Below are 108,893 nucleotides of genomic sequence, written 5' to 3' on the forward strand. Positions count from 1 at the left end.
CCCACAGCTCTACCAGAATCGGGAGTCGATAGCCGTCGACTTCCACGACGTGATTCACGTCTGGCGCGAGGAGGGCTGGGACGAGGAATATGGTACCGTGCTCCCTGAGACCGTCACCGAGTACGCGCTGCGTGCGGCGGAAAAGTATCCGGACAAGCGCCTCGTAGTCCACTACATGCAGCCCCACTACCCGTTCATCGACTCGGAGACCGACTTCGACAAGGGCCACCTCACCGGTGCGCGACAGGAGAACGTCTGGAACCAGTTGCTGCTGGGAACGCTCGCCGCCGAGCGCGAGGATGTCTGGCGCATCTACGAGGCGAACCTGGAGCGCGCGCTGCCACACGTCGAAACACTGCTAAGGAATCTCGAGGGGAAGACGGTCGTCACGGCCGACCACGGCAACATGGTGGGTGAGCGCGCGTTCCCATTGCCGATCCGCGAGTGGGGCCATCCCCGTGGTATCTACACTCCGGAACTGGTGTCGGTGCCGTGGCTGGTCCACGAATCCGGCCCGCGCCGAGAGATACGGGCCGACGACGCCGAAGTCCAGTCCGAGCAGGTAACCGATGAGGTAGTCGCCGACCGCCTGCGCCAGCTCGGCTACGCCGAATAATGCGATAGGTTCACGACGCCACTCGGGCCCATCCAGCGAAATCGAGAGAAAGGGCTATCGCTCCGGAGCCGACTGTTCGGCTCGCTCACTCCACTTCTCCCGTGCAGCGCGGAGGTGAGCCGGCGTGTTTATCTCGTGGCGCTCGTCGTCATCGACACGAATCGGTTTCGAGGGCACGTTCTCGAAGATTATCGGGAACCAGTCGTTCTCCTCGCCGTCGAGGATTTCGATGGCTCGCTCGCGGTGGGCGGCGTTGAGCACGAACAGACCGACCTCCTGATGGCCTTCGATGGCCCCGTACTCGGTGATGACATCCTCGTCGTTCCAGCGCACGGCGGTCATCTCGTCTTGGATGCCCTCCACCACGCCGACGCCGCTGAAGCCGTCGTCACGGAGGTCGTTCTCGTAGGTCTGCACAATATCATCGATAATCGACTCTGTGAACACCACGTCGCCACACACCAGCAGTACGTCCTCGTCGTCGATGCGTTCGAGCGCCGTGCGCGCCGTGTAGCTGTTCTCGGTCGTCGCCCACTCGTCGATGACTACGAACTCCACGTCGGTGTCCGCAGCGATATCACCCGTGTCGAAGGCCGATTCCGGCGCAGTGTCGTCGTCGAAGCCGTGTCCGAGTACGACCGTGATTCGATCGCAATGCGGGGCGAGACGAGTGAGTTGGTGTTCGTAGAGCGGGCGTCCGCTGACTTCCAGGAAGAGTTTCGGCAGTTCAGCGGTTCGTTCACCCATCCTCGACCCCTCACCGGCAGCCAGCACTATCGCTTCCATGCGTCCACAAACGAGGCCTGCCGGATAGGGATTTCTATAGGGGGTTACCAGAACAATCCATAGTTTTTCGCGAATCCCTCCAGTAGTTGGGAGATACAGAGGCTGTATTCAGCAAAGTGTTCATATAGACTCAGGGCTGGGTAATCGGATATTTTGCAATAACGAAATATATTACCCGGTTCCTCGAAAGTCAGCACTATGGATGCGTCCCCGACGATCTACGAAGATCGCCTCGCCACGCAGATGGATCGTGACGATTTCGTTCTCGCGGTTGTGACAGCGACGAAGCCAGACTTCTACAAACAGGCGCCGGTCGTCGCCGCCGCCGACGCCAACAACCTCCCCTGCTTCGTGATCCACACCGGTCAGCACTACGACGACGTACTCGGCCACGGTCTCGAAGAATATGGTCTCGAACCCTACATCGCGGCCGACTTCGGCATCCGGGGTGATCTGAGCCAGAAGACCGCCGAGATGATGCTTGCGGTCAAGAAACTGGCAGTGAAGCTCAACGAATGGTCCAATACGACCGTTCTCCCGATGGTCCACGGAGACACCCACGCCGCGGCCATTTTCCCACAGGCATGGATGTTCGCCACAAATCAGCAGGTCGCGCACAACGAGGCCGGTCTCCGTGGAATGGCGCCAGCCTACGAGACGACTGCCGACCCCGAAGCGGTCATCAGGGAACAGTGGGACGGCGAATGGCATGTCGAGCGGACCGAGCCATTCCCCGAACAGTACGATACCTTCATCGGCTCCGCGGCCTCGATCTACCAATTCGCGCCCATCGAATTGAACCGCGAGCATCTCGAACGCGAGGGCTACCCCAACGAGGTGGACGGTCAAGAGCGCATTCCGGTGGTTGGCAATTCGGTGGTTGATGCCATTGAGATGAAAAGCACCCAGGATGGGGAAAGCGTCTTCGACGTTTACCCCGCACTGGAGGCGCGCGACGACTGGATTCGCGTTGACATCCACCGTCGGGCGAACCTTCTACCCGAGCGATTCACTGCTATCGTCGAGGGCGTAATCGGCCTCGTCGAGCGCGGCTACAACGTCAACTTCGTCGAGTTGACCGCCACCGAGCAAGCCCTGCGCAACTACGGATACCGCGATCGCCTTCAGCGATTGGCTGATGAGCGCGAAAACTTCCTTTTCACTGGGCTTTGGAAGAAGCACGCCCATGTCTACGAATTTCTCACCTCTGGGCAATGTCTCGCCGAGTTCACTGACTCCGGGAGCATGCAGGAAGAACTCAACCATATCGAGGAGGCACTTTGCCTCACTGCCCGCTTCAACACCGACCGCCCGGAAACAGTTTTCAACGCAAACACGAACCTCCTTGTTCCGCCAACCGATGGTGAGTTCGTTACCGACATGATCACCCACATCGCCGAGACGGACGCAGTACGTGAACGCATGCACTCGGGCGAGAAGCTCTACGGTAGCAACGTGGGCGAACGCATCGTCGAGTTCCTCAAAACCCACAACAATGACCGGGTCTTTGACTGGACTCACGAGCGGCTCGGCTTTGAAGCCGGTGGCGATTCCGAGTTTGAGTATCTGTGAATTCTCGTTCTATACATCATCCAACGTGTAGATTGGTCTGAATCAGCAAAGATACCTGTGCAAGATGTTCCCTGTATCTCGCACACCGATTTTCAACAAGTCGGGTATATGTAACGTAGAAATTCCGGTGACCACTGCTAATTCTTGTATCAAAGCCGTTTACAGCGAGGACAGCGGTCAAAAACGGCGTTACGGGCGCACTCTATCTTGTCACCAATACTCACGGTATCCGATCATGCTCGGCGACGGATGTATCGCTTGGTTCGGACGAAGCGAATTGTCGGCAGACGGTTGCCGATCGATTTACGTCCGGCAACTGCATGAATCGGTTTCGCACCGCTTCGCGCTCGGCGGCATACTCGTCGTCAGTGAGGACGGCTTCGAGGGACGAACACAGTTCCTCGAAATCGCTGGCGATTGGGCCGGGCGTGACCGTCTCGTAGTCGAGATAGAACCCGCGCTCCGAGCGATAATCGTCCAGATCGAACGGGTAGAACACGATGGGTTTGTCGAGAAGCAGGTAATCGAAATATACCGAGGAGTAGTCGGTGATCAGTGCGTCGGTCTCGGGCAGAATCGAGTAGGCGTCCGCCGTCCCCGGTAGCGGCACGAGCCTGTCGAACGCCGTGAAATCGGTGTCTAAACGTTCACTCGGGTGGAGCTTCACCAGCAAGTAAGCGTCGATTCTTCGGAGGAATTCGTCGAGCATCGAGAGGTCGAGGTGGTCAAGGACGTACTCCTCTGTGGCGGCATGGTACGTAGGCAGATAGAGGAGTACGTCGCTTTCTGAAGGGAGCGAAGCGAGCATCTCACGCACGCGCTCGTCGGCCGCGAGACCAGGCACCGCTTCACCGTCCACGAGCGCGTCGTTCCGTGGGTAGCCGGTAACGACGACTCGTTCGGGGTCGAACCGGAAAGCCGAGACGAACGGCTCGATCATCGCCTCGCTCGTTACCGTGAAGTAGCTATACCGGTCCGTGATGGCGCGCTTGCAGCGCTGAAGTAGTCGCCATGGGAGCGAACCGGTTCCGTAACCGTGGTCCCAACCGAGCTGTTTCAGCGCGACGCCGTGCCAGAGTCCCACGACAGTGGCCCCACCACAGCACCACCTGTTCACGTCCGCGACGCCGTGGCTGACGAACACGAGTTCGGCCCGGAGATTGAGGTAAGTTCCGCGGGCCGAGTGGGCGTGATAGGCCTCGTAGCCGTGTGAGTCGAGTTCCGCGACCAGTTCGTTGTCCTTTGCGAGCCAGACCGGCCGCACGTTCGGACACGATTCGAGGACGTGGAGATAGAGGTGTTTCGAGTTGTCGAGGAACGCTTCGCCACCGCGCGCGCCGAACACCCACAGCCGTTCGTCCCGCGGCCAGACCAGCGAGCAGACGAACAGCACCCCGAAGAAGAGGAACGTTCCGGCGGTTCGAACGTACGAGTGTCCCGCCCGCAACCACAGGAGTAGTCTCGATAGCCAGCCATTGTCCGCCGACCCGTCAGGACCTCTCGTGAGAGCCATCTTCTGATGAGTATCGGAAGTAACAGTATAGGAGCATCGAAAGAGTATTCAACGACAGAACTGAGTCGCGTTGTATGGAAACCCCACCGAGGCGCTGGCTCCGCGAGTCGGCTGAAGAGACGTGGCGAGAGTACCAAAAGAACGGTCTTGCCGGTGCTAGCCACGGATTGACGAACGCGTGGCAGGATTTCTTCGTCCAGATGAACCGCCAGTACGTCCAGCGGCGCGGAAATCCCGGTGATTCGATCTACAGCCGCGACTGGGACGTAATGCTCGTCCTCGACGACACGCGCGTCGACATCATGCACGAGGTCGCCGACGAGTACGACTTCATCACAGGAATCGATACGTTCCGCTCGCTCGGAAGCAAATCTCCCGACTGGATGGAGCGAAACTTCGACGACGACCACCCGAAGGAGACGGCCCGAACAGCCTACGTGACCGGCAATCCTCATTCGCGGATGTTCGATGGCTCGGAATTCGCGTTCTTCGATGAGGTCTGGCGGTATGCATGGGACGAGGACCTCGACACCATTCCGGCCCGCGCACTCACCGACCGTGCGGTTGAGACGTGGCGAGGGCGCAGCGAGGAAATGGACCGGATGGTCGTCCACTACATGCAGCCACACGACCCGTTCGTGCCGGACGCGGAACTCGGCACGTACGGCGGCGTCGATTCGTTCGGCCGGGAGGGATTCGGGAACCTTTGGTCACTGACGGGCTATACGGTCCCACGCGAGCGGGTCTGGCAGGCCTACCGCGACAACCTGCGATACGTCCTCGACGATGTCGCATTGCTGTTGGAGAACCTCGACGCCGAGCGGGTAGTCATCACGGCCGACCACGGCCACGCCGCCGGCGAACTCGGTCTGTGGGGCCATCCATCCGATTTACTCCTGCCGTGTGTGCGGGAGGTCCCGTGGGTCGAAGCCAGCGCGGTCGATAGGGGGACACATGAACCGAGCCTCGAGCGACCCGACGACATCGCGGCGACCGACGCCGACGAGGCGGTGGTCCGCGACCGACTCCGCGACCTCGGCTACGCCGAATAGCCACCAGCAATAGCCTCTACCTGTGGCCCCGACGTTCATCCTCGTCGTCCGCTTGTCGGCTCAGTCGGCCGAGGGGCTGACACAGTACTGTTCGTAGAGGCCGCCCGCGGCGCGCGCGAGTTTGCTGGCGTAATCGAACGCGTAGAACGCGGCCGTCTCGTGGGGCGTCGGGTCGGTGGCGTCGGTGAGTCGCGCATAGAAGCCCTGTGGTCGCAATGGGAGGAATTGTCTCGGATGGAGCGGGTGTGCGCTCTCGGCGTGTTCGGGGTGATAGCGCCGGAGTTCGACGGCACCCCGGCCGATGCGGAACTGCTTTTTCAGCCACGGCCGCAGCGTCTCGCGCGCCGGATGGTACATCGTGATTTCCGGCTCGAAGTGTTGATCGAATCCGGCCTCGTGGACGCGCTTGCCGAACTCCCCATCGGCCTGTGAGCTGATTCGGGCATCGAAGAGGCCGACGGCATCGAAGACCTCCTGTGTGGTCGTCAGACAGCCAGTCTGCACGAAGTTCCGCTCGCGGAGGTAGCGCTCGACGGGGAACCCACGCAGGAGGCTGTCGTACCGGGCGGTCCACGTCACACACTCCGTATAGGTCGCCATCTCACAGCCGGCGTAGTCCCAGCCGTGCTCGCGGTGTGAGGCCGCGAGCGATTCGAGCCAATCGGCGCGCACGGTCATGTCGGCGTCGATGAACGCGATGAGCGACCCGCGTGCGTTGCGAATCCCCTCGTTGCGGGCGGCGTAGGAACCTTGCACCTCGTTCTCGACGAGCAGCGTGACGAGATCTGGATAGCGCTCGCAGTAGGTCTCGATGACGTCGCGGGTGCTGTCGGTAGAGCCGTTGTCCACGGCGAGGACCTCGTACTCGTCGGTCGGATAGGTCTGTCCGGTGACGGATTCGAGTGTCAGCCGAATGCCCTCGGGGTCGTTGTACACCGGAATAATGACCGAAAGGGTCGGCTCGCGCGCTGTTGCGTGGTCTGTGTGGCTCACTTTCATAGAGGAGCGCCACCCGCTCGCCTAAAACCGTCGATTGGCAGCCGAGTCCCCCTCGCCGAACGACGCGGCGACAGTTCGTGCGATTCGCTTGAGATCCGCCAGTCGCACTATACCAGTTCCGCGTATAGCGCCTCCAGACGGTCATTGAGGTCCTCGATGTCGAAGTTATCACGGACGTACGACCGTCCGGCAGCACCGAGTGTGGCGCGTGCGGAGGGATCGTTTGCCAGTTGTTCCAGTCGGTCGATTATCGTCTGCGTGTCCCGTGGCGGCACGAGCAGGGCGGAGTCGTCGGGAGAGACTGCTTCCGGGATGCCACCGACGTTCGAGGCCACAATCGGGAGTTCGCTCGCTTGGGCTTCGAGGAGGACCCGCCCGAATCCCTCCTCCAGACTCGGGAGCAAAAACACGTCGGCGGAGTGCAGTTCGTCGATGACGCCCGTCTGGTCCATCGGCCCGCAAAGCGTAACGACGTCGCCGACATCGTTCTCCCGAATCAGTTCTCGTAACTCGTCTTCCAGCGAGCCGCCACCGACGATTCGATACCGAACGTCGACGTTCTTGAGACGCTTCGAGAGTTCGTTGGCCGCTAAAACACCGTATTCGAGTCCCTTCGCCTCGTGGAGCCGGGCAACCGTGAGAATCGTGAGTACATCCGAATCGTGCGTCCGGTCGTCCGGTTGAAACCGATCAGGGTCGATACCCACGTGGTGAACGCGAACGATATCAGGGTCGGCACCGAACTCAATGAGTCGCTCCCGCGTGTACTGGGTGTTCGCCAAAATGCAATCGGCACGGTCGAAGAGATGGGTATATATCTGTTCTCCGTGCTCGTCGGCCTGCCTGATGCCCCAGCCGTGAAAACTCACAACGAACGCATCACACGCTCCGACCTGAGCGAACCGTGCGGCTCGTCGTCCCACTGGTCCGAAGTGGGCGTGCAACACGTCCAAGTCGGCCTGTGAGATACGGTGCGCCCGATAGGCGAATCGCCCTGCCTCCAGCACACCACGTTCTCGGGCGATTTGGACGATGATACCGAGATTCTCCGGTGAATTCACAGCAAGCGCAGCCGTGTTCGCGGCCGTTTTGAACAGAGCAATCGGAAGCGAATCGGGGGTGTCCACGTACGTAGTCCGGTCGAGAATGCCGTACTCCTGAATTGCGGGATGTTGCACCGAGCCGCTGGCCGGCAGCAGCGAGAAAACGGACACGTCGTGGTCCCTGTCGACCATGCCCGTGATATGATCTAGAACGAATGTCTCTGATATTTTTGGAAAGGAGTTCGTCATTATTCCGATTCTCATTGGCAAGGCAGTTCCGTCCGATACACTTCAGTCTGCTGTATTGTTGTATCGGGCTTGCTGTGGCTGGAGAACACGAACTCAAGCCTATCCGTTCATACCATCCGACCGTCACTATGCTCAATCGCTCAGACAGGCGTCATCGAGGAGTCGGAAGTTCCTCTCGGCGGTCCGCCGGAGTTCATCGCGGTTCGCTATCGAGCCGAATTCGACGGGGATGGACGTGTGTGGTCGATATGAGGGAACGCCAACGCGATCGGCGAGCGACGACACCTTGGGTTCGTAGGCGATTGCCAACGCCGGCGTCTCACAGATGACTGCGAACACCAGTGAGTGATACCGCGTTGCGACCATCCGGTCGACGGCGCTCACCCGTTCGAGTGTCTTTTTCACGGAGAACTCGTACGGCAGGACCTCGATGTCGAGATGCTCGTGTGCGAAGGTCTCGTCCTTCTCGTGAAACGGGATGAACACCGGGTCATCGAGTTCCTCACAGAGTCGGGTGATGGTTTCCAGATATCGCTCCCGTGCATTGTCGAAATCCGTCACATCGTCGTAATCAAAGTAATACGACATGACGTCCGGATCCAGATGGAACCACCGCCTGAAGTTGACGCCCGTTCGTCCGGTCGAGGGCACGTCCGGGTCGTGACGGATCAGCGTCGGGCAGGCGGTGACGTGAATATCGCCGTCGTAGTGGGGTGCGAGACGGTCGCGCGACCACTCGTCGCGGACAGTGACTAACTCGACGTTCGCGAGACCGGAGCGGATCAACTCGCGGCCCTCGTCGGTCTTGAAGCCCGGGACGCCGACACCGATCACCGCATCACCCTCCGAAACGAAGTTCAGCCGACGGCGCAGATGATCGGTGCCGTACCAGTCGTGGAGCACACCACCGCCGCCGAGAACGTGGACTGGCGCGCGACTGTACTCGATGTTCTTTCCGAACGTTCGGGGGCGGTAGCCCATCGCAGTGAGCTGGCCGGAAAACGTGCGTCCGAGCGCTCGGTCGCCGATGTTCCCTGTCCGGTAGCTTCCCTGAATACCGACATCATGCGGGAGAACCGTCTGCATTTGTTGGTACTGCTGTCGAATCTCGCGCTTGGCCATCGCTGGCCGCCGCAGTCCTTTTCCGATCTGTTCGAGCGAATACATTGACTGAACGGTGCTCGGGGAGATACTCTTATAAAACCAGAGGTTCACCGGTGGTTCTATATCGTGATGTGAATCAAAATAGCGAACTAGCCGTGTGAATTGGCATTTGTGAACGCAGTATTCACGTGAGTCGTGAACCGACATCCGCAAAAAATTCACGGTCTTCAGGTTCGATTCCAAGTGCAACGAGAATGAGAACGTACGTTGCTGTTCCAATAAGGCCTCCAACGACCATCAGTGCAATCCCTGTGAGCGGTGAGAGTACCTCCAGCCCCGTCAGAACCACTCCGCAAGCAGCTCCTGCGGTGATGGGCTTGAGGAATTTCCACGAATACGGAACCAGTCCCTCGGTATACCAGATCTCTACGAGGCGGACGATACTTATTGTGGTCAATATGAGGCCAGTAGCGAACGCCGCACCGATGAGACCGTATCTATTGATAAATATAAAATTGAGAACCGCATTGGATATACCAACTGTCCACCTGTCGATCATCAGGAGATACTGGTGGTCAGTCATCATCAGTGTGTAATTAGTGGGACCATTTGCGGCATCTGCGAAGTACCCGACAGCGAAGAGTACGAGAACCATCTCTCCCCTACCGAATCCTTCGCCGAAAACCGCGAGCAGCTGTTCCGAGTATGCGATCAACCCGATAGCCGGGAGGAGCGACAGGGTAAACGACCACCGCGTCACTTGCGTGAACAGCGATTCGAGATCATCTATTTCGTCATTGCTGTACATCCGAGCAGCGATCGGAGGATATATCGTGTTGAGCGCAATGCTCGGAACCGTAAGGGCCTGTGTCAGTACTGTCGACAGATTGTAGATGCCGACTGCAGCTCCGGGGAGGAAAACCCCAACCATCAGTATGTCGACTTTGTTCTGCACCATCCGACCAATATCACCCATCGTGAGCGGCACCGAATAATTGTAGAACCTTCGAACACTAGGCTGAGAGCCGCTGAGACTCGGCCAAAAGTTCGTTCGCCGAGTCAACAATCCGACTCCAAAGAGGAACGCGAGAACCCACGCCACGACCGCTGCTGCGACGATACCGACGAGTGTAGCACCGACCGCTACAACGATTCCGACGGTGACGAGACGGAACACCTGCCGTCCGACGCTCCCCGTCATGATCTGGTAGCCTGGAAGTTCCAAACCACGGAAAACGCTCGCAATACAGCCAGTCAGTGTCATGAACGGCAGGGCAATCGCAAACAAGCGTAGAGCGTTCGTGAGCAGTGGTTGGTCCAGCGTTAGTTCCGTCAGCACTGGTGCAGAGAAGTATAGCGTCAGCCCAACGACGACGCTTCCGACAAACGACGTGAGAGTTGCTAATCCGAGGACGCGGTTTCGCGTTTCTTGATCCTCATATTCCGGAATGAATCGGTATATCGACTGATCTGTCCCGAGGTTGGTGATAGTCCCGGCTATCGAAATCAACGTTTTCGAAAATGAGAAGATACCATAGAGACTCGCGCCCAGACTGGTGGTCAGCAAGAACGTCGTGACGAATCCGAGGACCCGGCTGGTGCCCAAACCAAGGGCCTGCGCCCCTGCACCGCGTGCAACGGATCGAAGCGCCGCAGGGACTCCCGAGTCGGTTTCGTCTGTCATTCGAACCACGCTCGTCCCGAATCGGCCATGAGCCTTTCCATCCCAGCGGCGTCTTGTGATTGTTACTCACACACCCCATCGAAACACACGAAACAGAACGACTATACTCACGACGGTGAACGTCAGGGGCATGGTGTCATGGCGACAGATCGGGACGGGCCTCAGGAAGCCCCGTCGAGCGATGCAGTACGTGACTCGGCGAGCCGGTATCCAGGCCTCCTCCCGTGGCTACCTCGGGACGCACGTCCTCACACGGGAGTGGGACGTTCTCGTCCTCCTCGATACCTGTCGTGTCGATGCGCTTCGGGCGGTCGCGGACGAATATTCGTTCTTGGGGGACGGAGACCGCATCTGCTCGGTCGGAGCGAGTTCGGCGGAGTGGATCGGGGCGACCTTCGACCGGGAGTGGGCGGATGAACTGCGAAACACCGCGTATCTCGCGTGCAATGGCTACGCCGACTTCATCCTCGAAGCGGGAGGGTCGCCCGAGCAGTTCATCGGTCCGGCACCGCCCGACTACTTCCAGCAGGGGAACTGGAACTTCGCTCGTGCGAGCGACCTCGGACGGCTCGAACACATCTGGCAGTACGAGCGGGAGGAAGAAGAAAGCCGGCTGGGTCACGACGAGGGACACACACCGCCTCGATACGTGACCGACCGGACGATAGCGGTTGGCCGAGAGTCCGACTTCGACCGACTCATCGTTCACTACTCGCAGCCCCACAGTCCGTACGTCTCGAACGCGCTCGAAGAGGAGCGGGAGTTGCACGAGTACGAACGCACCCCGTTCGAGTACCTCGAATCCGGCGGCGAACGCAAACGTGTCCTGAAAGCGTATCTGGACGACCTTCGTTACGTACTCGATGACGTCGAGATACTGCTTTCGAACATCGATGCAGAGGACGTCGTGATATCCGCCGACCACGGCGAAGCGTTCGGCGAGCACGGGGTCTACGGTCACCCTATCGGAAGTCTCCATCCAGCAATTCGATACGTTCCGTGGACGAAAACGACCGGAACCGATTCAGGAACCTACACGCCGCAGTTCGAGCCGACTGAGGCAGCCGAGCGGGACGTGGACGAGACTCTGCGAGCGCTTGGATATCGGGAATAACAATTGGCTGGGGGGCTCGCACAGTCACAATGATGAGAGACCAGCACCGCAGCACAGAGCGTGCTCCGGATTCGAAAATCAGTCGTACTATCGAGACGATTCAACAGCCGGGTCAGAGTTTTATTTCGTCCCCGTTGAGATAGGTGGTTGCAGGACCGCTCAGGCTACTGTCCGTGAGTTCACCCGAGAACTTGTAGCTGTCGCGGCCGCCGTAACCGACTTGCCCAGTGGCGGTCGATCCTCGCATCTCGTCGGTGGAGTCGATGGTCGCACCGTTCGCTCCCGTCCGTTTGAGCGTCCCGCTCGTCGAAAGCGAGTACTCGGCCATGGAGCCAGTTCCCACGATGGTTAGCACGTTGTCCAAATACTCGTCGGGGTCGATGCGCTCACCATTGAGATATACAGTAGCGTCGCCACTCACGCCCAAAACGACGAGGACGCCCGAGAACTTGTAACTGTCGCGGCCACCGTCGCCGACCCGCCCCGTCGCCGTCGACTCCCACTGTTCGTCGCTGGAGTTGATCGATGCATCGTTGGCACCTGTCGATTTGAGCGTCCCGCTGCTTGCAAGCGTGTACTCCGCTCCGGAACCACCCCCCTCGATAGTCACGACGTTGTCGAGGTAGTCGTCGGGGTCGATCCGCTCGCCGTTGAGATAGGCCGTGGCACCCCTTTCGAGATCCAAAACAACGAGCGCGCCCGAGAACTTGTAGCTGTCACGACCGCCACGTCCGACCTGTCCGGTGGCGGTCGACCCCCACTGCTCGTCGTTGGAGTCGATGCTCGCGCCGTTCGCTCCCGTGGAGTTGAGCATCCCGCTGCTTGCGAGCGTGTACTCCGCTACGGAACCGCCCCCCTCGATGGTCAGTACGTTGTCGAAATATTCGTCGGGATCGATGCGTTCGCCGTTGAGATAGGCTGTAGTGTCACCACTCACATCGAGTGCGACGAGTGCACCCGAGAACTTGTAGCTGTCGCGGCCGCCACCCCCGACTTGTCCGGTGACGGTCGATCCCCACTGCTCGTCGTTTGGGTCGATGCTCGCGCCGTTCGCTCCCGTTGACTTGAGCGTCCCACTGCTTGCGAGCGTGTACTCGTCGACGGAACCACTTCCTTCGATCGTCAACACGTTGTCGAGGTAGTCGTCGGGATCGATCCGCTCGCCGTTGAGATAGGCCGTGGCATCGCCGTCGATGTCGAAGACGACGAGTGCGCCCGAGAACTTGTAGCTGTCCGTATCCCCACTGCTGACCCGACCAGTGGCAGTCGATTCCCAGCGGTCGCTATCGGCGTCGATTGTGGCGTCGTTGGCACGTGTGTATGCGAGCGTGTCGCTCGTTGCGAGCGTGTAGTCGGCTCGGGAACCGTCCCCTTCGATGGTCAGCACGTTGTTCGGATACTCGTCGGGATCGATCCGCTCGCCGTCGAGATACACGGCGGCATCACCACTCACGTCGAGCGTGAGAAGCGCCCCCGAGAACCCGTAACTGTCGACGCCACCGCTGCCGCCCTGGCCGCTCGCCGAACTCCCCGAAACGGAATCGTTGGAGTCGATAGTCGCGCCACGCGCGGTGCTCTTTCCGAGGTCGCCGCCCACCGTGAATCGATAGTCGAACCGTCCGCTGCCTCCCTCAAACGTCAGCTTGCGGGGCAGGCTGTCGCCCGCCCCGAAGTTGGCCACCGGACAGGACCCGCTCGTCGAGATGCCGCTCGTCGAGACGCGGCTGTTGTCCTCGACTACCGTCCGGCCCACGACATCGATGGTGCTGTCCGTCACGACGCCACCGTTCGAGTCGCTCACGACGACCCCGTCGCGATCCGCACCGGGCTGGTCGACACAACAGCCCGAGACCACCGAGTCGTCCCGTTGGTCGATGCGAATCGCGCTCGTATTGTTCGCCCCGCCGGTGACGCTGACGTCGCGGAGCTCCGCATCGTGTGGCTTCGGCGGCGGGTCGCGGCTCCCGTAACCGGTTGGTGCCTTCGCGTAGAAGCCACGAATCGAGTCTTCCTCGACGGTGATTCGTGTGTTCAGCACCGAGTGGTCGGCCCCGTCGCTGCCGACCACGACGCCGCCACTCGAATTGGGCGTCGAGATGATGCCGATGTCGCAGTTCTCGACGTGTGCGCCGCCATAGCCGTACCGGCCGGCCTCGAAGCGCACTCCACGAGAGTTGAGCGTGTCTCCGGGATTCGGGCTGTCGCTGTTGTCGAAGTCCGCACTGATGACCGCGTCCTTCACGTGGCTATCCGTATTGCTGAGGCGAACCTGCGTAATATCGTTGTTCCGGAAGACACCACCCTCGACCTGTACGGCACCGCCCGTCCGACTGCAGTAGAGTCCGTTGTTGGGAAAGCCCTCGAACCGACAGCTTTCGAGTGTGACCGTTCCCTTGTGGCTGAGACCGATCCAGACGCCGACGCGACCGTTGCCGCCGTTGTACGCACCCATCAGCCCGGCGTTTTTCGCCACGACGTTCGAGACCGTTCCCGTCCCGTCGGACGAGCGAATTATCGGATAAAATGCGTAGGTGACTGCGGGATTGCCGTTGCCCTGTCCCCGCGGGTCGCTGTCGGGATGGATACCCTGCCCGATGTACTCGACGTCGTGGACTTCGAGGTCGTCGTCGGCCCCGAAGAGGAGGCCCGGCGTCGCACCCGCCGCCCGCAGGTCGACGTCGATGTTCTCGAAGAGCACGCCCGTCCCACGGTCGACGATCAACATCTTTTCGTTGTAGTTCTTCGGGACCGTGAACCGAACGTCACCCTCGCCGAGAAATCCCACGTTGGTCTCGTCGAGAATCACGTTTTTCTCGGTGATCAGGTATTCGCCGGGCGGAAATCGCAACAGCGTAAAGCTGTCCGCCGCATCCCGTATCTGTTGGTCACACGGTTCGTTCCCGCTGGGGTCACAACCCGCATCCCGAACCATATCGACCGAGCGCTCGAATCTGATCCCCCGTCGCGTGAACGCCGCGCTCGCGGCCCCCGACAGCATCGGCACCGAACCGGCCGCGACGCCCGCGAGTTTCAGATACGACCGTCGGTCGACCGAAAACGACCCACTCCCTTCGGTGGCATCACCGCCACCGTTCCCATCGCTGCGTTGCATCACTGCATTAGGCGTCGTCTTTCTAAAAAAAAGCACCGATTAGTGTTCAATAGACAATGTTTCGGTAGCGAATAAGTTTGCCAGCCGACCTCAGCGAGTGTGATCACGTGATTTTCGACAGTGGAACCGAACCGCTCATGGCCGTCCGAAGAGGAGCGCCGCCGATGCCGACCGTCCGAAGTGGACTCCTCGACCGGCCGAGCGCGGGGCGGCCACGATGAACACGTGGCAGCGCCGCACCGTGCGCTCGCTGGTCGTGCTCGCGGCCATGATAGTCGTCTACGCGCTCGTCTACGACTACGGCATGAGCGCCTTCGAGGGCGAACCCGAGACGTTCCTCCACTCGCTGCAGGTCGTCGTCGAGGCGTTCACCACGACGGGCTTCGGTTCCGACGCGCCGTGGACGAGTCCGGCGATGAACCTGCTGGTCATCGCGATGGACCTCACGGGCGTCGCACTCATCTTCCTCGCGCTCCCGGTGGTCGTCTTCCCGCTGCTCGAAGAGACGCTCTCGACGAGCGCACCCTCCAGCGTGGACCTCACGGACCACGTCGTCATCTGTGCGTACACCCCGCGCGGCGAGACGCTCATCGAGGAACTCGACAGTCGGGAAATCCCCTACGTCGTGCTCGAAGCCGACCGCGAGCGCGCCGACGACCTCCACGAGGACGGTCTCCGAGTGGTGCACGGCGACCCCGAGGTACCCGACGCGCTCGCGCGAGTGAACCTCGCCGACGCGCGGGCGCTCGTCGCCGACGCGAGCGACGAGGTGAACGCCTCGATCGCGCTCGCGGCCGCCGACTGGGCCGACACCAGGGTGATCACGTTCGTCGAGGACACCGCTGTCGCCGACTACCACCGCTATGCGGGTGCCGACGACGTGTTCTCGCCGCGCCGGCTCGTCGGCGAGAGCCTCGCGGACAAGGTCACGACGGCGGTCTCGGCCGAACTCGGCGACGTCATCGAGATCGGTGCGGACTTCGAGGTCGCCGAACTGCCGGTCCAGCCCGGCAGCGACCTCGCGGGGGCCACCATCGCCGACAGCGCCATCGGCGAGCAGACGGGCGCGAACGTCATCGGCGCGTGGCTGCGCGGCGAGTTCGTCAGCCCGCCCGGTCCCGAGGCTCGCCTCGACGAACACTCCTTACTGCTGGTAGCCGGCCGCGAATCCCAGCTCGAACGGCTGAAGGAGATGACGCTGCTCGAAACCCGCCCACACCGGCGCGGTCGCGTCATCGTCGCCGGTCTCGGCGAAGTCGGTTCCACGGTAAAGGAGGCGGTCGAAGACGACGGCCTCGAAACGGTCGGCGTCGACATCGAGGACGTGCCGGGTACCGATGTCCGTGGCGACGCCACCGAAGAGAGTACCCTGAGAGAGGCGGGCATCGACGGGGCGAGCGCCGTGATCCTCGCGCTGCCGAACGACACACAGACCGTCTTTGCGACGCTGGTCATCCGCGAACTCGCGCCCGACGTGGAGGTGCTCGCGCGCGTCAAGGAGACCGCGAGCGTCCGCAAACTCTACCGCGCCGGCGCGGACTACGTTCTCGCGCTGCCGGTCGTCAGCGGCCGGATGCTCGCCTCCACCATCTTGGACGAGGAGGTGATGAGCTTCGACAAGCAGATCGAGGTGATCAAGACCCGCTGTCCGCGCCTCGACGGGCGCACCCTCCGCGAGGCCGACGTCCGCGCACGCACCGGTTGTACCGTCATCGCGGTCGAGCGCGACGGGACGACCGTCACGGACGTCGGTCCCGACTTCGAAATCCGGGCGAGCGACGAACTCGTCGTCGTCGGCATCGACGCGGACGTCAACCGCTTCGCCGCGCTGCTCGAGTGACTCACGCGCCGTAGAGTTCCGTGTCGGGATGGAAGTCACGCCACGCGAACAGGAACATCGGCGAGGCGTCGTTGGCCCGCTCCAGCCGTGTGCCTCCGTGGGGTCCATCGACTGCCCGACCCGTCGTGCGCTCCCAGCGCGACCCGCCGGCACGCAGATGGCCGTCGCCGGCCGGCCCGAATTCCATGAGTTCGCCGTCGACTCGCCGCTCGTAGGCGACGAGACTCGCGCCCGGCGCGACCGTAATCACTACGGGCAGGTCGCCGACGCGGTCGTTGACGACGCCCGCCCCTCGCACGGCGTCGAACGGATAGGCCCGCACCGCCGTCCCTGTGCTGATGCCGATGACCTCCGTCTTCGGGTGGCGTTCCCCGGCGTAGCTCTCGCCGCCGATACCGATGCGCCGGGACTCGTCGTAGCCCACGTAGGGGTTCGACTCGTAATCGCGCGACGTCGGACCACCGATGGTTCCCGAGACCGGCGGCGGGAGCAACACTTCTGTATCAGGGTGGCTATCGGTCCACGCACCCCACGTCGTCAGCGTCGACGGCACGAGCGAGAGCGTTTGTCCCGTTTTCGGCCCGCGAATGGCGGTCGCCATGATCTGACTCCACAGACTGTCGGTCGCGCGGTCGTACATCACTAAATCGGAGTTCCAGAGGTAGCCCGACACCCCGAAGACGATCTCCTCGCCGTCGACCGTTCGCTCGGCGGTCAGGCCGCTCCCACAGAGCGGACAGTAGGTGACCAACAGCGGACCACCGAAGTCGTCGTTGACGATCTCGTGCCAGTTGAGGACGGCGAGCGGGTAGGCGCGCGCTCGGCCACCGCGCTCGACGCCGACGACCCGTTCCTCCGGGTCGAGCGTCGGGTCCGATCGGTACTCGACGCCCTCCCGATTGCTGGCCGTCGTCGAGAAGTCGCTCCAGTCGGTGCCGAATCGCGGGTCGACTATCGCCGGGATGCCGTCCTTCGCCGCACCGCGCTGGAGGTCGCTCTTCGGGACCGGCAGCGAGACTTCTCCTTGGTTCGCACTGGTTCCCGTGGTGTTCCCCTCGCCCCGAGCGGCCGCTGCCGTCGGCGACGCGCGGCCCGCGTCCGGCCGACCGACGAGACCCGCACAGCCCGCAAAGGCGGGCACTCCCGTCGCGAGCGCCGCGAGACAGCGTCGTCGGTCCATACTCCCGAATGCCGGCCACCGGGGTTAACGAACGCGGGCTTGTGCGTGAACAGCTCACACACGCTACAGCGTTTTCGTCCGGCGGCCGTAGTGGGAGCTATGGGATGGACACGTCGGCGACTGCTCGGGGCGAGCGGGGTCGCTGGCGCAGGTGTGCTCACCGGCTGTTCGGGCGTACTCGGCCGCACGGGAGAGGCGGCTGCGGGCAGCCTCCACACGCTTGACGTCGCCGGGTCCTCCGGAAAAACCGTCCCGATTCGGCCGCCCGGTCGCGTCGCACTGCTCGATTTCTTTGCGACGTGGTGTGCGCCCTGCAAACCTGAGATGACGAACCTCCGCGCGGTCGGCGAGCGCTTTCCCGACCTTCACCTGCTCTCGATCACGTGGGAGGACGATGCCGCGGCCGTGCGGGCGTTCTGGAAGGAATATCGAGGAGCGTGGCCGGTCGCGCTCGACCCCGACGTGCGGACGGGCGAGCGCTACGGCGTGAGGCGCATCCCGACGCTGATCGTGTTCGCACCGGATGGCACGGAGACGTGGCGACACACCGGTCTCGCCGGGACCGATGCCATTACCGAAGCGGTCACGGCGGCGATGGACGGGAGTGCGGACGGAGCTGGCAGCTAATGGCGTTCGAGGGCTTTCGGCTCGGGTTCGCCTTCAGCGCCGGCGTGGCGACGTTCTTCGCGCCGTGTGCGTATCCGCTGCTGCCGGGCTACGTCGCCTACTACCTCGGGAGCGACGTCGAAGTCCCGGTCAAAGGGACGGGAGAAACGAAACGGGTGGGAGGGACGGAACCGGCGACCGGACGGGCGGTGCGTCGCGCGGCGCTGGTCGGCGTACTCGTGAGCCTCGGTTTCGTTCTGGTCTATGGTGTGCTCGCCGGTGTCGTGCTCGCGGTCGGTACCCGAGCGCTCGCGGACGTCGCGCTGCTCGAACTCGTCGTCGGGGCGCTGCTCGTCGTTCTCGGAGTGCTGATGGCGCTCGGACGTACCCCCACCGTCCACGTCACGCTGCCCGAGCGGCGGCGTTCGCCGGTGGCGTTCGTGGGTTTCGGCGTCGTCTACGCCGCCGCGGCCGCCGGCTGTACCGCGCCGCTGTTCGTCGCCGTCGCGCTCTCGGCGCTCGCGGGCGGCCCCACGACGGCGCTCGCCACCCTCGGCGCGTACGCGGCCGGGATGAGCGCTCTGATGGTCGTGCTCACAGTTTTATCGGCGCTCGGGCGTGGGGCACTGCTCCGCCGGTTGCCCGATCCCGGCCGGATCTCGCGGGTCGCCGGCGTACTGCTCGTCCTCGCAGGTCTCGCACAGCTCTACCTCTTCCTCTTCACGTTCGATGGAATCGCGCTGCTCGGCCTTTCGTAGCGCGATGATGGGCCAGAAAACATATGCCGTCCGCCGCGAGCGTCTCCGCCATGTCCTCCCACACCCGTGCCGTGACCGCGCTCGCACTCGTCGTCCTCGTCGTGCTCGCCGGCTGTTCCGGGGGTGGCGGTGCGGGTGGCGGAGAGGTCGCCTCCAACGGTGGCGGTGCCGGAGCATCCGGCGGGGATGGCGGAGCGGCCGACGAGGGTGCTGGGGCTAGCGACGGACGGGCAGACAGCGGACAGATCGGTAGCGGGGAGGCGCTTCAGTCCAGACCGGTGCGCATCAAGACCGGTCGCGCGCAGTTGGAGGTCGGAAACGTCAGCACGGCCAGCGAAAACTTGACGCGGGCCACGCGGCGGCTAGGTGGCTACGTCAGCGCGTCGAGCGCGACCACTCAGGAGATCGACGGGGAGAACCGCACGACCGGACGACTGGTGCTCAGAGTCCCACGTCGGAACTTCTCGGCGCTCTTCGGGCGCGTCAAAGCCGCCGGAGCCGTCCAGAACTCGGATAGCAACACGACCGACGTCAGCAGGCAGTTGGTCGACCTCAGGGCGCGCCTGAACAACTCGCGGGCACAGCGCAACCGACTGCGGAGCCTCTATGCGAACGCCAGCGACACCCAAGCGACTCTCGAAGTGCAAAAGCGTCTCTCGACCGTGCAGTCGAGAATCGAACGCCTCGAGGGGCAATTACAATCGCTTCGAGGGCAGGTGGCCTACTCGACTATTACTGTCGACCTCGCCGAATCCGTACCCGAACAGCCGAACGAGCAGTGGTACGACGTCGGCGTGATCGGGGCCTTTCTCTCGTCGGTCGGGGGCGTCGTCACGGCACTGCGGGCGCTCGTGGTCGGTCTCGCCTATCTCGCGCCGTACCTGCTCGTCTTCGGTCTGCCCCTCTCGGTGGTCGGTTACGTCGCCTATCGATGGCGAGCCGAGAGGTCGGGACTGGAGTGAGGTTTTAACCGCTGGCGGCGCGACGACCGATATGGACTACGAGGTGATTCGGGGCGACATCGCCGCCCAGCGGGCCGACGCACTCGTAAACGCCGCCGGTACCAGTCTGAAGATGGGATCGGGCGTCGCCGGGGCGCTCAGACGCGGCGCGGGCGAGGGGATCGACGAGGCAGCCGTCGCGCAGGGACCCATCGATCTCGGAGCGGTGGCGGTCACCGACGCCTACGACCTCGACGCTGAGTGGGTGATCCACGCCGCCGCCATGCCCCACTATGGAGATGGGCAGGCGACCGCCGAGAGCATCCGTGATGCGACGCGAAACAGCCTCGCACGCGCCGACGACCTCGGCTGTGAGTCGCTCGTACTCCCCGCACTGGGCTGTGGCGTCGCCGGGTTCGATCTCCGGGAGGGCGCACGGCTCATCTGCGAGGAACTCACGGCGTACGAGCCGGAATCGTTAGCCGACGTACGCCTCGTCGGCTACGGCGAGGAGGCTGCAACTATCCGCCAGGCGGCTGCCGCCGTCCAGGACTGCCAGTAGAGAACGAGCCACACGCCCACGACAACGACATCAGCCGGAGGTCCGAATTATCGCTTCGCCACGAGGTTGGTGAAAAAATCGCGCCACGGCGTGACTGTATCGAACGCTCGCCTCCGGTAGATTAATGCTGCCGGAGCAAACTCGGTATGGCATGGCAAAAACTGACGCTAGCCGTGAAGCGAAGACGACCTCCACGGACAGCTCCCGGCGGGCGTTCCTGCGGACGGCCGGCGCGATCGGTATCGTCGGCGCGACCGGTCTCGCGGGCTGTTCCGGGGGCGGTGGCGACAACGGCTCCGGTGGCGGCGGCACGAGCGGTGGCGGGACGAGCGGTGGCGGGGGCGGCAACGGCTCCGGCTCCGGTGGCGGTGGCGGCGGGGGCGGCTCCGGCAACCTCGTCTGGGACGCCGGCGGCACCGGCGGGACGTACTTCCCGCTCTCGAACGAGATCAAACAGGTCGTCCAGTCGAACACCGACTACAGCCTCCAGGTACGCTCGACGGGTGCATCGGTCGAGAACGTCGGCAGCCTCGCGGACGGGTCGGCCGACTTCGCGCTGATACAGAACGACATCGCCTCCTTTGCGAAAAACGGCACGGGCATCGACGCGTTCGAGGGCAACGCGGTCAAGAGCCTGCGCGGCGTCGGCACGCTCTATCCCGAGACGATCACCATCGTCACGCCCGGCAACACCGACATCCAGAAAGTGGCGGACCTGAGCGGCAAGACCGTCAACACCGGTGACCTCGGCAGCGGCACACAGGTCGACGCGAAGATGATCCTCGATGCGGTCGGGGTTTCGGACTATACCGAGCAGAACACCGACTTCTCGCAGGCCGCCGAGCAGATCCAGAACGGCGACATCGACGCCGCGTTCGTCGTCGGCGGCTGGCCGGTCGGTGCGATCGCCGAACTCGCCGAGACGAGTTCGATCGGCATCGTCGCCATCGAGGGCCAGGAGCGCCAGCAGGTCAAACAGGCCGCGGACTTCTTCGCCGACGACGAGATCCCCGGTGGAACCTATCAGGGCATCGGCGAGGCCAAGCCCACGGTCGCCGTGCAGGCGATGATCGCCACGACGACCCAGGTTTCCGAGGAGGTTGTCCAAACCGTGACGGCCGCGCTCTTCGACAACGTCTCCGATCTGACCATCAAAAAGGAGTTCATCACCGCCGGCTCCGCACAGGAGGGGATGTCCATCGAACTCCATCCCGGTGCGGCGGCGTACTTCGACTCGGCGGGCGGCGGCACGACCGGGGCAGGCGGAGAGACCACGATGGGCGAAGGGACGGCGATGGGCGGAGAGACCACGATGGGTGAGGAGACGACGATGGGCGGCGGCACGACCTCGTCCTAACCCGTCGACTCCGACCCCGCGCATCGGACGCCGAACGCTGCGGCCGACCGCACACGATTGTCGATGACCGACCGACGTCTCACACGACTCGCTCGCCTTCTCCTCGTAGTCGTGGCCATCGCGGTCGTGCTCACCGCCGTCGCCGCGGCCACGCCGGCCGGCAGCGCGCTCGTCGTCGAGGACGCCGACAGCGGCGAACGGCTGCTTTCCACCCCTGTCTCTGAGGGAACGCCGGTCGTTCTCAGCTACAATCACAGCGTCGAGAAGACGCCCATCCACGACGTCTACGTGGTTCGGAACGGCTCGCTCGTGATGACGCGCATGGAGTTTCAGTCCTACGGCTGGGGGTTGCCGGCGCGCGCGAACGTCACCCGCGAGAACGGGTCGTTCACCTTCGATCCACAGGGGAGCTACGAGGAGCTGTACGTGAAGCCGGGTCGGACCGCCGGCCACCGGCTTCGGGTGGGTAATCGCAGCTACGACCTCGTGGCGCTCTCGAACGCCGAGGGCGTTCGCCTCGCCATCACCGAACGCTCCGTTCTGCAGAACACACTCGATACCTTCAATGAGCACTGACACACCGACCGACGAGACGGCAGGCGTCACAGAGGAGACGACCACCGAGGACACCGACGAACTCATCGACGAACTCGAGCGCCGGCGCTCGCTCGGCGGGGTGGCCGCGCTCGCGGTCATCGTCGTCGCGGTCGCGTTCTCGGCCTTCCAGCTGTGGCTCGCCGCCCGCGGGTTCATCTTCCAGTTCTCGCTGCCGCTCTACGGCGAGGTCAACCTCGGCGCGCTCCAGTCCCTCCAGGTCAACAGCATCCACGTCACGTTCGGACTGTTGCTCACCTTCCTGCTCTTTCCGGCCACGCAGGGCGACGGCTTCCTCTCGCGGCGGCTCGCGCGGGTCGTGCCGGCGCTCGAAACACGGCTGGGCGAATCGAACCCCGTGACGCGCGCCGGGCGCGGCGTTCGCGGGGCGATCCGCTGGCTGTTGCTCGACCCCGACCGCGAGCGCGTCACGCCCGTCGACATCGTGTTGATGATCCTGGCGGCTTTGAGCACGCTCTACATCCTGCTCGATTTCGACGAGGTCCAACAGCTCCGCTCGCTCGGTCTCAGTTCGGGTCGGACGACCGCCGAAGTGCTGCCGATACTTGCTGCTCCCGTCCAGGCACTCTCGGCGCTCGGGATCCCGCTCGACGAGTCCTCGTACGCGTTCGTCCTCGGCGCGCTCGGCGTCCTGCTCGTGCTCGAAGCCACCCGGCGGACGCTCGGCTTCTATCTCATGACCATCGTCGCGCTGTTCATCGTCTACGCGCGCTTTGGCTACCTGATCCCGCCCGACGCCGCGTTCGTCGGCGTGCTCGACATCCCCCAGAGCGAGTGGAGTTCGATCATCCAGAACCTCTGGTACAACACCGCCAACGGCGTCTTCGGCGTCCCAGTCCGGGTGAGCGTCCAGTTCATCTACATCTTCATCCTCTTCGGGGCCTTCCTGGAGATGAGCGGCGCGGGCAAGTGGTTCATCGACCTCGCCTACTCCGCCACCGGGAGACGGAAGGGCGGCCCGGCGAAGGCGTCCATTCTCGCGTCGGGCTTCATGGGCACCATCTCCGGGTCGTCGATCGCCAACACCGTCACCACCGGGGCCTTTACCATTCCGCTGATGAAGAAGACGGGCTATCGCTCGGAGTTCGCCGGCGCGGTCGAGGCGTCGGCCTCCTCGGGCGGGCAGATCCTCCCGCCAGTGATGGGTGCGGCGGCCTTCCTCATCGTCGAGTACACCCAGACGCCCTTTGCGAACGTCATCGTCGCGGCAGCGGTCCCCGCGGTCGTCTTCTTCTTCGGCGTCTGGGTGATGGTCCACCTCGAAGCCACGAAGGCGGGTATCGGCGGCGTCGACCCCGCCGAACTCGTCGCGTTTCGCTCACATCTGCAGCGTGGCTGGTTCTATCTCGTGCCCATCCTCCTCCTGCTCTACTACCTCATCGTCGCGCGGCTGACCGTCGCACGCTCGGCGTGGTACACAGTATTAGCTATCGCCGCACTCATCGCGTTCGTCGCGGCCTACAACGACCGCACGCGCTGGCCGCTGGTCGGCGTCATCGCGGCGATCGGGGTGGCGGAGTTCGTCGCCCACCTGGTCGCCGGCGTGGGCGTCATCGCGGCGCTTACCGGCGCGGGCGGGGCGGGGATGGCCCCCGGCGCGGCCGCGGCGGCGGTCGCGGGAAAGATGGGATGGCTCGTCATCGCGGTCTGTGTCATTACATTGCTGCTCCGGCCACGCGACGACTCGCCGCTCTTGGACTACGACGAACAGGTCGACGACGCCGTCGGCACCGTGACCGGCGCGCTCGACCGCCCGCAACTGGCCGACAACCGGGCGGTCGGCTTCCTCGCGTTCATCGAGAAGGCGATGGAATCGGGCGCGCGCACCGCCACTCCCGTCGTCATCGCGGTCGCCGCCGCCGGCATCATCCCCGGCGTTATCAGTACCACTGGATTGGGCCCGAACCTCACGACGCTGATCCTCAACGTCGCTGGCGGTTCGCTCGTCCTGCTCCTCGTGATCACCGCCATCTCCTCGATCATCCTCGGGATGGGGATGCCGACGACGGTGACCTACATCATCCTCGTCTCGCTGCTCGGCACGGCCATCGCCCAGTTCGACGTGCCGCTGCTGGCCGCCCACCTGTTCATCCTCTACTTCGGCGTGATCGCCGACATCACGCCGCCGGTAGCGGTCGCGGCGTACGCGGCCTCGGGCGTGGCGAAATCCGACCCCTTCCAGACCGGTGTGGAGGCGTTCTCGCTCTCGCTCAACAAGGCCATCGTCCCGTTCGCGTTCGTCCTCGTACCGGGTGTCGTCTTGCTGCGCCGGATTCCGGGCGTGCCGGCCGACGCCGACCAGACCTATCGCGTCATTAACGTCGCCGACGTGCTCGATGTCGGCTACTTCGTGCCCGAGGTACTGATCCCGATCGCGGGCGTGTTCCTCGGCGTGGTCGCGCTCGGCGCGACGGTCATCGGCTTCCTCTACAGCAAGGTGTCGTGGGCCGAACGGGCGGCGTTCGCGCTCGCCGCCATCCTGCTGATGGCTCCCGGATTGCTGTTCAACAGCGTCGAGAGCATCCTCACGGCGCTCGGCATGGCCGTCTCGTTCAACGCGCTCACCTTCGACCTCGCGCTGCGCGCCATCGGCGGTGCGCTGTTCACGGCGCTCGCGCTCGCCAACCGTCGACGGATGGGTCCCGAGACTGAGCGCGCGGAGCAGACCGACGAGACGTCGGCCGACGCCTAATCGACCGCGAACGGACTCGCTTCTCGTTTCCATTCCCACCCGGGCAGTCGCGTCTGAAAGCCCGCCGCGAGCGCCGCGAGCGCGTCGTCCGCGCCGGCCGGGCCGTCGATATGGGTGCTCACGTCTGCGTAGTGGAAGGTTGCCTCGCCGAGCAGCCTGAGCGGTTGGGGGCCCGCGATCATCCCGGCGAGTTCGCGGCCGAGCAGTTCGTCAACGACGAAGCCCGGGTAGTCGTCCTCGACGTCGAGATCCGAAAGGAGGTCGAGCAGCGCAGCGACGTTCACCGCGCGGTCGCCGTCGGCGAAGACGGTATCGACCTCGTCGCGGTACTCCTCGACGGTGACGGTCGCTACCTCGGTGTCGAAAGCCTCGCCGAGGTCGGCGCGGACCTCGTTGATGAGCGCCACGACCATCGGCGCGCGTTCGCTGGTTCGCTCGTGGGCCGCGGCCACGGTCTCGGGCGTCACGCGCATGACCGGTCGAGGGGAGCGAGCGGGTTACGTCTTTGCGAAAGGTTTTATAATCGCCATCCTATATCTCCGAATACACACGGGTTTTCCGGACTCTCAGCGCCGAACGCGGGGTCCGAACCCGAACCCCCGATGGGTCGAAACCCTCCAGAGCGTACCGCATAGGATATCCGTCGCATCGAGACGATGAGCGATGAGACGTTTCCGACCGGCGGTCGCTGGGTCCCGTCGGATACCCATCTCACATGGACCGAATCTCAGTATGAGCACGGTAGACAAGCAACTCGACGAGATAGCGGCGACGATAACGGACGAACTGCCGGACGACATCTCGGTGTCGGACGTGACCTACGAGGGGCCGGAACTGGTCATCTACACGCGCGATCCGAAGAAGTTCGCGCGCAACGGAAACCTCATCCGCGACCTCGCCGGCCAGCTCAGAAAGCGCATCACCGTGCGCCCGGAACCCGACGCGCTCACGCCGCCCGAGAGCGCCCGCGAGACGGTGCGCGAAGTGATTCCCGAGGCGGCGGACGTCTCTGACGTCGACTTCCACGAGGATACCGGCGAGGTCGTCATCGAGGCCGCGAAGCCGGGGATGGTCATCGGCCGCCACGGCTCGACCCTTCGAGAGATTACACAGGAGGTCGGCTGGACGCCGGAAGTCGTCCGCACGCCACCCATCGAGTCCTCGACGGTCTCCAATGTCAGAAACTTCCTCAAACAGGAGCGCGAGGAGCGCCGCGACATCCTCGAACGAGTGGGCCGTCAGATCCACCGCGAGGAGATGTCCGACGACCAGTGGGTGCGCATCACCACGCTCGGCTGCTGTCGTGAAGTGGGGCGGGCGAGCTTCATCCTCTCGACGCCCGAGACCAGAGTGCTCATCGACTGTGGCGACAAACCAGGGTCGGACGACGCGCCCTACCTCCAAGTGCCAGAGGCCAACCCGCTCAACTCGCTCGATGCGGTCGTCCTGACCCACGCCCACCTCGACCACTCGGCACTCATCCCGCTACTGTTCAAATACGGCTACGACGGTCCCATCTACACCACCGAACCCACCCGCGACTTGATGGGGCTCCTCCAACTGGATTACTTGGATGTGGCGGCCAAGGAGGGCCGGAGCCCGCCCTACGAGAGCGCGATGGTGCGCGAGGCGGTCAAACACACCATCCCTGTGGAATACGGCGACGTGACCGACATCGCGCCCGACGTGAAGCTCACGATGCACAACGCCGGCCACATTCTGGGGAGCGCGGTCTCACACTTCCACATCGGTGACGGCTACTACAACGTCGCCTTCTCGGGCGACATCCACTACGACGACACCCGCCTGTTCAACGGCGCGGTCAACGACTTCCCGCGTGTCGAGACGCTCGTGATGGAATCCACATATGGTGGACGCAACGACTACAAGACCGACCAGGCGGACTCCGAAAAGCGCCTCGTCGAGGTCGTCAACGAGACCGCCGACCGCGGCGGCAAGGTCCTGATCCCCTCCTTCGCCGTGGGCCGGTCACAGGAGATCATGCTCGTGCTCGAAGAGGCGATGCGCAACGGGAAAATCCCGGAGATGCCCGTCCACCTCGACGGGATGATCTGGGAGGCGACGGCCATCCACTCGACCTATCCCGAGTACCTCCGCGACGACCTCCGAGACAGGATCTTCCACGACGACGAGAACCCCTTCCTCGCGCCGCAGTTCAACCACATCGACGAGGGCGACGACGAACGCGAGGAAATCGCCGCTGGCGACCCCTCGATAATCCTCTCGACGTCGGGGATGGTCACGGGCGGCCCGATCATGTCGTGGCTCGAACATCTGGGCGGCGACCCCGACAGCACGATGACGTTCGTGGGCTATCAGGCCCAGGGGACCCTCGGACGACGGATTCAGAACGGCTGGGACGAGATCCCGATGAACGGCGGGCGCGGGCGCTCCGGCACGCTGAATCTCGAACTCGACGTCGAGACCGTCGACGGGTTCTCGGGTCACGCCGACCGACAGGGACTGGAGAACTTCGTGAAGACGATGAATCCCCGCCCCGAGAAGGTACTCTGCGTCCACGGTGACGAACGGAGCGTGCAGGACTTCTCGTCGGCGCTCTATCACAATTATAATATGCGGACGTTCGCACCGAAGAACTTGGAGACGTTTCGGTTCAAGTAACACTCGCGCAAAGAGCGACTGGCGAACTCGGTGTTTCTCGTAGCGGTCATCCCTGTGTTATCGAGAGTAGGCTATTCGCGGCTCAGGTTGTTCTGGGCGTCCCCCTGCGACGGCCGGCACGACGTTCATCCCCGGGAAGCGGCTCTAGTCCCCGGCGGCGGTCGTCGGACCCGTCGCTGGATTTCGACGACGATGCACGAAGGCTACCACCGCGTGCTCGCCGATATCGGCGAGCTGTTCACGTACTACGCCGGCCTGCCGTTGCTCTCGATAGTCGTTGCGCTGGTCTGGCGTGAATGGTTCATGATACCCGTACTGCTGCTCACGGCGGCACTCGTCTTCGCGTTCGGGTGGAGCCTCCAGTCGCGCTACGGCGAGGCTGGCGAGGCCGAGACGGTTCAAGGGATTTTGGTGGTGTTGCTCGCGTGGGGACTGGCGGGCGTGGTCAACGCCCTGCCGCTACTGTTCGCCGCGTGGGCCACACAGTTCGGATTCCCCAACGTGCCCGCCGCCTCGCCCGCGCTGGCGACGTTCCTCAACCCCATGAACGCGCTGTTCGAGGGCATGAGCGGCGTGACTGGAAGTGGGTTCTCGATGGCCAGCCGACCGGACCTGCTGCCCGCGACGATTCAGTGGTGGCGCTCACTGAGCCAGTGGCTGGGCGGCATCGGCGTCATCGTGCTCGCGGCCGCCGTCGTGAGCACCTCCGAGAACGAATCGTTCACCGAGATACACGGCAATAAAGCGCCAACGGAAACCATTCGCTCGACAACCATCGGGACGGCCGCCGCCATCTGGTGGATGCTCGCGTACTTCACCGTTATCGCCATCCTGCTGCTCTGGCTCGCCGGCATGCCGCCCTGGGAAGCGATCAATCACGCGATGACGGGTCTCACGACGGGTGGCTTTTCCATCGTGCCGGACAGCATGGGCTACTACGGTCCGCGGGTGCAGGCCGCGCTGATACCGGTGATGATGCTCGGAGCGACATCGTTCAGCGTCCTCTTTTTCGCGCTGCAGGGCGACGGCGAGCACCTCATCCGCGACGCGCAGACGAAGTGGTTGGTCGGGGCGTTCGGCGTCGGCGTCGTCGCCGTCGTCGGCGTCGTGGTCGGCACGAACATCTATCGAACCATCCCGAGAGCCATCAGGTATGGGGGCTTTCAGCTGGTCTCCGCACTATCGACGACGGGCTTTCAGACCGCCTCGAACCTCGGCAGCCGCTGGCCGGCGGTCGGCAAACTCCTTCTGATTATTGCGATGATCGGCGGCGGCGCGGCAGGCTCGACCGCCGGTGGTCTCAAGGTCGTGCGCGTGCGCTCGCTGCTCAAGGAAGCGCCCATCAACGCGGTCGACGTGGCCGAACACGAACGCGACGTCGGTAGCGAGATGCGAGGAGAGGCCTCCGCAGAATTCGGCGGTGCGGCAGCGATCGCCCACCTGTGGTTTCTCATGCTGGCGGTCGCCACCGTCGTCTGTCTCCTCGCGCTCCCGATCAGCGCGAGCGGCTTCTCGCCCGTCGACGTGCTCTTCGAGGTGGCGAGCGCGGCGAGCAACGTCGGCCTCTCGACCGACGTCATCGGCGCGTCCTCGCCGCCGCTCGTCAAAGGCGTGTTCGTGCTCGTGATGTGGGTCGGACGTATCGAGATCATCCCCATCGTCGTGGCTGGGCAGGTGCTTCTCAACCGGGGTGTCGACCTGTGATTCCCGAACCAGCGGCGAAGGTCCCGCTCGAAACCGACGCTCTCGTTACCGCGATGTTCACCGTCGGCGTCGTCCTCGTCCCCGCGCTCGCCGTGTTCGGCCGCTCCAGCGTGACCGTCACGGTCGTGACGCTGTACGTGCTCTTCCAGCCGACCTATCTCGTTGCGAAATCCATCTGGACCGAAAAGGAGGGCGAGGAGAGTGAGGGTAGCGAGGCCGCCGACGAAGCCGAGGACGAGGCCGAGGAGGGCTGAACACGCGATAACGGTTCGATACTCGTCGTATTCGCACCCAGAATCATTCGGATATCGGGCGATGCTACGACCGGATATCGTGCAGGATTTCCTCCGTACACTCCTCGCAGAGCTCTTTTTTCGGTCCCTCGGCGAAACTTCCCTCCGTGTCGTGCTGGAAATAGCTCTCGGGACTCCCCTCGCTCGTTTTCCCACAGCCGTCGCACTCGAACTCCTTGACCATAGGTAGCGCATGGAGCGCAACGGGGGTCAACCCGTCGGTTCCGAAAGAACTCTGCGGCTGCAGCGCGTACGGCCCCGATCGAATGCGGCGTGACCGTCCCGTCGCTCGCACTCCACAGGACTCTGACGATCGTCCGTGACGACCGATAGCGACGCAATCGCCGACCCTCACCTCAGTCCTCTCTACACATCGGAGACGGGTTCGCAAGGAGCATCGAGCATGGATCGACCACAATACCTATCCGAAAACCGATGGGAATTCCCGCATGGATACTGTCGTCGTGGGGCTTGCTCTGCTCACTGCCACGAGTTGGGGCATCTCGGACCCGCTCTCGAAAGCGGGCATGGAGCGCGGCGGCACCCCACTCCTGGCGTCGATCGTCGTCGTCACCGTGAGCGTGCTCGGCTATTGGGTGTCGTTGTTTCTCAGGGGGTTCGATCTGTTCGCGCTGCCGTTCTGGGTCGTGGGTGCGTTTTTCGGGATCGGACTCGTCTCGACCGGTCTCGCCCGTCTGCTGAACTACGTCGGCGTCGAGCGCGCGGGAGCCAGCGTCAACAGCGCGACGGTCAACACGCGCCCGCTATGGGCGACGATCCTCGCGATCGCGTTTCTCGGTGAATCGATCACGGCCCAGGGAGTGCTGGGAATCGTCTGTGTCGTGAGCGGACTGGGACTCGTCGCGTTCTCGGGTGGGGGCGACATCACCGGCTGGAACAAACGCGATCTGCTCTTTCCGCTCGGGGCGGCGCTCACGTTCGCATTTGGGAACGTCGCCCGACGATTCCTGTTCACCACCACGGGCGCGACACCGCTCGATGCGGTCGCGCTCAACGAACTCGCCGGTCTCGTCGGGTTGGCTTCGTTCATCCTCTACTCGAAACGCGGGCAGTTGCGCTCGTTTTTCCGGATTCCGCGGGAAGCGTACGCGTATTTCGTCGGCTGCGGGGTCTTCAGCGCGCTCGCGCTGTTCGGACTGTTCGCCGCCCTGGAACGGGGGCAGGTGACCGTCGTCGACCCGCTTTCGAGTCCGACCTCCCTGTTTGCGATCCTCGTGACGGCCCTGTTCTTCCGCACGGTCGAATCGATCACTCCTCGACTGGTCGTGGGCGCTCTCTTGGTGATCTCGGGTGTGGTTCTCATCACCGGCCCACAGGTCCTGACGCTGTGACCGATCGGAGACGAAAAGCGGCCATCGAGCCGACAGCAAACGACGGGTCGATGCGACGCTTGATGGTTGTCTGAGAACTCGCGGCGAACGAACCCGACCTGCTCGTCGCCCTCAGTCCGCTTCGGCCGGATCGGTCACCTCTCCAGTCGCGGGATAGACACCCACCTGCTCACATAAATCGGCCATCGGACATGCCTCGGGATCGTCGAGACACGCCGGCTTGCGCGCGGTGCAGTATTCGCGCCCGAACTGGATGCTCGCCGTGTGGCCGAAGCCACACTTCTCGGCCGGAACCTGCGCTTCGAGCACCTCTCGAACCCCCTCGTGGTCCGCATCAGGTGCGGCGATACCGAGCCGGCGGTAGATGCGGTGGACGTGGGTATCGACCGGAAAGACGCCCGCGCGCCCGCCGGAAAAGAGCAGTACGCAGTCGGCCGTCTTGGGACCCACCCCCGAGAAATCGAGCAGCGTCTCGCGCACCGTCGCGGGGTCCTCTTCGGTGACGAACGCGTCGAACTCCTCGGCCGGGCGAGACTCCGTCTCGCTGTCCGACGCGTCCTCACCGGACGCGTCGACGCTCCCGTACTCGTCGACGACGCGCTCGGCGATGGCGATCATCGTCTTCGATTTCTGGTTATAGAGACCCGCCGATTCGATGGTTTCGGCGAGTGCGGACTGTTCGGCGTCGGCGAGCGCGACCGCGAGGTCCGTGCCGTCGCCGTAGCGGTCCATCAGCGCGTCGTGAGCCGGTTGGCTCGCTTTGTCGGAGGTGTTCTGGCTCAAGATCGTCCGCACGAGACACTCGAAGGCGTCCTGACCCCCATACGCCTTCTGCCAGTAGCGTTCCCCGAGACGGTCCACGACGGCCTCGGCGCGGGTTTCGGCCTCGTGCTCGTCGAATTCGGCTGCGAGACCGCCGCCCGCTGAACCGCCGCTGATGTTCTCGGCCGGTTCGTCATCGCTCATGAGCAATGCTAGAGCGCCGGCCACAAAACGCTATTCGACCCGAAGGATTCCCGTGAGTTCAGCCTCCTCTGCGAGCGCATCGACGAACGCCCTGTCGAGATCGGCGGCGGCCTTGTCGGTCCCGACCATCACGGTCCGATCGTCGACGTACTCGCTCGTCCGGCAGACGAGACTGCGCGCGTTCTCGAAGGCGAGGTCCGGGTGGCCGCGACCGGTGACGAGTTCGGTCTGGTCGCCGGCGTCGAGTGTCAGGGTAATGGTCGCGTCGGCGTCGCGACAGGCAGCGACGAATCCCGGATCGAAGTCGGCGGGCGTACGATCGGCCTCGACGGCCAGAATGCAGTCGCCCGCGGGCGTCAGGTAGTCGTCGCTCGTGAGTTCGAGCGTGCTCGCGTGGCGCGCGCTGACGTTCTCGTGACCGCGCGCACGGACGACCTCTTCCATGACCGCCCTCGGCCGGGGCGGCATTTAGGCGTGTGTCTTTGCGACCGTCACCGTGATCGCGCCGCAGGCACACTCGTAGGCACGACGTTCACCGTACCTGTCCCGAAAGACGAGCGCCGGAGCGGCGAGTTCGTGGTCGCAGTCGGTCGCTTCACACGTAGGCGTGAGTTCGTCGAACACGGCCGAACGACGCCCGCAACAGGGATGAACCGGAGCCATCCCCGGAGCGAAAGTGAAGCCGGCCGGAACACGCGATGGGGACAGAAGGGCTATGACCGCGGCGCACACCCTACAGGCATGGAGCTGTGCGAGTGGACGGCCGCGGCGGTCACCCCCGGCGACGGCCCGCCCGAAGCCGACGGCTGGCAGTCCATCGAAGATCCCGTCAGCCCAGAGGGATTTGCGGGCGAACGCGCCGTCGCCTACCGCACGCGATTCGCTGACCCGCGCGACGGCGGCGACGGGCGCGTGCTGCTCACCCTCCGCGGACTCTACGCCCACGCACGTATCTGGCTGAACGGCGCGTTCGTCGGGAGTCACGACACCTATTTCACGCCCTTTCGAACGGTGTTCGACCCCCAAGACGAAAACGAACTCCTCGTCGAGTGTCGCGCGCCCGAGGACCGTTTCGGCGGTGTCTTCGAAACCGGGTTGATCCCCGAATCCCGGAGCGTACCCGGCATCCGATGGAGCGCTCGCGTCGAGGGCGTCCCCGAGACCGTCATCACCGACCTCACGATCGGCACCGACGAAAGTGGCGACGAGGCGGGCGTCAACGCCATCGTGACCATCGATGCCGGCACCGATATCGACGGTCGCGTACGGCTCTCGCTCGGTCCGGCGGGGTCGGCGGGTGCGAGCGCGCTGAGTCAGGTGGGCGTGAGTGCGGCGGCGGGCGAGCGCGTCACGGTACAGGGCCGACTCTCCGTGCGCGACCCCGAGCGGTGGTGGCCGCGCGGGTTCGGTCCCCAGAACCGGTACGTCGTCCGGGCGGCCCTCGGCGAGCACGAACGAACGGCGACGACCGGCTTTCGCACGGTCGAGTACAATGCCGAGGGGCTGTCGGTCAACGGGACTCGCGTCCCGGTTCGTGGTCTCGTCGTGCTGCCCGATGAGCGCGAAACCGACCCCGACCCCATCGAGCGGGCGGTCGAGGCGAACGCCACTCTCGTTCGCCCGTACGGCCACGTGCCCCCGAAATCGTGCTACGAAGCCGCCGGCGCGGCGGGCGTGCTCCTCATGCAGGACGTCCCGATGAGTCCGGGCGCGCTCGACGCCGAACGCGCCCGACTGGTCGCGCGCACGCTCGCCGGCGCGGTCGGTCGTCGACCGAGCCTCGCCGCCTTCGGGGTTCACGACGACTCGCATGGGTTCGACGTCACGACCGACGAAGACGAGTGGCGCGTGCTCCGCTCGACGGGTAATGGGGGTGGGGCCACGGCGACGGCGGCCGCGGCGGCGCTTCCGGGGGACGTCCCCACGATTTCGACGCCGGGTCTCGATGGCGACACGGTGGAGGTCGGGACGGCGTGGGTGCTCGACGGCTGCTCGGCGAACGGCGCGCGGACGCGCTACGTGGTTCCGGGGACCGATGACGCGGCGACCGCTCGCGCCGAACGGGCGATCGAGGCACTGCGGCTGTCGAACGAATCGATCGTTACGGCCTTCGGCCCGCCGGGAGCGGTCGGCGACGCCGTCGAGACGGCGTTCGCGCCAGTAGGAATATTTCTCGACGACCCCACGGCCGCGGAGCCACGGGTCGTCGTCGTCAACGACACGCCCGAACCGGTCGCCGGCGACCTCGATTGGACGACCAGTACGGAGAGCGCAACGCTGTCGGTCGCCGTCGACCCGCTCTCACGGACGGTGGTCGACGGGATCGACTGGCCGGGTGATGCCGAACGGATCGAACTGATACTTTCGACCGACGAGCGACGGGCGACGAACGAGTACGAGCGCTGATGGCCGTATCGGCAGTCAACCCCTCACACGACCACAACGTTTAAATCGATTCTGGCAGTATCAGTACATGCCAGAACGCCGCCGGCGTCCACCGTGGTATCGCACACAGAATGATACGGACCACTCCTCAGGACCGACAGCGACCGACCGGGAGTGGCGACCACGCGCTGGCGCGGCTGGGATCGCAACAGAACTATGAGCACAATCGACCAATCAGCGAACGTCGAACTCACCGACGACGACCTCGAAAGCGACTCGAAAGGACAGTTGATCAAACTCGCCGGCAAACTCCGTGACCGGCGCAACGAACTGAACCAACAGGCCTCGGAGCGCGCATCGAAACGCGACGACCTCAACGCGAAGACTCGAGAGCAAGTCGATCTCGCCCAGGAACACCGCGAGAAACGCGACGAACTCAACGAGAAGGTACAGGAACACAAACAGCAGCGCAACGAACTCAACGCCGAGGCCAACGAGCTGTTCGACGAGGTCGACGAACTGAAAGGCGACCTCGAACTCGACGAGGGCAAGGACCTCGACGAACTCGAAGAGGAAATCGAGAAACTCGAGTTCCGCCAGCAGACCGAGGTGCTCTCGACGGAGGACGAGCGCGAACTCATCGAGAAGATCGAGAACAAGCGCGAACAGTACCGCGAGCGAAAGGAGGCGCTCGACGACACCGACGGGCTCGAAGAAGTCAAGGCCGAAGCCGAGGAGATCCGCGCCGAAGCCTCCGAGCACCACGAGAAGGTGACCGAACTCGCCGACGAGGCCCAAGAGCACCACAACAACATGATCGAGGCCTACCGCGAGGCCGACGACGTCCGCGACGAGGCCGACGAGTGGCACGAGAAGTTCGTCGACGCCCAGGAGGCCGCCGACCGCCACCACGAGGACTTCGTCGAGGTGCAAAAGCGCCTGCGCGAGATGGACAAAGAGGAAGAGCAGGAGCGCAAATCCGCACGTGACCAGCGCCGCGAGGAAGCAGAAGCCGAAGCCGAGGAGATCTACGAGCAGTTCAAACAGGGCGAGACCCTCGATACCGAGGACCTGATGAAGTTGCAGAAAGCGGGCAAGCTCTAACACCACCGAACCCGAAGCCGACTGCCGCGAGCGAACCATTCATCCGCCGCCCGCCCCGTGAGTAGCCATGCCCATCGAATCACGAACCGCATTCATGAGCGCGGCCGTCGGCGCGAGCGCCGGGGCCGGCGTCTGGGGGACGATCAAACGGCTGCGCGCACGAGCCGAGAACGGGTACAATACCGTCGAGGTCGCCGTCGAGGGCCCCATCACGCGCGAGGGAAGCCGCCTGCCGGGCAACCGGCGGCGCTCGATTCCGGCCGACAAGATCGTCGACCAGATCGAGCGCGCCGACGAGGACCCGAACGCCGAAGCCTTAGTGGTGAAACTCAACACGCCCGGCGGGGAGGTTCTCCCCAGTGAAGACATCCGGCTGGCCGCCGAGCGCTTCGACGGCCCCACGATCGCCTACGCGACCGACACCTGTGCGAGCGGCGGGTACTGGATCGCCAGCGGCTGTGACGAACTCTGGGCACGCGAGGCGAGCATCGTCGGCTCGATCGGAGTTCGTGGCTCGTCGGTCAACGCGAAGGGACTCGCGGACAAACTGGGACTCGACTACCAGCCGCTCAACGCCGGCGAGTACAAGGACGCGGGCTACCCGCTGAAAGAACCCGACGAAGATGATCAAGAATACCTCCAGGGAATCGTCGACGACTACTACGAGACGTTCGTCGAGCGGGTCGCCGAGGGACGCGGTCTCGACGAGGAGACGGTTCGAGAGACCGAGGCGCGGGTTTACTTGGGGACCGACGCCGCCGAGAACGGACTGGTCGACGAACTCGGCACCCGCGAGGACGTCGAAGAGCGCATCGCCGAACGGCTCGGCCACGACGTCGAGATCGAGGAGTTCACGCCGAAGCAGAACCTGATGGAGCGAATCAGGGGCCAGTCACAGGGTGTGGCCTACGCCTTCGGGGCCGGTGTCGCGGACTCGCTCGGCGTGGACGAGGAGTTCGGTCTCGAACTGCGATAGCGCTCGATTATCCGTTGAGTTCCTGCCAGTGCTCGTAGACCGAGAGAGCCTCGTCGTCGGCCTCGTCGGCGTGAATCAATGGGAGGTTGCGCTCGTCCCAGTCTTTTTGATATTCGTCGTAGAACTCGCCGAACTCGAAGTATTTTCGGCTATCCGTGTAGTATTCTTCGTACCGCTCGCGCTGGGTGAGGAAGAAGACGTTGTCCGGGCTACAGTAGTAGAGCGCGCCGAGACACATCGGGCAGGGATGGGCCATCACGTAGACGTCACAGCCCGAGAGGTCCTCGCTGCCGACGCGCTTGCAGGCCTGTTCGATGGCCACCGTCTCGGCGTGGGCGACGAGATTGTTGGTCTGGGCGACGAGGTTCGGGCTCTCGGCGAGGATTTCTCCATCGCGGACGACGAGACAGGAGAAGGGTCGGCCGCCGTCTTCGACGTTCTCGCGGGCGATTGCCAGCGTGCGGTCGACGAACTCGGGATCTACGCTTTGGGACACGAACGAGAAACGCCCGCCGGAGGCATAGACGTTCGCCAACCGGCACCATCGCGGGTGTTTTCATGGCGCGGTCGTGAACAGTAGGCGTGAGTACGCTCGTCGTCTGTATCGACCGCGGCGAGATCGTCGCCGACGCCGCGGGGGAGCTACCGGTGGTCGGCGAGCGGACGGTGCGCTCGCTGGTCACCGACGTCGGTATCGCGGACCCCGAGAGCAGCCGCGTCAACTGTCTACTCGAAGGGCTGCGCCTCGCTCGCGAACTGCGAGACGCGGGCGAGGAACCGGTGGTGGCGGTCGTCTCCGGAGTGGACGAGTCGGTCGATGCCGACCGCGACCTCGCCCGCCAATTAGAGGGGCTGCTCGCCGACCGCGCCATCGAGTCGGCGGTCGTCGTCACCGACAGCACGACCGAAGAACGCGTCGTTCACGTCGTCGAGAGCCGGGTGCGCGTCGACGGCGTCTCGCGGGTCGTCGTCCGGCAGGCCCGCGACCTCGAATCGACGTACTACCTGCTGAAGCAGTTCCTCGCCGACGAGGACCTCCGGCAGACGGTGTTGGTACCGATCGGCGTCGCGCTGCTCGCGATCCCGATGTTCGTGCTGTTCGCCCGGAGCCTGCGGAGTGCACTCGCCGCCGTCGCCGGCGTCACCGGGCTGTTCGTGCTCTACAAGGGGTTGGGCGTCGGCGACGCGCTCGGGGCGCTGACGGGCGGCGTGCGCGACGGACTCTACACCGGACGACTCTCGGTCGTCACGGGCGTCATCGCCGCGGGGCTAGCGCTCGTGGGTCTCGTGGCGGGTGCGATCAGCGCCACGCCGCTGGCCGGCGAGGCGAGCGCGCTCGTCACCGTAATGTCCTTCCTGTTCGACAGCGTGCCGTGGCTGGCGACGGCGGCGTTGACCGCGAGCGCCGGCCGGGTCGCCGACGAGTGGCTCCACAGCGGCCGGGTCGGCAACGCCGCGCTCAACCTTCCGTTCGTGGTGGTCGCGGTCGGTCTCGTGATTCGTGGATTCGGGGCCTACTTCCTCGAACGCGCCGGCGTCATCGGTCCATTGAGAATGCCGGCGACGGGTCTCGGCGTCGTCTCGGTGCGTGGATTCGTCGTCGGCGGCGATGCCCGGCTCGTGGCGTTCGTGGTCGCCGGGGTGCTCGTGAGTCTGCTCGGCGTCGGCGTCGCGGCGCGGATGGGCGAGCGCGCGCCCGACGAGCACACCGAGAGCCTCGATTAATCCAGCGTGTCGAGCAGGTCGGCGAGCGTGGCGAGGTCGTACTGGCCGGGAGCGGTCGCGCGCTCGGGGTCGAGCGGCGCGTAGGCGATCCGTGAGCCGTAGAGGGGCGCGATAGCCCGCGAGTGGCCGCCAACCGCGCCCATTGCCATCGTCGCCACCCGTTCTCCGCCCCTGTGGAGGGTGTGCGTGGCCGCGAGCAGGTCGAGGACGTCCGCGGGCGTGTGAGCCGTGACGGCGAGTTTTGCGACCGTGCCGTGCTCGCTCGCGTGCTCCAGAGTCTTCTCCATCGCGGTGCGCGAGGGTGTCCCCTCGAAATCGTGTGTCGAGACGATGCAGGCCGTGTCGTGCTCGCGGGCGTGCTCGGCAAGCCAGTTCTCGTCCTCGACGGTCGCCAGTTCGATGTCGATCGCCTCCACGGTCGAACATTCGGCAGCGCGTTCGAGCGCGGCGAGCCGGTCGGGGGTTTCGGGCGCGTCGCCGCCCTCGTCGACCGTTCGGTTGGTCGCGATCAGGGGCAGGTCTCCATCGTAGGCCGCGAGCGCGTCAAGCGGGTCGTCGGTGAAGTCCATGCGGAACTCGACGGCGTCGGCGTGGGTGCGGGCGGCGGGTTCGTCACGCAGGTCGGCGGTGGCCGCCGCGAGCACGCACGAATCGAAGTTCATGCTCGCCATCGGCCCGAGCGGGCGAAAACTCGTTCGGCTCGTGCGACCGCGGTCGCGGCGCGGCCGCGGCGGTGCGGTAGCGGTTCCTGGCGGATGAAGGGCGAGGCGCACCGGTGTGAGCGAAGCGAACACCACGACCGAAGGGAACGCGCCGAGGGCTTCGGCGGTGCTGTGCGATTGCGGTGAGTGGTTATATCCGCGCGAGCGCAGCGAGTGGGGTTCACCGCGAACGACCGAAGGGAGTGAGCGGGAGTTTTTAGTCCAGGTTTTTGCGACGAGCGGTGTGGTTCGGGAGAGCAAAGCTCTCCCGTCATCACGAAACGGCTCCGCCGTTTCGAACGACGCGAGCCGCAGGCGAGCGCACCCGAGGAGTAAAAAAGTGGTTCGTAAAACCCAAAGCGGGTCGCCACGGGGTGTCCATATGGCCGATGACGAAGCCGACGAGGAAGACGAGGGACCAGTCGTCGAGCTGGGCGAGGGAGCGGCTGTTGAGGGCGTGCCGCTCGCGCGCGTCACCTCGCGGCTGACGTGGGGCATGGAGCGGTCAGAACTCGAACGGCGTGTGGGCGACGTCGAGATCCGGACGCCCGACGGGCCGACCAGCCTGAGTGACGTGCTCGCCGAGGTCGACGAACCGTACTTCGAGCGCCGCCAGGAGTTCGAGGCGAGCGTGCGCGAGGTGGTCGGGACGGGTCCCGTACCGACCGAGGAGTAGTGGCCGAGCCGTCGGGCCGGCGGTGGGTCGCGCTCGCGCTGGGCTGGGGAGCGGTGCTCGCGGCCGCGTGGATGGCGCTCGAACGCGGCGGGGCGGGCAGCGGTCTCCGGGCGCGCGTCGTCCGCGACGGGGCGCTCTATCTCGTCGGACCGGCGGTGCTCGCATCGCGGTACGGCCGGCGGCTCGGGTGGCGCGTCGACCGGCGCGCGCTGCGGAACACCCTCTTGCTCGCGCTCTTCGTCCTTCCCTTCTATCTCGTCGGTTCGTCGCTGCCCACCGTCAGGGCATACTACCCGATGTGGGGAACCGGACTCGCCCTATCGTCGTTTCTCCCCCACGCCGTCGGGCAGTTCGTGGTCGTGCTCGCCGCCGAGACGTACTTTCGAGGGTTGCTCTGTGTCGGCGTGCGCGAGATCGGCTTCAAGAGCGTGTTCATCAGTCCCGTCGTCTATGCGCTCCAGCACGCGGGGAAACCGCCGATCGAACTGCTGCTTTCGGGACCGACCGACGTGCTCTTCGGCGCGGTTGACTATCAGAGTCGGTCGATTCTGCCCTCAGTCGTCGCCCATGGATTGGGGCTGACGCTGCTCGATTGGCTCGTGCTCCACCCGCCGCTACTCGCACCCGAACGAGTGGTACGATGGCTGCGGTGGCTGCCGATTCCGCTCTGAGGGGCGTGAATCAGGCCGCCCCGGCTGGCATGCCGCCGGCTTGGAGGAAGAGATAGAGCAGCGTGAACAGCGTCGCGTTGTACGCGCCGTGGATGAACGCCGGAACCACGAGGTTGTCGGTGAACTCGTAGGCCGCGCCGAAGACGAGGCTCGGGAAGAAGAGCACGCCGATGGTCGCCAGCCGCCCGCCGACGCCGCCGGTGAGTGCCGTGAAGTGTATCGCGGCGAAGATAGCGCTTGCGAGCACCACCCCCGAAACCGGTCCGAACGCCTCCCTGAGTCGGCCCTGCACGATACCGCGGAAGAGCAGCTCCTCGCCGGGCCCGATGAGGAGGAAGGAAGCGGGAATCAAAAACAGGAGGACTTCGGGGTTGTCGATGGCGAGCTGGCCGACCTGATTTTGGGCGGTCTCGACCTGCGTGAGTGTGACGAGCGCCGTCCCGACGAACAGGCCGACGAACGCGAGTAGATAGCCGCTCACGGCCGCGATGGCGTCCCGCAACGACGGGAGTCGGGCACCGATGTACGCGAATCCGAGTCCCCTGAGTCGTAAGTACAGGAGCGCGACGCCGCCGAAGGCGATGCCCTGTCCGGTAATCAGTCCAACGACCAGGAGCGCCAGTGCGCCGAGTTCGATGCCGACGAAAACCAGCGGGAGGATGACCGCGGCACCGAGGAGGGCGGCGACGACGAGACCGAGAACGCCGACGGCGAGCGCGACGCCGAGCGCGCGCAGGCGACCCGTGTCCGTATCACTCATAGCGAGTATGATGCGGGCGTGGGCGAAAGGATTCCGGCTTCAGTCGCCGAAGGCCGACAGACTCGACTGGACGCCCGCCGCGAGCGACGACTTCCGGCGCAGGCGCGCGAGCGAGACCGGAAGCTGGGGTTCGAGCTGACGGAGCGCGTCCCCGAACGATTCGGCTACGCCCGATTCGCCGTCGAAGGCGTTCCGCACCGTTTCGCGGACCTGCCACACTCCAGTGGGTCCCCAGTAATCGGGCGTCACGTGGCGTATCACGAGCACCGAGGCCTGTCGGTCGCGTGCCGCGAGGTGTTCGAGCACGCCCAATCGGGCCGCGTAGTAGGCTCCGGCGGTCTCCTCGACGTACCCGGTCCGGCCCTCGTGGCCCTCGCGGTCGGCGGCGAGCCACATTCCCCTGTCCGGGTCGGGGTTCCAGACGCTGCCGGGCGCTTTGCACTCCACCAACTCGAACTCCCACTGGCCGGGTGCGAGCAGGATCCAGAACTTGTTCCCCAGATACTCGTTGTAGAACAGTTCAGTTTTGTCGACGCTCGTCGCGTTGCGGATCTGCCCCCTGAGAAACTTCCCCACCGTGTCGTCGACGGCGGTGATCGACCAACGTGTGGGCACGAGCCGTCGGTTCTCGCCCTCGCCGAGCGCACCCGCCGAGAGGATGGTGTTGATGTCGTAGACGTCGAAGCCCCGGTTGTAGAGATAGTTCATCGCGCCCTCGGCGCGCCAGTCGTCGTCTTCGAGGGTCTTCTTCACTGGCCGCGGCACGTGCGGGTTCTCGGTCAGCGTCGCGCTCTCTGCTCGGGCGCGCGGCCCGGTCGGCGAGGAGATGTCTCGCTCCGACACGGAGAAATCCACGTCCAGCGAACTGTCGAGACCGATCTCGACGTCCACGGGCCTGTCGGCGATGGCGACCTCGCGTTGAGTTCCCACAAAGCCGGTCCACGCCTCGGCGACGTTTTTCACACTGGTCGTTTTCGCGGTGTTCACCAGCCCCGTGCGGTGCTGAAAGACGTCCTCGATGGAGAAGTCCCGGTCGTACCAATGTCCTCCAGTTTCGAAGTCGGCGGCGCGCTCCTCGTGGCCCACGGGCGAGAGGACGCCCGTCGAGACGTTCGGATAGGACGACCGACCGACGAAGATGGTGGGCGAGGTGCTGCCGAGCAGCGCGTCGTCCGACACTCGTCGCTCGAAGTTGGTTTCGACGTCGTCGAGGTAGTCGGTGATGGCGTAGGATTTCTCCTGAACCAACTGCCGGCGCTCGGCGCGCTCGTCGCGCTCGATTTCCTCGAAGTATTCGTCGAGCCGCATCATTCGAAGAAGGGGTCTCGAGGGTTTGAACCCTCCGCTACCGGCCGGAATCGGTGCTAGCGGCCGTGAGAGTCGAAAGATTTGAACCGACCCCACACATCGCATTGGGGAGTGTCACGACGACGGCTGTTCGGGTCGCTGTGTTCGATGGTGCTGCTGGTGAACCTCGCACGGGTGGTCTTCGCGCCGCTGCTCGAACCCGTACGGGCGGATTTCGGCGCGTCGGCCACAGGCGTCGGCCTGCTGGCGACGCTCGCGTGGCTCGGCAGCGCCTCGCCGCGCCTGCCGACGGGCTACCTGCTCACGCGCGTCCCGCGCCATCGGGTGATCCTCGCGGCCGGCACGACGCTTTCGCTCTCGCCGCTGCTCGCCGCAATCGCCACCTCGCTCCCGGTGCTCTGGGCGAGCGCCTTCCTGATGGGACTCTCCAGTGGGATGTATTTCATCGCGGCCAAACCGCTGTTGAGCGACCTCTTTCCGAGTCGCATCGGCACCGCCGTCGGCGTCCACGGCACCGCGAGCCAGCTCGCCGCGGCGGGCGCGCCGCTGTTCGTCACCGCCGTCCTGTTCGTGAGCGAGTGGCGCACGGTCTTCGTCCTGATGAGCGGGGCTGCCGCGGCCGCGACGATCGCGTTCTTCCTCATCGCCCGCAATAATACTGTGCCGGACGGCGAACGCGAGAGCCGGAACTTCCTCGGCGCGGTCCGCAAACAGTGGAAACTCGTGGTCGGAGCCATCGTCCTCGCGGGCTTTGCCGACCTCGCGTGGAACGGGGTGTTCAACTTCTACGTGTCCTACCTCGTCAGCGAAAAGACCGTCTCGGAGGGCACCGCCCGGACACTGCTCGCGGTCGTCTTCGCCGCCGGCGTGCCCGCCTTCACGCTCGCCGGTCGCCTCGCCGACCGCCTGCCCTACGTCCCGCTGGTGCTCGCCATCATCACCGCCTTCGCCGCCTCGCTGCTCGGGCTGACAGTAGTTTCGGGTACCCTGCAACTCGCCGCCGTGAGCGTCGCGCTCGGGCTGGCCATTCACAGCCTCTTTCCGGCGATGGACACCTACGTGCTCGACTCGCTGCCCGATGCCCACCGCGCGAGCGCCTACGCGGTGTTCAGCGCGGGCATCATCTTCCTCAGCGCGCTCGGCAGCGTCGTCGTCGGCGCGCTGCTCGATGCGGGGCTGGCCTACACGACGATATTCCAGGGGTTCGGCGTCGCTACACTCGGGTTCGCTGCCGTCTTCGCCGGAATCCAGTTCACCATTGGCTTTCCAACCGGTCGGCGAACGAGCGAATCGGATACGTAGACCACGTGAAAATTAGGTGACGAAAAACCTCAGCCGTGGATGCCCATCGCCTCGATCTGCTCTTGATACCGATTTCGAATCGTGACTTCCGTGACTTGGGCGACGTCGGCGACCTCGCGCTGGGTCTTCTTCTCGTTACAGAGCAAAGAAGCGGCGTAGATGGCGGCGGCGGCGTATCCAGTTGGGGACTTCCCCGAGAGCAGGCCCTCCTCGGCGGTCGTCTCGATGATGTCGTTGGCCTTCGCCTGCACCTCCTCCGAGAGGGTGAGTTCCGAGCAAAAGCGGGGAACGTACTTCTTGGGGTCGACGGGGCGCATTTCGAGGGCGAGTTCCTGGGAGACGTAGCGATAGGTGCGGCCGATCTCCTTGCGTTCGACCCGTGATACTTCGGAAATCTCCTCCAGCGAGCGGGGAATGCCTTCCTTGCGACAGGCCGCATAGAGTGCCGAGGTGGCGACGCCCTCGATGGAGCGCCCCCGAATCAGGTCCTCGGCGAGCGAGCGCCGATAGATGACCGAGGCCACTTCTCGAACGGAGCGCGGGACGCCCAGCGCGCTCGCCATCCGGTCGATTTCGGAAAGAGCGAACTGGAGGTTGCGCTCGCCGGCGTCCTTCGTCCGGATGCGCTCCTGCCACTTGCGGAGGCGGTGCATCTGGCTGCGTTTCTTCGAGGAGATCGACCGCCCATAGGCGTCCTTGTCTTTCCAGTCGATAGTAGTAGTGAGACCCTTGTCGTGCATCGTCTGGGTGGTCGGCGCACCCACACGGGATTTCTGCTGGCGTTCGGCGTGGTTGAACGCCCGCCACTCGGGACCAGGGTCGATGTTCTCCTCCTCGACGACCAGCCCGCAGTCCTCACAGACCAGCTCGCCACGGTCGGCGCTCTTGACGAGGTTGTCCGATTCACACTCGGGACAGCGCCGCACCCCCTCGCGTTCGTCGTCCACCTGCTCCGTTTCGGTCTGACGCTCCCGCTGACGAGTGGACCGTGTCATTGCACTTTTATAGTAGTATCCTCAGAGTGTATAAACTCTTGGGGGTATATCGTCGTTTTTCGTCGGATTCGTGCTGGACTGGGTGACAGTCGCTCTCGGACCGATCGAACGAGAGGGTTTCCGACGAGCCGTATCGCAACCGCTATGCGAACGCTGTGAGGAGTGGAGACGATGCCGGTCATCGAGTGTGACGTCGAGACTGCCCGCGAGCGCCTCGAAGCCGCCGGAATCGCGGTCGAGACGGGCAACACCGACCACGAGCGCTGGCGGGCAGTTAGTGAAGAAGCGACCGCCGTCGCCTACGAGGGAAAGGTCGTGATACAGGGCGCGGAGCCGGCTCGCCTCGAAGGAGTGCTCCGGGAGGAGGGCGGGCGCGCACACTGCTATTTCGACGGCGCGTCGCGGGGCAACCCCGGCCCGGCGGCCATCGGCTGGGTCATCGTCGACGGTAGCGGGATCGTCGCCGAGGGTGGCGAGCGCGTCGGCGAGACGACGAACAACCGTGCCGAGTACGATGCGCTCGTCCGAGTGCTCGAATGCGCTGCCGACTACGGGTTCTCCGTGGTCGCGGTCCGTGGCGACTCTCAACTCGTCGTCGAGCAGGTCCGTGGTGCATGGAAGACGAACAATCCCGCGCTGCGCGAGCGCCGGGTGCGGGTGCGGGAACTGCTCGACCGGTTCGACGACTGGTCCATCGAGCACGTCCCGCGGGAAGTGAACGAGCGGGCCGACGCCCGCGCGAACGAGGCCTTCGATGAGTGACCTCCCCGAGGAGATCGCCGACGAGGCCGAACGGCTCACGCGGCTCGTGCGCTCGGTACCGAGCGAAGACGAACGCGAAGCCTACCGCGAACAGCGTGACGAAATCCTCGCCGACTACAGTTTCACGGCGCGAGTCCGCGAGACTGACGACACGCTCGTCTGCCATCCGGCCGAATGGATCGAGGATGGAGAGGTCAAAGTGGAGCGCGTCGAGGACACGGGTCGTGCCGCCGAGCGCTCGCTTTCGGGAGCCGACGACCCCGACGACTGGGCGGCCATCGCGAGACACAACGATAGGGTCGTCGAGCGCGTCGCCGCTCGTGGAGCAGTCCACGGCGCGAACGCGCGGGCCTTCGCGGATTTCATGAGCAACCACTACGCGCGCGCCGTCGAGTCGGCCACCGACGAGGAGCGAGAGGAATTCCGGACTGAGTATTTCGTGCGCAACGCATGGCCGACCGACGAACAGCGCGCAGCCATCGAGCGTTCGCTCTCGCTCGTCTTCGAGGAAGCCGCCGCTCTCGACGCTGCGGACGAATAAAATCGGATGGTGTTCTATCGCTGGCTGTCGACGAGATCCCGGACCGTCTCGGCACGCTCGTCGTCGGTGACGAACTTCCCGAGCGTCCAGTCGAGCTTGTCGACGACCGCCTCGTAGCCGTCGTCGGTGAGCGCGTAATCGTTGGTGCGCTTGTCGCGTTCCGACTTCTCGACCAGCCCCGCCTCCACGAGGTCGTCGAGGTTCGGGTAGAGCCGGCCGTGGTTGACCTCCGAATCGTAGTACGATTCGAGCTGGCGCTTGATGGCCAACCCGTACATCGGTTCGTCGGAGAGGATCGCGAGGATATTCTGTTGGAAAGCCGTCAGGTCTCGCGCGATACCCCGTTCTTGGACCGCTTGTGCCTCTGGCATCAAGCCAGAAAGATGTCACCCGTATATTTAATGCTTCGCAACCATACCGGGCCATCGGCCGCGATGGCCGCAATACCTGCCATAACCGGCTGATATCGATCGTGAAAGTCGTCCGCGAGTCCGACGGCGTCGGTGACGAGCACCGATGGTAAACGTTTTTTCTCGCCTCTCCGGACGGCGGGGTGATGACGAACCTCTGGGAAGACCTCGAAACCGGCCCGAACCCACCCGAGACGATCCATGCCGTCGTCGAGTGTCTCAAAGGCGAGCGCAACAAGTACGAGTACGACAAGGACGTTCCGGGCGTCGTCCTCGACCGCGTGCTCCATTCGAACGTCCACTATCCCCATGACTACGGGTTCATTCCCCAATCGTACTACGACGACGAGGACCCCTTCGACGTGATGGTGCTCGTCGAGGACGCGACCTTCCCGGGCTGCATCGTCGAGGCCCGTCCCGTCGCACTGATGCGGATGGACGACGACGGCGAGCAGGACGACAAGGTCATCGCCGTCCCCACCGAGGACCCCCGCTTCGACCACATCGAAGACCTCGAAGACATTCCCCAACAGCAACTTGACGAGATCGACGAGTTCTTCGAGACCTACAAGAACCTCGAAAAGGGCAAAGAAGTCGAGACGCAGGGGTGGGAGGACCGACAGGCCGCCTACGACGCCATCGAACACGCACAGGACCTCTACGCCGAACAGTTCGGCTGAATCGGTCGGTCGCATCTTTCCGAACGCCGTGTTCGCTCACGAGGGACTCGTAGCCTCGACTCTCGTTCGTCGCCAGTTTCCGATCATAGACCCAGATATATCTCACAGTTATCCGGCGCGCGCTCCGAATGTGTTGGAATTATGGGTAGTCTTTTGCGTCCATGGGCGGTAATGAGGGTGTGATGGCAGCGGAACGAACCACGGTCGCCCTGGATCATCCCACGGTGGTCCCCGACAGCGCCGACGACGAGCGCGAACACCACGTCGTGCGCTGTCCGGCCTGCGGACGGCCGCTCGCCGACCACGAGTAGGACGAGCGAAACGAACCTTCTTTGTGCGCGCCCGAACTGGCCCACTCATGGGACTGTTCGACCGCCTCACCGGCGACGACGCGCCTCGTGTTGCCTTCTTCGGCATCGACGGGGTTCCGTATAGCCTCATCGAGGACAATCCGGATGTATTCGAAAACCTCACCGCGATCGCCGAGGAGGGGAGCGCGGGACCGATCGACTCGATCGTGCCCCCGGAGTCAAGCGCGTGCTGGCCCTCGCTGACGACCGGCGTGAATCCCGGCGAAACCGGTGTGTACGGCTTTCAGGACCGCGAGATCGGCTCCTACGAGACCTACGTTCCGATGGGCCGCGACGTGCAAGCGACCCGCGTCTGGGACCGCGTCGAGAACGAAGGCCGCGACGCCACCGTGATGAACGTCCCCGTAACCTTTCCGCCCCAGCGCGACGTCCAGCGGATGGTGTCTGGCTTCCTCTCGCCGGGCGTCGACGAGGCCGCCTACCCCGACGAGATGCGCAACACGCTCAACGACACTGGGTATCGCATCGACAACAACGCGAAACTCGGCCACGACGACGACAAGACCGAGTTCATCGAGGACGCCCACGCGACCCTCGACGGCCGCTTCGAGGGCTTCTCACAGTACATCGAGCAGGACGACTGGGACCTCTTCTTCGGCGTGTTCATGACCACCGATCGGGTGAACCACTTCCTGTTCAAACACTACGAGGAGGACGGCGAATACAAGGACGAATTCCTCGACTTCTACAGCACGGTCGACGACTACCTCGGTCAACTGCGTGAGATGCTTCCCGAGGACGTCACGATGGTCGTCGCCTCCGACCACGGCTTCACGAGCCTCGACTACGAAGTTCACTTCAACACGTGGCTCGAACAGGAGGGCTGGCTCTCGTACGGCGATGACGACCACGACAGCCTCGCGGACATCTCGGACGACACCGAGGCCTACGCCTTCATCCCCGGGCGCTTTTATATCAACCTCGAAGGGCGCGAGCCACGTGGCGCGGTCCCCGAGGAGGACTACGAGGACAAGCGCACCGAGTTGAAGAAGGCACTCGAAACGCTCGAAGGCCCGGATGGGAAGAAAGTCTGCGAGCGCGTCGTCGAGAAAGAGGACGCTTTCAGAGGTGCGCACGACGACATCGCCCCCGACCTCGTGGCGATCCCGAACCACGGTTTCGACCTGAAGGCGGGCTTTGGGGGTCACGACGAGGTCTTCGATACCGGTCCCCGCAACGGCATGCACAGCTTCGACAACGCGACGCTGCTCGTCGACGACACGAACGCCACGATCGGAAACGACACTGACCTCTTCGACATCGCGCCGACGCTGCTCGACCTCATGGAGATCGACCACGACCGCGGCGAGTTCGACGGCGCGAGCCTCGCCTGAAAAGTCCTATCAGTCGAGTTCGAAGGCGATCTCGACTTCGGCCTGATATTCGCGGCCATCCACCTCGGCGAGTTCGACGCCGAAGCTCTCGGCGGTGGCCCATTTGACGTTGTTGAGCGTGTCCTCGGCGCGGTCGACGGCGTTGTCGACGGCCGCCTCGAAGCTCTCGTCGCTCGTACCGATCATCGTGATTTTCTTGTAAACCATCGCAGGACGCGCTTCGACCGGCGAGGACATAAAACTGCGCTTGCCCCCTACGGATGGCTCACCCGGTCTCGCGCTCGCGAGTGTCGAGGCGCGCGGCGAGGGCATCGACGACGCCGCTCAGGCGTGCACCACCCCAGACGGCGACGACCGCCGCGCCGACCGTATCGAATATCAGATCCAGCATCGTGTCTTCGAGCCCGTACTGGGTGAGGACGGGTTCGGCGAGCACGAGCATCGAGAGGGCGCTGGTGGTGAACTCGATGACCTCCCAGAGCACGCCGAAGGCGAGCACGAACAGGAAGATGAACACGACCATGAACTCCGACGGAAAGGTGACGTCCGTGCTGTGGACGTCGAGCGCGCGGGCCGCAGCGTAGCCGACGGCCGCGACGACCGACGCCGACAGGCCGTGTGTGAGGTGGTCGTACCACCAGAGCGATTGATAGGGTGATAATGGTGTCCACGGCAGGCCGACGCCGCCGAAGGCGTGGAGGAACACTGCACTGGTTATCCACAGCGTCAGGCCGGCGTCCATCGGAATCCCGTAATCGCGTTCGAGGACACTGGGCAGTCGCGTCACCGCGAGCGCGAGCAGCGTGTTGACGATGACCGTCGTGTTGCCCTCGAACAGTCCGACGAGGAACATTCCGACGAGACCGACCTCCATCGCCCACGTGAGCTGGCGCTGGCGGCGTTCGGAGAGACCGAGCCGGTCGCGGATCCTCATCGGATCGCCTCCGGCAGGCGTTCGGGGGGGAGCCGTCGGCGGACGTAGCCCTCGAAGAACAGTCCGGCACCGACGCCGGCGACCGTCGAGGCGACGAACTCCCACATCAGTTGGTCCTCGGAGGCCAGAAAGCCGGTGCCGAGATAGAGGTCGGCGACCCAGCGCGTGACCGCCCACGCGCCCGCGGTCGCCATCGTCGTGATGACGACGAAGACCACGGCGAAGCGATAGCTCATCTCCACGCTCGTAAAGAGGTGGAGTTCGACCGCGACGACGAGCGCGAGCGCTGCCACCGCGAGATACGTGGCGACCTCGGCGACGGGCGGCGCGAACGCGCGGGCGAGCGTCGGGAGGGCGGCGAGGGCGAGCACCTCCCACGGCACCATCGCCCGTGGCGACCGGACGGCGATGGGCGGCACTACCGAGAGGGCGACGACGCCGGCGGTGAAGACGGCCCAAAGCAGATTGCCGCGGAGCAGTGACACCACCGCGACGACGGCGACGAACGCGACGAACGTCCATGCGAGCAGGGCGTTCGCCCGTTCGCTTTCAACGAGTCGGTCGAGGTCCGCGCGTGACATAGCTCCCCTTTCTTGCCGGGGAACTTCATCCCTCCCTTCAGAAAACGAGATAGACGACGGCGTAGGCGACCGACGCCAGCGAGACGGCCGCCAACCCGGTGAGTCCGGCCGTCAGCAGGCGCTCCCCGTCGAGCGCGCGGCGGGGCCGATGGGCGTGACGGACGAACGGGGCCGGCCCGACCGCGCCGACCGCGAGCACACTGAAGACGAACTCGTAGGACGAATCGACCGTCGGCGCGGGCAGTGCGAGCGCGGCCGCCGCGTAGGCGACCCCGAGCGCCGCGCGCCCGTGAACGTGGCTGGCGAGGCTGCGGTCGGTGAGTTCGCAGTAGACGAGCGCCGCGAGCCAGATAGTGCCGAGTTCGAGCCAGAACGTGCCCAAGAGATGCAACGTCGGGTCAGTAAGGAAGACGAGGCGCTCGCTCACGAGCTGTGCATCGAACGGGTAGAGGAACTGGGGCGGTTCGCCCGTGAACAGGTCGCCGAAGGGATGGCTGAGCAGGCCGAAGAGCGCGGTGAGGAACACTGCCTTGGGGCCGAGGTCGCCGTAGCGCGCGGCGAGTTCGGCGATGGCGAGGCTCGTGAGCGCGAACGCGCCCATCACGAGCGCGCCGAGCGGCCCGCTCACGACGCCGGCGACGCCGACGAGACCGCCGAGGACGAGCAGCGAGCCAGCACGTTCGCCGTTCGAGTTCTCGCTTCGCGCGTGACTCCAGAGCCACAGGGCGAGTGCCGCGACGGTGCCGACGACCAGCGAATGCGTTACTGCCCTGTGGACGAGGTTGCCGGCCGACCAGAAGCTCTCGGCCGCGTCGGCGACGCCGCCCGCCTCGGCCAACCCCACGGGGGCGTAGAGGATGTCGACGTCGGGAGCGGCGGCGAACGCGCCCGCGGACGCGCCGAGGGCCAGCGAGCGCCCGCGCGGCTGTCCCAGGAGGCGCGCGCCACCCGCGACGACCGCGAACGCGCCCAGTGCGTGGCCGACGAACATGGGCGTGACGACGTGCCCATCGGACATAAACTGCTCGTGGCGTGCGCTCGCACACCGGGTCCCGTCACGAAACGAACGTCATTTCAACACAGACCGAGTCGCCCCCGGTATGCAGCGCCCCGAGGTAGGAGAACTCACGCCACCCGACCGAACGCTGATGGGTCCCGGGCCGAGCGACGTGCACCCGCGCGTTCGCCGTGCGATGACCACACCGCTGGTGGGCCATCTCGACCCCGCGTTCGTCGACCTGATGGACGAGGTGCAAGAACTCCTGCGGTACGCCTTCCGGACGGACAACGAGTGGACGATTCCCATCAGCGGGACCGGTTCGGCCGCGATGGAGGCCGCCATCGGAAATCTCGTCGAGCCGGACGATACAGTCTTAGTCCCCGGCAACGGCTACTTCGGCGGGCGGATGGCGTCGATGGTCGAGCGAGCGGGCGGCGAGACCGTGACGGTCGACGCCCCGTGGGGCGAACCGCTCGACGTCGACGACGTGCGTGCGGCCTTCGATTCTCACGACCCCGACCTGCTGGCGTTCGTCCACGGCGAGACGAGTACGGGCGTGCTCCAGCCCGACGTCTCGGAACTTACCGACCTCGCTCACGACAACGACGCACTCACCATCGTCGACGCGGTGACGACCTTCGGCGGCGTCGAACTCCGAGTGGACGACTGGGACGTCGACGTGGCGTACTCGGCCGCCCAGAAGTGTCTCTCCGCGCCGCCGGGTGCGAGCCCGCTCACACTCAACGAGCGGGCGATGGCGAAGATCGAGGAGCGCGACGCGACGGTTCGGTCGTGGTATCTCGACCTCTCGAAACTGGCCGACTACTGGGGCGAGGAGCGTGCCTACCACCACACCGCGCCCATCACGAACGTCTACGCGCTGCGGGAGGCGCTCCGACTCGCCGCCGAGGAGGGCATCGAGGCGCGCTGGGAGCGCCACGAACACGTCGCGGGCGCGCTCAGAGCGGGCGTCGAGGCGATGGGTCTCGATCTCGCGAGCACGAGCTGGCTGCCGAGTCTGAACACCGTTCGTCTACCCGCGGGCGTCGACGATGGAGCGGTCATCGAGGGATTGCTCGACGGCTACGACATCGAGGTCGCGGGCGGGCTGGGCGACCTCTCGGGCGAAGTGCTCCGGGTCGGCTGTATGGGTCATTCGGCACGCCCGGCGAACGTCCTCGCACTACTCGCGGCGCTCGGCAACGTGCTCGAAGGGGAGGAAATCGACGCCGACGCGGGTCTCGCGGCGGCACGGGAGCGGCTCTAGGCGAGCAGCGACGGCCCGACCGAGGGATGGAGCACCTCGTACTCCTCGGAGCCGTCGACGCCGATGACCGCCCAGTCGTAGTCGGGTTTGGCATCGAGCAGGCGCTCGCGGAGGTCCTCGGCCGCATCCATCCACGCGACGAAACAGCGAAGCTCGCCCGAATCGGGGAGTTCGGTCGCCTCGTCGGCGGCCGTGACGCGGACGACGCGCCACTTGCGCTCGGCTCTGAGTTCACAGCCGCTGCCCGATACCGTGTAGCCGAGCTCGGCGAATATCGACCGTGCTTCCTCGGACGGGGTCGTGCTAACAGTCCCCATGTACCGACTGTTACTCGGTCGTTCACAATAAACGTTCGTGCCGGTTACGAAACCGAGTGCCTCTCATGCGCGGCCGTATTCGTGGCGCTATTCGTGGGCGGCATCCCACTCGTCGGCCTTCTTGATGTTCGCACAGTCGTTGCACTTGATGCGTCCCATCGCGTCCATCGCGTTGTCGAAGGTCCGACAGTTGCCACAGAAGTAGCCCCAGCGCCGCTCGGCGCGCTCGTCGGCATAGACGACGAAAAACGGGCCTTTCGAGCCGCGCTCTGCCTCTTCGTGGTCGACGTAGAGGGTTCGCCCGTCGGCCGTCCTCGCATCCATATCGTGGCTGGGTACTCCAGGGGCAAGTGGCTGCTGGGTGCGGCGGGAAATGGAAACGTTCAGGCATCCTCGACGTTTGCCTTCGAGGAATGACGCTGGTCGTCGTGCCCGTCCGGTATCCACTGAGCGAGCACTCACGACGAACCCTCGAAACCGCGATCGACGTCGCCGACGAACACGACGCCGCGCTCAGCGTGCTGCACGTCGATCTCTATCAGTCGGGCCAGCGCGTCACGCAGTCGGCGCTGAAAAACGCCGTCGAGGACGCCTTCGGCCCGCTGTCGAACACGCGCTACGCCGTCCGCCCCGGGTTCCTCGTCGAGGAGACCATCCTCGACGAGATCGCGCTCGAAGACGCGGACATCGTCGTCATCGGCCGCAAGCAGGCCAGTCGCTGGCGGCGGATGGTCCACCGGATCATCGACGAGCCGGACGTGGCGGACTTCCTGCGCGAACAGCTCGACTGTCGGGTCGTCACCGCCTCGCCGACCGAGTGAGTCAGCGCGGGCGCTCGGGGGCGTCGGCGTCGCTCGGCTCGTCGAAGACCACGTGTCGATGGGGGTACGGAAACCCGATGTCGGCGTCCGCGAACGCCTCCCAGATACGTTCTTGGACGCGCGAGCGCACCGCGAGGAGTTTGTAGGGTTCCTTCACCCAGTAGCGAAGCCGCAACGATACGCCGTCGTCGGCGTATTCGTCGATGTAACAGGTCGGGGCGGCCGGATAGCGCGCGCTGCCGATACGGATCGAGGGCCCGCCGCGGATGACGACGTCCTCCTCGCGGGCGGCCCGCTCGATGAGGCCCCGTGCCTCGTCGAGGTCGCACTCGTAGGGCACCAACACGTCGAGAGTGAGCCGCGTCCGGAGGTCCTCGGCCGAGTAGTTGATGACGTCGCGCTCTCGGATCGTGCCGTTGGGGATCACGAGAAAGGTGTTGTCGAGCGTGAATATCTTGGTGTACTGGAAGGTGATGTCCTCGACGAAACCCCGTGTCCCGTCGCCGGCGTCGACGACCTCTATCATATCGCCGATCTCGTAGGATTGGTCCGAGAGGACGAACAGGCCACTGATGATGCTGCCGAGGATGGGCGAGATCACGACGGCGGCCGCGGCCGTGAGCACCGTCACCGACAGGAGGATGTCGTCGAGACCGACGCCGACGAGCGCCGCCGCCGTGAGTACCGCGAGGAACATGACTGCGACGCGCATCGAGCGCAGCACCGCCCGGCTGACGCTCGGCCGGCGGAAGCGGCGGGCGACGCGGCGACCGACCAGCCTGACGAGCAGTTTGCCGCCGTACCACGCGAGCGCGAGCACCAGTATGGCCAGTACCGTTCGCACCCACCACTCCGGCACCCACTCGGGAAGGAGGCGGCTGGCGGTCTGGACGGCTTCTTTCGACCCCTCCTGGATACTGCTGTTCGTCCCGTTCGTGTCGTTCGTTCCGTTTCCGTCCGGCGTGGCGAGCTGGCCGAGCCGCGCAGCGCTCGCCGACACGCCGGAGGAGTCCATACGCCCGGCTCAGTGCCGTCGGGAAAAAGGGTTGCGGAGCACACGTTCCGGGGCGACCCGTGACAGAGCACGGCGGACGGCGTCCACGAGCGGGGTTTTCTAGTGACATACGTGGCTTTCGCACACGAGAAAATGATTTTCCCTCATCGAAAATCGTTACGGGTGAATGGAAACCATTATGGGGTTCACGACGCAAGAGACGAGCGATAGGACGATGGCACGTTTAGAACTGAACGACCTCCATGCAGAGGTCGCTGAGGGCGGCGAGAAGATCCTCGATGGCGTGAGCCTCGAAGTCGAATCGGGCGAGATCCACGCACTGATGGGGCCGAACGGGTCGGGCAAATCGACCACCGCGAAGGTCATCGCGGGCCACCCGGCCTACGAGGTCACCGGTGGCGAGGTGCTCATCCACCTCGACGACGACGAGTTCGAGGGCGTCGAGATTCCAGACGACATGCGCACGTGGAACCTCCTGGAGCTCGAACCGAACGAGCGCGCGGCGCTTGGCGTGTTCCTCGGCTTCCAGTACCCCGCCGAGATCGAGGGCGTCACGATGGTGAACTTCCTGCGCACGGCCTTGAACGCCAAACTCGAAGAGCGCGAGGACCTCTTCGAGGGCGACGAGGGCGCGGATGACGAAGAAGAGGAGGCGGGCTACGAGACCTCGCCGATGGAGGGCGACATGGACGAAGGCGAGGTCGGCGTCGCCGAGTTCCAGCAGATCATGTCCGAGAAGATGGAGCAGTTGGACATGGACGCCGCGTTCGCCCAGCGCTATCTCAATGCAGGGTTCTCCGGCGGCGAGAAAAAGCAAAACGAGGTGCTGCAGGCCGCGATCCTCGAACCGTCGGTCGCGGTGCTCGACGAGATCGACTCGGGGCTCGACATCGACCGTCTCCAGGACGTCTCGAAGGGGATCAACGCGCTCCGTGACGAGCAGGGCGCGGGCATCCTCCAGATCACCCACTACCAGCGGATCCTCGACTACGTCGAGCCGGATCACGTCCACATCATGCTCGACGGCAAGATCGCCAAGAGCGGCGGTCCCGATCTCGCCCGCAGACTCGAAGACGAGGGCTACGACTGGGTCCGCGAGGAAGCCTACGAGACAGCCTGATAAGGCTTCGACCACTACAGACCACACAATGAGTTCAGATCAAGACCACCTACGAGAGACCGACTCGGAGAAGCGCTTCGAGTTCAAGAAAGAACAGTCCTCGGCGTTCCAGGCCGAGAAGGGAGAACTCGACGAGGAGACCATCCGCCTGATCTCCGAGGACAAGGACGAACCCGAGTGGATGCTGGAGCGGCGGCTCCGCGCGCTCCGGCAGTTCCACGCGATGCCGATGCCGACCGACTGGCCGGGCCAGCCCGACCTGAGCGAGGTCGACGTTGAGGAGATCGTCCCGTACATCCGCCCGGACGTCGAGATGCGCGGCGGCGTCGACGACTGGAACGAACTGCCAGAGGAGATCAAGGACACCTTCGACAAACTGGGAATCCCCGAAGCGGAGAAGAACGCACTCTCCGGTGTGGGTGCCCAGTACGAATCCGAGGTCGTCTACCAGAACATGCAGGAGCGCTGGGAGGAGAAGGGCGTCATCTTCTGCAACATGGACAAGGCAGTCCAAGAGCACCCCGAAATCGTCAAGGAGTACTTCATGACGAAGTGCGTGCCGCCGTCGGACAACAAGTTCGCGGCGCTGCACGGAGCCATCTGGTCGGGTGGCTCGTTCGTCTACGTCCCCGAGGACGTCACCGTGGAGATGCCCGTCCAGGCGTACTTCCGGATGAACTCGGAGGGGATGGGTCAGTTCGAGCACACGCTCATCATCGCCGAGGAGAACTCGGAAGTCCACTACATCGAGGGCTGTTCGGCACCCAAGTACAGCAAGTTCAACCTCCACTCGGGCGGCGTCGAGGTGTTCGTCAAGGAGAACGCCCACGTCCAGTATTCCACCGTCCAAAACTGGTCGAAGAACACCTACAACCTGAACACCAAGCGCGCGATCTGCGAGTCCGAGGGGACAATGGAGTGGATTTCGGGGTCGATGGGGTCGAAGGCCACGATGCTCTACCCCTCGACCATCCTGAAAGGTCGCGGCGCGACCGACAACCACATCACCATCGCCTTCGCCGGCGAGGGCCAGAACATCGACACCGGTGCGAAGGTCTACCACAACGCGCCCCGCACTAAATCGACCATCGAGTCGAAGTCGATCTCGAAGGACGGCGGTCGCACCAACTATCGAGGACTGGTGCACATCTCCGACGGCGCGGAGAACTCCAGTACGTCAGTGGAGTGTGACGCGCTGATGTTCGACAACGAGTCGACCTCCGATACGATGCCGTACATGGAGATCGAGGAGTCGAAGGTCGACGTCGCCCACGAGGCTACTGTGGGGAAGATCGGCGACGAGGACGTCTTCTATCTCCAGTCGCGCGGGCTGGACGACGACGACGCCAAACAGATGATCGTCGCCGGGTTCATCGAGCCGATCACCGAAGAACTACCCATCGAGTACGCCGTCGAGCTCAACCGACTCATCGAACTCGAAATGGAAGGGAGTCTCGGGTAATCGATGAGCGCGCAGATACACGCAAATCTCACCGAGGAGCAGGTTCGGGAGATTTCCGAGGGTCTCGACGAACCGGAGTGGCTGCTCGACGAGCGCCTCGACGCGCTCGCGGCGCTCGACGGTCTCGACATGCCCGACGTCATCCGGACGCCGGGGCGCAACTGGACGAACCTCTACAACCTCGATTTCGAGAACCTCGTCGATCCGCTCAACGCGGCCGAGGAGAAGGATCAGGTCGGTCCCGAGGAGGTCGAGGTCCTGTCCATCGCGGAGGCGCTCGCCGAGCACGAGGACCTCGTCCGCGAGCACTTCGGCTCGATCATCGATCCCACCGAGAACTACCTGACGGCGCTCCAGACGGCGCTGTTTTCGACTGGCACAGTCGTATTCGTTCCCGACGGCGTCGATGCCGAGGATGTCACCGTGCGCACGCGGATGAACTCGCGGTCGCTGTTCAACTACACGCTCGTCGTGACGGGTGAATCGAGTTCGGTGACGATTCTCGAACGCCAGACGACTGGCGACGAGATCGACGGCGAGCGCTACTACTCGGGACTCGTCGAGATCGCCGCCGGCGAGAATTCAAATGTGCAGTACGGCTCGCTCCAGAACGTCGATGAGGAGACGTACACCTACACGCTCAAGCGCGGTCACGCCGACACCTACGCCACCGTCAACTGGATCGAAGGCAACGTCGGCTCGCGGCTCACCAAGTCCTCCGTCGAGACGCGGCTGCTCGGCGAAGGTTCCGAATCGAAGATCGTCGGAGCCTTCTTCGGCCACGACGACCAGCATTTCGACGTCGCCTCTCGTGTCTGGCACGAGGCAGAACATACTACTGCGGACCTCGTGACCCGGGGCGTGCTCGACGACGAGGCGCGCTCGGTCTACGAGGGTGTTCAGGACGTCGGCCGCGAGGCGTGGAACACGAGTTCCTACCAGCGTGAGAACACCCTGATGCTGAGCGACGAATCGGAGGCCGACGCGTCCCCCAAGCTGATCATCAACAACCACGACACCGAGGCGAGCCACTCGGCGACGGTCGGACAGGTCGACCAGCAGGACCTGTTCTACATGACCTCGCGGGGGGTCTCACCGCGGGCGGCACGGAACATGCTCGTCGAGGGCTTCTTCGTTCCCGTCCTGGACGAGATCGCCGTAGAGGAGTTCCGCGACGACCTCGACGATCTCGTGGCGGCGCGCCTGCGGGAGTAACCGTTTACTGCCTCCGGTTCTCGACGTTTCTCATGCACGACATCGAGGCATCGATTTTCGAGCGCGCTTTCCGTGGATGGCAGCCGTGAGCGTCAGCCAACCGGTGGCCTCGGACCACCAGCTCGCCCGGCTCCTCCAGATCGGGATGGTCCTCGAAGAGGTCGTCGAGGCGCGTGCCCACCAACACCACTCCGCGGGGGACGACCTCGACGCCGACATCGAGGACCTCTTGGAGCACGCCGCCGAGGAATCGGCCGACCACCGCGACCGGCTGGCGGCGCTCATCGACGACCTCGACGCCGAACAGGTTCCGTTCGAACAGATCGAACCGCTCGTCGCCGCCCACTACGAGCGCGACCGCGACACCGATGGGATCCTCTACGATCAACTGTGCAACGAAGAGACTGCCTACAAGTTCTACGACGACCTCATCGCCGCGGTCGAATCGAGTGCCGCGACGTTCGGCATCGACCGCGGGCGCCTGCTCGACACCCTCTCGACCATCCGCGCCGAGGAAGCGGAGGGGGCCGAGGAGGTCACACGATTGATGGAGGCGCGCGAATGAGTTCTCCCTTCCATTGCCGGAGGTGGCGCAAGTGAACTCGGCAGAGCAGTATCTGAAGGCCATCTATCTCGTTCAGCAGGTCGAAGACGGCCCGGCGGCCACGGGGCGGTTGGCCGAGAGCCTCGACGTGAGTCCGGCGAGCGCCAACGAGATGATCGGCAAGCTCGAAGCGCGCGGGCTGGCCGACCACGAGAAGTACAAGGGCGTGACGCTCACCGACGAGGGTATTGAGCGCGCCCGCGAGTCGCTCCAGACCTACTGCATCATCGAGCGCTTCCTCGTGGAGGTGCTCGACGTCGAGGACTTTCGCACCGAAGCGGGTCAACTCGAAAGTGTCATCGACGAGACGGTCGCCGAGCGCCTCGACACCATCATTGACCGCGAACCGCAGTGTCCCGACTGCTTTGCCCCCGACGAGGACGTCTGTGCGCTGCTCGACGCCGAGACCGGCGCGGCCGATTGAACAGTCCTCTCGAAGCGTTCAAGTGTACTCCTGCGATAGCTGAGTGCGAAGTCCCGTGGTGTAGCGGCCAATCATAATGGCCTTTGGAGCCATTGACGGCGGTTCGAATCCGCCCGGGACTATGGAGAATTTATTACATTTTCTAAAACAGATCGAGTCCGAGCATCTCTTCTTGGATCTCGTTGCCGGCCCGAATGTGACATTCGCTCCGTGGATTCGCGCTGCACAGCAACACGTAGCCCTCTTTCTTGTCCTCTTTTTCGAGGGCCATCCCGTCGCTCTGGTCGACCTCCCCTTCGAGCAGTTTGCCGGTACAGGTGGTGCAGTTTCCCTCTCGACAGGAGTAGGGCAGGTCGAGACCCGCTTCGAGACCGGCGTCGAGGACGTACTCGCCCTCGCTCACGTCGAGTTCGTGGGTGTCGCCATCGAACTCGATGGAGACTCGATGACTCACACGCGCTGACGGAGCTTGTACATCTCGAGCGCTTCGAGGCGCGGGTCGCCGGTGCTACTGGTGTCCTCGTCGAGGCTCGCGCCGCTGACCATCTCGTTGAACGAAGTGCTGACGCCCTCCTCCTCGAACGACGAGTCCATGATGTAGGCCACGTTGTCCCGGATCTCCTCTTCGCTCTCGTCGAGTTCGTCGGCGGCCTCGGCGATGGCTTCGTCGACTTCCCCCTCGCTCGCGGTGAACGATGCCCCGCGGGCGAGTTCGCGGAGTTCGCGGTCCTGGGCCATCAGTCGTCACCCCCATCGGCGGCGACGCCACGCTTTCGCTGATAGTGGCTCTCCTGGTCTTCGAGCCGGGCGTCGAGATCCCACTCGGTGATCTCGTCGTATCGAGCACTCACACGGTCCATGACCTGCATGTAATCGACGTCACAGCCCAAGGTCTCGTTGTACATCCCGTCGATGAGGTTCCCGCCGCGCATGAGCGTCGCGTCGATGTCGAGACCGAGCGGGTCGCCCACCGCCTCGGTGTACATGTAGGCGAAATCGGCCATGTAGGGGACATCCTCGTAGAGCGTGTTCACGATGCCGTCCTCGACGCCCTGATAGGCCGGTTCGCCGGCGCGCTCCTTTTCCAAGAGTTCCTTCAGGAGTTCGACGCCGTGGGTGATGTGGCGACCCTCGTCGGTGCTGATGAACTTGAAAGCGTAGTTCAGTAAGGGGAGGTTCGCCCGTTCGGGCAGTTTGCTGATGGCTGTGGAACCGACTCGTGCGAGGATTCCCTCGACGTTCAGGTGGTAGTTCGTTGCAGCCTTGGCGATGTCTACTGGGTCTTTGGTCTGTGCGGCTTTGGCGGTCAAGAGACCTTGATGTTCGAACACCTCGCCCAGTCCCGTAGTTTGGACGATGGGGACCCGTGTTCCGCGCCGCGGGTCGAGTTCGGTGTAGTTGTCGCGGTCGTCCATCACCTCGTTCATGTAGATGTCGAGGAACTGGGTGTGTTTGTGCTCGGTGAGGGTGAGCATCGTCATGAACATCTCCTTCTGTCGGTTGCCTGCCAAGCAGTCGGCTCCCATCGCCCGCGAGAGGTTGGTGGCGGCGTCGCCGGCGACCTCGGTCTCGCCATCTAAAAAGCCCGACAGCAGATATCGAATCTGGTTGCGCTCGTCCTCGTCGAGCGATGCCCACGCCTCGCGGTCCTGCTCGAAGCCGATCTCGTCGAACAGTTTCTCGACGTTCCACGTGCCCAGTTCGACACCCTTCTGGAACAGCTGATACCACTTGTCCCCAGTGTCGATGCGCTGGCCGGCGTACGTCGGTTCGACTGGCTGTGCCATGCGTACACACACAGGAAGAACGGGGATGACGGTTGTTCCTGCTATACGCGGTGTTTAAAATAGGTATCGGCTGTCGACCCGTCCGGCCGTGTCGCCCAACTCCTGGGCGGCCTCGCTGTATGGCAGAATCGTGGTCGTCGAGCCGTCGAGTTCGAGGTCTTCGGAGAAGATGGATTCCATCACGTCCGCACCCTCCAGAAGATCCTTCCAGTTCCCGTAGGGACCGACGATCCGGAACCCGGGGTCGCGCGCTTCGGGATCTTCGAGAACCGCAGTCTCACGGCACTCGCCATCGTGGAGGTCGACGTACGCGTGGATGGTGTCCTTGTGGAGATACCGCTCCAGTTGATCGAGCAGGTCGTCGAGGTCGGCGGGGAACGCCTCCCGAAGGGTGGGGAACGTGATGGCGGGGGCATCGGCCACGGGGGTCGCCATCACCGCCGCGACGAGCCGTTCGTGGTCGCTGCCCTCTTGATCGGCCAGTCGCCCGTCGAGTTCGTCCGGTGTGCCGGCGAGCAGCGTTTCGACCCGCTCTTGGGAGAGCGACTGGAGATTCTCACGAAGTTCCCGCGAAAGCTCCTCGGGGAGGTCCCCGAGCGGTGTCTCGGTGGGAACGTCCGTGATTTCGAAGACGAAATCACCCGCGAAATCGACGCCCCAACCCTCGCTCGCCTCCCGGTAGGCCTGATTGTCGTTCAGCGCCGCCCGATACGCGGCGAGCCACTCGCGCGATGGAAACCACTCCATGCTGACGCCAGTCGGTCGACATCCCTGATGGTTCGTGCAGTCATACACGGCCGTTTATCCCTACCGGCCGCCCAGCGCTCGCCCGAGGGGATATAAAGCACCTGTTATCCATCGAAGCAAGCCCATTGTGATCCCGGTCATCCCCGGTAGTACGGTCGGCCACGACGCCGACACAAAAATCATGCCAGACGAACAACTCATCCGTCGCATCGAGGACTCGCTCGAACAGGACCAAGACCAGCTCGAAGAGGATCTGCCCGAGATACTCGCCGACATGGAGGGCCAGACCGACGAGCTCGTGCGCGAGCACCCGCAGGTGATGGCGAGCATTCTCGGGCGCATGGAGGAGATGGACATCGCCTCGTTCGTCTCCGAAAACCCCGAGACCGCAGACCAGTTCCAGGAACTGCTCTGGTCGGGGATGCGCGTGATGGTTGAACAGAACCCCGAGGTCAAAGAGCAAATCAACGAGGATATCACGACGAATTTCGAGGCCGACGACTGCCCGATGGAGGGCCATCTCGAAGTCAGAAAAGAAGAGGAACTCATCACCGGCGGGGCGGGTCAACTCGACGACGCCGACATCACCATCACCGGGCCCGCGGACGTGCTGGTGGGTCTCATCACCGGGAACGTGGACCCGATTCAGGGGTTCATGCAGCAGCAGTACGAGATGGATGGCCCGGTCCAGAAGGGCACGAAGCTCGCGCCCATCATGAACAGCCTCTCCGAGCAGGTGCCCGAGTGAGATGGAGCTAACCGACGACCAGCAGGCGTTCCGCGCGGACCTCCGGGAATACCTCGACGACACCATCGACCCGATCGTCGACGAGTCGGATCGAAACGGGCCGATGAGTCGGGACGAACTGATGGGCTACATCGACGACCTGAACGAACTCGGCGTCGGGTTCGACCCCGAGACGGCCCCGAACTTCTTCGGCGACGTCTGGAACTTCACGATTGCCGCCGAGGAGATCAGCTACACGTGGCCGAGTCTCTTGGTAGGCGTGATGATGTCCTTTCCCGCGCTGTTCGTCCAGTTCGCATCCGAGCAGACCCGCGAGGCGATGCTCCCCAAACTCGAAGACGGCGACTGTCTCTCGGCGCTCGCCGTCACCGAGCCGAAAGGCGGCAGCGACACCGCTCGGCCGAACACCGTGGCGAAAAAAGACGGCGAGGAGTTCGTTTTGAATGGAGAGAAGACGTGGGTCGGCAACGCCCACTACGCCGACTGCGTGCTCGTGGTCGCCCGCGACGACTCGACGGGGGCCTCGGACATGTTCATGGTCGACAGGGAGAACAATGCCTTCGAGACCGAGGAACTCGACAAGATGGGCTGGAAGGGTGTCTCGAACGCGACGATCTCCTTCGACAACGTGCGCGTGCCCGAGGGCAATCGCCTCTCGAACATGTTCTCGAACGCCATCATGGCGGGCAACGACATGAACGACATCGTGCCGTTCCCCGAAAGTGTCACACAGCTGTTCTTCGACCAGAAACCGCTGAACGCGACGTTCTCGTTCATGCGCACGGGGATGTCGTTCATGTCCGTGGGCATCATGCAGGCGGCCTTCGACGCCGCGCTCGACCGGGCGACCGACCGCGAGACGTTCGGCAAGCCGATCGCCGAACACCAACTCGTCACCGAGAAGCTGTACGACATGAAGGCCGGTCTCGAAACCTCCCGCCAGCTCTCGCGGCGGGCGGCCGAACTGCTCGAAGACGGCAGCGAGGACGCGCGCCTGATGTCCTCGCTGGCGAAGGGCTACACCAGCGAGACGTGTAAGGACGTGACCGACGACGCCCTACAGGTGTACGGCGGCGAGGGCCTGAAGACCGAAAACCGGCTCGAACGCTACTACCGCGACGCCCGTGTCATGACCATTCCCGACGGCACCACCGAGATCCAGAAGCTCATCGTCGGGAAGGAACTCACCGGCCAGAGCGCGTACAACTGACCCGTGCAGCAACCGACCGAGGAGCAAGGACACGTCAGGCATTTCACGCTCTCGCTCCGGCCGGGGGAGGGTCTCGTCCACCCCGTCGACGACGCGCTCGCGGCCGCGCCAGCCATCGGCCGGGAGTCGCTGAGCCACATCCAGAGTCACGGCGGGACGAGCGCGCTGTGTTACCGGCTGCAGGGCGATGAAACGTCCCTCGCGAGCGTGCTCGACGAGCGCCCGGACGTCCTCGTCTCCGACCACATCCGCGACCACGAGGGCGCGTTCGGGCTGTATCTCCGCGTCGAGGGGTGTCTCGATACGTTCGAGCGGTGTTTCTTCGAACAAGGGCTGCTCGTCGACCCGCCGGTGACGTTCCCCGGTCATGGGCTTCCCCTGAGCGTCATCGGTACGCCCGCGATGGTCAAGCACGCGATGGAGCGCCTGCCCGACGGGACGGCCTGTTCGGTCGAGCGACTGGGTGCGGCGAACGCCGACCGACAGCTACTGGCGACGCTCACTGACCGCCAGCGCGAGGTCATCGAGACGGCCTTCGAACTCGGCTACTACGAGATCCCCCGGCAGACGACCCACGCCGACATCGCGGCCACGCTCGACCTCTCGGGGTCGACCGTCGACGAACACCTCCGGAAGGCCGAAGCCAGACTGATGGAACAGTTGCTCTCCTGACGCACGGTCACGTCGGTACACGATGCGGTGATTTAAACACCACTGCATGAGCGGCCACAGGGCTACGGTTCGATGACTCCATCCCTCACCTGCGATGTCCGACAAAGACGAAATCAGACAGCAACTCCACGACGGCTTCGAGGACGCCGACTACCCCGTATCAAGCCCGATGGACCTCGTGCCGGCCCTTCCCAATGGCCCCTCGACCACCTTCGAGTCCGGCGACGTGAGCTTCACCGCGATGGAACTCAACTCGCAGGCCGGTGGCCGACAGGAGTTCCCCTACGAGGACGTCGACCCGCTCGTCGACGACGTCATGGCCGGTCTCGAAGACGAGGGCTACTTCGACTGAGACGCGCCGCTGGCGGACGACCGGTGCGTCGAAAGTCAAAAAACCGCCTTCTCAGGCCGCTGCGTCGCCGTAGGTCTCGTCGAGGTAGGCGACGATGTCGTCGGATTCACTCATTCCGTCGACGTCGTGTTCGGGGTCGACGAGGACCGGCACGCCGGTTTGGCCGCTGACGTCCTCGACTTCGGTGCGTTCGTCATGTGAACTCGGCACCATGTGCGACTCGTAGTCGAGGTCGAGGTCGGCGAGTTTGTCCTTCACTTTCGCACAGTACGGACAGCCTTCCAATTCGTAGAGTTCGAGGTTCGACACAGAGGTAGTAGGGATGCGAGCCTCAAGAACGCCACGATGGTGCGGGCGGCGCACACTCCCGCTACGAGAACACGCCCGCGACCCGCCGACGGATGCGCCGGCGCTGATAGATCGCCTCTCCGACGGTCCAGACGAGCACGACGAGCAGCGCCCCGACAAGCGCGGCGAAGGCCCAACTCGACAGCCAGACCGGGCGGACGAACGGCGTCACGTGCGCGTAGCGCTCGGCGGCCGACTGAACGGTCTCTTGGACGGGGGTGCCCGCCGCGGTCGCCGCGACCCACGTCGAAAAGCGCGTCTGGCTGGCGAGACCGCTCTCGGAACTCCCCGAGAGGGTGTAGTTGCCCGTGGCGTTCTGGTCGGCGATGGTCGGGCCGTGCGAGCCGCCGACCGAGGCGTTCCGGTCGGCCGACCCGGCGGCACTCAGTCGCTCGGCGTCGTAAGGTGCCCACGGTGCGTAGTACTCCCAGACGACCTCGCCCCTCGGTGTGACTTCGAGCACGCGCTGGTTCAGCGTGTCCGTAATCAGGGTGTTGCCGTTGGGCAGGCGGTCGGCGTCGCGCGGCCAGTTGAACCCGCCCGAGAGTTCCCACGTCCGGGCCCACTCGCCCTCGCCGCGGCGCTCGTACTCGACCACGCGGTCGTTCTCCGAATCGGCCACGAGGACGGTGGGCGTGCCGTCCGAGCCTTCGAGATAGTCGGGGTTGTGCTGTTCGAACAGCGTCGAGTGGTTGCCGTCGCTGCCCAGACGCATGGTGATGTTGCCCGTCTTCCGATCGACGACGATCGCCTGGTCGAAGTTGCGCGGCGAGGCGAGATACTTGCCCTCGCCGATCTTGTCGACGTCGTTGACGTGCGACCAGTCTTCCGAGTAGCCCCCGTCGGTCGATTCGGGGTAGTGCTCGTTGAACCGCCACTCCCAGACGATCTCTCCTTTGCCCCGGTCGTAGATGAACAGCCGGTCGTTGGCGACCCCCGACTCGTTCGTGTTGCGCATGTTCGCCACGAGCAACTGGTCGCCATTGATGAGGTCTACGTCGTGAGTGTCCTCGGCGTCGAATTTTTCACTCCAGACGCGAGTATCGGTTTCGGGGTCGAGTTCGTACACCACGGTATCGCCCGGTACCGTGGATGTCACGAGCAGGTTGCCATTGGAAAGCGGGTCGACGTCGTAGAACCAGCGTGCACCCTCCTGTGAGCCGTTGTGCACCCACTCCGTTCCCCCGCGCTCGCCGGCCGAGACGAGTCGGGCCGGCTTCTTCCCGTTGCCGATGCCCTGGAAGTGGAACCCCTGCACGCTCACGACCGTCGAGCCGTTGGCGGGTTCGTCGACCGTGCCGGGACCGAGGTTCGTCGGTTCGTAGGTGGCCGCCGAGACGGCCGCCGCGAGCAGCAGCGCACCGACGACGAGCGCGAGCAGCCCCCGGAGCAGCCAGCGCCGCGGCGGAAGCGAATCCATACCGTTCAGGACATCCCGTCGGTTGAATCGCTTGCGATTGCCGCCCGTCCGCTCACTCGTCGGCGAGCAGTTCGGTGGCGGTAACCAGCGCGTCGAGTTCGACGTCGGCGTCGGCGAGCGCCTCGCGTGCGCCCTCCTCGCGGTCGACGACGACGAGCACGCGCTCGACGTGTGCGCCCGCCTCGCGCAGCGCCGCGACCGCATCGAGCGCGCTCTGGCCCGTGGTGGCGATGTCCTCGACGACGACCACCGACTCGCCCTCCTCGAACCTCCCCTCGATGCGATTGCCCGTGCCGTACCCCTTCTGTTCTTTTCTGACGATGACGTACGGCGCGTCGGTCGCGAGGCTCGTCGCGGCGACCAGCGGAACGGCCCCGAGCGCCACGCCGGCGAGCTTCTCGTCGTCGAGCCGTTCGGCGAACGATTCGGCGATCAGCGAGAGACACGAGGGATCGGTCTCGAAGCGGTACTTGTCCACGTAGTAGTCGCTCGTGCCGCCGTGCGAGAGTTCGAACTCGCCGAACTCGATCGCGTCGGCGTCCCGAAGCGCGTCGATGAGTTCCGTTTCGGTCATGTACGCGGGTCGAATGGAGGGAGTATAAACGGCGCGACAGCGCACGACCACCGTCGTTGGACTCTCGTCCCCCCCCCCCCCTCTCCCCTCAGCGCGACTCCTGCCGGCGATACAGCGGTTCGTCCTCGACGTCGATGGGGACGCCGGTATCGTTGGTCTCGCCGAAACCGGCGCTGAGGACGCGCGTGAGGGCGTCCTCGACGCGCTCGTCGGTCTCTTGGTACTGGTCGGGCGAGACCTCGACGACGAACCCCGTGGTGATGTTCGGTGCGGTCGGCAAGAAGAGCACATCGCGGCCGTCCTCGGTCCGTTTTCCCGTTTTGAACGCCGTCATCCGCAGTCCGTCCCAGGTTTCGAGTTTTACCGGGGTTTGGAGGTCTGCGGTGCCCGTCACCGCGGTTTCGACGGCCATCTTCGAGGCGTTGTAGACCACGCGCAGGCCCGGCAGGCTGTTCATAACGTCGTCGATGGCGCTCTCGACCAGTGGACCGCTCGCGGTGCGCATCAGGTAGCCAACGCCGAAGACCAGCAGGGCGAACACCGCGAGCGTCAGCGGCACGCGGACGATGGCCGGCTGGATGGCCTCGATGAACGGCAGGCTGGCGATGGCGTTGTAGACGAACGCGAGCACGTAGAGGGTGACGATGATGGGCACGAGCACGACCAGTCCACGGGTTCCGTCGCGCTTCCAGGAGACCATTGGCTCGTATGATTACCCCCGAAGGTTATCATACTGCCGGCGAAATCCGGGGACAGCGGGGTCCGTCGGTGCCACATCGGGTTCGCGGCGGTCTACCGGCCGACTATCGCGCGTAGCCCAAACAGCAGGTTTTGTCGGCGCTCCATCATCCGACGGTAGAAATACGAGAACCACCGGTCGCCGTAGGGCACGTACTGATGGACCTCGTACTCCGCGGTGAGATCACGCTGTGCGCTCTCACGCACCCCCATCAGCATCTGTATCTCGAAGTCGGTTCCGTGAGTGTCGTGTAGCTCTTTGGCGTAGTCGACCATCGCGGGGTCGTGGCTGCCGACCGCGATGCCGCCGTCGAACTCGGCGAACATGATGTCGAGACACTCGCGGTAGGCCTCGTCGACACGCGATTTCTCCCGGTGGGCGACCGCGGCGGGTTCGTCGTAGGCACCCTTCACGAGTCGTACCTTTCCGGGGTAGTCGGCCAGTCGGTGGAGGTCGTCGGGGGTGCGCTCGAGGTTCGCCTGCACGCAGACACCGAGGTCTTCGTATTCGGTGACGTGGTGGGTGTAGGCATCGAGGGTCACGTCGGTCGTCTCGTGGTCTTCCATATCGATCCAGACGAACACCCCGTGTTCGGTCGCGCGCTCGACGACGCGTTGGAGGTTCGAGCGAAAGCACTCCTCGGCGACGCCGAGACCGAGCTGTGAGGGTTTGACCGAAATCGATGTATCGAGTCCCGCCTCGCCGATGGCTTCGACGAGCGCACAGTAGGCCTCGCGGTCTTCGGCGGCCGGCTCGGGGCTGTCGTAGTGCTCGCCGAGGAGGTTGCAGATGCTCGCGATGCCCTCGGCATCGAGCGCGCGGGCGTGAGCCAGCACGTCGCGGTCGGTCTCACCGGCGACGAACCGGCTCGCGATCGGTGGTATCATGCACGCACCTCCCGCCGACGGTGACAAAGAACTGTCGTTCGCGGACGAAACAGGGTGGTTAAGACCGCTCGGTGCCGAGTTATCCCCGTGACTCTCGTCGAGACGGTCGCCGTCGCGATATGGACGATGCTGCCGGCGTACGTTCCGAACAACGCCGCTGTCCTGCTGGGTGGCGGTCAGCCCATCGACGACGGCCGAACGCTCGACGACGCGCGCATCCTCGGCGACGGCAAGACGTGGCGCGGCGCGCTCGCCGGCACGCTCGCCGGCGTGGCGCTCGCGCTCGTCCTCAATGCGATCGCCCCCGCGGTCGGAACCGCGACCGGGTTGGCGCTGCCGACCTTTCCACCCATCGCCGTCCTCGCGCTCCCGCTCGGAGCGATACTCGGCGACATGCTCGCCTCCTTCCTCAAGCGGCGCACGGGCCGCTCGCGTGGAGCCGCCTTCCCGGGTCTCGACCAACTCGATTTCCTCGTCGGCGCGCTCGCACTCACCGCGCTGACCGTCACCGACTGGTTCACCGCGACGTTCACCCTCGGCGTGCTCGCCACGATCGTCCTCGTGACCCCGCTGTTGCACGTCACCACGAACGTCGTCGCCTATCGTGCCGGGTTGAAAAGCGAGCCGTGGTAGTACCTTTTTACTTCGTCGGGTTCGCGCGAGGCGCGAACCACTCCTCGCAAAAAGCTACGCTAAAAACTTCCCGCTCGTTCGCTTCGCTCACTCCCGGTGAACCCCGCTCACTTCGTTCGCGCGGACATCCTCCGCAAACCGTACAGCACCGCTGAAGCCCTCGGCGCGCGCTCACTTCGTTCGCTGCTCGCTTCGCTCGCGCACCTCGCCCTTCATCCACCAGGAGCGGCCACCGCAGCCACACAACCGCCACCGGCCGGCGGCAGCGCCGGCAAACAAATCCAGCAGTGAGCTCCAGTCGGTGCGCGCGGCGTCTCTCGAAGGGGGTATGAACCCAGCCACCCGAACGCCGGCATGAGCACACACGAGGGAGCCATCAGGCTGGCGACACGGGGGTCCGACCTCGCGCGCCGACAGGCCACCGGCGTCAAGGAACACCTCGAATCCCGCCGCCGCGCAGTCGAACTCGTCGAGGTCGAGACGACGGGTGACAAGATCCGCGACGAACTCATCCACCGTCTCGGAAAGACGGGCGCGTTCGTCCGCGCGCTCGACGAGGAGGTTCTGGATGGTGACTGCGACCTCGCCGTCCACTCGATGAAGGACGTCCCGACCGAGGGGATGGACGGATTGGTCGTCGCGGGCGTCCCCGAGCGGGCGACCCCGGGCGACGTGCTCGTCACGCCCGACGGGACGGGTTTCGAGGAACTCCCCGATGGTGCGACCGTAGGCACGTCGAGCCTCCGCCGGAAGGCCGAGATACTCGCCACCCGACCCGACCTGAACGTCGAACCGCTCCGGGGCAACGTTGACACCCGCATCGAGAAACTGCTCGCGCCGCATCGCCAGCGCGAACACGAAGAACGGATGGAGGCCGACGAGGAGGGCGACGACGAGTTCGAGCGCACGCCCCAGGAGTGGTTCGACGATCTGCGCGAGATCGAGCGGTCGGCGCTCGAACGCGAGGTCGACGTGGAGTACGACGCCATCGTGCTCGCGGCGGCAGGGATCGAACGGACGGGGATCGGGCGCGGACTCGATATTCATGAACTCCCGCCCGAGAAATTCGTCCCGGCTCCCGGGCAGGGCGCGCTCGCCGTGACCGCGCCCGACGGCACGCTCGCCGAAACCATCAATCAGAGCATCGACCACCCGCGTACGCGCGTCGAGACGACCGTCGAGCGCGTGGTCCTCGAAGAGCTCGGCGGCGGCTGCGTCGCCCCGATGGGCGCGTACGCGGTCGTCCAGGGCGAGTACGTTCATACTACTGTTCGCGTGCTGAGCGAGGACGGCACCGAGGAAGTGAGTGCGACGCGCGATCTGCCGATCGAGAGCCATCCCGAGGCAGCCAGCCAGTTCGCCGCCGATCTCGCCGACCAGGGCGCGGCCGAACTCATCGAACGGGCCCGCGGGACCGACGGGGAGGCCAAGCGCGCCGAATGAATGGTACTGTGTCCCTCGTCGGCAGCGGCCCAGGCGACCCAGAACTGCTGACCGTGAAGGCACGCCGGCGCATCGACGCGGCCGATGTCGTGCTCCACGACAAGCTTCCGGGACCCGAGATCATCGATACGATCCCCGAGGCGAAGCGCGAGGACGTCGGCAAGCGCGCCGGCGGCGAGCGCACGAGCCAGGAGTATACCAACGAACGGCTGGTCGAACTCGCTCGCGAAGGCAAGAACATCGTTCGACTGAAGGGTGGCGACCCGTTCGTCTTCGGCCGCGGTGGCGAGGAGACGAGCCATCTCGCCGCCAACGGCGTCGATTTCGAGATCGTGCCAGGGATCTCCTCGGCGCTCGCCGCACCCGAACTCGCAGGGATTCCCACCACCCACCGCGAGCACGCCTCGACCGTCTCGTTCGTCACCGGGCACGAGGACCCGACGAAAGAGGAATCGGCCGTGAACTGGGACGCGCTCGCCGCGACTGGCGGAACGATCGTCGTCTTGATGGGCGTCGGCAAGCTCCCCGACTACACCGCCGCGCTCCGGGAAGCGGGGATGAGCAGTGAAACCCCAGTTGCGCTCGTCGAGCGCGCGAGCCGACCCGACCAGCGCGTCGCGACGGGAACGCTCGACACCATCACCGATGTCGCCGAGCGCGAGGGTATCGAGCCACCCGCGGTCACGGTCATCGGGCAGGTCGTCGGCGAGCGCGAGCAGCCCCGGGAGGCCCGGCAATGAGAGTCGCCGCCTTCCGGCCGGACGACGAACGCCTCGAACGCGCGGGCGAACTGCTCGCGTCGCTCGGCGTCGAGCCGATTCTCGATCCGATGCTCGCGGTCGAGCACACGGGCGAGCAACCACGAGCGGACGCCGATTACACCGTACTCACGAGCAAGACAGGGGTAGAAATCGCCGCGGCGGCGGGCTGGCAGTCCGACGGCGTGCTCTGTGCCATCGGCGACGCCACGGCGGCGGCGCTGCGCACGGCGGGCTACGATGTCGACCGCGTGCCGGCGGAGTTCTCCTCCGTGGGTCTCGTGGCCGACCTCGAAGACGAAATCACAGGCGCGCGCTGTGAGGTCGCCCGGAGCACGCACGGCTCGCCGAAGCTCACCGACGGGCTCGAACGCGCCGGCGCGTACGTCCACGAGACAGTCTTGTACGAACTACGCCGCCCGCCCAAATCGGGCGAATCGGCGGCGCTGGCGGCGAGCGGCGATCTCGCGGGTGCGCTGTTCACCTCGTCGCTCACGGTCGAGAACTTCCTCGCGGCCGCCGCCGAGCGGGGCGTGCGCGAGGCCGCGGTTGCGGGGCTGAACGGCGCGGTCGTGGGAGCCATCGGCGAACCGACCCGGAAGACCGCCGAACGCGAAGGCATCATCGTCGACGTCGTTCCCGAGATCGCGTCGTTCGAGGCACTCGCGCGCGAGACCATCGAGCAGTTGTCGGAATAGGCAACGAGACAGGTTGCAGCGGCCACCGTACCGCGACGGCCACATCCTCCCCAACCGATTCCTTCGCTTCGCTCAGTCATCCCTCGGACGAGTCGTGCTCACGCGCTCCCGAGCGCCACAGCCGCCAGTCGAATATTTCGGGTCCGTAGCGCGCGGTCCAGAGGTTTAAACCCGATTGCGCCGTATCCAGCGTCGATGGGTGGACCGATTCCGGCACTCGACGCGCGCGCGAAATCGTGCGCCGAGCGCCTCGCTCGCGCCGAGCGGGTGCTGCTCGCCTCGCACATCGACGCCGACGGACTCACGAGCGCGGCCATCGCCGCCGAGGCGCTCGATCGCGCCGACATTCCCTTCGAAACCGTCTTCGAGAAACAGCTCGACCCCGACGCGATCGCGGGGATCGCCGAGCGCGATTTCTCCACCGTGCTCTTCACGGATTTCGGCAGCGGCCAACTCGACGACATCACCGATCACGAGGCCGCGGGCGCGTTCACACCGGTCGTCGCCGACCACCACCAGCCGGCCGACGCCGGGACCGAGTTCCATCTGAATCCTCTCTTGGAGGGACTCAACGGCGCGACCGAGCTCTCGGGAGCCGGCACGACCTACGTTCTCGCGCGGGCACTGGGTGGCGAGCGCAATCGTGACTTGGCGGCACTGGCGGTCGTCGGTGCGGTCGGCGACATGCAGGACTCGTCGGGTGAACTCGTCGGCGCGAACAAGAAAATCGTCGTCGAGGGCGTCGAAGCGGGCGTGCTCACCGAGACGACCGATCTCGCGCTCTACGGTAAGCAGAGCCGCCCGCTGCCGAAACTCCTCGAATACGCCAACGACGTTCGCATCCCCGGCATCTCGGGCAGCGAGCGCGGCGCGATCGGCTTCCTCTCCGATCTCGACATCGGGCTCGAACAAGATGGGGAGTGGCGGCGCTGGGTCGATCTCACGACCGACGAGCGACAGACGGTGGCCAGCGCGCTGTTACAGCGTGCGGTCGCTCGTGGCGTGCCCGCGAACCGCATCGACGATCTCGTCGGGACGATCTACACGCTCACGAACGAAGCCGAAGGCACCGAACTGCGCGACGCCAGCGAGTTCTCGACGCTGCTCAACGCGACCGCGCGCTACGACCGCGCCGACGTCGGACTGGCGGTCTGTCGTGGCGACCGCAACGCGGCACTCGACGAGGCCAGAACCTTGCTCACCAATCACCGAAAGAACCTCGCGACGGGACTCAACTGGGTGAAGCAGGAGGGCGTCACGCAGGGCGAGCACGTCCAGTGGTTCGACGCCGGCGACCGCATCCGCGAGACGATCGTGGGCATCATCGCGGGGATGGCGCTCGGGACCGATGCGCTGCGCGGCGACCGACCGGTCATCGCCTTCGCAGCGAAAAGCGACACCGAGAGCAAGGTCTCCGCGCGCGGCACGCACCGGTTGGTCCGGGAGGGTCTCGACCTCTCGGCGGTGATGGGCGAGGTCGCGCGGGCGCTCGGCGGCGACGGCGGCGGCCACGACGTCGCCGCGGGGGCCACGATTCCGAGCGGACAGGAAGAGACGTTCGTCGAACGCGCCGACGCCGTCGTCGCCGATCAGCTCGGCTGACTACTCGATAGTGGCGACCACGAGAAAGGTCTCGGGCCGCGCGAACGCGTGCTCGATCGTGAAGCCGTGTTCGAGGAGGTTCTCGACAGCCGTCTCGACGGTGTAGCGTTCGTCGAGCGGCGGACCGTGATCGCCGATGCCCTCACCGCTCCAATCGACGATCGCGAGTCGAGCCGTCGGAGCGAGCACTCGGCGAATCTCGGCGAGCGCGTCGTCGCTCGCGAACTCGTGGTAGGTCATCGTCGAGAACGCACTATCGACGGAGTCATCCTCGAACGGCAACTCCTCGATGCCGGTCGTCACCGGCTCGACGTTCTCGGGCAGCCCCTTCTCGGCGTAGTAGTCGTGCATCGCCTGCTGGACGTCGACCGCGTAGACCGTGCCGGCGTGCGGGGCGACGACGTCGGTGAAAAAGCCCGTGCCGCTGCCGAGGTCGGCGACGGTGTCCCCGGGGTCGGGCGCGAGCGCCCAGAGCAGTTCCTCGCCGGAGACGTATCGGTAGCGTCGCTCGGCTTCCTCTAACCTGTCAGCGCCGTCGGCGTCGAAGGTGTGATGGCCCATTCAGAGCGCCTCGAAGGCCTCCTCGGCGAGCGCGCCGGTGTCCGCGACGATGTCGGCCATCACCTCGTCGTCGGGGGCCAGGCCGACGAGGCGCGCGATGCGCATGATCGAGACGTGATAGACCGTTTGCGTCCCCGGAGCTTCCTCCCAGACGACGACGTTGCAGGGAAAGAGTCCGCCCATGCGGTTGTCGGTGGCATCGAGCGCGCGATCGGCGACCGCGGGATTGCACGCCCCGAGTACGTAGTAGGGGTCGCGGTCGGCGTCGACCTTCTCGTTGAGCAGTTCGGACGGCGAGAACTCGACGGGGATCCCGAACCCCGCGTCGGTGAACGTCTCGCGGACGTGTTCGACCGCCTCGTCGTGGTCCATCTCCAGCGTAGTGCGCTTCACGCCGACGTCCTCGTCGTCGAGTTGTGTGGGATCGATGGGCAGCGTCATTCGTGCGAAGTATTGTGCGCTCCGCGAAAAACCCTTTCGGGAGTCAGTGATCGGCGGCCGACTGCACCCACACGGTCTTCTCGTTGACGAACTCGCGGATGCCCCGCCGGGCGAGTTCGCGGCCGTAGCCAGAGTCCTTGACGCCGCCGAAGGGGAGTCGCGGGTCGGATTTTACCAGCTGGTTGACGTAGGTCATCCCGGCCTCGAACTCGTGGGCGACGCGCTCGCCACGCTCCAGATCGTCGGTCCACACGGAGGCTCCAAGCCCGTACTCGATGTCGTTGGCGAGGGTGATGGCCTCGTCCTCGCTACCGACCTCGAAGATCGAAGCGGCGGGACCGAAGACCTCCTCGTTGGCCGCGGCCGCGTCGCGTGGGACGTCGGTGAGCACCGTCGGTGGGTAGTAGAAGCCATCCCTGTCGAGCGGTTCGCCGCCGAGTTCGCAGGTCGCGCCAGCTTCGATCGTGCGCTCGACTTGATCGTGAAGGTCCTTCATGAGGTCCTCGCGGGCCTGCGGTCCGACGTCGGTGTCTTCGTCTTCGGGGTCGCCGACGGTCAGGTCGTCCATCTCCCCGACGAATTTCTCGACGAACTCGTCGTAGACCGCCTCGTGGACGATGAAGCGCTTCGAGGCGATACAGGACTGGCCGGAGTTGAGCGTCCGTGCGTTCGCGCCGACGGCGGCGGCGGTGTCGACGTCCGCATCGTCGAGCACCACGAACGGGTCGTTGCCGCCGAGTTCCAGTACTGATTTCTTGATCTCGCTGCCGGCCGTCTCGGCGACCGCCCGGCCCGCACCCTCGCTGCCGGTGAGTGTCACGGCCTTCACCCGCTGGTCGCGGATGATCTCCTCGACGGGGTCGGAGTGAATGATGAGCGACTGGAAGACATCTTCGGGATAGCCCGCCTCCAGCATGACGTCCTCGATGGCCTGCGCGACCCCCGGAACGTTCGAAGCATGTTTCAGGAGACCGACGTTGCCGGCGGTGACGTGGGGTGCGATGAACCGGAAGACCTGCCAGAACGGGTAGTTCCACGGCATCACGGCCAGAATCGGCCCGAGCGGCTCGTGGGAGACATACGTCTTCGTCTCGGGGGCGCTTCCCACTAGCTCGTCCTGGAGGTGTTCGTCGGCGCGTTCCTCGTAGTACTCACAGGCCCACGCGCACTTTTCGACCTCCGCGACGGCCCCGTCGATGGGTTTGCCCATCTCGCGGGTCATCAACTCGGCGTACTCCTGCTTGTTTTCGCGGAGCACGTCTGCCGCCCGGCCGATGAGTCGCTGGCGTTCGCCCATCGACACCTCGCGCCACTCCGCGAAGGCATCGCTCGCGGCGTCGAGCGCCGCCTCGATGTCCTCGTCGGTGTCGTCTGCGACCGGTTCGAGCGTCTCGCCGGTCGCCGGGTTGGTGCGTTCCATGCCCGCGTTTGGGTAGCGAGTCAATTGTAGCTTCGGCCTGCCGTGGCAGACTCGTGGCTACGCCGCGAGGCTGAACCCGCGGTCTGCGAGGAGTTCGGGCAGGCGGTCGCGATGGTCGCCCTGGAGTTCGATGCGCTCGTCGTCGACGGTACCGCCGGTGGCGAGATGGCGCTTCAGTTCGGAGGCGAGGTCCGAGACGTCGACTCTATCGGTGTCGAGACCCTCGACGATGGTCACGGCCTTGCCGTACCGTCGTTCGTCCACGCGGATCGAAACGCGCTGTTCGGCCCGTGCGAGGTCGCCCCCGACGTCGAGTTCGTCGGGCAATCCGGTTATCGAATCGATGTCGTCCTGTGCCACGTCGGTGATAGGTGCCCGACACACAAACGCCCGTGGCGCGGCGAACGCATTTATCCGCTCAGGCCGTTGTCGAGCCTGTAATGGCCGACTTCGACCTCATCGTGTTCGGCGGCGGCACCGGCAACACGGTCGCCTCGGCGGCGGCCGCGGAGGGACTGGAGACCGCACTCGTCGAGCGGGGTCCGATCGGCGGACTCTGCCTCAACCGGGGCTGTAACCCCTCGAAGATGCTCATCCAGCACGCGACCGTCGCCAATCGGATTCGAGAGGCGGAGGGGTTCGGTATCGACGCGACAATCGACGAGATCCGCTTCGGTGAGTTCGTCAGGGACGTCAACGACGAACTCGCGGACATCGCGAGCGCGAAAAAGGAGAACAAACGCGAGGAGGTGAACCTCACACTGTTTCAGGAAGAGGCGCGGTTCGTCGACGACCACACCATCGAGACAGAAAGCGGCGAGACTCACACGGGCGAGGAGGTCGTCATCGCGGCCGGGAGCACGCCGGTGATCCCCGGAGCCATCGACGGACTCGACGATGTTGAGTTCCTCACCAGCACCGACGCCATCCGCCTCGAAGAACCACCAGAGAGGCTGGTGGTGCTCGGCGGCGGCTACATCGCGGCCGAACTCGGCTACTACTTCGATGCCTTCGGAACCGACGTGGCGCTCATCGAGATGGAAAATTCCCTTGTACCCCGCGAGGACGACGACGTGGCGGCGGCGTTCACCGACATCGCCGAAGAGCGCCACGACGTCTATACGGGCTATCGCGCCGCGGAAGTCACGGAATCGGGCGGCGAAATTACTGTTACCGCCGAGTCCGAGGACGGTGAGAGCGTCGAGGTGACGGGCGACGAACTGCTGGTGGCGCTCGGTCGCCGGCCCAACACGGACGGCATCGACCTCGATGCGACGGGCGTCGCGACGACCGACGCGGGTTTCATCGAGACCGACGCACGGTTGCGAACGAACGTCGAGGGAATCCGGGCGATGGGCGACATCGCCGACAACGGGATGTTCAAGCACTCGGGCGACTACGAGGGCGAGATCATGATCGACAACGTCGTCCACGGGGCCGAACGGGAGGCCGACTTCACCGCCCTTCCCCACGCGGTCTTCGCCGAACCGCAGATCGGCGCGGTCGGCGAGACCGAGGCGGCACTCGACGAGGCAGGGAGGGAGTATGTCGTCGGCCGGGCCGCGTTCACCGACACGGCGATGAGTCGGGCATTGAAACTCGACCGGGGCTTCGCGAAGGTGCTCGCCGACCCCGACAGTCACGAGATCCTCGGCTGTCACGTCATCGGCCACGAGGCCTCGATGCTGATCCACGAGGTCACCCCGGCCGTGCGCTACGGACTGAGCGCCGACGACCTCGCGAACACCCTGATCCACGCCCATCCCGCGCTGAGCAAGGTCGTGATGAAGGCGTGTGCGGACGTTTCCGGGAACTGAACGCGGTAAGCACTGTCCCGGACGACAGGCACTAACGGGTGGCGAGCCTACGGCGAGCGATGCTCGACGACAACAAGACGGTGTTTCACCTCGTGGACGGCGACAGTGACGACCAAGAACTCACCCTCACGCTCGCAGAAAATCTCACGAAGGACGACACCATCGACATGGAGGACGTCGCGATCCTCGCACAGGCCGAGGGTATCGACCCGGTGACGACGGACGGCGACCAGAGTGACCGCGTGCGCTCGCTCGTCGAGAGCGGCGTCTCGGTCAAGGCGTGTTCGAACACGCTCGCCATGTTCGACCTCGAAGAGTCCGACCTCGTGGATGGCGTCGAGGTCGTCTCGTCGGGCGTCGGCGAACTCACCCGACTCCAAAACGACGGTTACGCCTACATCAGCACGTAGCGCGAACGCCACAGCACGCCGACCGCACGGACGCAGAAACCGGCGGTCGCCTACCCGTCCGACGACGAACCGAACCCGTTTTCCAGTTGATCGAGCGTCGCTTCGAGCAGGTCTCGTTTGTCGGCATCGTGCGCCAGCACGCGCTGTGTCCAGCGGTCGTGCTCGGAATCGAGCGTGAGGTAGACGACCGTGCGCCCGACGAGAACGGTCGCGGTGCTCGTGACGTGCTGGCGGTGTTCGGGGCCGCTCGGAAGTTCGATGACGCTTTGCACTCGGGGGCGCTTGCGGAGGCGTTCGACCTCGCTCGCGGAGAGCGACTCGGCGGGGAGTCCGGTGGCTAATTCCACCATCAAGAGGGAGTACACTACTCGACGGTATGTAGATGCTGCCTGCTGTCGACGGTTGCTCCTCACACGTGCGCCACCGGAGACACGGTGCGGGCGCGGGATATTTCACTACCGGAACGGTACGGAGACCGTGATAGACCTCCGAAGCGATACGGTCACGCGCCCGGACGACGCAATGGGCGAGGCGGCACGCACGGCCGAGGTGGGCGACGACGTCTACGGCGAGGACCCCACGGTCAACGAGTTGGAGCGACGCGCCGCCGAAGCCGTCGGCATGGACGCCGCCCTCTACGTTCCGACGGGGACGATGGGCAATCAGATCGCCGCGCGCACCCACACCGACCGCGGCGACGAACTGCTCTGTGAGCGCACGAGCCACATCTACAACTGGGAAGTCGGCGGGCTCGCCCAGCTCTCGGGGCTGCAGGTGCGGTCCGTCGATGGCGGCGCACGCGGCGTCATCGACCCCGAAACCATCCACGGGGAGCTCGTCGAGCGCAGTGACCACCGCCCCGGTACTGAACTACTGGCGCTCGAAAACACGCACAACCAGAAGGGTGGCGTCGCCATCACGGCCGAGGAGATCGACGCGGCCGCCGCGGCCGCCGCCGACCACGACATCCCCACGCACGTCGACGGCGCACGCCTGTTCAACGCGAGCGTCGCGCTCGACACGCCCGCCCCGCGCCTGCTCGAAAACGTCGATTCGGTCATGTTCTGTCTCTCGAAGGGCCTCGGCGCACCGGTTGGATCGATGCTCGCCGGTGAGGAGGGATTCATCGCCCGCGCACGTCGGAATCGGAAGCTCTTCGGTGGCGGAATGCGCCAAGCGGGCGTCATCGCCGCGCCCGGAATCGAGGCGCTCGGAAACGTCGAGCGCCTCGCCGAGGACCACGAGAACGCCCGCGCGCTCGCGGCGGGACTCGACGCCATCGACGGTCTCAGCTCCCAGTCACCCGACACGAACATCGTCCTCGTCGAGACGCGAGGGCCGGCCGAGAGGTTCGTCGAACGCATCGCCGGCGAGGGCGTGCGCGCGTCGGCGTTCGGCGAGCACACCGTTCGTCTATGCACTCACTGGGACATCGACGACGAGGACGTCGAGGGAGCAATCGAGAGCGTCGAGCGGGCGATGGACTAGCGCCGGCCGCGCTCGGTTCCCTCGCGGAAGGCCGTCGCGGTGCGGCGGATGAGGAGATAGAAACCGAAAAAGAGCAGCAGGATGACCGCCAGCAGCGCGAGCAACACCGGGTCGAGACCGAATGGCATGGCCGGAGTAGCCGACCGCCGCCTAAATCCGTTTCGGGCGACTCACAACCCCACCCCGAACTCCTCGAAGGTCTCACCGGTCGGTTCGCGGAGTCGCCCCTCGAGACGACCGTCCTCGATCACGAGTTCCGCGTAGGCGGGCCGATACCACCGCGGGTCGGCGTGACTACCGGGGTTCAGGAGGGTGAGGTCGCCCGTGTCGGTAACGCCGGGCCGGTGTGAATGCCCGGAGATCACGAGATTCGCACCCTCCTGTCGACCGAGCATGGCCAATCCGGTTTCGTCACGATCGTCGCCGTGAGTGAGCGCAATCGTTACGTCCTCGTGGTCGACGACGCACTCTCCGGGTAGGCGCTCGCGGACGGCCGGCGTGGCGTTGTTGCCGTGGACGGCGCGGAGAGCGGTAACTTCGGTCTCGAAGGCGTCGAGAACCCGCTCGGTCGTGAAATCGCCAGCGTGGAGGACGAGGTTGGCTTCACGGACGGCGTCGAGGAGATGGCCGTCGAGGCGATGGCCGTCCGTGCCGTGGGTATCCGAGAGAACGCAGATCACGCCCACGATAGCCGCTGTGGACGAAAAACCGTTCCGCACGGGCGGCTGGCTGCCCGTCGCACTAACGCTCGCGGGCGCGCGCCACGTCCCGCACGCCCGCCCGCACCGCGACGTCTTCCTCGGCGAGGCTCGTCACGACGTGGCGACCGACGGTTCCCGTGGCCCCGGTGACCAGTATCGTCCTCATCGGTCGGTGAACGGGACCGAGAACCCTATAGCTGTTCTCGATGGGGGTGTGAGAACGACCCTCAACCCTTATCGTTCGCGCGGTCGTCTGGACTCCCATGTTGCTGGTTCCGTTCGACGGCTCGGCGCTCGCCGCGACGGCGCTCGACCGTGCCCGCGAGTTCGGGGCGGCACTCGACGAGGGCGTGCTCGCGCTCGTCGTCGTTCCGGACGACGCATCGTTCGCCCGCGAGCGCGGCTGGATCGGCTCGGCGGAGTCGTTCGACCCCAAGCGCGTCGGCGAGGAACTGGCGGCCGACATCGAGGACGTCGCACCCGAGAGCGAGGTGCGCGTCGAGACAGTTGAGGGGACGAGTTCGCTCGCCTCGACCGAGACCGACATCAGCCGGACGATACGGCAGGTCGCCCACGAGGTGGGAGCCTCGGTCGTCTTCGTCGGCAGCGAGAACGCCGGCCGCGTCACCGCTCCCCCGGAAAGCGTCGGCACACCCGTCGCCGAGGACCCCGACTACGACGTCTACATCGTGCGCCACGCCGGGTGAACGTCAGTCGGCACCCGGAACGACGTCGATGCTCCCGCCGCCCTCGAAGAAGGTGAGATACACCTGTGCGAGGAACACGACGCTGAAGACGACGTTCAGTATCGTGGTGTAGCCGCCGGGTTTGGTCCCGCCGACCGCCGCGCGCGGGAATCAGTCCGGCACCGGCCCACACGGCGTGGATGACCGCCCCGGCGACGGCCGCCGCGACGAAGAAGAGGACGAACATCGTCGCGGCCATCCGCCAGCCGTAGAACTTCCGGTACATGTCGACGATATGCGGGACGATGAGGTCGGCGAAGATGTAGGACAGAACGCCACCGAACGGGATGCCGCCCTGCCAGAGCACGAGCGCGAACGGCACGTTCGAAACCGAACAGACGAACGTGAGCACGCCGATGACCGTCCCGGCGACGACGCCGAAGACGACCCAGCCCACAGTTCCCTCCGGAAACACCGAGAAGAACTGCTGCCACGCCGATTCCGGGACGAATCCCTTGATGAGGCTCGCGATGACGAAACCCGCGACGAGTTCCGTCCAGAGCATCCCCCACTCGCCGATGGCGTTCTCCGAAGCTCTCCGCCAGCCGCGTCCGGTAAGCAGTTTCTCGCGCCACGAGTGGTTTTCCACCCAGTCGTCCGCCCCGTCCTCGTCGTCATCGAGGCTGCGGACGTGCTCGCGGGCGTCCTCGATCCAGCCCTCGGGGACGAGATACTTGAACGCGCCCGCGAGCAGGACGATGAGCAGCGCGCCGCCGACGAAATCGGCGACCATGAACGCCGGGCTGAGCACGATCCAGATGACGATGCCGATCTCGATGACGAGGTTCGTGCTGGCGAACTCGTAGGCCGCGAGCGACGTCGCCGCCGAGGCTCCCTTCTTGAACAGGGATTTCGCGGTCGACACGGCCCCGAACGAACAGCTCGACGAGACGAAGCCAAAGCCCGAGGCGAGACCCACCTCGCGCCAGCTATCGCCGCCGAGGGTGTCGCTCATGCGCTGCTGGCTGACGAACGCCTGTATCGCGCCCGAAATCGTGAACCCGAGCACGATCGGCCACCACGTTATCCAGACCATCTCGGCGAGGAACTTCCCTGACTCGACGAGGCTCTGTTGAACGGACATGAAGGAAGAAAGGACGCCGGGTTTACGTGCGTTTTCGCTAACGAAGCCGACATCGAACGCCGTGTGAGTTCGGTTTCGAAAGCGAATCCGAACGTCTCGTTTCGGACGAGAAACGTCAGTCGTTGCCGTAGCTGACGCGCTCCGTTCGTTCGCCGTCGGCCGAGGAGCCGACGTGTCGGACGGTATCGAGGTCGAACGTCTCGCCGTAGCCGAGATAGCTCAACCCGAGAATCGTTACGAGCGCGGCCGCGGTCGCCGGCACCGCCGATTCGAGAGTTCCCTCGCCGAACAGCGCCGGTTCACCGAGCACGAACGCCCAGACGACGAAAACAACCCCACCGACGACGAACCCAGGAAGTCCCGCCTCCCGTGTGGTTCCGTCCCAGAGCATGCTGATGATCCCAGCGAACAGCACCGACATGATCCCCATGCCGAGCGTGTTGATGGCGATGATGTCGATACCGCTGAAGGCGATGACGGCCGCGATCAGGCCGAACGCGAGGATGGTCGCGCGCGTCACGGCGACGAGATGCGCTTCGGAAAAGTCCTCCCGGCCGCCGCGGAGCGGGATGTAGAGGTCGTTGACGAACGTTGTCGCGCCGGCGAGCAGGAACGAATCCGCCCCACTCATCACCGACCCGACCGCCGCCGCGAGCAGCAGGCCGGCGACGACCGGCGGTAGCGTGTTGGTGAGCGTCCACGCAAAGGCCATCGAGGACTCGATCTGTGCGCCCTGAGCGGTGGCGATCATCCCCGCGGTGGCGGTCAGAATTCCATATCCGGTGATCACCGCGCCCGCGAGGAAGGTACCGGCCATCGCCACGCGCTTGCTGCGGGCCGACCACGTCCGCTGGAGCATCTGCTGTTGGGCACCGGCAACGGTGAGGTACATCAGATACCACGAGCCGATCTGGACCAGTCCGACGCCGAACCAGTTGGTGTGGCCCGACGGCACGCCCGTCGCGATGGCACCAACGCCGCCGGCGTTGGAGACCGCGATGGGGATCGCTACGAACATCCCGACGATGATGAGCACCCCGTGCAGGGTGTCGGCCCACGCGACGGAGTTCATTCCCCCATAGAGGGTGATGGCGATGAAGACGGCAACACTCGCCCAGAAGGCGACGTCGAGCGGGATGTCGGTGACGGTGGCGATGATCGAGGCCATCCCGATGGTCTGGCCGGTCGTCAGTGCGACCTGTCCGACGACGGTGAAGATCGCGGCGAAATACTTGGTGTAGTCGCCGAAGGCCCGACCCAGCAGTTCGGGGACGCTCACCACGTCGAAGGCATAGAGAAAGCCGACGATGACGGTGATGGACATCCACGCGAGACCTTCGGCCATCGCGTACCACTGGGCGCTGATGCCGGCGGTGAACGCCCGCTGGGCGACACCCATCGTGAGACCGCCGCCGGCGAAAGTGGCGAAATAGGTCATCATGTAGACGCCGAGACCGAGGTCGCGGCCGGCGAGCGTGAACTCGACGTAGCCGGAGCCAGCATCGCGACCGGCCCACCACGCGATGAGCAGCGTCGCGAGGAAGTACCCGCCCATCGTGAGTGTCAGTGGGTCGGTCAGCGTCGCCATCGTCCCATCGAAGCGCCTCGTACGGTCGTGATTCGAGAACAGAACCGGGACATACTGAACACCGACCCGCTCGGAGTAAACGGTACTCGCCTGCAGTTGCAAGCCAAGGCGTGGCGAGCGTAGGGATCGGCGGCCGAAATGCCGTTTCAGCCGATGCGGACGGCGAGGGCGATACAGCCGGCCCCGAGGAGACCGCCGCCGCCGAATCCCAGAAACGCGAGCGGGTAGCCGCCGACCGACTCGAAGACGAGACCAGCGAGCGGCGGGGCGGCGATGCCGGCGACGCCGAGCGAGAGCGACATCGCCGCAAAGAGCGTGTTGAGGTCCGTGTTGCCGAACAGGTCGGCGACCAGCGCGCCGAGCAGTCCGCCACAGCCACCGTAGCCGACGCCGAAGACGGCGACGCAGGCGAGGAACGTCACGGAAGAGGGCGCGAGCGCGATACCGATGGAGGAAAGCGCCATCACGGCCCCACAGACGACGAACGTGCGTGTCCGGCCGGCCCAGTCGGAGAGGCCCGCGACGCCGAGCCGTGCGACCGTCGTCGCAATGCCGATAGCCGTGACCGCGAACACGCCGACCGAGCGGCCAAAGCCGGCGTCGTCGGCGTAGAGCACCGCGTGGCCGAGCAGCACGTACAGCGGCGCAAACACGAGCACCCAGCCGACGAAGACCAACAGGAAGCGTCGCGAGAGGACGACCGAGCGGACGTGTGCGACGTTCCCGCCGTCGGGAGTCGGTGCCGAGTCGGCCGCGACGCGCCCTTCGATGTTGACGGCGGCCGGGTCGTCGGCGAACAGCAACGTGACGAGCGCCGAGAGGACGAAAACGACGACCGCGATGGCGAGCATGGCTCCGCGCCAGCCGACGGTCGTGATGAGCGCGTCGGCAGTTGGGGGGACGGTGACGAGACCGATGCCGAGACCGGCCGAGGCGATGCCGGTGGCCGCGCCGCGCCGGCGATCGAACCAGAGCGGCACCGAGGCGTAGCCGATGACGTACAGCCCACCCATGCCGATGGCGGCGACGACGCCGAAGGAAACGACGAGTTCGAGATAGCTCCGGGCGAAGGCGGTCCAGAGCACACCGATAGTGAGAAAGAGACCGGAAATCGCGGCCGTGAAGCGCTGTCCGTAGCGCTCGACGAACTGGCCGGCGGCGACGCCGGTGACGTAGAGGAGCGCGGTCTGGAGACCGAAGACGACCGCCAAAACCGTGCGCGAGACGGCGAAGGTGGCGATGAACGCGTCATAGAAGACGCCGAAGGCGTAGGAGGTGCCGAAGACGGCGATCGAGGCCAGCAGGCAGGCGATGACGACGACCCAGCCGTAGTAGATGCGGTCGGCCAGCACGAGGCGCGGGTCCGCACGCATGCCGACCTCTGTGAGCGGGACCGTCATTCGTGTTCCGGAAGCGCCCGAGGAGACACGAACGGTTAAGCCACATCCGGGCGAAGAGAAGCTATGTCACAGCAGCCAGTAGCGGACGGGCCGTCGTTTCATGTCAGACAGGAGACCGAGCCGGCCGCCGAAACGCTCATCGCCGGCTTCTCGACATTCGGTCTCGCCGGTCTCACGGCCGCCGACTACATCGTCGACCACCTCGACCTCGACGAGCGCGGGCACGTCACCGTCGACCAACTGCCGACGATCACGCCCTTCGAGAACGGCACGCCGCGCCACCACACGCGCTTTTTTTCGCGCGACGATCTCGATATCACCGTTTTGGTGGGCGACCTGTTCATCCCACCGTTCGCCGCCGAGGCGTTCAGCACGGCGCTGCTCGACTGGACGGCCGAAAACGACGTCTCGGAGGTCACAGTCCTCTCGGGGATTCCGATTCCGCACGGACCGGACGGCCACCGGGTGTTCTACGTCGGTTCCGAAGACTACCAGGAGCGCCGGCTTTCGGGCACGGAGCTCCCGCCGATGACCGAGGGTTTCCTCGACGGCGTGAACGCGAGCCTGATGCAACGCGGAATGGAAAGCGACCTCGCAACAGGAATTCTCACGACGCCGGTCCACAGTCAGGGACCGGACATCGAGGCCGCGCTCCGGCTCATCGAGAGCGTACGCACGGTCTACGACGTCGACATCGACACCGAACCGCTCGAAGCGTTCGCCGCCGAGGTGCGGAACTACTACGAAGGGCTGAGCCAGCACCTCGAAGCGACCGAGCCGCAGGACCGCCACGACATCATGTTCGGGTAGCGCTGCTGTGACGGCTGCGGTGCAGTCGCGGTGGCGGTGCGGCCGCCGTGCGGGTGCGGTTCCTGGCGGATGAAGGGCGAACGAGCAACGCGAGTGAGGGCTTCTGCGGTCGGTGCGGAGGCAGGTGCGGAAAGTGCGGCATCCGCGCGAGTGAAACGAGCGCGGTTCACCGTGAGCGAACGAGCGGAGTCGTTCGAAAGACGCGAAGCGTCTTTCGTGATGACGAGAGAGCGTAGCTCTCTCGAACCACGAGTTGAGTGAGCGGGAATTTTTAGTCCAGGTTTTTGCAAGCGGGGGTCGCCGTAGGCGACCCTCCGCAGTAAAAAAGTGGGTGTTCTAGAGAAAATCGCGCACTTCCGAATACCACATCTCGTGGTGGTCGAGCGCGCCGATGCGGCGGGCGATGTCGGCGGCGAGGGCGTGCCAGCAGCGCTCGTCGTCGTTCCCGGCATCGAGATTGTACGCCGAGTCCTTGCAGGTGCAGCCGCCGCCCTCGACGACGTACTCGTCGGTGTGGCCCACGACGACGGTGAAATCGAGGTACTGCTTGACGCGCCGCTCGGCGACGGCCTCGATGGCGCGCACGCCTCGATCGCCGTGCGTGTCGATGATGCGCTCGGTGGCCGACGGGTCGAGCTCGCCGGTCGCGTCGAGCGCGCGCTGCCACTCGCTTGCGGTCACACTCGCCGTTCGTCCCGCTGGATGAAAACCCGTTCGATGGTCGGGCGGGGACGTGGATACTCACGGCGCGGTCGCGTCAGACGAAAACATTTTTGCAGCGATTGACTGATCGGTTAGCATGCCGCCTGCTATCGAAACCGAGGGCCTGACCAAGCGCTTCGACGAGACGGCCGTGGTCTCGGACGTCGACATCACCGTGCCCGCCGGATCGGTGTATGGCTTTCTGGGACCGAACGGCGCGGGCAAGACGACGACCATGCGGATGTTGACGACGCTCGTGCGCCCGACGAGCGGGACGGCCCGCGTCGCCGGCCACGACATCGCAAACCGGGACGAAGTGGTTCCGGAGATGGGATTTCTGCCCGAGGAGCCGCCACTGTACGACGAACTCACCGCGCGCGAGCAGCTGCGCTACGTCACCGGTCTCCGCGATATGGAGAGAGAGGACTACATCGAGACGCTGCTCGAACGGTTCGATCTCGCCGAGGACGCAAACGAACGGGTGGGAACGTACTCGAAGGGGATGAAACAGAAGACGGCGCTGATTCAGGCGGTCGTCCACGACCCCACGGTCGTCTTCCTCGACGAGCCCACATCGGGACTCGACCCGCGCGCCGCGCGCACGGTCTACGACCTCATCGGCGAACTCACCGACGGCGGCACCACGGTGTTCCTCTCGACGCATATCTTACCAGTGGTCGAGCGCCTCGCCGACACGGTTGGCGTGCTCGACGACGGCTCGCTGGTCGCCGAGGATTCGCCCGAACGACTCACCCACCGTGCCGAAGAGGAGCGCTCGCTCGAAGACGCCTTCCTCGACGTGACGAGTGAAGCCCCGGCCGAAGCACGATGAACTGGCCCACGCCCCGGCGGAGTGTCGCCATCGCCCGCGTCGAGTACCGTCGGAGCCTGCGCGCCATGCTGCGGAACAGAACCCAACTGCTCGGTTTCGGGGTTTTTCTACTCCTGTTCGTGGGCATGCCGACCGTCGGCGGGAGCTACGTCGCCTACACCGCGGGCGAGGAGATGCTCGACGCCTTGCCGGTGCTCGACGGTGCGCGCGGCGCGCTCGCGCTCGCGTGGCTCGGGCCAGTAGCCCTGATCGCCCAGCGCGCCGTCGGCACGACCGCCCGCATCGACGCCGAGGCGGGAATGTTGACGACCGTGCCGGCCCCCGACGTTCTCGGGGGATTGGTGCTGGCGGAGGCCGCGCGCGTGCTGTCGGTCGCCGCCGTGCCGGTGGTCGCGGTGGCGGGGGCGTTCGCTCTCGGCATCGGCGCACCGGTGGCCGTTCTCAGTATCGTCGCGGCGCTGCTCGCGGTGTTCGTGACGGCGCTGCTCGCCGGCCACGTCGTTGGCGTGGCGATCAAGATCGTCGTCGGCCAGTCCGAACTGCTCACGCGATACAAGTCCGTCCTCGCTGTCGTCGCCTTTCTCGCCTACTTCGCCGCGGTCTCCTCGGAGGCGTTCGGGCGCGCGCTCGTCGAACTGTTCGGCCTGTTGCAGGACTCCCCGACCGCGTGGTTCGGCGACTTGCTCGTGGCCGGGGTTCCCGGTGTCGCTCCCTCGCCGGTGCGGGTCGTGGGTGCGCTCGCGCTGGTCGCGGCCGGCGTCCCGGTGTTGTTGGCCATCGACGTGCGCGCGGCCGAGCGGCTCTGGTACGCCGATCGAGCACAGCCGGGCACGCGAACCTACGAAGAGAGCGACGCCGATGGCACGGTTCTCTCGCGGATCGCCGCGGGCCCGACGCGCGCGGTCGTGCGGAAGATCTGGCGGCGGACCAAGCGCGCGCCGATACGGCTCATCTACGTCGCCTACCCGCTCTTTTTCCTGTTCGCGCCGCTCCAGCAGGTGTTCTCCACGGGAACGGTTCCCGCGTCGCTGCCGGTCTTGCTGGCGCTCTATGGCACGTGGGCGGTCGGCGCGGCGGCGCTCAACCCGCTCGGCGACGAGGGAGCGCTGCTGCCGCTGGCGCTCACGTCGGGCGTCCGCGGCGGGCAGTTCGTCCGCGGACACGTCCTCGCGGTGAGCGCTCTGGGACTGCCACTCGTCGTCGCGGTGACGGCGCTTTCGGGACTGCTGAGTCCTCTTGGGCCATCGCGTTGGCTGGCGCTCGCGGCCGCCAGCGCGCTGCTCTCCGTCGTCGGACCGGTGCTCGCGCTGGCCATCGGCACACGATTCCCGCGCTTCGGGACGGTCCGCGTGAGTCGGAGCCGGGAGGTGGTGATTCCGAGCAAGACCGCCTTCGCCTGCTACACGCTCGTGGTGACCGTCGGCGCGCTCGGGGCCGTGGTCGCGCTGGTGCCGGGCGGTGGGGCGGTCCTCTCGGATATCGTCGCGTTCGTCGCCAGTCTCGCCGGCCTCTCGGTCGCCATCGCTCCGCCGGTGCTCCGTGCGGTCGGCGCGGCCGCCGCGCTCGCGCTCGGAGTCATCGCCCCGCCGCTGGCCTATCGATACGTCGCCCGGCGCTTCGAGCACTACACGCTCGCGTGAGTTAGAACGATCCACAATCCCTCATCGTCGTCTGGAGTCGCTGCTGTCGAAGTAATTGTTTCGGCTGTTCGGCTTGGTGGTTGGTCGGGGTTCGATGGCTCGTTCGGGACGGTATCGCGCAACCGATGACAGACCGCTTTTCGCGCTCGAAGACCGACCGGCGATATGCACGTCACCGAGGGGAGCCTCGATTTCACGGTGCCCGAACAGCCCGAGGCGGGCGTCGGCGAAGACGTCTTCTTCAACCCCGCACAGGAACTCAACCGCGACCTCACGGTGGCGGTGCTCCGGGCCGTCCGCGAGCGCCACAGTTATGAATCGTATCTCGACGCTCACGCCGCGAGCGGCGTCCGTGGGGTGCGGGCCGCACGGGAGGGCTACGCGGCGACGCTCTGTGACCGCGACCCCGACGCGACCGCCCTCTGTCGGACGAATCTCGACCGGAACGATCTCGATGGCACGGTGGTGACTCGCAACGCGAACGCGCTGCTCGCCGAGGAGCGCTTCGACGTCGTCGATCTCGATCCCTTCGGCACGCCCATCCCGTTCACCGACGCCGCCTTCCGGGGCGCGCGCCACCTCGTCTGCGTCACCGCGACCGACACCGCGCCGCTGTGTGGCGCGCACAAGGAGAGCGGGATTCGCTCGTACAGCGCCGTCCCGCAGAATACTGAATACCATGCCGAGATGGGCCTCAGAATCCTCCTCGGTGCGCTCGTCCGCACTGCCGCCCGCTACGACGTCGCCGCCATCCCAGTATTGAGCCACGCGACGAGCCACTACGTCCGGACGTATCTCGCGCTGTCGCGGCGGGCCAGCGACGCCAACGACGCGCTCGATGAACTGGGGTACGTCCATCACTGCTTTTCGTGTCTCCACCGCGAGACAGAGGAGGGACTCATCGCCCATCCCCCGGAAACGTGTCCGGCCTGCGGCGGGCGGGTGCGCACCGCCGGCCCGCTCTGGCTCGGTCGCGTCCACGACGACGAGTTTCTCGGCCGTGTCCGCGAGCAGGTCACCGACGAGATGGGCACCGCCGAGCGCGCCCGCGACCTGCTCGACACGCTCGAAGGCGAACTCGATAGGCCAACGCACTACGACCAGCACCGCCTCTGCAAGCAGTGGAGTCGGTCGGCGAGCGCGATGGACGAGTTCCTCGCCCGCCTTCGAGCGGCGGGCTTCGCGGCCTCGCGAGCACACTACGGCGGCACGGCGTTCAAGACCGACGCTACGGTCGAGGAAATCGAGCGCGCGACCGTTCCGCCCGAGACGGAGCGGTGACGGAGAACGCGTAGCGGCGCGGACCGGCATCGAAGTCGGTGGGGTTCTTATCGGCCGAACCAGAACCGACGGGCGTGAGAACCGGCACCGATACGACGGGGTGGACGAGTGGCGTACTCTCGATCGGCAGGACCGTCGTCGCGGTCGCCAGACAGGAGCAAATCACGCTCATGGCCGCGAGCCTCGCGTACTACCTCTTCACCGCGCTTGTCCCGCTCCTCCTGTTCTCGGTCATCGCGCTCTCGCTTTTGGGCAACGGCCTGCTCACACAGGTCTCGGGGACGGCATCGGGGACGGTCCTGCCGAGTGGCGTCTCGGTGCCCAAAACGCTGCTCGCCAACACACAGGGCCGATTTCGCGCGGCGGTTCTCGGAGCGGTCATCCTCGCGTGGAGCGCTCTCAGAACGTTCGGCGCGCTCGACGGGGCGTTCGCGGCGGTCTACGACGAACGTGAGGCGATATCGCCGGTCGATAAAGCCATCGACGCGGCGGTGGTGTTCGTGACCGTCACGCTCGCGGCTGTGGCGCTCGCGGTCGTCGGCGGGGCGCTCGCACTCGCCGTCAAGGACCGACTCCTCCTGCGGGTGCTCTCGCCGTTCTTTTTGCTCGTCACGCTGGTCGTCGTCTTCGCGCCGCTCTACTACCTCCTGCCGGAGGTCGATGGCGTCACACTGGGCGAGATCCTGCCCGGAACGATGCTCGCGGCGTTCGTCTGGACGATATCGTCCGTCGTCGTGCGGCTGTACGCGACGACGTCGAGCAGCGTGCAGTTCTACGGCGTCGCCGGCGGCGTCCTGTTGGTGCTCACATGGTTGTACGTCGGCGGACTGGCGCTGCTGGTCGGGGCGGCGCTGAACGCGACGCTCGCCGGCCGCGTCGACCCCGATGCCGAGTGGCTCCCGACAGAATATCTCTGAATTTCCCGTGTGCCGCGCGCGGTACTTACGTCTCGACAGCGAAACCGCGTTCGTGTCGAGGACCGACGACGCCATGGCCGTGGTCGTGGATGTGGTCGCGCTCGCCCGCCGGGAGCGGCTCGTGCTGACGGCGGCGAGCATCGCGTACTTCGCGTTCATCTCGCTGGTGCCGCTGTTGTTGTTGGTCGTGGTCGCGGTCACGGCACTCGGCGGCGACGCGCTGGCGATGCGGACCGTCACGCGGGCGACGCGCACGCTCGTGCCCGAAAACGCCGCCCTGTTGCGCGGGATCGTCTTCGGCGCGGCGGACGGCGGGGCGACGGCACTCAGTATCGTCGTCCTGCTCTGGGGTGCACTGCTGACGTTTCGCGCGCTCAACACCGCCTTCGGCGGTATTTATGGTACTCACGGCGAGCGCTCGCTTCCGGGGACGATCGCCGACGTCGTGCTCGTGTTCGTCGTCGTCATCGTCGCCGTGGTGGCGATGGTCGTCGGCGGCGTCGTGCTGTCGGCCGTCGTCGAGACTCGGCTCTGGAAGACCTTCGGCCCGGTCGTCGTCTTCACCGTCTTCACGGTCGTGTTCGTCCCGCTGTACTACATCCTGCCGGACGTCGACAGCGGGTTCGGCGAGATACTGCCGGGAACGATAGTCGCCGCCGCGGCGTGGACCGTCCTCCAGTCGCTCTTTGGCTACTACGCCACGATATCGACGCTGCCACAGCTCTACGGCGCGGCGAGCGCCGTCCTGTTGATCCTCGTCTGGCTCTACGTGGGCGGGTTCGCCCTGCTGGTCGGCGCGGCGCTGAACGCCACCCTCGCCGAGCGCGCCGACCCCGACGAGGGATGGGTTCCGGTCGACCACTGACCACCGAGGACGCCGCACGACGAGCGGCTTCCCGCCGATTTATATACCCGTCGGTCGAATGCGGGGTCGTGAGTACCAGCGCGCGCGTGACCTCCTTCGGCCGGACGTTCGTCGGGGAGGTACAGGACAAGGACATCACGTTCATCGCAGCGAGCCTCGCCTACTACGCGTTCGTCTCGTTGATACCGCTTCTCCTCCTCTTGCTCGTCGTCGTCTCGGTCGTCGTCGATCCGTCGACGGCCGAGGAGATCGTGACCGCCGCGACGAGTTCGCTCCCCACGAGCGCACAGCGCCTCGTCGAGGGGGCGGTCAGCAACCAGAACGGGGCGGCGGGGGCGACGGTCGTCAGCGTGATCGCGTTGCTCTGGAGCGCGCTCAAGCTGTTTCGCGGTCTCGACACGGCGTTTTCGCGCGTCTACGGTCGTGAAGCGGGCGGTATCGTCGATCAGGTCAAAAACGGCGTCGTCACGCTCGCGGCGGTGGGTCTCGGGGCGATCGTCGCCGTCGGTCTCGGGGCGGCGGTCTCGCTGTGGCCGGTCGAGGTCGTCGTCAGCGGCGTCTCGCTGGTCGCAATCATCGGGACGCTCGCAACGTTGCTCGCGCTCGTGCTCGTCCTCTTGCCGCTGTATTACTTTCTGCCCGGAAGCGGTGTGACGGTCCGCGAGGCGGTGCCGGGAGCGGTCTTCGGGGCCGTCGGGTTCACCCTGCTCCAGATCGCCTTCCGCATCTACGCGGCCAGCGCCGGGGCGTTCGAGGCCTACGGCGTCCTCGGCGGCGTGTTGCTGTTGGTGACGCTTCTGTATTTCGCGGGGATGGTTCTCCTACTCGGAGTGGTGTTGAACGCGGTGCTTGCCGGACGGGTGGCCGGTACCGAGCGCTCCAAGGGCAGCGGTCTCGCTGCGCAGTTGCGCTCGGGGGGACGAGCATGAGCGAGGAGCCAGAGGAAACCGAGGAGATCGGCGAGCCGGTGCGGGAGGGGACCGACACGCGCCGAGGAGACCGGAGCGGCGGCGAGACCGCGACCCTCGACGACGTCGAGACCCTCCGGGAGGACGTCGTCGCGTTCGCAGACGAGGTCGAAGACCGCATCATCAAACGCGACACGCTCGAAAACGATCTGAAGAAGTACGTCCGCAAACGCCAGCGCCGTGGTCACGTCCGCGGCTGGGGACCGTATCTCGTCTTACTCTACGGCACCGTGATGACCGTCGGCGCGTTCGCCTATCTGAGCGGCGGATGGGCCATCCTCGCCATGCTCGTCGTCTGGCTCTCGACGCTCGGACTGTACGTCCTGATGACCCTCGTCGGACTGGTCGGGACGGCCGTCGGCCTGCCGGGACGGCTCACCGAGCGAGTACGCGAGTTCCGCTCGTAGATGCGCGGCCTCGGAGTCACCGAGGCGCTGCGGGCGCTCCCCGACGCGCTGTCGGTGCTGTTCGCCCTGCTCACGCAACTGGCCGACGTCTGGTTCGTTCTCGGCCTGCTCACGCTTTTGTACTGGTTCGGCGAGCACTCGCCGCTTTCCCTCCCGCGCGAGCGGGGCGCGTTGCTCGTCGCACTCGCGTTCGGCGGTCTCTCGCTCATCGTCGTCCTGAAGGGCTTCTTCGCGCTGCCACGGCCGCCGATGGCCGGCGAGGCGTCGGGTCTGCGCTACGTGCCCGAGGTCTTGCACGGAGCCTACGCCAACGCGGCGACCGCGACGGGCTACGGCTTTCCGAGCGGCCACGCGCTCACCGCGACGGTCGTCTGGGGCGGTCTCGCGGCCGTTCTCGACGTCGGCACGCGCGGCCGGCGCGCGCTCGTCGCCGGGGGCGTCGTCGGCGTCGTCTGTCTCGCACGGCTCGTCCTCGGCGTGCACTACCTCGTCGACGTGCTCGCCGGCGTCGGGTTCGGACTGGCCTACCTCGCCGTCGTCCTGCCGATCGCCCGCGGACGGGTACGGCGGGCGTTCGGGGTGGCCGCCGTCGTCGCCGCGGGAACGCTCGTCGGAACGGTGACCCCCGACAGCGCGCTGGCGCTCGGGGCGACCGCCGGCGCGCTCGTGGCGTGGGAAGGCGTTGGCGACCGTCTCTCGGAAGAATATCGGATGGGCGTCGCGTTCGGCCTCGTCGGGGCGGCGGTGCTCGGCGGCGGGTTCGCGGCGGTCTATCTGCTTGCGCTCGGCGTGGTTCCCACCGCGCTCGCGGGGGCGGCCATCGGCGCTGGCGTCATCGCGATGCCGTTGCTGGCCGCGCCCGGTCGGTCGTGGGCGTGAGCCGACTCAGAACGTCTCGAGGTAGCGCTCCTTCTCCCACTCGCTGACCGACACGCGGTAGTCCATGACCTCCGAGCGCTTGGCTTCGAGGAACTTCTCGGTGACGTGTTCGCCGAGGGCCTCGGTGACCACCTCGTCGGCTTCGAGCGCGTCGAGCGCGCCGGCGAGCGTCGTCGGCAGCGTCTCGATGCCGTGCTCGGCGCGGCGTTTGGCGTCGAACTCGTAGATGTTGTCGCGCACCGGCTTGGGAGCCGAAAGACCGCGCTCGATACCGTCGAGACCGGCGTGAATCATGGCCGCGAAGGCGAGGTAGGGATTACAGGAGGGGTCCGGCGAGCGGAGTTCGATCCGTGAGGCTGCGGGCGTGCGCGCGGCGGGTTTGCGCACGAGCGAGGAGCGATTACGATCCGACCACGCGATGTAGACCGGGGCCTCATAGCCCGGCACGAGCCGTTTGTAGCTATTTACTGTGGGGTTGCAGACCGCCGTGATGGCGGGTGCGTGCTCCAGGACGCCGGCGAGGAACTGCTTTGCCGTCTCGCTCAGATCGAACTCGTCGCCCGCGTCGTGGAAGGCGTTCTCGCCGCCCGAAAACAGCGAGAGGTGGGTGTGCATGCCCGAACCGGCGACCTCCGCGATGGGTTTGGGCATGAACGTCGCGTGCAGGTCGTGTTCGGCCGCGATGGCGCGCACCACGGCCCGAAAGGTGGCGACGTTGTCGGCAGTCGTGAGCGCGTCGTCGTAGGTGAAGTTGATCTCGTGTTGGCCGGCGGCGACCTCGTGGTGGGAGGCCTCGATGTCGAAGCCCATCTCCTCGAGTCCGTAGATGATGTCCCGGCGCACGTCCGAGGCGAGGTCCTTCGGCGCGAGATCGAAGTAGCCGCCCGCGTCGTTCGTCACGGTAGTGGCGTTCCCGTCCTCGTCCTGTTCGAACAGGAAGAACTCGGGTTCCGGTGCGGCGTTGATGTCGTAGCCCATGTCGGCGGCGCGGTCGATGGCACCCTTGAGGACGCCACGTGGGTCGCCGACGAACGGTTCGCCGGTCGAGGTGTTCATCACGTCGCAGATGAGCCGCGCGCTCGCGGTGCCGTCGTCGCGGTCGCGCCACGGCAGCACGGCAAAGGTCGATGGGTCGGGCGTGAGCCGCATGTCCGACTCCTGGATCCTGACGAACCCCTCGATCGAGGAACCGTCGAAGTAGATGCCTTCGACGAACGCCTTCTCGGCCTGTGTGGCCGGAATGGAGACGTTTTTGACTGTTCCGAGGATGTCCGTGAACTGGAGTCTGAGGAAGTCGACGTTGTGTTCGTCTATCGCTTCGAGAACGCGCCTGGCCTCGGCCGACGGCCCGTCGCGTGTCGGAGTTCCGTTTGTCATGGTTCGTGCCTACTCGATGGGACAGTGCAGAGGATAAAAGCGCTGCTGTTCGTCGCAAATATTGAATCACGGTGCAAAAATGGATGTTCGTAAAATTTTACTTCCCCGGGCGGGTAGGTGGAGCGATGACGTACGAGAACCTGGATACGGAACTGGTGAACGCGCTGCTCGACGACGGCCGGGCGAGTCTGCGAAGCCTCGCCGACGACCTCGACGTCTCGGTCACGACGGTGTCGAACCATCTCGCGGATCTCGAAGCGAACGGCGTGATTCGGGGCTATTCGCCGGACATCGACTACGACGGCCTTGGCTACGACGTGACGGCGATCATCCAGCTCAAAGTCGAGGGCAGCGCCCTGCCGGACATCACCGAGCGCCTGCGCGAACACGATCAGATGGTGTCGGTCTACGAGGTGACCGGCGACCACGACGTCGTCGCCATCGGGAAGTTCAGGGACACCGACGACATGAACGACCGCATCAAGACCCTCCTCACCGATCCCGATATCAACGAATCGAACACGAACATCGTGCTCAACACCGTGAGCGAACACGAGCAGTTCGAACTCGCCACCGATTAGATGACCGCGAACGCGACCAGGAGATTGATCACCGTAACGGCGATGCCGACACCGATGAGACCGGCGAACCAGACGCGCCAGCCCGGGACGGTCGTGATGAAGCGCTCGCCGGCGAGCGCGAGCGCCCCCGCAGCCACTGCGCCACCGAGTTTGACCACGAAGGCGAGCGGCGGCGTCGCCAGCAAAGCCCGCATGAGCGGGTTCGCCTCCAAGTGCGCGCCCGCGAACTCCGCCGCCAGAACCATCGAGAGTCCGTCACAGACGCCCCAGACGACGACCACCGCCAGCACCAACTCGGTGTAGTCCGGCGTCTCGAAGCGAAGGCGGTGGGTCACGAGCGAACAACGAGCGGCACGGATAAATCGTCGCTGACTAACTACTGCAAAAACGGGAATTGGCGTCGTCGATGTCGTGCGGCTGCGGCCGCGGTGCGGCCCTCGGCGGATGAAGGGCGAGGCGCGCGGAGCGCGCCGAGGGCTTCGGCGGAGCGGTCGCGGTGCAGTTGTGGAGCGGTGCGGTGTTGGGGTCGCAGTGCGGTTGCGGTCTTTTTCCCAAGTTTTTGCGAGCGAGCGGCCGGTTAGGCCGCGAGTGATGCAAAAAGTGGGGTTACATCATGCCGCCCATGCCACCCATACCGCCCATGCCACCCATACCGCCCATGCCACCCATACCGCCGGGTGCGCCGCCGGCGGGCGGGCCGCCGTCGTCGCCGTCGTCGGTCTGGCCGCCCTTCAGATCGCCCGCGGCGATGACGTCGTCGATACGGAGAATCATCACGGCGGCTTCAGTTGCACTCTCGATGGCCTGCGTTTTGACGCGCAGCGGTTCGACGACACCGTCCTCTTCCATGTCGACGACGTCGCCGGTGTAGGCATCGAGACCCATCGTGTCGCTCCCGCCGTCGTGCTGGCTGCGGAGGTCGACAAGCGAGTCGATGGGGTCGAGACCCGCGTTCTCGGCGAGCGTGCGCGGGATGATGTCGATGGCGTCGGCGAAGGCCTCGACGGCGAGCTGTTCGCGCCCACCGACGGAGTCGGCGTAGTCACGCAGTCCCAAGGAAAGCTCGGTCTCGGGTGCGCCGCCGCCGGGGAGGACCTTGCCGTCTTCGAGCGTGACGCGCACGACACCGAGGGAGTCCTCGATGGCGCGTTCGATCTCGTCGACGACGTGTTCGGTGCCGCCGCGAAGGATGAGCGTGACCGCTTTGGCGTCTTCAACGTCCTCGACGAAGATGCGCTGATCGCCCGCGATGTCGCGCTCGGCGACCGATCCCGCGAAGCCGAGGTCCGACTCTTCGATATCGTCGAGATTCGAGACGACGCGCGCGCCCGTCGAGCGGGCGAGCCGGCCCATGTCGCTGGATTTCGCGCGGCGCACGGCGAGGATGCCCTCCTGGGCGAGGTAGTGCTGGGCCATGTCGTCGATGCCGTCCTGACAGAAGACAACGTCGGCGCCGACGTCGACGAGCTGGTCGACCATCTCCTTGAGCTGTTCTTCTTCCTGGTCCATGAACTCCTGGAGCTGGTCGGGGTCGGTGACGTTGACCTCGGCGTCGATCTCGGTCTCCTTGACTTCGAGGGCGCTGTCGAGCAGCGCGACGTTCGCGTCCTCCTTGAAGTAGGGCATGTTGTCGTGGACGCGCTCCTTGTCCACGATGACGCCCTCGACGAGCTCGGACTCGTCGACTGAGCCGCCGACGGCCTTCTCGACCTGGATGTTGTCGGTGTCGATGCCCTCGTCGTCGCTGATGGCGGTCACGGCGCTGACGACGAGTTCGGCGAGCAGGTCGCGCGAACTCTCCGCGCCCTTGCCCGTCATCGCCGTCGCGGCGATCTGTTCGAGGGTGTCGGTGTCGGACTCGTCGACGTCGATGGCGACGTCTTCGAGGATCGACTTGGCCTCTTCGGCGGCCTCACGGTAGCCCTGTGCGAGCGTCGTCGCGTGGATGTCCTGGTCGAGGAGGTCCTCGGCCTTTTCGAGGAGTTCGCCGGCCTCGACGACTGCTGTCGTCGTGCCGTCGCCGACCTCGTCTTCCTGTGTCTCGGCGACCTCGACGATCATGTTCGCCGCCGGGTGCTCGATGTCCATCTCTTTCAAAATGGTGACACCGTCGTTCGTGACGACGACGTCGCCCGCGTCGGAGACGAGCATCTTGTCCATCCCTTTCGGGCCGAGCGTCGTCCGAACCGCTTCGGCGACCGCCTGACCCGCGGTGATGTTCATCGACTGTGCGTCCTTCCCAGAGGTTCGCTGGGAGTCGTCCGAGAGTACGATGAGGGGCTGGTTACCCATCTGCTGAGCCATAGTCACCTACCGATTGAATGGAGTTCTATATAAAAGCGTCGGAATTGGTCGGCAAAGTCGCTCGTGTCCTTCGATTCCGCGGTGTGCTATACCACCACAGTCTCGGCTTATATACTAAAATCGGCCGAGTCCGGCCTGCCGGCGCTGGCGACGCTCCGGGTTCCGTAGCCACGGCGAGCGGCGGTCGCGCTCGCCATCGAGGTCAACATCGGGTGGGTCGGCGGGTTCGTGACCCCCACAGTCCGCGCTGCACTCGGCGGCCGGATGGACGAACCGTCCCTTCCACTCGCAGTAGGGCAACCCGCGCGCTCCCGCGAATTCGTCGTCTTGGACTCTCGCACAACCCGGAAAGTCGTAAGTTCGCCAGCCCTTGCCGTAGGCGCGCTCGGCGATGCGCCGGCGTGCCCGGGACTTTTGATCGGCAGTCACCGGCCGTATCGCGGTCTTCGCCGCTCCTCGTGTGCCGATCTCGATGCCCGGTTCGGTCGGTGAGAGCGGTGTCGGCTCGCGCAGCACTTCACGAGTCCCCCCATCGGGGTCGAACCGCCAGATCCCCACCGCGTCGGGAATCCGGTTCAAATGCGCGCCCGTCACGTGCGAGGCGGTCGCCAGAATCACGCTATCGAGTAGTCCGAGGCTCACGTCGCGGCGGAGTTGGGATTCGAGGTCGCCCGGCGTACCGAGATCCGGTTTGTTCTCGATTCCCACCAACGTCCCGAACCAGTCGTCGGGATAGCGCGCCGTCTGCCGGACGTACTCGCGGCTTCCGTGGTTCTCGCGTTCGAAAAAGCCGATGTCGAGCGCGCGCTCGGTGGCGCTCCGTGCGTGTTCGGGATGGCAGTCGAAACACTCCTTCCAGTAGCGCGCCGTACCGACGCCGACACGGCTCTCGATGGCCGCCACGGGGATCTCGTGGGGTGTGAGTCGTACCCGGTCGTCGAAACCCGGACCGGGTTCCACGTGAACGACGTCCATTACCCGATTGCCGTGAAGACTCGTGCCGAGCTGGCGGCTCACGACCCCCTCGACGTCGGCTTCGAGGCTGGCACACAGCGCCAGCTCGAACGCGAACTCGCGCACGGGCGACATACGGGTCGGTGGGCCAAAAGCGTCGTGTTCGCCGATCTCGGCCGGTAAGAGTCAGACCCCGAGTTCGTCGGCGAGATCGTGAAAGCTCTCGACGGCGAGGTCGGCGTCGCCGTCGAACGGTTCCCACTCCTGCTGGTCGCGATTGACCCACACGCCCTGCATATCGGCGTGTATCGCACCTTGGACGTCGAACCAGCCCGCCGAGACGTGGGCGATCTCGTCGATCGGCGTCCCGGTCCGCCCGGCGGCGTGGCGGTAGATCGCCGAATCGGGTTTGAACGTTTCGATCTCGTCGGCGCTCACCGTGTCTTCGAGGAGGTCGCCGATCTTTGCGCCCTCGACCATCGAATCGAGCATCGCGGGATTGCCGTTCGAGACGACATAACAGTCATAACCACCGTCTCTGAGCCGCTCGATGCCGTCGCGCACGTCGTCGAACACGTCGAGATCGTGATACTCTTCGAGGATTTCCTCCTGTTCGCTCTCCGCGAGGTCGATGTCGTGGGCCGCGAGCGCGGCCGACAGCGCGTCACGGAGCAGTTCGTAGAAGGGCTGGTAGGCGTCGATGTCGTTGGCGACGAAGGTGTAGGCGAGCGAGCGCTCGCGCCAGAGCGTCGATACCGGTTCCGGCTCCTCGACGTGCTCGGCGAGCGCGCGCTCGACGCTCTCGACGTCGACGAGCGTACTGTACGAATCGACGGTCACGGTCGTGACCTGGTCGGGGTCGAATGCCATGTGCGAACCAGTCGGTCACGGGCCTTCAACGCTTGCAGCGAAAAAACGGTGGGCGTCAGCGGGTCGATCCAGCGGGACCGGGTGTCCCATCGGCGATTCAGTCGTCGGTGACGTCGATGGCGTAGCCGCCGAGCAGTTCGGTGACCTGATCGAGACTGTCGACGCCGACGATGAACGGTGCGGCGCGGTCGACGACTTCCTGCACGCTGAGTCGTGGCTGGAAGGCGTCGGGGAACGGGTTGCGCGCGCCCGAGCCGGCCGGCAGCGGGCTGTTGAGCACCCGGAGGTAGCTCGCGTGGCGGGCCTCGACCGCGAGGATCTGTGCGGCCGGCGCGAGGTACTCCTCGGTGTCGACGGCGGGCGCAGCGCCGGTGTAGGCCCCCGCGCCGGTGTCTTCGAGCGCCTGCGCGAGAGCAACGAACTCGACGGTGTCCTCGTAGGGGAACTCGAATTCGAGATCGCTGGCGAAGTTCGGGTCCTCGCCGACCTCCTCGAGGACACCCTCAAGCGCCTCGACGTGGGCCTGCTCGTGGTCGCGGATCTGCTGGAAGCGCTGGAAGGTGGAGTAGCGCCGGGAGGGGTTGGCGAACTGCGCGGCGATGTCCGAGCGCTCGATGTCGTGCTCGCCGAGCTGGCCGCCGTTTTCGTCGCCTTCCGTCCCCATCTGTCCGACCGGTGCGGTGCCGACTGCCTCGGTGTAGAAGGTGGCTTCGAGGCGTTCGAGGATCAGTGCGAACTTGACGATCTGCACGTCGGTGAGCGCGCCGTAGCCGAACTCGTTGGCGTCCTCGTAGTCCGAATCGGAGTAGGGCTGTTCGCCGTGGGCGGCCGCGGCGGTGCCGCTGCCGAGCGCGCCGAGGGCGGCGGCTCCGGCCCCGACCTTCGCGGTGTTCGAGAGGAAGTTCCGCCGCGAGCGGAGTTCGTCGCCGATGCGGCCGAGCGGCCCGCTGTCGCCGCCGGTCGTCGTGGTCTCGTTGCGGTCGAACTCCCAGTCGTCCTGTGCGGTGCGGCTCGTGTCGTTGGTGGAGTCGTCGGTCATGGTCTTGTCGTGCTCGCGCACAGCACAGTCGACTCACAAAACACGTATCAACGTTTTCCGAATTCAGACCCAAATTCGTGACGAATCGACGGGAATCGTCACGAGCGCTCGACGACCCGGAGGGTGCGATTGCCGTCGTGGCGGACGACGAGTTCGTAGTCCGAGACGCCGTAGGGCAGTTCGACGTTGGCGGTGTAGCGCGCCAGCCCGCGACAGCTCCGGTTCGCGGCGTCGGTGCGGATCGCCGCCACCGAGAGCACGAACGTCCCGGGCGGGCGCTCGCGGATGGTCGGCTCGACGAGCGTGTAGGACGCATCCGGCAGGCTGACGTTGCCCGTGATGGCGAGATGGCGCGCACCGAGCAGGCGGTAGCCCTCGACGGAGGCGTTGTCGGTTGCCTCGGGCGTGCAGCCGGCAGCGGTGGTCGTCGACTCGAAGACGCTCGCCTCGTCGGCGATGGCGTTCCCCGGGGAGCCGGCCGCGGCCTGAAACATGAGCGGGTCGAAGACGAAGACGGCGACCGCGAGTGCGGCAGCCACGAAGACGGCGAGCACCCCGACCGAAACGAGGAGACTGAAAACGCGCTTGAGCGCGGCCACGGCCTGCTCGCGGTCGGGCGAATCCGCCATGAAATCAGCGTTTCGAGCGTCGAAACATAACCGTTTCCCCGGTGGTGACCGGCAGCGCGGGACACTCGATACCGCGATATACGGAACAGCAGGTTTATGAACGGTTCGGGGCATAGCTATCCTATTACTTTCGAGATGACACGGAACCACCAACAACCGGAGGTGAACATCGGGCTGGTCGGCCACGTCGACCACGGCAAGACGACGCTCGTGCAGGCGTTGAGCGGGTCGTGGACCGACCAGCACTCAGAGGAGATGAAGCGCGGCATCTCCATCCGGCTCGGCTACGCCGACGCCACATTTAGAGAGTGTCCCGACAGGGACGCGCCCGAACGCTACACCGTTGCCGAGGAGTGTCCGGACGGTACGGAGAGCGAGCCCCTCAGAACGGTGTCGTTCGTCGACGCACCGGGCCACGAGACGCTGATGGCGACGATGCTGTCTGGCGCATCCATCATGGACGGCGCGGTGCTCGTCGTGAGCGCTACTGAAACTGTGCCACAGGCCCAGACCCAAGAACACCTGATGGCGCTCGATAGTATCGGTATCGAGAACATCGTCATCGCCCAGAACAAGGTCGACCTCGTCGATAACGACCGCGCGCGCACGAACTACGAGGAAATCCAGGAGTTCGTCGCCGGAACCGTCGCCGAGGACGCGCCCGTCGTCCCTGTGAGCGCCGGGCAAGAGGTCAACATGGACCTGCTGATCCAGGCCATCGAAGAGGAGATCCCGACGCCCGAACGCGACCCGGACGCCGACGCACGGCTGCACGTCGCGCGGAGTTTCGACATCAACCGACCGGGGACGCGCGCCGACGAACTGCTGGGCGGTGTTCTGGGTGGGAGTCTCGTCGCCGGCGAATTCCAGTCGGGCGAGGAACTCGAACTCCGACCGGGCCGCGAGGTCGAACACGGGGGGCAGGCCGAGTGGCAGCCCATCACGACCGAAATCCGTTCGCTGCAAGCCGGCGGCGAGTCCGTCGAGAGCGTGACGCCCGGCGGGTTGTTGGGAGTCGGCACCGGTCTCGACCCGAGCCTCACGAAGGGCGACGGGCTGGCCGGACAGATCGCCGGTCCGCCGGGGTCGCTACCACCGACACGAGAATCGTTCACGATGGAGGTCTCGCTGCTCGACCGCATCGTCGCCAGCGCCGACGGCACCGAGGGCGAGGACGTCGAACCCGTTTCAACTGGCGAGCCGCTGATGCTCACGGTGGGGACCGCCACCACGGTCGGATCGGTCACGAGCGCGCGCGACGAGGAGTGCGAGGTCGCGCTCAAGCGGCCGGTGTGTGCGGCCGCGGGCGCGAACATCGCCATCAACCGCCGCGTCGGCACGCGCTGGCGGCTCATCGGCATCGGCACGCTGACCGAATGAACGAGAGGGTGCTCATGGACACGAACGCGCTGATGATGCCGGTCGAAGCCAACGTGCGAGTCTTCGAGGAGTTGGACCGACTGCTCACGAGCCCCGAACTCCTCGTGCCCCGGGCAGTCCTCGACGAACTCGATGCGCTCGCGGGCAGCCACGGCGAGGAGGCCGTCGCGGCGAGCGTCGGCCGGGATCTGAGCGAGCGCTGCCGGCCGATCGAGCACGAAGCGACCGAGGCCGACGACGCCTGCGTCGAACTCGCCGGCACGGCCTGCGAACTGGTCTGCACGAACGACCGCCCGCTGGCCGGCCGGGTGCGCGAGAAGGGCGTCCCGACCGTCGGACTGCGCGCGAAAAAGACGCTTGCGATCACGGAGCCATAATGTACAAACGAGTCAAACTCACGGACACGGTGGAGGTACCGCCACAGCTGCTCGCGGACGTCTCCGCGGGGATGGTGAAACGACTGCTGCAGGACAAACTCGAAGGCCGCCTCGACGAGGACGTGGGCAGCATCGTCAGCGTCACCGAGGTCCACGACATCGGCGACGGACGCGTGCCGCCCGGCCGGCGCGACCACGAGGGCTCGGTCTACTACGAGGCCGAGTTCGACGCCATCACCTTCGACCCGCAGATGCAGGAAGTCATCGACGGAGAAGTGGTCGAGATCGTCAACTTCGGCGCATTTGTGGGCATCGGCCCGATCGACGGACTGCTCCACGTCTCACAGATCAGCGACGAGTACCTCGCCTACGACGAGGACGGCCAGATGCTCGCCTCGCGTGAATCGAATCAGACTCTCGGAGTTGGCGACGCCGTGCGGGCGCGCATCGTCACCAAGAGCATCGACGAGCGCAATCCCAGGGATTCGAAGATCGGTCTCACGGCCAAACAGGTGGGCTTGGGCAAGCACGGCTGGCTCCGCGAGGACCGCGAGACAGCGGCGGCGGGTGAGTGAGCATGGCGACGAGACGAGTGTGCAGAGAGTGTCACCGCGTGCTCGATTCGCCCGACCAACAGACCTGTCCGGCCTGTGGGTCATCGAGCCTGACCGAGGACTGGGCGGGCTACGTGGTCATCGCCCATCCCGAGACGAGCGAGATCGCAAGCGAGATGCAGGTCACCGAACCCGGCCGGTACGCGCTGAAGGTGCGTTAGCGTGACCGGCGGCGAGAGCGATTCGGACGTCCTGCTCACGCTGCCCGACGAACTCCGTGGTGCGTTCAAGGACCCGCTCGGATCCATTCACACCGACGCGAACTGCCTCCGTCCCGACCTCGGCGACCCAGTGATAGCGGTCGGCGACGTCGTCACACGCCATCTCACGCGCGCCGGCACCCGGCCGGACCTCGCGGTCGTCGATTGGGTGACCGAACGCGAGGCGCTCGCCGAGAGCGAACGGCCGGATATCGAGGGCTACGACGAGCGCATCGACGTCGAAAACCCGGCGGCAGGGCTTTCGGAGGCCCTCCTCGAAGCGCTCCGAGCGGGTATCGAGCGGGACGGCAAGACGGTCGTCGTCGTCGATGGCGAGGAGGATCTGGCGGCGCTTCCCGTACTCCTGATCGCCCCGGACGGCGCGAGCGTCATATACGGTCAGCCCGGCGAGGGGATGGTGCACGTCCCGGTCGATGCCGAGGCACGAGCGCGAGCGCACGAACTGCTCTCGCGGATGGACGGCGACGGTGAGCGACTCGAAGACATTCTCGGCGATTACTGACGGACCGGCCTTCGAAATCCTTTTGGCCGCGACAGGGAGAGTATCGACCAACATGGACATCGAGATCACCAGAGAGGAGGAGAACCCCATGCTCCATCGGACGGACGTGCGTTTCGAACTCATCCACGACGAGGAGACACCCTCGCGGCTGTCGGTCCGTGACAGCCTCGCTGCGCGGCTGAACAAGGACGCCGGCGAGGTCGTCGTCCACGAACTCGACACGAAGTTCGGGATGCGAAAGACCCTCGGCTACGCGAAGGTCTACGAGACCTCCGCGGACGCCCGCGAGGTCGAACAGGAGTACATGCTCGAACGCAACAAAATCGGCGTCGACGACGAGGAGACCGAGGCCGAAGCCGAGGCGGAGGAAGCCTGATGGCGCGCCACGAACTCTACGACGACGATGGCACGACCGACCGCGAGCAGTGCCCCCGGTGTGGCGACGCCTTCCTCGCCGCCCACGACGACCGCATGCACTGCGGTCGCTGTGGCTACACCGAGTGGAATTAGGGAATCGTGCGCGTACTGGGCATCGAGGGCACCGCGTGGGCAGCGAGCGCGGCCGTTTACGACACCGAGACCGGTGACGTGTCGATAACCTCGGAGGCGTACCAACCCGACAGCGGCGGCCTCCATCCGCGCGAGGCTGCCGAACACATGCGCGAGGCCATTCCCATAGTCGTCGAAGACGCACTGACGGGGACCGACTCGATAGATGCGGTCGCCTTCTCACGTGGGCCCGGTCTCGGCCCGTGTCTGCGCATCGCGGGCACGGCCGCCCGCGCGCTCGCGCTCTCGCTCGACGTCCCGCTCGTCGGCGTGAACCACATGCTCGCCCACGCGGAGATCGGCCGCCATCGATCGGGCTTCGATTCGCCCGTGTGCCTGAACGCCAGCGGCGCGAACGCTCATGTACTGTGCTTTCGAAACGGCCGCTATCGCGTGCTCGGCGAGACGATGGATACTGGAATCGGCAACGCGCTCGACAAGTTCACCCGCCACGTCGACTGGTCACATCCCGGTGGGCCGAAGATCGAGCGCGCTGCACGCGACGGCGAGTATACCGAACTGCCCTACGTCGTCACCGGAATGGATTTTTCCTTCTCGGGCATCATGAGCGCCGCCAAGGAGGCCGTCGACGACGGAACTCGGGTCGAGGACGTCTGCTGTGCCCTCCAGGAGACGACGTTCGCGATGCTCGCCGAAGTGGCCGAGCGCGCGCTCTCGCTCACCTCGACCACGGAACTCGTCCTCGGGGGTGGAGTCGGCCAGAACCAGCGATTACAGGCGATGCTCGGCGAGATGTGCGAGGCCCGTGGCGTCGAGTTCTTCGCGCCCGAAAGCCGCTTCCTGCGCGACAACGCGGGCATGATCGCCGTGCTCGGCGCGAAGATGGTTCGAGCAGGGGACACCATCGCGGTCGCCGATTCGCGGGTCGATTCGGGGTTCCGCCCCGATCAGGTGCCCGTGACGTGGCGCGCGCGGACCGAAACCCACAGTAGAGCGAGTTCGGGCGAGGGCGAACTGCAGGGAGCCGAGGCGGTGGTCGAGATCGACGGCGAGCGCGTGCGAAAGCGTCGTCTGCCGAAATCGTACCGGCACCCGGCGCTCGACGAGCGGTTGCGCCGCGAGCGCGTCGTGCTCGAAGCGCGCCTCACGAGCGACGCGCGCCGGCAGGGCGTGCCGACGCCGCTCGTCCGCGACGTCGACGTACGGGAGGCCCAACTGACCGTCGAGCGCGTCGGGGACGCCGACCTCCGCGACGTGCTTGATTCGAAAACAGGGGAAAGTCACGTGCGCGCGGTCGCCGGCCACCTTGCGACGCTGCACGAGGCGGGCATCGCCCACGGCGACCCGACGACGCGCAACGTCCGCGTGGGCGCGTCGGGCGACGACCGGACCTATCTCATCGACTTCGGTCTCGGCCACTACACCGGCGACGTCGAGGACCACGCGATGGATCTGCACGTCTTCGAGCAGTCGCTCGCGGGCACGGCCACCGACCCCGAGCCACTGCGGCGGGGCTTCGAGGAGGGCTATGCCGAGACGGGAACCGAGGAGGTACTGGAGCGCCTCCGCGCCATCGAGGGGCGCGGGCGCTACCAGTAAATCACTTAACGGGGGCGGTCGTAGTGGGTGGCATGGCAGACGAGCGACCACCGTCCGGCGAGATATTCGGCGTCCCGTACAACTTCGAGCGACCGAGCCTCGGGCGAATGCTGTCGGCGTACTGGCAGCCCGGCGACGACATGCTGGTGAAGAAGCCGTTCGGCGTCGGCTACACCCTCAACCTCGCCAACTGGCGGTCGTGGGTCGTCCTCGCGGTCGCGGCCGCGCTGCTCGCCCAGGAAAACCGCAGCGAGAGCGAGGAGTACGAAGACACGGAGGAGCCGGTCGAAGTCATCGTCGATTAGTCGGGAAGCGACGGCTACTTTTCCCCGACTCGCCGACAGCGCCCATGCTCCAGTACGTGACGACCAACGAGGGCAAGGTCCGCGAGGCGCGCGAGTACATGGACTGCGAACAGTTCGCGTACGACTACACCGAGATCCAGCACGTGGACCTCGGTGCGATAGCGGCCCACGGCGCGCGCGAGGCCTATCGGGAGGCCGGCAACCCCGTACTCGTCGACGACGCCGGCCTGTTCGTCGATTCT

At 65.4% G+C, this 108,893-nt stretch carries 123 protein-coding genes and 1 tRNA gene (2 of these 124 running past the window's edge); 70 read left to right on the plus strand and 54 right to left on the minus strand.

What is annotated here, in order from left to right; translation table 11 throughout:
- Nucleotides 1-616, plus strand: partial view of an alkaline phosphatase family protein gene (locus ACP97_RS09400; protein WP_049997581.1) — the 3' portion only. It extends 305 nt beyond the left edge of the window; the window shows 616 of its 921 coding nt (coding positions 306-921); its start codon lies off the left edge, out of view; its stop codon occupies nt 614-616.
- Nucleotides 617-670: 54 nt separating this feature from the next.
- Here the strand turns inward: ACP97_RS09400 and ACP97_RS09405 are convergent, their stop codons facing one another.
- Nucleotides 671-1,402 (minus strand): NTP transferase domain-containing protein, encoded by a 732-nt coding sequence (locus ACP97_RS09405; protein WP_049997582.1) that lies wholly within the window; start codon nt 1,400-1,402, stop codon nt 671-673.
- A 198-nt stretch (nt 1,403-1,600) separates the two neighbouring features.
- Here ACP97_RS09405 and ACP97_RS09410 point away from each other — a divergent pair, with 198 nt between their 5' ends.
- Nucleotides 1,601-2,974 carry a UDP-N-acetylglucosamine 2-epimerase gene (locus ACP97_RS09410; protein ID WP_049997583.1) on the plus strand — a complete coding sequence of 458 codons (1,374 nt, stop codon included), beginning with the start codon at nt 1,601-1,603 and terminating at the stop codon, nt 2,972-2,974.
- Between the two features lie 220 nt (nt 2,975-3,194).
- Here the strand turns inward: ACP97_RS09410 and ACP97_RS09415 are convergent, their stop codons facing one another.
- On the minus strand, nt 3,195-4,487 hold the full coding sequence (locus tag ACP97_RS09415) for a CDP-glycerol glycerophosphotransferase family protein (protein WP_049997584.1): 1,293 nt from the start codon (nt 4,485-4,487) through the stop codon (nt 3,195-3,197).
- 74 nt (nt 4,488-4,561) lie between these two features.
- Here ACP97_RS09415 and ACP97_RS09420 point away from each other — a divergent pair, with 74 nt between their 5' ends.
- Nucleotides 4,562-5,539, plus strand: coding sequence for an alkaline phosphatase family protein (locus tag ACP97_RS09420; RefSeq protein WP_237561140.1), 978 nt, complete (start codon nt 4,562-4,564; stop codon nt 5,537-5,539).
- A gap of 60 nt (nt 5,540-5,599) precedes the next feature.
- Here the strand turns inward: ACP97_RS09420 and ACP97_RS09425 are convergent, their stop codons facing one another.
- The 4 genes from ACP97_RS09425 to ACP97_RS09440 all read right to left on the minus strand — a co-directional run bounded on the left by ACP97_RS09425 (nt 5,600) and on the right by ACP97_RS09440 (nt 10,618).
- Nucleotides 5,600-6,532: a glycosyltransferase gene (locus ACP97_RS09425; protein ID WP_079977633.1), complete on the minus strand. Its 933-nt coding sequence runs from the start codon at nt 6,530-6,532 to the stop codon at nt 5,600-5,602.
- Nucleotides 6,533-6,645: 113 nt separating this feature from the next.
- Nucleotides 6,646-7,845 carry a glycosyltransferase gene (locus tag ACP97_RS09430; RefSeq protein ID WP_079977605.1) on the minus strand — a complete coding sequence of 400 codons (1,200 nt, stop codon included), beginning with the start codon at nt 7,843-7,845 and terminating at the stop codon, nt 6,646-6,648.
- Between the two features lie 117 nt (nt 7,846-7,962).
- A complete protein-coding gene (locus ACP97_RS09435) occupies nt 7,963-8,997 on the minus strand; it encodes a polysaccharide pyruvyl transferase family protein (RefSeq protein WP_049997587.1) in 1,035 nt (344 codons plus the stop codon).
- Between the two features lie 121 nt (nt 8,998-9,118).
- Nucleotides 9,119-10,618 carry an oligosaccharide flippase family protein gene (locus tag ACP97_RS09440; protein WP_049997588.1) on the minus strand — a complete coding sequence of 500 codons (1,500 nt, stop codon included), beginning with the start codon at nt 10,616-10,618 and terminating at the stop codon, nt 9,119-9,121.
- Nucleotides 10,619-10,748: 130 nt separating this feature from the next.
- Here ACP97_RS09440 and ACP97_RS20800 point away from each other — a divergent pair, with 130 nt between their 5' ends.
- Nucleotides 10,749-11,732, plus strand: a complete 984-nt coding sequence (locus tag ACP97_RS20800; protein WP_237561141.1) for an alkaline phosphatase family protein — start codon at nt 10,749-10,751, stop codon at nt 11,730-11,732.
- Between the two features lie 112 nt (nt 11,733-11,844).
- Here ACP97_RS20800 and ACP97_RS09450 read toward each other — a convergent pair whose 3' ends face one another.
- Entirely contained in the window at nt 11,845-14,844 is a 3,000-nt protein-coding gene (locus tag ACP97_RS09450; RefSeq protein WP_237561142.1) for a hypothetical protein, read from the minus strand.
- A gap of 217 nt (nt 14,845-15,061) precedes the next feature.
- Between ACP97_RS09450 and ACP97_RS09455 the strand changes: the two genes are divergently transcribed.
- Nucleotides 15,062-16,684: a potassium channel family protein gene (locus ACP97_RS09455; RefSeq protein ID WP_049997589.1), complete on the plus strand. Its 1,623-nt coding sequence runs from the start codon at nt 15,062-15,064 to the stop codon at nt 16,682-16,684.
- Nucleotide 16,685: 1 nt separating this feature from the next.
- Here the strand turns inward: ACP97_RS09455 and ACP97_RS09460 are convergent, their stop codons facing one another.
- Nucleotides 16,686-17,864 carry a DUF3179 domain-containing protein gene (locus tag ACP97_RS09460; protein WP_049997590.1) on the minus strand — a complete coding sequence of 393 codons (1,179 nt, stop codon included), beginning with the start codon at nt 17,862-17,864 and terminating at the stop codon, nt 16,686-16,688.
- A gap of 99 nt (nt 17,865-17,963) precedes the next feature.
- Here ACP97_RS09460 and ACP97_RS09465 point away from each other — a divergent pair, with 99 nt between their 5' ends.
- From ACP97_RS09465 to ACP97_RS09495, 7 genes are all read left to right on the plus strand, one after another.
- Nucleotides 17,964-18,491 (plus strand): TlpA family protein disulfide reductase, encoded by a 528-nt coding sequence (locus ACP97_RS09465; protein ID WP_049997591.1) that lies wholly within the window; start codon nt 17,964-17,966, stop codon nt 18,489-18,491.
- Nucleotides 18,491-19,228 carry a cytochrome c biogenesis CcdA family protein gene (locus ACP97_RS09470; protein ID WP_049997592.1) on the plus strand — a complete coding sequence of 246 codons (738 nt, stop codon included), beginning with the start codon at nt 18,491-18,493 and terminating at the stop codon, nt 19,226-19,228. The genes ACP97_RS09465 and ACP97_RS09470 overlap by 1 nt, the downstream gene beginning before the upstream one ends.
- Before the next feature lie 50 nt (nt 19,229-19,278).
- On the plus strand, nt 19,279-20,190 hold the full coding sequence (locus ACP97_RS09475; RefSeq protein WP_049998462.1) for a DUF4349 domain-containing protein: 912 nt from the start codon (nt 19,279-19,281) through the stop codon (nt 20,188-20,190).
- Between the two features lie 31 nt (nt 20,191-20,221).
- Nucleotides 20,222-20,731: a macro domain-containing protein gene (locus ACP97_RS09480; protein WP_049997593.1), complete on the plus strand. Its 510-nt coding sequence runs from the start codon at nt 20,222-20,224 to the stop codon at nt 20,729-20,731.
- 151 nt (nt 20,732-20,882) lie between these two features.
- A complete protein-coding gene (locus ACP97_RS09485) occupies nt 20,883-22,088 on the plus strand; it encodes a TAXI family TRAP transporter solute-binding subunit (protein WP_049997594.1) in 1,206 nt (401 codons plus the stop codon).
- A 63-nt stretch (nt 22,089-22,151) separates the two neighbouring features.
- Complete coding sequence (locus ACP97_RS09490) at nt 22,152-22,664, plus strand: DUF1850 domain-containing protein (RefSeq protein WP_049997595.1); 513 nt, start codon at nt 22,152-22,154, stop codon at nt 22,662-22,664.
- A complete protein-coding gene (locus ACP97_RS09495) occupies nt 22,654-25,395 on the plus strand; it encodes a TRAP transporter permease (RefSeq protein ID WP_049997596.1) in 2,742 nt (913 codons plus the stop codon). The genes ACP97_RS09490 and ACP97_RS09495 overlap by 11 nt, the downstream gene beginning before the upstream one ends.
- Here ACP97_RS09495 and ACP97_RS09500 read toward each other — a convergent pair.
- The gene (locus ACP97_RS09500) at nt 25,392-25,868 is read right to left on the minus strand and encodes a hypothetical protein (protein WP_049997597.1); all 477 of its coding nucleotides are present in this window, start codon (nt 25,866-25,868) and stop codon (nt 25,392-25,394) included. The two genes, ACP97_RS09495 and ACP97_RS09500, sit on opposite strands and share 4 nt — an antisense overlap.
- 259 nt (nt 25,869-26,127) lie before the next feature.
- Here ACP97_RS09500 and ACP97_RS09505 point away from each other — a divergent pair, with 259 nt between their 5' ends.
- The 3 genes from ACP97_RS09505 (at nt 26,128) to ACP97_RS09515 (ending at nt 29,996) form a co-directional block, all read left to right on the plus strand.
- On the plus strand, nt 26,128-28,038 hold the full coding sequence (locus ACP97_RS09505) for a beta-CASP ribonuclease aCPSF1 (protein ID WP_049997598.1): 1,911 nt from the start codon (nt 26,128-26,130) through the stop codon (nt 28,036-28,038).
- A 192-nt stretch (nt 28,039-28,230) separates the two neighbouring features.
- Nucleotides 28,231-29,742 carry a TrkH family potassium uptake protein gene (locus ACP97_RS09510; protein WP_049997599.1) on the plus strand — a complete coding sequence of 504 codons (1,512 nt, stop codon included), beginning with the start codon at nt 28,231-28,233 and terminating at the stop codon, nt 29,740-29,742.
- Nucleotides 29,739-29,996: a hypothetical protein gene (locus ACP97_RS09515; protein WP_049997600.1), complete on the plus strand. Its 258-nt coding sequence runs from the start codon at nt 29,739-29,741 to the stop codon at nt 29,994-29,996. The genes ACP97_RS09510 and ACP97_RS09515 overlap by 4 nt, the downstream gene beginning before the upstream one ends.
- Nucleotides 29,997-30,060: 64 nt before the next feature.
- Here ACP97_RS09515 and ACP97_RS19895 read toward each other — a convergent pair whose 3' ends face one another.
- Nucleotides 30,061-30,219, minus strand: a complete 159-nt coding sequence (locus ACP97_RS19895) for a hypothetical protein (RefSeq protein WP_154019989.1) — start codon at nt 30,217-30,219, stop codon at nt 30,061-30,063.
- 265 nt (nt 30,220-30,484) lie between these two features.
- Between ACP97_RS19895 and ACP97_RS09520 the strand changes: the two genes are divergently transcribed.
- On the plus strand, nt 30,485-31,387 hold the full coding sequence (locus ACP97_RS09520; RefSeq protein WP_237561143.1) for a DMT family transporter: 903 nt from the start codon (nt 30,485-30,487) through the stop codon (nt 31,385-31,387).
- Nucleotides 31,388-31,498: 111 nt separating this feature from the next.
- Here the strand turns inward: ACP97_RS09520 and ACP97_RS09525 are convergent, their stop codons facing one another.
- Genes ACP97_RS09525 through ACP97_RS20425 form a run of 3 tightly spaced genes read right to left on the minus strand, consistent with a single transcriptional unit; the run spans nt 31,499 to nt 32,977 of the window.
- Nucleotides 31,499-32,353, minus strand: a complete 855-nt coding sequence (locus ACP97_RS09525; RefSeq protein ID WP_049997601.1) for an endonuclease III domain-containing protein — start codon at nt 32,351-32,353, stop codon at nt 31,499-31,501.
- 30 nt (nt 32,354-32,383) lie between these two features.
- Nucleotides 32,384-32,797 (minus strand): DUF371 domain-containing protein, encoded by a 414-nt coding sequence (locus ACP97_RS09530; RefSeq protein ID WP_049998464.1) that lies wholly within the window; start codon nt 32,795-32,797, stop codon nt 32,384-32,386.
- A gap of 24 nt (nt 32,798-32,821) precedes the next feature.
- Nucleotides 32,822-32,977 (minus strand): hypothetical protein, encoded by a 156-nt coding sequence (locus ACP97_RS20425; RefSeq protein WP_202593594.1) that lies wholly within the window; start codon nt 32,975-32,977, stop codon nt 32,822-32,824.
- A 117-nt stretch (nt 32,978-33,094) separates the two neighbouring features.
- Between ACP97_RS20425 and ACP97_RS09535 the strand changes: the two genes are divergently transcribed.
- From ACP97_RS09535 to sppA, 3 genes are all read left to right on the plus strand, one after another.
- On the plus strand, nt 33,095-34,759 hold the full coding sequence (locus tag ACP97_RS09535; RefSeq protein WP_049997602.1) for a glycoside hydrolase family 2: 1,665 nt from the start codon (nt 33,095-33,097) through the stop codon (nt 34,757-34,759).
- 195 nt (nt 34,760-34,954) lie between these two features.
- Nucleotides 34,955-35,842 (plus strand): coiled-coil protein, encoded by an 888-nt coding sequence (locus ACP97_RS09540; protein WP_049997603.1) that lies wholly within the window; start codon nt 34,955-34,957, stop codon nt 35,840-35,842.
- A 67-nt stretch (nt 35,843-35,909) separates the two neighbouring features.
- Nucleotides 35,910-36,818, plus strand: coding sequence for a signal peptide peptidase SppA (gene sppA, locus ACP97_RS09545; protein WP_049997604.1), 909 nt, complete (start codon nt 35,910-35,912; stop codon nt 36,816-36,818).
- Between the two features lie 7 nt (nt 36,819-36,825).
- Here sppA and ACP97_RS20805 read toward each other — a convergent pair whose 3' ends face one another.
- Nucleotides 36,826-37,314 (minus strand): nucleoside deaminase, encoded by a 489-nt coding sequence (locus tag ACP97_RS20805; RefSeq protein ID WP_049998465.1) that lies wholly within the window; start codon nt 37,312-37,314, stop codon nt 36,826-36,828.
- Nucleotides 37,315-37,400: 86 nt separating this feature from the next.
- On the opposite strand from ACP97_RS20805, the gene ACP97_RS09555 reads away from it, so the two are divergent.
- Nucleotides 37,401-38,543, plus strand: a complete 1,143-nt coding sequence (locus ACP97_RS09555) for a DUF373 family protein (RefSeq protein ID WP_049997605.1) — start codon at nt 37,401-37,403, stop codon at nt 38,541-38,543.
- On the opposite strand, the gene ACP97_RS09560 is transcribed toward ACP97_RS09555, so the two are convergent.
- Nucleotides 38,540-39,205 carry a type I 3-dehydroquinate dehydratase gene (locus tag ACP97_RS09560; protein ID WP_079977607.1) on the minus strand — a complete coding sequence of 222 codons (666 nt, stop codon included), beginning with the start codon at nt 39,203-39,205 and terminating at the stop codon, nt 38,540-38,542. The two genes, ACP97_RS09555 and ACP97_RS09560, sit on opposite strands and share 4 nt — an antisense overlap.
- Before the next feature lie 421 nt (nt 39,206-39,626).
- On the opposite strand from ACP97_RS09560, the gene ACP97_RS09565 reads away from it, so the two are divergent.
- Together ACP97_RS09565 and ACP97_RS09570 are read left to right on the plus strand one after the other, a co-directional pair.
- A complete protein-coding gene (locus ACP97_RS09565) occupies nt 39,627-39,920 on the plus strand; it encodes a DUF5789 family protein (RefSeq protein WP_049997607.1) in 294 nt (97 codons plus the stop codon).
- Between the two features lie 71 nt (nt 39,921-39,991).
- Nucleotides 39,992-40,591 carry a CPBP family glutamic-type intramembrane protease gene (locus ACP97_RS09570; protein ID WP_079977634.1) on the plus strand — a complete coding sequence of 200 codons (600 nt, stop codon included), beginning with the start codon at nt 39,992-39,994 and terminating at the stop codon, nt 40,589-40,591.
- Between the two features lie 10 nt (nt 40,592-40,601).
- Here the strand turns inward: ACP97_RS09570 and ACP97_RS09575 are convergent, their stop codons facing one another.
- The gene (locus tag ACP97_RS09575; RefSeq protein WP_049997609.1) at nt 40,602-41,351 is read right to left on the minus strand and encodes a CPBP family intramembrane glutamic endopeptidase; all 750 of its coding nucleotides are present in this window, start codon (nt 41,349-41,351) and stop codon (nt 40,602-40,604) included.
- A 39-nt stretch (nt 41,352-41,390) separates the two neighbouring features.
- Complete coding sequence (nreA, locus tag ACP97_RS09580) at nt 41,391-42,659, minus strand: DNA repair protein NreA (protein WP_049997610.1); 1,269 nt, start codon at nt 42,657-42,659, stop codon at nt 41,391-41,393.
- A gap of 147 nt (nt 42,660-42,806) precedes the next feature.
- Between nreA and ACP97_RS09585 the strand changes: the two genes are divergently transcribed.
- Nucleotides 42,807-43,961, plus strand: a complete 1,155-nt coding sequence (locus tag ACP97_RS09585; RefSeq protein WP_049998466.1) for an MFS transporter — start codon at nt 42,807-42,809, stop codon at nt 43,959-43,961.
- A 29-nt stretch (nt 43,962-43,990) separates the two neighbouring features.
- Here the strand turns inward: ACP97_RS09585 and ACP97_RS09590 are convergent, their stop codons facing one another.
- Entirely contained in the window at nt 43,991-44,956 is a 966-nt protein-coding gene (locus ACP97_RS09590; protein WP_049997611.1) for a transcription initiation factor IIB, read from the minus strand.
- A gap of 171 nt (nt 44,957-45,127) precedes the next feature.
- Between ACP97_RS09590 and rnhA the strand changes: the two genes are divergently transcribed.
- Both rnhA and ACP97_RS09600 read left to right on the plus strand, forming a co-directional pair.
- Nucleotides 45,128-45,718, plus strand: a complete 591-nt coding sequence (gene rnhA / locus ACP97_RS09595; protein WP_049998467.1) for a ribonuclease HI — start codon at nt 45,128-45,130, stop codon at nt 45,716-45,718.
- Nucleotides 45,711-46,259 carry a DUF7108 family protein gene (locus tag ACP97_RS09600; RefSeq protein WP_049997612.1) on the plus strand — a complete coding sequence of 183 codons (549 nt, stop codon included), beginning with the start codon at nt 45,711-45,713 and terminating at the stop codon, nt 46,257-46,259. The genes rnhA and ACP97_RS09600 overlap by 8 nt, the downstream gene beginning before the upstream one ends.
- Nucleotides 46,260-46,273: 14 nt before the next feature.
- On the opposite strand, the gene ACP97_RS09605 is transcribed toward ACP97_RS09600, so the two are convergent.
- Nucleotides 46,274-46,630 carry a PadR family transcriptional regulator gene (locus ACP97_RS09605; protein WP_049997613.1) on the minus strand — a complete coding sequence of 119 codons (357 nt, stop codon included), beginning with the start codon at nt 46,628-46,630 and terminating at the stop codon, nt 46,274-46,276.
- Between the two features lie 185 nt (nt 46,631-46,815).
- Between ACP97_RS09605 and ACP97_RS09610 the strand changes: the two genes are divergently transcribed.
- The 3 genes from ACP97_RS09610 (at nt 46,816) to ACP97_RS09615 (ending at nt 49,054) form a co-directional block, all read left to right on the plus strand.
- Complete coding sequence (locus ACP97_RS09610; RefSeq protein WP_049997614.1) at nt 46,816-47,349, plus strand: inorganic diphosphatase; 534 nt, start codon at nt 46,816-46,818, stop codon at nt 47,347-47,349.
- Nucleotides 47,350-47,531: 182 nt separating this feature from the next.
- Complete coding sequence (locus ACP97_RS21040; RefSeq protein WP_272913445.1) at nt 47,532-47,660, plus strand: hypothetical protein; 129 nt, start codon at nt 47,532-47,534, stop codon at nt 47,658-47,660.
- A 47-nt stretch (nt 47,661-47,707) separates the two neighbouring features.
- A complete protein-coding gene (locus ACP97_RS09615; RefSeq protein ID WP_049997615.1) occupies nt 47,708-49,054 on the plus strand; it encodes an alkaline phosphatase family protein in 1,347 nt (448 codons plus the stop codon).
- 9 nt (nt 49,055-49,063) lie between these two features.
- Here the strand turns inward: ACP97_RS09615 and ACP97_RS09620 are convergent, their stop codons facing one another.
- Genes ACP97_RS09620 through ACP97_RS09635 form a run of 4 tightly spaced genes read right to left on the minus strand, consistent with a single transcriptional unit; the run spans nt 49,064 to nt 51,560 of the window.
- Nucleotides 49,064-49,261 carry a dodecin gene (locus ACP97_RS09620; protein WP_049997616.1) on the minus strand — a complete coding sequence of 66 codons (198 nt, stop codon included), beginning with the start codon at nt 49,259-49,261 and terminating at the stop codon, nt 49,064-49,066.
- Nucleotides 49,262-49,319: 58 nt separating this feature from the next.
- Nucleotides 49,320-49,988, minus strand: coding sequence for a hypothetical protein (locus tag ACP97_RS09625; RefSeq protein ID WP_049997617.1), 669 nt, complete (start codon nt 49,986-49,988; stop codon nt 49,320-49,322).
- Nucleotides 49,985-50,569: a hypothetical protein gene (locus tag ACP97_RS09630; protein WP_049997618.1), complete on the minus strand. Its 585-nt coding sequence runs from the start codon at nt 50,567-50,569 to the stop codon at nt 49,985-49,987. The genes ACP97_RS09625 and ACP97_RS09630 overlap by 4 nt, the downstream gene beginning before the upstream one ends.
- A gap of 37 nt (nt 50,570-50,606) precedes the next feature.
- Complete coding sequence (locus ACP97_RS09635; RefSeq protein ID WP_049997619.1) at nt 50,607-51,560, minus strand: metal-dependent hydrolase; 954 nt, start codon at nt 51,558-51,560, stop codon at nt 50,607-50,609.
- 109 nt (nt 51,561-51,669) lie between these two features.
- Between ACP97_RS09635 and ACP97_RS09640 the strand changes: the two genes are divergently transcribed.
- Nucleotides 51,670-52,836: a pyridoxal-phosphate-dependent aminotransferase family protein gene (locus ACP97_RS09640; RefSeq protein WP_049997620.1), complete on the plus strand. Its 1,167-nt coding sequence runs from the start codon at nt 51,670-51,672 to the stop codon at nt 52,834-52,836.
- Here ACP97_RS09640 and ACP97_RS09645 read toward each other — a convergent pair.
- Both ACP97_RS09645 and ACP97_RS09650 read right to left on the minus strand, forming a co-directional pair.
- Nucleotides 52,833-53,153 carry a DUF7116 family protein gene (locus tag ACP97_RS09645; protein WP_049997621.1) on the minus strand — a complete coding sequence of 107 codons (321 nt, stop codon included), beginning with the start codon at nt 53,151-53,153 and terminating at the stop codon, nt 52,833-52,835. The two genes, ACP97_RS09640 and ACP97_RS09645, sit on opposite strands and share 4 nt — an antisense overlap.
- An 87-nt stretch (nt 53,154-53,240) precedes the next feature.
- The gene (locus ACP97_RS09650) at nt 53,241-53,477 is read right to left on the minus strand and encodes a DUF5816 domain-containing protein (RefSeq protein WP_049997622.1); all 237 of its coding nucleotides are present in this window, start codon (nt 53,475-53,477) and stop codon (nt 53,241-53,243) included.
- 89 nt (nt 53,478-53,566) lie between these two features.
- Between ACP97_RS09650 and ACP97_RS09655 the strand changes: the two genes are divergently transcribed.
- Complete coding sequence (locus ACP97_RS09655) at nt 53,567-53,974, plus strand: universal stress protein (protein WP_049997623.1); 408 nt, start codon at nt 53,567-53,569, stop codon at nt 53,972-53,974.
- A gap of 1 nt (nt 53,975) precedes the next feature.
- Here the strand turns inward: ACP97_RS09655 and ACP97_RS09660 are convergent, their stop codons facing one another.
- Nucleotides 53,976-54,989, minus strand: coding sequence for a mechanosensitive ion channel family protein (locus ACP97_RS09660; protein ID WP_049997624.1), 1,014 nt, complete (start codon nt 54,987-54,989; stop codon nt 53,976-53,978).
- A gap of 214 nt (nt 54,990-55,203) precedes the next feature.
- On the opposite strand from ACP97_RS09660, the gene ACP97_RS09665 reads away from it, so the two are divergent.
- The 6 genes from ACP97_RS09665 to ACP97_RS09690 all read left to right on the plus strand — a co-directional run bounded on the left by ACP97_RS09665 (nt 55,204) and on the right by ACP97_RS09690 (nt 59,936).
- The gene (locus tag ACP97_RS09665; protein ID WP_049998468.1) at nt 55,204-56,109 is read left to right on the plus strand and encodes an ABC transporter ATP-binding protein; all 906 of its coding nucleotides are present in this window, start codon (nt 55,204-55,206) and stop codon (nt 56,107-56,109) included.
- A gap of 28 nt (nt 56,110-56,137) precedes the next feature.
- Entirely contained in the window at nt 56,138-57,571 is a 1,434-nt protein-coding gene (sufB, locus tag ACP97_RS09670; RefSeq protein WP_049997625.1) for a Fe-S cluster assembly protein SufB, read from the plus strand.
- A 3-nt stretch (nt 57,572-57,574) separates the two neighbouring features.
- Nucleotides 57,575-58,786 (plus strand): Fe-S cluster assembly protein SufD, encoded by a 1,212-nt coding sequence (gene sufD, locus ACP97_RS09675; protein WP_049997626.1) that lies wholly within the window; start codon nt 57,575-57,577, stop codon nt 58,784-58,786.
- An 85-nt stretch (nt 58,787-58,871) separates the two neighbouring features.
- On the plus strand, nt 58,872-59,351 hold the full coding sequence (locus ACP97_RS09680; protein WP_049998469.1) for a hypothetical protein: 480 nt from the start codon (nt 58,872-58,874) through the stop codon (nt 59,349-59,351).
- 31 nt (nt 59,352-59,382) lie between these two features.
- A complete protein-coding gene (locus ACP97_RS09685) occupies nt 59,383-59,814 on the plus strand; it encodes a metal-dependent transcriptional regulator (protein ID WP_049997627.1) in 432 nt (143 codons plus the stop codon).
- A gap of 49 nt (nt 59,815-59,863) precedes the next feature.
- Nucleotides 59,864-59,936: transfer RNA gene (locus ACP97_RS09690), tRNA-Gln, on the plus strand.
- Nucleotides 59,937-59,956: 20 nt separating this feature from the next.
- On the opposite strand, the gene ACP97_RS09695 is transcribed toward ACP97_RS09690, so the two are convergent.
- From ACP97_RS09695 to ACP97_RS09710, 4 genes are read right to left on the minus strand one after another with little or no spacing between them, the layout of a single operon-like run.
- Entirely contained in the window at nt 59,957-60,268 is a 312-nt protein-coding gene (locus tag ACP97_RS09695) for a 2Fe-2S iron-sulfur cluster-binding protein (RefSeq protein ID WP_049997628.1), read from the minus strand.
- The gene (locus tag ACP97_RS09700) at nt 60,265-60,552 is read right to left on the minus strand and encodes a hypothetical protein (RefSeq protein ID WP_049997629.1); all 288 of its coding nucleotides are present in this window, start codon (nt 60,550-60,552) and stop codon (nt 60,265-60,267) included. Before ACP97_RS09700 ends, ACP97_RS09695 begins: the two co-directional genes overlap by 4 nt.
- Nucleotides 60,552-61,601 carry a ferritin family protein gene (locus ACP97_RS09705; protein WP_049997630.1) on the minus strand — a complete coding sequence of 350 codons (1,050 nt, stop codon included), beginning with the start codon at nt 61,599-61,601 and terminating at the stop codon, nt 60,552-60,554. The genes ACP97_RS09700 and ACP97_RS09705 overlap by 1 nt, the downstream gene beginning before the upstream one ends.
- A gap of 54 nt (nt 61,602-61,655) precedes the next feature.
- Nucleotides 61,656-62,348: a hypothetical protein gene (locus ACP97_RS09710; RefSeq protein WP_049997631.1), complete on the minus strand. Its 693-nt coding sequence runs from the start codon at nt 62,346-62,348 to the stop codon at nt 61,656-61,658.
- Between the two features lie 181 nt (nt 62,349-62,529).
- On the opposite strand from ACP97_RS09710, the gene ACP97_RS09715 reads away from it, so the two are divergent.
- From ACP97_RS09715 to ACP97_RS09730, 4 genes are all read left to right on the plus strand, one after another.
- The gene (locus tag ACP97_RS09715) at nt 62,530-63,096 is read left to right on the plus strand and encodes an SCP2 sterol-binding domain-containing protein (protein ID WP_049998470.1); all 567 of its coding nucleotides are present in this window, start codon (nt 62,530-62,532) and stop codon (nt 63,094-63,096) included.
- Nucleotide 63,097: 1 nt separating this feature from the next.
- Nucleotides 63,098-64,306: an acyl-CoA dehydrogenase family protein gene (locus ACP97_RS09720; RefSeq protein WP_049997632.1), complete on the plus strand. Its 1,209-nt coding sequence runs from the start codon at nt 63,098-63,100 to the stop codon at nt 64,304-64,306.
- Between the two features lie 3 nt (nt 64,307-64,309).
- On the plus strand, nt 64,310-64,978 hold the full coding sequence (locus ACP97_RS09725) for a helix-turn-helix domain-containing protein (protein WP_049997633.1): 669 nt from the start codon (nt 64,310-64,312) through the stop codon (nt 64,976-64,978).
- A 94-nt stretch (nt 64,979-65,072) separates the two neighbouring features.
- Nucleotides 65,073-65,330 carry an MTH865 family protein gene (locus ACP97_RS09730; RefSeq protein WP_049997634.1) on the plus strand — a complete coding sequence of 86 codons (258 nt, stop codon included), beginning with the start codon at nt 65,073-65,075 and terminating at the stop codon, nt 65,328-65,330.
- Nucleotides 65,331-65,381: 51 nt separating this feature from the next.
- Here ACP97_RS09730 and ACP97_RS09735 read toward each other — a convergent pair whose 3' ends face one another.
- The 5 genes from ACP97_RS09735 to ACP97_RS09755 all read right to left on the minus strand — a co-directional run bounded on the left by ACP97_RS09735 (nt 65,382) and on the right by ACP97_RS09755 (nt 69,298).
- Complete coding sequence (locus ACP97_RS09735) at nt 65,382-65,639, minus strand: glutathione S-transferase N-terminal domain-containing protein (RefSeq protein ID WP_049997635.1); 258 nt, start codon at nt 65,637-65,639, stop codon at nt 65,382-65,384.
- Nucleotides 65,640-65,700: 61 nt separating this feature from the next.
- Entirely contained in the window at nt 65,701-67,098 is a 1,398-nt protein-coding gene (locus tag ACP97_RS09740; RefSeq protein WP_079977609.1) for an aryl-sulfate sulfotransferase, read from the minus strand.
- A 52-nt stretch (nt 67,099-67,150) separates the two neighbouring features.
- The gene (gene pyrE / locus ACP97_RS09745) at nt 67,151-67,672 is read right to left on the minus strand and encodes an orotate phosphoribosyltransferase (RefSeq protein WP_049997636.1); all 522 of its coding nucleotides are present in this window, start codon (nt 67,670-67,672) and stop codon (nt 67,151-67,153) included.
- 88 nt (nt 67,673-67,760) lie between these two features.
- On the minus strand, nt 67,761-68,372 hold the full coding sequence (locus ACP97_RS09750) for a DUF502 domain-containing protein (protein WP_049997637.1): 612 nt from the start codon (nt 68,370-68,372) through the stop codon (nt 67,761-67,763).
- Between the two features lie 92 nt (nt 68,373-68,464).
- Nucleotides 68,465-69,298 (minus strand): proline dehydrogenase family protein, encoded by an 834-nt coding sequence (locus ACP97_RS09755; protein WP_049997638.1) that lies wholly within the window; start codon nt 69,296-69,298, stop codon nt 68,465-68,467.
- Between the two features lie 87 nt (nt 69,299-69,385).
- Here ACP97_RS09755 and ACP97_RS09760 point away from each other — a divergent pair, with 87 nt between their 5' ends.
- From ACP97_RS09760 to ACP97_RS09780, 6 genes are all read left to right on the plus strand, one after another.
- Nucleotides 69,386-69,931 (plus strand): CDP-2,3-bis-(O-geranylgeranyl)-sn-glycerol synthase, encoded by a 546-nt coding sequence (locus tag ACP97_RS09760; protein ID WP_049997639.1) that lies wholly within the window; start codon nt 69,386-69,388, stop codon nt 69,929-69,931.
- Between the two features lie 96 nt (nt 69,932-70,027).
- Entirely contained in the window at nt 70,028-70,222 is a 195-nt protein-coding gene (locus tag ACP97_RS19900; protein ID WP_154019990.1) for a hypothetical protein, read from the plus strand.
- A 63-nt stretch (nt 70,223-70,285) separates the two neighbouring features.
- Nucleotides 70,286-71,374 (plus strand): hydroxymethylbilane synthase, encoded by a 1,089-nt coding sequence (gene hemC / locus ACP97_RS09765; protein ID WP_049997640.1) that lies wholly within the window; start codon nt 70,286-70,288, stop codon nt 71,372-71,374.
- Nucleotides 71,371-72,114, plus strand: coding sequence for a uroporphyrinogen-III C-methyltransferase (gene cobA, locus ACP97_RS09770; RefSeq protein WP_049997641.1), 744 nt, complete (start codon nt 71,371-71,373; stop codon nt 72,112-72,114). The genes hemC and cobA overlap by 4 nt, the downstream gene beginning before the upstream one ends.
- Entirely contained in the window at nt 72,111-72,830 is a 720-nt protein-coding gene (locus ACP97_RS09775; protein ID WP_049997642.1) for a uroporphyrinogen-III synthase, read from the plus strand. The genes cobA and ACP97_RS09775 overlap by 4 nt, the downstream gene beginning before the upstream one ends.
- A 195-nt stretch (nt 72,831-73,025) precedes the next feature.
- Nucleotides 73,026-74,432: a DHHA1 domain-containing protein gene (locus tag ACP97_RS09780; protein ID WP_049997643.1), complete on the plus strand. Its 1,407-nt coding sequence runs from the start codon at nt 73,026-73,028 to the stop codon at nt 74,430-74,432.
- On the opposite strand, the gene ACP97_RS09785 is transcribed toward ACP97_RS09780, so the two are convergent.
- From ACP97_RS09785 to yciH, 4 genes are read right to left on the minus strand one after another with little or no spacing between them, the layout of a single operon-like run.
- Nucleotides 74,433-74,993 carry a class I SAM-dependent methyltransferase gene (locus ACP97_RS09785; RefSeq protein ID WP_049997644.1) on the minus strand — a complete coding sequence of 187 codons (561 nt, stop codon included), beginning with the start codon at nt 74,991-74,993 and terminating at the stop codon, nt 74,433-74,435. It lies immediately after the preceding gene.
- Entirely contained in the window at nt 74,994-75,434 is a 441-nt protein-coding gene (locus ACP97_RS09790) for a DUF302 domain-containing protein (RefSeq protein ID WP_049997645.1), read from the minus strand.
- A 43-nt stretch (nt 75,435-75,477) separates the two neighbouring features.
- Entirely contained in the window at nt 75,478-76,854 is a 1,377-nt protein-coding gene (locus ACP97_RS09795) for an NAD-dependent succinate-semialdehyde dehydrogenase (RefSeq protein ID WP_049997646.1), read from the minus strand.
- Between the two features lie 57 nt (nt 76,855-76,911).
- Nucleotides 76,912-77,214, minus strand: a complete 303-nt coding sequence (gene yciH / locus ACP97_RS09800) for a stress response translation initiation inhibitor YciH (RefSeq protein WP_049997647.1) — start codon at nt 77,212-77,214, stop codon at nt 76,912-76,914.
- An 80-nt stretch (nt 77,215-77,294) separates the two neighbouring features.
- On the opposite strand from yciH, the gene ACP97_RS09805 reads away from it, so the two are divergent.
- Together ACP97_RS09805 and ACP97_RS09810 are read left to right on the plus strand one after the other, a co-directional pair.
- Nucleotides 77,295-78,671: a dihydrolipoyl dehydrogenase family protein gene (locus ACP97_RS09805; RefSeq protein ID WP_049997648.1), complete on the plus strand. Its 1,377-nt coding sequence runs from the start codon at nt 77,295-77,297 to the stop codon at nt 78,669-78,671.
- 59 nt (nt 78,672-78,730) lie between these two features.
- The gene (locus tag ACP97_RS09810) at nt 78,731-79,081 is read left to right on the plus strand and encodes a DsrE family protein (RefSeq protein ID WP_049997649.1); all 351 of its coding nucleotides are present in this window, start codon (nt 78,731-78,733) and stop codon (nt 79,079-79,081) included.
- 50 nt (nt 79,082-79,131) lie between these two features.
- Here the strand turns inward: ACP97_RS09810 and ACP97_RS09815 are convergent, their stop codons facing one another.
- The gene (locus tag ACP97_RS09815) at nt 79,132-79,431 is read right to left on the minus strand and encodes a hypothetical protein (RefSeq protein ID WP_049997650.1); all 300 of its coding nucleotides are present in this window, start codon (nt 79,429-79,431) and stop codon (nt 79,132-79,134) included.
- A 127-nt stretch (nt 79,432-79,558) separates the two neighbouring features.
- On the opposite strand from ACP97_RS09815, the gene ACP97_RS09820 reads away from it, so the two are divergent.
- A complete protein-coding gene (locus tag ACP97_RS09820) occupies nt 79,559-80,569 on the plus strand; it encodes a threonine aldolase family protein (RefSeq protein WP_049997651.1) in 1,011 nt (336 codons plus the stop codon).
- Here the strand turns inward: ACP97_RS09820 and ACP97_RS21045 are convergent.
- The 3 genes from ACP97_RS21045 to ACP97_RS19905 form a co-directional block, all read right to left on the minus strand.
- Entirely contained in the window at nt 80,566-80,697 is a 132-nt protein-coding gene (locus tag ACP97_RS21045) for a DUF7859 family protein (RefSeq protein ID WP_272913446.1), read from the minus strand. The two genes, ACP97_RS09820 and ACP97_RS21045, sit on opposite strands and share 4 nt — an antisense overlap.
- A gap of 42 nt (nt 80,698-80,739) precedes the next feature.
- On the minus strand, nt 80,740-81,249 hold the full coding sequence (locus tag ACP97_RS09825) for a metallophosphoesterase (RefSeq protein WP_049997652.1): 510 nt from the start codon (nt 81,247-81,249) through the stop codon (nt 80,740-80,742).
- Nucleotides 81,250-81,310: 61 nt separating this feature from the next.
- A complete protein-coding gene (locus ACP97_RS19905; RefSeq protein WP_154019991.1) occupies nt 81,311-81,436 on the minus strand; it encodes an NmrA family NAD(P)-binding protein in 126 nt (41 codons plus the stop codon).
- A 97-nt stretch (nt 81,437-81,533) separates the two neighbouring features.
- Between ACP97_RS19905 and ACP97_RS09830 the strand changes: the two genes are divergently transcribed.
- Nucleotides 81,534-81,977: a universal stress protein gene (locus ACP97_RS09830; RefSeq protein WP_049997653.1), complete on the plus strand. Its 444-nt coding sequence runs from the start codon at nt 81,534-81,536 to the stop codon at nt 81,975-81,977.
- On the opposite strand, the gene ACP97_RS09835 is transcribed toward ACP97_RS09830, so the two are convergent.
- From ACP97_RS09835 to ACP97_RS09845, 3 genes are all read right to left on the minus strand, one after another.
- A complete protein-coding gene (locus ACP97_RS09835; RefSeq protein ID WP_237561145.1) occupies nt 81,895-83,100 on the minus strand; it encodes a permease in 1,206 nt (401 codons plus the stop codon). The two genes, ACP97_RS09830 and ACP97_RS09835, sit on opposite strands and share 83 nt — an antisense overlap.
- A 115-nt stretch (nt 83,101-83,215) precedes the next feature.
- Entirely contained in the window at nt 83,216-84,688 is a 1,473-nt protein-coding gene (locus tag ACP97_RS09840; RefSeq protein WP_049997654.1) for a sodium:solute symporter family protein, read from the minus strand.
- A 146-nt stretch (nt 84,689-84,834) separates the two neighbouring features.
- Nucleotides 84,835-86,088, minus strand: coding sequence for an MFS transporter (locus ACP97_RS09845; protein WP_202593595.1), 1,254 nt, complete (start codon nt 86,086-86,088; stop codon nt 84,835-84,837).
- Nucleotides 86,089-86,151: 63 nt separating this feature from the next.
- On the opposite strand from ACP97_RS09845, the gene ACP97_RS09850 reads away from it, so the two are divergent.
- Nucleotides 86,152-86,898 (plus strand): proteasome assembly chaperone family protein, encoded by a 747-nt coding sequence (locus tag ACP97_RS09850; RefSeq protein ID WP_049997655.1) that lies wholly within the window; start codon nt 86,152-86,154, stop codon nt 86,896-86,898.
- 336 nt (nt 86,899-87,234) lie between these two features.
- Here the strand turns inward: ACP97_RS09850 and ACP97_RS09855 are convergent, their stop codons facing one another.
- On the minus strand, nt 87,235-87,579 hold the full coding sequence (locus ACP97_RS09855) for a hypothetical protein (RefSeq protein WP_049997656.1): 345 nt from the start codon (nt 87,577-87,579) through the stop codon (nt 87,235-87,237).
- Between the two features lie 118 nt (nt 87,580-87,697).
- Between ACP97_RS09855 and ACP97_RS09860 the strand changes: the two genes are divergently transcribed.
- From ACP97_RS09860 to ACP97_RS09895, 8 genes are all read left to right on the plus strand, one after another.
- Nucleotides 87,698-88,432, plus strand: a complete 735-nt coding sequence (locus ACP97_RS09860) for an ABC transporter ATP-binding protein (RefSeq protein WP_049997657.1) — start codon at nt 87,698-87,700, stop codon at nt 88,430-88,432.
- Nucleotides 88,429-90,072: a hypothetical protein gene (locus ACP97_RS09865; RefSeq protein ID WP_049997658.1), complete on the plus strand. Its 1,644-nt coding sequence runs from the start codon at nt 88,429-88,431 to the stop codon at nt 90,070-90,072. Before ACP97_RS09860 ends, ACP97_RS09865 begins: the two co-directional genes overlap by 4 nt.
- Before the next feature lie 165 nt (nt 90,073-90,237).
- Nucleotides 90,238-91,353, plus strand: a complete 1,116-nt coding sequence (locus ACP97_RS09870) for a tRNA (guanine(26)-N(2))-dimethyltransferase (RefSeq protein WP_049997659.1) — start codon at nt 90,238-90,240, stop codon at nt 91,351-91,353.
- Between the two features lie 38 nt (nt 91,354-91,391).
- The gene (locus ACP97_RS09875; protein ID WP_237561146.1) at nt 91,392-92,270 is read left to right on the plus strand and encodes a YihY/virulence factor BrkB family protein; all 879 of its coding nucleotides are present in this window, start codon (nt 91,392-91,394) and stop codon (nt 92,268-92,270) included.
- A 73-nt stretch (nt 92,271-92,343) separates the two neighbouring features.
- A complete protein-coding gene (locus tag ACP97_RS09880) occupies nt 92,344-93,135 on the plus strand; it encodes a YihY/virulence factor BrkB family protein (RefSeq protein WP_237561147.1) in 792 nt (263 codons plus the stop codon).
- A gap of 68 nt (nt 93,136-93,203) precedes the next feature.
- Nucleotides 93,204-94,064 (plus strand): YihY/virulence factor BrkB family protein, encoded by an 861-nt coding sequence (locus ACP97_RS20810; protein ID WP_049997661.1) that lies wholly within the window; start codon nt 93,204-93,206, stop codon nt 94,062-94,064.
- Nucleotides 94,061-94,510: a ribonuclease BN gene (locus tag ACP97_RS20815; RefSeq protein ID WP_049997662.1), complete on the plus strand. Its 450-nt coding sequence runs from the start codon at nt 94,061-94,063 to the stop codon at nt 94,508-94,510. Before ACP97_RS20810 ends, ACP97_RS20815 begins: the two co-directional genes overlap by 4 nt.
- Nucleotides 94,511-95,389, plus strand: coding sequence for a phosphatase PAP2 family protein (locus ACP97_RS09895; protein WP_049997663.1), 879 nt, complete (start codon nt 94,511-94,513; stop codon nt 95,387-95,389).
- 6 nt (nt 95,390-95,395) lie between these two features.
- On the opposite strand, the gene glnA is transcribed toward ACP97_RS09895, so the two are convergent.
- Nucleotides 95,396-96,766 (minus strand): type I glutamate--ammonia ligase, encoded by a 1,371-nt coding sequence (gene glnA, locus ACP97_RS09900; RefSeq protein WP_049997664.1) that lies wholly within the window; start codon nt 96,764-96,766, stop codon nt 95,396-95,398.
- A 125-nt stretch (nt 96,767-96,891) separates the two neighbouring features.
- Between glnA and lrp the strand changes: the two genes are divergently transcribed.
- The gene (lrp, locus tag ACP97_RS09905) at nt 96,892-97,347 is read left to right on the plus strand and encodes an HTH-type transcriptional regulator Lrp (RefSeq protein WP_049997665.1); all 456 of its coding nucleotides are present in this window, start codon (nt 96,892-96,894) and stop codon (nt 97,345-97,347) included.
- On the opposite strand, the gene ACP97_RS09910 is transcribed toward lrp, so the two are convergent.
- The 6 genes from ACP97_RS09910 to ACP97_RS09935 all read right to left on the minus strand — a co-directional run bounded on the left by ACP97_RS09910 (nt 97,344) and on the right by ACP97_RS09935 (nt 103,143).
- Nucleotides 97,344-97,682: a hypothetical protein gene (locus ACP97_RS09910; RefSeq protein WP_049997666.1), complete on the minus strand. Its 339-nt coding sequence runs from the start codon at nt 97,680-97,682 to the stop codon at nt 97,344-97,346. The genes lrp and ACP97_RS09910 overlap by 4 nt on opposite strands.
- 271 nt (nt 97,683-97,953) lie before the next feature.
- Nucleotides 97,954-99,639, minus strand: a complete 1,686-nt coding sequence (thsA, locus tag ACP97_RS09915) for a thermosome subunit alpha (protein ID WP_049997667.1) — start codon at nt 99,637-99,639, stop codon at nt 97,954-97,956.
- A 126-nt stretch (nt 99,640-99,765) separates the two neighbouring features.
- Nucleotides 99,766-100,731, minus strand: coding sequence for a DUF5787 family protein (locus ACP97_RS09920; protein WP_049998474.1), 966 nt, complete (start codon nt 100,729-100,731; stop codon nt 99,766-99,768).
- A 60-nt stretch (nt 100,732-100,791) separates the two neighbouring features.
- Nucleotides 100,792-101,475: a haloacid dehalogenase type II gene (locus tag ACP97_RS09925; protein ID WP_049997668.1), complete on the minus strand. Its 684-nt coding sequence runs from the start codon at nt 101,473-101,475 to the stop codon at nt 100,792-100,794.
- A gap of 97 nt (nt 101,476-101,572) precedes the next feature.
- Nucleotides 101,573-102,535, minus strand: coding sequence for a ferritin-like domain-containing protein (locus ACP97_RS09930; protein ID WP_049997669.1), 963 nt, complete (start codon nt 102,533-102,535; stop codon nt 101,573-101,575).
- Between the two features lie 77 nt (nt 102,536-102,612).
- Nucleotides 102,613-103,143, minus strand: coding sequence for a hypothetical protein (locus ACP97_RS09935; protein WP_049997670.1), 531 nt, complete (start codon nt 103,141-103,143; stop codon nt 102,613-102,615).
- A gap of 135 nt (nt 103,144-103,278) precedes the next feature.
- On the opposite strand from ACP97_RS09935, the gene ACP97_RS09940 reads away from it, so the two are divergent.
- The 10 genes in view from ACP97_RS09940 to ACP97_RS09985 are tightly spaced (at most 52 nt apart) and all read left to right on the plus strand, a layout consistent with a single transcriptional unit that may run on beyond the window.
- A complete protein-coding gene (locus ACP97_RS09940) occupies nt 103,279-104,523 on the plus strand; it encodes a translation initiation factor IF-2 subunit gamma (protein ID WP_049997671.1) in 1,245 nt (414 codons plus the stop codon).
- Nucleotides 104,524-104,537: 14 nt separating this feature from the next.
- Nucleotides 104,538-104,900: a PIN domain-containing protein gene (locus ACP97_RS09945; protein WP_394297703.1), complete on the plus strand. Its 363-nt coding sequence runs from the start codon at nt 104,538-104,540 to the stop codon at nt 104,898-104,900.
- The gene (locus ACP97_RS09950; RefSeq protein WP_049997673.1) at nt 104,900-105,475 is read left to right on the plus strand and encodes a DNA-directed RNA polymerase; all 576 of its coding nucleotides are present in this window, start codon (nt 104,900-104,902) and stop codon (nt 105,473-105,475) included. Before ACP97_RS09945 ends, ACP97_RS09950 begins: the two co-directional genes overlap by 1 nt.
- Nucleotides 105,476-105,477: 2 nt before the next feature.
- Nucleotides 105,478-105,675 (plus strand): transcription elongation factor subunit Spt4, encoded by a 198-nt coding sequence (gene spt4, locus ACP97_RS09955; RefSeq protein ID WP_049997674.1) that lies wholly within the window; start codon nt 105,478-105,480, stop codon nt 105,673-105,675.
- 1 nt (nt 105,676) lies between these two features.
- A complete protein-coding gene (locus ACP97_RS09960; RefSeq protein ID WP_049997675.1) occupies nt 105,677-106,237 on the plus strand; it encodes a GTP-dependent dephospho-CoA kinase family protein in 561 nt (186 codons plus the stop codon).
- Nucleotides 106,238-106,289: 52 nt separating this feature from the next.
- The gene (locus tag ACP97_RS09965; RefSeq protein ID WP_049997676.1) at nt 106,290-106,613 is read left to right on the plus strand and encodes a 30S ribosomal protein S24e; all 324 of its coding nucleotides are present in this window, start codon (nt 106,290-106,292) and stop codon (nt 106,611-106,613) included.
- Nucleotides 106,613-106,747 (plus strand): 30S ribosomal protein S27ae, encoded by a 135-nt coding sequence (locus ACP97_RS09970; protein ID WP_049997677.1) that lies wholly within the window; start codon nt 106,613-106,615, stop codon nt 106,745-106,747. The genes ACP97_RS09965 and ACP97_RS09970 overlap by 1 nt, the downstream gene beginning before the upstream one ends.
- Before the next feature lie 6 nt (nt 106,748-106,753).
- Nucleotides 106,754-108,346, plus strand: coding sequence for a bifunctional N(6)-L-threonylcarbamoyladenine synthase/serine/threonine protein kinase (locus tag ACP97_RS09975; RefSeq protein WP_049997678.1), 1,593 nt, complete (start codon nt 106,754-106,756; stop codon nt 108,344-108,346).
- A 32-nt stretch (nt 108,347-108,378) separates the two neighbouring features.
- Nucleotides 108,379-108,651: a DUF5808 domain-containing protein gene (locus ACP97_RS09980; protein ID WP_049997679.1), complete on the plus strand. Its 273-nt coding sequence runs from the start codon at nt 108,379-108,381 to the stop codon at nt 108,649-108,651.
- A 44-nt stretch (nt 108,652-108,695) separates the two neighbouring features.
- On the plus strand, nt 108,696-108,893 hold the 5' portion of the coding sequence (locus ACP97_RS09985) for a non-canonical purine NTP pyrophosphatase (protein ID WP_049997680.1). 414 nt of this gene lie beyond the right edge of the window; 198 of the gene's 612 nt are visible here — the first part of the coding sequence; its start codon is at nt 108,696-108,698; its stop codon lies off the right edge, out of view.

Source organism: Halococcus sediminicola, from assembly GCF_000755245.1.
GTDB classification, from domain to species: Archaea; Halobacteriota; Halobacteria; order Halobacteriales; family Halococcaceae; genus Halococcus; species Halococcus sediminicola.

Excerpts from the sequence above, each read along its gene's own strand:
- ACP97_RS09405 (WP_049997582.1), bottom strand. The coding sequence starts at position 1,402 with ATGGAAGCGATAGTGCTGGCTGCCGGTGAGGGGTCGAGGATGGGTGAA.
- ACP97_RS09410 (WP_049997583.1), top strand. The coding sequence starts at position 1,601 with ATGGATGCGTCCCCGACGATCTACGAAGATCGCCTCGCCACGCAGATG.
- ACP97_RS09415 (WP_049997584.1), bottom strand. The coding sequence starts at position 4,487 with ATGGCTCTCACGAGAGGTCCTGACGGGTCGGCGGACAATGGCTGGCTA.
- ACP97_RS09420 (WP_237561140.1), top strand. The coding sequence starts at position 4,562 with ATGGAAACCCCACCGAGGCGCTGGCTCCGCGAGTCGGCTGAAGAGACG.
- ACP97_RS09430 (WP_079977605.1), bottom strand. The coding sequence starts at position 7,845 with ATGAGAATCGGAATAATGACGAACTCCTTTCCAAAAATATCAGAGACA.
- ACP97_RS09435 (WP_049997587.1), bottom strand. The coding sequence starts at position 8,997 with ATGTATTCGCTCGAACAGATCGGAAAAGGACTGCGGCGGCCAGCGATG.
- ACP97_RS09440 (WP_049997588.1), bottom strand. The coding sequence starts at position 10,618 with ATGACAGACGAAACCGACTCGGGAGTCCCTGCGGCGCTTCGATCCGTT.
- ACP97_RS20800 (WP_237561141.1), top strand. The coding sequence starts at position 10,749 with ATGGTGTCATGGCGACAGATCGGGACGGGCCTCAGGAAGCCCCGTCGA.
- ACP97_RS09450 (WP_237561142.1), bottom strand. The coding sequence starts at position 14,844 with ATGCAACGCAGCGATGGGAACGGTGGCGGTGATGCCACCGAAGGGAGT.
- ACP97_RS09455 (WP_049997589.1), top strand. The coding sequence starts at position 15,062 with ATGAACACGTGGCAGCGCCGCACCGTGCGCTCGCTGGTCGTGCTCGCG.
- ACP97_RS09460 (WP_049997590.1), bottom strand. The coding sequence starts at position 17,864 with ATGGACCGACGACGCTGTCTCGCGGCGCTCGCGACGGGAGTGCCCGCC.
- ACP97_RS09465 (WP_049997591.1), top strand. The coding sequence starts at position 17,964 with ATGGGATGGACACGTCGGCGACTGCTCGGGGCGAGCGGGGTCGCTGGC.
- ACP97_RS09470 (WP_049997592.1), top strand. The coding sequence starts at position 18,491 with ATGGCGTTCGAGGGCTTTCGGCTCGGGTTCGCCTTCAGCGCCGGCGTG.
- ACP97_RS09475 (WP_049998462.1), top strand. The coding sequence starts at position 19,279 with ATGTCCTCCCACACCCGTGCCGTGACCGCGCTCGCACTCGTCGTCCTC.
- ACP97_RS09480 (WP_049997593.1), top strand. The coding sequence starts at position 20,222 with ATGGACTACGAGGTGATTCGGGGCGACATCGCCGCCCAGCGGGCCGAC.
- ACP97_RS09485 (WP_049997594.1), top strand. The coding sequence starts at position 20,883 with ATGGCAAAAACTGACGCTAGCCGTGAAGCGAAGACGACCTCCACGGAC.
- ACP97_RS09490 (WP_049997595.1), top strand. The coding sequence starts at position 22,152 with ATGACCGACCGACGTCTCACACGACTCGCTCGCCTTCTCCTCGTAGTC.
- ACP97_RS09495 (WP_049997596.1), top strand. The coding sequence starts at position 22,654 with ATGAGCACTGACACACCGACCGACGAGACGGCAGGCGTCACAGAGGAG.
- ACP97_RS09500 (WP_049997597.1), bottom strand. The coding sequence starts at position 25,868 with ATGCGCGTGACGCCCGAGACCGTGGCCGCGGCCCACGAGCGAACCAGC.
- ACP97_RS09505 (WP_049997598.1), top strand. The coding sequence starts at position 26,128 with ATGAGCACGGTAGACAAGCAACTCGACGAGATAGCGGCGACGATAACG.
- ACP97_RS09510 (WP_049997599.1), top strand. The coding sequence starts at position 28,231 with ATGCACGAAGGCTACCACCGCGTGCTCGCCGATATCGGCGAGCTGTTC.
- ACP97_RS19895 (WP_154019989.1), bottom strand. The coding sequence starts at position 30,219 with ATGGTCAAGGAGTTCGAGTGCGACGGCTGTGGGAAAACGAGCGAGGGG.
- ACP97_RS09520 (WP_237561143.1), top strand. The coding sequence starts at position 30,485 with ATGGATACTGTCGTCGTGGGGCTTGCTCTGCTCACTGCCACGAGTTGG.
- ACP97_RS09525 (WP_049997601.1), bottom strand. The coding sequence starts at position 32,353 with ATGAGCGATGACGAACCGGCCGAGAACATCAGCGGCGGTTCAGCGGGC.
- ACP97_RS09530 (WP_049998464.1), bottom strand. The coding sequence starts at position 32,797 with ATGGAAGAGGTCGTCCGTGCGCGCGGTCACGAGAACGTCAGCGCGCGC.
- ACP97_RS09535 (WP_049997602.1), top strand. The coding sequence starts at position 33,095 with ATGGAGCTGTGCGAGTGGACGGCCGCGGCGGTCACCCCCGGCGACGGC.
- ACP97_RS09540 (WP_049997603.1), top strand. The coding sequence starts at position 34,955 with ATGAGCACAATCGACCAATCAGCGAACGTCGAACTCACCGACGACGAC.
- sppA (WP_049997604.1), top strand. The coding sequence starts at position 35,910 with ATGCCCATCGAATCACGAACCGCATTCATGAGCGCGGCCGTCGGCGCG.
- ACP97_RS09560 (WP_079977607.1), bottom strand. The coding sequence starts at position 39,205 with ATGAACTTCGATTCGTGCGTGCTCGCGGCGGCCACCGCCGACCTGCGT.
- ACP97_RS09565 (WP_049997607.1), top strand. The coding sequence starts at position 39,627 with ATGGCCGATGACGAAGCCGACGAGGAAGACGAGGGACCAGTCGTCGAG.
- ACP97_RS09570 (WP_079977634.1), top strand. The coding sequence starts at position 39,992 with ATGGCGCTCGAACGCGGCGGGGCGGGCAGCGGTCTCCGGGCGCGCGTC.
- ACP97_RS09575 (WP_049997609.1), bottom strand. The coding sequence starts at position 41,351 with ATGAGTGATACGGACACGGGTCGCCTGCGCGCGCTCGGCGTCGCGCTC.
- nreA (WP_049997610.1), bottom strand. The coding sequence starts at position 42,659 with ATGCGGCTCGACGAATACTTCGAGGAAATCGAGCGCGACGAGCGCGCC.
- ACP97_RS09585 (WP_049998466.1), top strand. The coding sequence starts at position 42,807 with ATGGTGCTGCTGGTGAACCTCGCACGGGTGGTCTTCGCGCCGCTGCTC.
- ACP97_RS09590 (WP_049997611.1), bottom strand. The coding sequence starts at position 44,956 with ATGACACGGTCCACTCGTCAGCGGGAGCGTCAGACCGAAACGGAGCAG.
- rnhA (WP_049998467.1), top strand. The coding sequence starts at position 45,128 with ATGCCGGTCATCGAGTGTGACGTCGAGACTGCCCGCGAGCGCCTCGAA.
- ACP97_RS09600 (WP_049997612.1), top strand. The coding sequence starts at position 45,711 with ATGAGTGACCTCCCCGAGGAGATCGCCGACGAGGCCGAACGGCTCACG.
- ACP97_RS09605 (WP_049997613.1), bottom strand. The coding sequence starts at position 46,630 with ATGCCAGAGGCACAAGCGGTCCAAGAACGGGGTATCGCGCGAGACCTG.
- ACP97_RS09610 (WP_049997614.1), top strand. The coding sequence starts at position 46,816 with ATGACGAACCTCTGGGAAGACCTCGAAACCGGCCCGAACCCACCCGAG.
- ACP97_RS21040 (WP_272913445.1), top strand. The coding sequence starts at position 47,532 with ATGGCAGCGGAACGAACCACGGTCGCCCTGGATCATCCCACGGTGGTC.
- ACP97_RS09615 (WP_049997615.1), top strand. The coding sequence starts at position 47,708 with ATGGGACTGTTCGACCGCCTCACCGGCGACGACGCGCCTCGTGTTGCC.
- ACP97_RS09620 (WP_049997616.1), bottom strand. The coding sequence starts at position 49,261 with ATGGTTTACAAGAAAATCACGATGATCGGTACGAGCGACGAGAGCTTC.
- ACP97_RS09625 (WP_049997617.1), bottom strand. The coding sequence starts at position 49,988 with ATGAGGATCCGCGACCGGCTCGGTCTCTCCGAACGCCGCCAGCGCCAG.
- ACP97_RS09630 (WP_049997618.1), bottom strand. The coding sequence starts at position 50,569 with ATGTCACGCGCGGACCTCGACCGACTCGTTGAAAGCGAACGGGCGAAC.
- ACP97_RS09635 (WP_049997619.1), bottom strand. The coding sequence starts at position 51,560 with ATGTTCGTCGGCCACGCACTGGGCGCGTTCGCGGTCGTCGCGGGTGGC.
- ACP97_RS09640 (WP_049997620.1), top strand. The coding sequence starts at position 51,670 with ATGCAGCGCCCCGAGGTAGGAGAACTCACGCCACCCGACCGAACGCTG.
- ACP97_RS09645 (WP_049997621.1), bottom strand. The coding sequence starts at position 53,153 with ATGGGGACTGTTAGCACGACCCCGTCCGAGGAAGCACGGTCGATATTC.
- ACP97_RS09650 (WP_049997622.1), bottom strand. The coding sequence starts at position 53,477 with ATGGATGCGAGGACGGCCGACGGGCGAACCCTCTACGTCGACCACGAA.
- ACP97_RS09655 (WP_049997623.1), top strand. The coding sequence starts at position 53,567 with ATGACGCTGGTCGTCGTGCCCGTCCGGTATCCACTGAGCGAGCACTCA.
- ACP97_RS09660 (WP_049997624.1), bottom strand. The coding sequence starts at position 54,989 with ATGGACTCCTCCGGCGTGTCGGCGAGCGCTGCGCGGCTCGGCCAGCTC.
- ACP97_RS09665 (WP_049998468.1), top strand. The coding sequence starts at position 55,204 with ATGGCACGTTTAGAACTGAACGACCTCCATGCAGAGGTCGCTGAGGGC.
- sufB (WP_049997625.1), top strand. The coding sequence starts at position 56,138 with ATGAGTTCAGATCAAGACCACCTACGAGAGACCGACTCGGAGAAGCGC.
- sufD (WP_049997626.1), top strand. The coding sequence starts at position 57,575 with ATGAGCGCGCAGATACACGCAAATCTCACCGAGGAGCAGGTTCGGGAG.
- ACP97_RS09700 (WP_049997629.1), bottom strand. The coding sequence starts at position 60,552 with ATGGCCCAGGACCGCGAACTCCGCGAACTCGCCCGCGGGGCATCGTTC.
- ACP97_RS09705 (WP_049997630.1), bottom strand. The coding sequence starts at position 61,601 with ATGGCACAGCCAGTCGAACCGACGTACGCCGGCCAGCGCATCGACACT.
- ACP97_RS09710 (WP_049997631.1), bottom strand. The coding sequence starts at position 62,348 with ATGGAGTGGTTTCCATCGCGCGAGTGGCTCGCCGCGTATCGGGCGGCG.
- ACP97_RS09715 (WP_049998470.1), top strand. The coding sequence starts at position 62,530 with ATGCCAGACGAACAACTCATCCGTCGCATCGAGGACTCGCTCGAACAG.
- ACP97_RS09720 (WP_049997632.1), top strand. The coding sequence starts at position 63,098 with ATGGAGCTAACCGACGACCAGCAGGCGTTCCGCGCGGACCTCCGGGAA.
- ACP97_RS09730 (WP_049997634.1), top strand. The coding sequence starts at position 65,073 with ATGTCCGACAAAGACGAAATCAGACAGCAACTCCACGACGGCTTCGAG.
- ACP97_RS09740 (WP_079977609.1), bottom strand. The coding sequence starts at position 67,098 with ATGGATTCGCTTCCGCCGCGGCGCTGGCTGCTCCGGGGGCTGCTCGCG.
- pyrE (WP_049997636.1), bottom strand. The coding sequence starts at position 67,672 with ATGACCGAAACGGAACTCATCGACGCGCTTCGGGACGCCGACGCGATC.
- ACP97_RS09750 (WP_049997637.1), bottom strand. The coding sequence starts at position 68,372 with ATGGTCTCCTGGAAGCGCGACGGAACCCGTGGACTGGTCGTGCTCGTG.
- ACP97_RS09755 (WP_049997638.1), bottom strand. The coding sequence starts at position 69,298 with ATGATACCACCGATCGCGAGCCGGTTCGTCGCCGGTGAGACCGACCGC.
- hemC (WP_049997640.1), top strand. The coding sequence starts at position 70,286 with ATGAGCACACACGAGGGAGCCATCAGGCTGGCGACACGGGGGTCCGAC.
- cobA (WP_049997641.1), top strand. The coding sequence starts at position 71,371 with ATGAATGGTACTGTGTCCCTCGTCGGCAGCGGCCCAGGCGACCCAGAA.
- ACP97_RS09775 (WP_049997642.1), top strand. The coding sequence starts at position 72,111 with ATGAGAGTCGCCGCCTTCCGGCCGGACGACGAACGCCTCGAACGCGCG.
- ACP97_RS09780 (WP_049997643.1), top strand. The coding sequence starts at position 73,026 with ATGGGTGGACCGATTCCGGCACTCGACGCGCGCGCGAAATCGTGCGCC.
- ACP97_RS09785 (WP_049997644.1), bottom strand. The coding sequence starts at position 74,993 with ATGGGCCATCACACCTTCGACGCCGACGGCGCTGACAGGTTAGAGGAA.
- ACP97_RS09790 (WP_049997645.1), bottom strand. The coding sequence starts at position 75,434 with ATGACGCTGCCCATCGATCCCACACAACTCGACGACGAGGACGTCGGC.
- ACP97_RS09795 (WP_049997646.1), bottom strand. The coding sequence starts at position 76,854 with ATGGAACGCACCAACCCGGCGACCGGCGAGACGCTCGAACCGGTCGCA.
- ACP97_RS09805 (WP_049997648.1), top strand. The coding sequence starts at position 77,295 with ATGGCCGACTTCGACCTCATCGTGTTCGGCGGCGGCACCGGCAACACG.
- ACP97_RS09810 (WP_049997649.1), top strand. The coding sequence starts at position 78,731 with ATGCTCGACGACAACAAGACGGTGTTTCACCTCGTGGACGGCGACAGT.
- ACP97_RS09815 (WP_049997650.1), bottom strand. The coding sequence starts at position 79,431 with ATGGTGGAATTAGCCACCGGACTCCCCGCCGAGTCGCTCTCCGCGAGC.
- ACP97_RS21045 (WP_272913446.1), bottom strand. The coding sequence starts at position 80,697 with ATGCCATTCGGTCTCGACCCGGTGTTGCTCGCGCTGCTGGCGGTCATC.
- ACP97_RS19905 (WP_154019991.1), bottom strand. The coding sequence starts at position 81,436 with ATGAGGACGATACTGGTCACCGGGGCCACGGGAACCGTCGGTCGCCAC.
- ACP97_RS09830 (WP_049997653.1), top strand. The coding sequence starts at position 81,534 with ATGTTGCTGGTTCCGTTCGACGGCTCGGCGCTCGCCGCGACGGCGCTC.
- ACP97_RS09835 (WP_237561145.1), bottom strand. The coding sequence starts at position 83,100 with ATGTCCGTTCAACAGAGCCTCGTCGAGTCAGGGAAGTTCCTCGCCGAG.
- ACP97_RS09840 (WP_049997654.1), bottom strand. The coding sequence starts at position 84,688 with ATGGCGACGCTGACCGACCCACTGACACTCACGATGGGCGGGTACTTC.
- ACP97_RS09845 (WP_202593595.1), bottom strand. The coding sequence starts at position 86,088 with ATGACGGTCCCGCTCACAGAGGTCGGCATGCGTGCGGACCCGCGCCTC.
- ACP97_RS09850 (WP_049997655.1), top strand. The coding sequence starts at position 86,152 with ATGTCACAGCAGCCAGTAGCGGACGGGCCGTCGTTTCATGTCAGACAG.
- ACP97_RS09860 (WP_049997657.1), top strand. The coding sequence starts at position 87,698 with ATGCCGCCTGCTATCGAAACCGAGGGCCTGACCAAGCGCTTCGACGAG.
- ACP97_RS09865 (WP_049997658.1), top strand. The coding sequence starts at position 88,429 with ATGAACTGGCCCACGCCCCGGCGGAGTGTCGCCATCGCCCGCGTCGAG.
- ACP97_RS09870 (WP_049997659.1), top strand. The coding sequence starts at position 90,238 with ATGCACGTCACCGAGGGGAGCCTCGATTTCACGGTGCCCGAACAGCCC.
- ACP97_RS09880 (WP_237561147.1), top strand. The coding sequence starts at position 92,344 with ATGGCCGTGGTCGTGGATGTGGTCGCGCTCGCCCGCCGGGAGCGGCTC.
- ACP97_RS20815 (WP_049997662.1), top strand. The coding sequence starts at position 94,061 with ATGAGCGAGGAGCCAGAGGAAACCGAGGAGATCGGCGAGCCGGTGCGG.
- ACP97_RS09895 (WP_049997663.1), top strand. The coding sequence starts at position 94,511 with ATGCGCGGCCTCGGAGTCACCGAGGCGCTGCGGGCGCTCCCCGACGCG.
- glnA (WP_049997664.1), bottom strand. The coding sequence starts at position 96,766 with ATGACAAACGGAACTCCGACACGCGACGGGCCGTCGGCCGAGGCCAGG.
- lrp (WP_049997665.1), top strand. The coding sequence starts at position 96,892 with ATGACGTACGAGAACCTGGATACGGAACTGGTGAACGCGCTGCTCGAC.
- thsA (WP_049997667.1), bottom strand. The coding sequence starts at position 99,639 with ATGGGTAACCAGCCCCTCATCGTACTCTCGGACGACTCCCAGCGAACC.
- ACP97_RS09925 (WP_049997668.1), bottom strand. The coding sequence starts at position 101,475 with ATGGCATTCGACCCCGACCAGGTCACGACCGTGACCGTCGATTCGTAC.
- ACP97_RS09935 (WP_049997670.1), bottom strand. The coding sequence starts at position 103,143 with ATGGCGGATTCGCCCGACCGCGAGCAGGCCGTGGCCGCGCTCAAGCGC.
- ACP97_RS09940 (WP_049997671.1), top strand. The coding sequence starts at position 103,279 with ATGACACGGAACCACCAACAACCGGAGGTGAACATCGGGCTGGTCGGC.
- ACP97_RS09945 (WP_394297703.1), top strand. The coding sequence starts at position 104,538 with ATGGACACGAACGCGCTGATGATGCCGGTCGAAGCCAACGTGCGAGTC.
- ACP97_RS09950 (WP_049997673.1), top strand. The coding sequence starts at position 104,900 with ATGTACAAACGAGTCAAACTCACGGACACGGTGGAGGTACCGCCACAG.
- spt4 (WP_049997674.1), top strand. The coding sequence starts at position 105,478 with ATGGCGACGAGACGAGTGTGCAGAGAGTGTCACCGCGTGCTCGATTCG.
- ACP97_RS09965 (WP_049997676.1), top strand. The coding sequence starts at position 106,290 with ATGGACATCGAGATCACCAGAGAGGAGGAGAACCCCATGCTCCATCGG.
- ACP97_RS09970 (WP_049997677.1), top strand. The coding sequence starts at position 106,613 with ATGGCGCGCCACGAACTCTACGACGACGATGGCACGACCGACCGCGAG.
- ACP97_RS09980 (WP_049997679.1), top strand. The coding sequence starts at position 108,379 with ATGGCAGACGAGCGACCACCGTCCGGCGAGATATTCGGCGTCCCGTAC.